This window comes from Anaerofilum hominis (genome assembly GCF_014287275.1).
GTDB lineage: Bacteria > Bacillota > Clostridia > Oscillospirales > Ruminococcaceae > Pygmaiobacter > Pygmaiobacter hominis.
On sequence record NZ_JACONZ010000005.1, the window covers coordinates 113,773 to 227,727 of the forward strand.

The 113,955-nt window shown below is 64.4% G+C and carries 97 protein-coding genes, 1 tRNA gene and 1 pseudogene (1 of these 99 only partly in view); 51 read left to right on the forward strand and 48 right to left on the reverse strand.

The window, feature by feature from the left end; genetic code table 11:
* Positions 1-106, forward strand: partial view of a hypothetical protein gene (locus H8S23_RS12665; protein WP_186888721.1) — the final stretch only. Its footprint begins 581 nt before the window's first position; 106 of the gene's 687 nt are visible here — the last part of the coding sequence; its start codon lies off the left edge, out of view; the stop codon is at positions 104-106.
* A gap of 558 nt (positions 107-664) precedes the next feature.
* Here the strand turns inward: H8S23_RS12665 and H8S23_RS12670 are convergent.
* Positions 665-1,222, reverse strand: coding sequence for an NUDIX domain-containing protein (locus tag H8S23_RS12670; RefSeq protein WP_186888722.1), 558 nt, complete (start codon positions 1,220-1,222; stop codon positions 665-667).
* Positions 1,219-2,442 (reverse strand): hemolysin family protein, encoded by a 1,224-nt coding sequence (locus H8S23_RS12675; protein ID WP_186888723.1) that lies wholly within the window; start codon positions 2,440-2,442, stop codon positions 1,219-1,221. The genes H8S23_RS12670 and H8S23_RS12675 overlap by 4 nt, the downstream gene beginning before the upstream one ends.
* Before the next feature lie 397 nt (positions 2,443-2,839).
* Between H8S23_RS12675 and nifJ the strand changes: the two genes are divergently transcribed.
* From nifJ to H8S23_RS12755, 16 genes are all read left to right on the forward strand, one after another.
* Positions 2,840-6,403 carry a pyruvate:ferredoxin (flavodoxin) oxidoreductase gene (gene nifJ, locus H8S23_RS12680; RefSeq protein WP_186888724.1) on the forward strand — a complete coding sequence of 1,188 codons (3,564 nt, stop codon included), beginning with the start codon at positions 2,840-2,842 and terminating at the stop codon, positions 6,401-6,403.
* Positions 6,404-7,641: 1,238 nt separating this feature from the next.
* Entirely contained in the window at positions 7,642-8,439 is a 798-nt protein-coding gene (gene proC, locus H8S23_RS12685) for a pyrroline-5-carboxylate reductase (RefSeq protein WP_186888725.1), read from the forward strand.
* 376 nt (positions 8,440-8,815) lie between these two features.
* On the forward strand, positions 8,816-9,484 hold the full coding sequence (locus H8S23_RS12690) for a response regulator transcription factor (protein ID WP_341479927.1): 669 nt from the start codon (positions 8,816-8,818) through the stop codon (positions 9,482-9,484).
* Positions 9,477-10,466: a sensor histidine kinase gene (locus tag H8S23_RS12695; RefSeq protein WP_186888727.1), complete on the forward strand. Its 990-nt coding sequence runs from the start codon at positions 9,477-9,479 to the stop codon at positions 10,464-10,466. Before H8S23_RS12690 ends, H8S23_RS12695 begins: the two co-directional genes overlap by 8 nt.
* Before the next feature lie 145 nt (positions 10,467-10,611).
* Positions 10,612-11,292 (forward strand): ABC transporter ATP-binding protein, encoded by a 681-nt coding sequence (locus H8S23_RS12700; RefSeq protein WP_186888728.1) that lies wholly within the window; start codon positions 10,612-10,614, stop codon positions 11,290-11,292.
* Positions 11,289-13,055, forward strand: coding sequence for an FtsX-like permease family protein (locus tag H8S23_RS12705; protein WP_186888729.1), 1,767 nt, complete (start codon positions 11,289-11,291; stop codon positions 13,053-13,055). The genes H8S23_RS12700 and H8S23_RS12705 overlap by 4 nt, the downstream gene beginning before the upstream one ends.
* Before the next feature lie 343 nt (positions 13,056-13,398).
* Positions 13,399-14,265 (forward strand): YitT family protein, encoded by an 867-nt coding sequence (locus H8S23_RS12710; protein WP_186888730.1) that lies wholly within the window; start codon positions 13,399-13,401, stop codon positions 14,263-14,265.
* A 742-nt stretch (positions 14,266-15,007) separates the two neighbouring features.
* Positions 15,008-15,331: a cyclic-di-AMP receptor gene (locus H8S23_RS12715; protein ID WP_186888731.1), complete on the forward strand. Its 324-nt coding sequence runs from the start codon at positions 15,008-15,010 to the stop codon at positions 15,329-15,331.
* Positions 15,331-16,263 carry a DNA polymerase III subunit delta' gene (locus tag H8S23_RS12720; protein WP_186888732.1) on the forward strand — a complete coding sequence of 311 codons (933 nt, stop codon included), beginning with the start codon at positions 15,331-15,333 and terminating at the stop codon, positions 16,261-16,263. Before H8S23_RS12715 ends, H8S23_RS12720 begins: the two co-directional genes overlap by 1 nt.
* 294 nt (positions 16,264-16,557) lie before the next feature.
* The gene (locus H8S23_RS14025) at positions 16,558-17,670 is read left to right on the forward strand and encodes a PSP1 domain-containing protein (RefSeq protein WP_186888733.1); all 1,113 of its coding nucleotides are present in this window, start codon (positions 16,558-16,560) and stop codon (positions 17,668-17,670) included.
* Positions 17,671-17,750: 80 nt separating this feature from the next.
* Complete coding sequence (locus H8S23_RS12730; protein WP_186888734.1) at positions 17,751-17,921, forward strand: DUF362 domain-containing protein; 171 nt, start codon at positions 17,751-17,753, stop codon at positions 17,919-17,921.
* A 101-nt stretch (positions 17,922-18,022) separates the two neighbouring features.
* Positions 18,023-18,781 (forward strand): tRNA1(Val) (adenine(37)-N6)-methyltransferase, encoded by a 759-nt coding sequence (locus H8S23_RS12735; RefSeq protein WP_186888735.1) that lies wholly within the window; start codon positions 18,023-18,025, stop codon positions 18,779-18,781.
* Positions 18,778-19,638, forward strand: coding sequence for a 16S rRNA (cytidine(1402)-2'-O)-methyltransferase (rsmI, locus tag H8S23_RS12740; protein WP_186888736.1), 861 nt, complete (start codon positions 18,778-18,780; stop codon positions 19,636-19,638). The genes H8S23_RS12735 and rsmI overlap by 4 nt, the downstream gene beginning before the upstream one ends.
* A gap of 3 nt (positions 19,639-19,641) precedes the next feature.
* On the forward strand, positions 19,642-20,133 hold the full coding sequence (locus H8S23_RS12745; protein WP_186888737.1) for a YfcE family phosphodiesterase: 492 nt from the start codon (positions 19,642-19,644) through the stop codon (positions 20,131-20,133).
* The gene (locus H8S23_RS12750) at positions 20,130-20,843 is read left to right on the forward strand and encodes a biotin--[acetyl-CoA-carboxylase] ligase (RefSeq protein WP_186888738.1); all 714 of its coding nucleotides are present in this window, start codon (positions 20,130-20,132) and stop codon (positions 20,841-20,843) included. The genes H8S23_RS12745 and H8S23_RS12750 overlap by 4 nt, the downstream gene beginning before the upstream one ends.
* A gap of 869 nt (positions 20,844-21,712) precedes the next feature.
* Positions 21,713-23,827 (forward strand): alpha/beta hydrolase, encoded by a 2,115-nt coding sequence (locus H8S23_RS12755; RefSeq protein ID WP_186888739.1) that lies wholly within the window; start codon positions 21,713-21,715, stop codon positions 23,825-23,827.
* Positions 23,828-24,010: 183 nt separating this feature from the next.
* On the opposite strand, the gene H8S23_RS12760 is transcribed toward H8S23_RS12755, so the two are convergent.
* From H8S23_RS12760 to H8S23_RS12790, 7 genes are all read right to left on the reverse strand, one after another.
* Positions 24,011-24,439 carry a GNAT family N-acetyltransferase gene (locus H8S23_RS12760; protein ID WP_186888740.1) on the reverse strand — a complete coding sequence of 143 codons (429 nt, stop codon included), beginning with the start codon at positions 24,437-24,439 and terminating at the stop codon, positions 24,011-24,013.
* A 71-nt stretch (positions 24,440-24,510) separates the two neighbouring features.
* Positions 24,511-25,689, reverse strand: a complete 1,179-nt coding sequence (locus H8S23_RS12765; protein ID WP_186888741.1) for a putative glycoside hydrolase — start codon at positions 25,687-25,689, stop codon at positions 24,511-24,513.
* 45 nt (positions 25,690-25,734) lie between these two features.
* Complete coding sequence (locus tag H8S23_RS12770) at positions 25,735-26,349, reverse strand: Rnf-Nqr domain containing protein (protein ID WP_186888742.1); 615 nt, start codon at positions 26,347-26,349, stop codon at positions 25,735-25,737.
* Positions 26,346-26,993 carry an Rnf-Nqr domain containing protein gene (locus tag H8S23_RS12775; RefSeq protein WP_186888743.1) on the reverse strand — a complete coding sequence of 216 codons (648 nt, stop codon included), beginning with the start codon at positions 26,991-26,993 and terminating at the stop codon, positions 26,346-26,348. Before H8S23_RS12775 ends, H8S23_RS12770 begins: the two co-directional genes overlap by 4 nt.
* The gene (locus H8S23_RS12780; protein WP_186888744.1) at positions 26,990-27,952 is read right to left on the reverse strand and encodes an RnfABCDGE type electron transport complex subunit D; all 963 of its coding nucleotides are present in this window, start codon (positions 27,950-27,952) and stop codon (positions 26,990-26,992) included. Before H8S23_RS12780 ends, H8S23_RS12775 begins: the two co-directional genes overlap by 4 nt.
* 95 nt (positions 27,953-28,047) lie before the next feature.
* Positions 28,048-28,698, reverse strand: a complete 651-nt coding sequence (gene rpe, locus H8S23_RS12785) for a ribulose-phosphate 3-epimerase (protein WP_186888745.1) — start codon at positions 28,696-28,698, stop codon at positions 28,048-28,050.
* A gap of 485 nt (positions 28,699-29,183) precedes the next feature.
* Complete coding sequence (locus tag H8S23_RS12790; protein WP_186888746.1) at positions 29,184-29,846, reverse strand: Crp/Fnr family transcriptional regulator; 663 nt, start codon at positions 29,844-29,846, stop codon at positions 29,184-29,186.
* A gap of 175 nt (positions 29,847-30,021) precedes the next feature.
* Here H8S23_RS12790 and H8S23_RS12795 point away from each other — a divergent pair, with 175 nt between their 5' ends.
* Both H8S23_RS12795 and H8S23_RS12800 read left to right on the forward strand, forming a co-directional pair.
* Positions 30,022-30,135, forward strand: a complete 114-nt coding sequence (locus H8S23_RS12795; protein ID WP_186888747.1) for a rubredoxin-like domain-containing protein — start codon at positions 30,022-30,024, stop codon at positions 30,133-30,135.
* Between the two features lie 105 nt (positions 30,136-30,240).
* Positions 30,241-31,797 carry an FAD-dependent oxidoreductase gene (locus H8S23_RS12800; protein ID WP_186888748.1) on the forward strand — a complete coding sequence of 519 codons (1,557 nt, stop codon included), beginning with the start codon at positions 30,241-30,243 and terminating at the stop codon, positions 31,795-31,797.
* Between the two features lie 408 nt (positions 31,798-32,205).
* Here H8S23_RS12800 and H8S23_RS12805 read toward each other — a convergent pair whose 3' ends face one another.
* Entirely contained in the window at positions 32,206-32,835 is a 630-nt protein-coding gene (locus H8S23_RS12805) for a nuclease-related domain-containing protein (protein WP_186888749.1), read from the reverse strand.
* Between the two features lie 96 nt (positions 32,836-32,931).
* On the opposite strand from H8S23_RS12805, the gene H8S23_RS12810 reads away from it, so the two are divergent.
* The 3 genes from H8S23_RS12810 to H8S23_RS12820 all read left to right on the forward strand — a co-directional run bounded on the left by H8S23_RS12810 (position 32,932) and on the right by H8S23_RS12820 (position 34,315).
* Positions 32,932-33,342, forward strand: a complete 411-nt coding sequence (locus tag H8S23_RS12810) for a bis(5'-nucleosyl)-tetraphosphatase (protein WP_186888750.1) — start codon at positions 32,932-32,934, stop codon at positions 33,340-33,342.
* A gap of 38 nt (positions 33,343-33,380) precedes the next feature.
* Positions 33,381-33,457: transfer RNA gene (locus H8S23_RS12815), tRNA-Arg, on the forward strand.
* Between the two features lie 591 nt (positions 33,458-34,048).
* Entirely contained in the window at positions 34,049-34,315 is a 267-nt protein-coding gene (locus tag H8S23_RS12820; RefSeq protein WP_186888751.1) for a hypothetical protein, read from the forward strand.
* A gap of 864 nt (positions 34,316-35,179) precedes the next feature.
* On the opposite strand, the gene H8S23_RS12825 is transcribed toward H8S23_RS12820, so the two are convergent.
* The 5 genes from H8S23_RS12825 to H8S23_RS12845 all read right to left on the reverse strand — a co-directional run bounded on the left by H8S23_RS12825 (position 35,180) and on the right by H8S23_RS12845 (position 40,588).
* Entirely contained in the window at positions 35,180-36,133 is a 954-nt protein-coding gene (locus H8S23_RS12825; protein ID WP_186888752.1) for a transketolase family protein, read from the reverse strand.
* Position 36,134: 1 nt separating this feature from the next.
* Positions 36,135-36,977: a transketolase gene (locus H8S23_RS12830; RefSeq protein WP_186888753.1), complete on the reverse strand. Its 843-nt coding sequence runs from the start codon at positions 36,975-36,977 to the stop codon at positions 36,135-36,137.
* A 90-nt stretch (positions 36,978-37,067) separates the two neighbouring features.
* A complete protein-coding gene (locus H8S23_RS12835) occupies positions 37,068-37,904 on the reverse strand; it encodes a triose-phosphate isomerase (RefSeq protein ID WP_186888754.1) in 837 nt (278 codons plus the stop codon).
* A gap of 58 nt (positions 37,905-37,962) precedes the next feature.
* The gene (locus tag H8S23_RS12840; RefSeq protein ID WP_186888755.1) at positions 37,963-39,459 is read right to left on the reverse strand and encodes a lactate racemase domain-containing protein; all 1,497 of its coding nucleotides are present in this window, start codon (positions 39,457-39,459) and stop codon (positions 37,963-37,965) included.
* Between the two features lie 175 nt (positions 39,460-39,634).
* On the reverse strand, positions 39,635-40,588 hold the full coding sequence (locus H8S23_RS12845; protein ID WP_186888756.1) for a nucleoside hydrolase: 954 nt from the start codon (positions 40,586-40,588) through the stop codon (positions 39,635-39,637).
* Positions 40,589-40,896: 308 nt separating this feature from the next.
* Between H8S23_RS12845 and H8S23_RS12850 the strand changes: the two genes are divergently transcribed.
* The 4 genes from H8S23_RS12850 to H8S23_RS12865 are packed head-to-tail and all read left to right on the forward strand — an operon-like array spanning position 40,897 to position 44,426.
* Positions 40,897-41,991, forward strand: a complete 1,095-nt coding sequence (locus H8S23_RS12850) for a hypothetical protein (RefSeq protein WP_186888757.1) — start codon at positions 40,897-40,899, stop codon at positions 41,989-41,991.
* Positions 41,988-42,830 (forward strand): secondary thiamine-phosphate synthase enzyme YjbQ, encoded by an 843-nt coding sequence (locus tag H8S23_RS12855; RefSeq protein ID WP_186888758.1) that lies wholly within the window; start codon positions 41,988-41,990, stop codon positions 42,828-42,830. Before H8S23_RS12850 ends, H8S23_RS12855 begins: the two co-directional genes overlap by 4 nt.
* The gene (locus tag H8S23_RS12860) at positions 42,811-44,037 is read left to right on the forward strand and encodes a phosphoheptose isomerase family protein (RefSeq protein WP_186888759.1); all 1,227 of its coding nucleotides are present in this window, start codon (positions 42,811-42,813) and stop codon (positions 44,035-44,037) included. The genes H8S23_RS12855 and H8S23_RS12860 overlap by 20 nt, the downstream gene beginning before the upstream one ends.
* A complete protein-coding gene (locus H8S23_RS12865; protein WP_186888760.1) occupies positions 44,031-44,426 on the forward strand; it encodes a YjbQ family protein in 396 nt (131 codons plus the stop codon). The genes H8S23_RS12860 and H8S23_RS12865 overlap by 7 nt, the downstream gene beginning before the upstream one ends.
* 1,113 nt (positions 44,427-45,539) lie before the next feature.
* Here H8S23_RS12865 and H8S23_RS12870 read toward each other — a convergent pair.
* Together H8S23_RS12870 and H8S23_RS12875 are read right to left on the reverse strand one after the other, a co-directional pair.
* Entirely contained in the window at positions 45,540-46,562 is a 1,023-nt protein-coding gene (locus tag H8S23_RS12870; protein ID WP_186888761.1) for a LacI family DNA-binding transcriptional regulator, read from the reverse strand.
* Positions 46,563-47,561, reverse strand: coding sequence for a LacI family DNA-binding transcriptional regulator (locus tag H8S23_RS12875; protein ID WP_186888762.1), 999 nt, complete (start codon positions 47,559-47,561; stop codon positions 46,563-46,565).
* Between the two features lie 356 nt (positions 47,562-47,917).
* Here H8S23_RS12875 and H8S23_RS12880 point away from each other — a divergent pair, with 356 nt between their 5' ends.
* The 10 genes from H8S23_RS12880 (at position 47,918) to H8S23_RS12925 (ending at position 57,612) form a co-directional block, all read left to right on the forward strand.
* Positions 47,918-48,937 (forward strand): nucleoside hydrolase, encoded by a 1,020-nt coding sequence (locus H8S23_RS12880; RefSeq protein ID WP_186888763.1) that lies wholly within the window; start codon positions 47,918-47,920, stop codon positions 48,935-48,937.
* 56 nt (positions 48,938-48,993) lie between these two features.
* Complete coding sequence (locus tag H8S23_RS12885) at positions 48,994-50,100, forward strand: BMP family lipoprotein (RefSeq protein WP_186888764.1); 1,107 nt, start codon at positions 48,994-48,996, stop codon at positions 50,098-50,100.
* Positions 50,101-50,248: 148 nt separating this feature from the next.
* Positions 50,249-51,793, forward strand: coding sequence for an ATP-binding cassette domain-containing protein (locus H8S23_RS14215; RefSeq protein ID WP_186888765.1), 1,545 nt, complete (start codon positions 50,249-50,251; stop codon positions 51,791-51,793).
* The gene (locus tag H8S23_RS12895) at positions 51,790-52,863 is read left to right on the forward strand and encodes an ABC transporter permease (protein WP_186888766.1); all 1,074 of its coding nucleotides are present in this window, start codon (positions 51,790-51,792) and stop codon (positions 52,861-52,863) included. Before H8S23_RS14215 ends, H8S23_RS12895 begins: the two co-directional genes overlap by 4 nt.
* Positions 52,856-53,800: an ABC transporter permease gene (locus H8S23_RS12900; RefSeq protein WP_186888767.1), complete on the forward strand. Its 945-nt coding sequence runs from the start codon at positions 52,856-52,858 to the stop codon at positions 53,798-53,800. The genes H8S23_RS12895 and H8S23_RS12900 overlap by 8 nt, the downstream gene beginning before the upstream one ends.
* Before the next feature lie 25 nt (positions 53,801-53,825).
* Complete coding sequence (locus H8S23_RS12905; RefSeq protein WP_186888768.1) at positions 53,826-54,530, forward strand: ribulose-phosphate 3-epimerase; 705 nt, start codon at positions 53,826-53,828, stop codon at positions 54,528-54,530.
* The gene (gene rpiB / locus H8S23_RS12910; protein WP_186888769.1) at positions 54,527-54,967 is read left to right on the forward strand and encodes a ribose 5-phosphate isomerase B; all 441 of its coding nucleotides are present in this window, start codon (positions 54,527-54,529) and stop codon (positions 54,965-54,967) included. The genes H8S23_RS12905 and rpiB overlap by 4 nt, the downstream gene beginning before the upstream one ends.
* 125 nt (positions 54,968-55,092) lie before the next feature.
* Complete coding sequence (locus H8S23_RS12915) at positions 55,093-55,662, forward strand: chromate transporter (RefSeq protein WP_186888770.1); 570 nt, start codon at positions 55,093-55,095, stop codon at positions 55,660-55,662.
* The gene (locus H8S23_RS12920) at positions 55,659-56,225 is read left to right on the forward strand and encodes a chromate transporter (RefSeq protein WP_186888771.1); all 567 of its coding nucleotides are present in this window, start codon (positions 55,659-55,661) and stop codon (positions 56,223-56,225) included. The genes H8S23_RS12915 and H8S23_RS12920 overlap by 4 nt, the downstream gene beginning before the upstream one ends.
* Positions 56,226-56,610: 385 nt before the next feature.
* Positions 56,611-57,612 (forward strand): hypothetical protein, encoded by a 1,002-nt coding sequence (locus H8S23_RS12925; RefSeq protein WP_186888772.1) that lies wholly within the window; start codon positions 56,611-56,613, stop codon positions 57,610-57,612.
* A 213-nt stretch (positions 57,613-57,825) separates the two neighbouring features.
* Here H8S23_RS12925 and H8S23_RS12930 read toward each other — a convergent pair whose 3' ends face one another.
* The 4 genes from H8S23_RS12930 to H8S23_RS12945 form a co-directional block, all read right to left on the reverse strand.
* The gene (locus H8S23_RS12930; RefSeq protein WP_186888773.1) at positions 57,826-58,638 is read right to left on the reverse strand and encodes a DUF459 domain-containing protein; all 813 of its coding nucleotides are present in this window, start codon (positions 58,636-58,638) and stop codon (positions 57,826-57,828) included.
* Positions 58,639-59,074: 436 nt separating this feature from the next.
* Positions 59,075-60,283 (reverse strand): CaiB/BaiF CoA transferase family protein, encoded by a 1,209-nt coding sequence (locus tag H8S23_RS12935; RefSeq protein WP_186888774.1) that lies wholly within the window; start codon positions 60,281-60,283, stop codon positions 59,075-59,077.
* Entirely contained in the window at positions 60,276-60,611 is a 336-nt protein-coding gene (locus tag H8S23_RS12940; protein WP_186888775.1) for an AtuA-related protein, read from the reverse strand. The genes H8S23_RS12935 and H8S23_RS12940 overlap by 8 nt, the downstream gene beginning before the upstream one ends.
* A gap of 1 nt (position 60,612) precedes the next feature.
* A complete protein-coding gene (locus tag H8S23_RS12945) occupies positions 60,613-61,980 on the reverse strand; it encodes an acyclic terpene utilization AtuA family protein (RefSeq protein ID WP_186888776.1) in 1,368 nt (455 codons plus the stop codon).
* A 173-nt stretch (positions 61,981-62,153) separates the two neighbouring features.
* Here H8S23_RS12945 and H8S23_RS12950 point away from each other — a divergent pair, with 173 nt between their 5' ends.
* The 6 genes from H8S23_RS12950 to H8S23_RS12975 all read left to right on the forward strand — a co-directional run bounded on the left by H8S23_RS12950 (position 62,154) and on the right by H8S23_RS12975 (position 70,771).
* Positions 62,154-63,176 carry a LacI family DNA-binding transcriptional regulator gene (locus H8S23_RS12950; RefSeq protein ID WP_186888777.1) on the forward strand — a complete coding sequence of 341 codons (1,023 nt, stop codon included), beginning with the start codon at positions 62,154-62,156 and terminating at the stop codon, positions 63,174-63,176.
* Between the two features lie 209 nt (positions 63,177-63,385).
* Positions 63,386-64,078, forward strand: a complete 693-nt coding sequence (locus H8S23_RS12955) for an anaerobic ribonucleoside-triphosphate reductase activating protein (protein ID WP_186888778.1) — start codon at positions 63,386-63,388, stop codon at positions 64,076-64,078.
* Positions 64,079-64,290: 212 nt separating this feature from the next.
* Complete coding sequence (locus H8S23_RS12960; RefSeq protein ID WP_186888779.1) at positions 64,291-66,681, forward strand: ribonucleoside triphosphate reductase; 2,391 nt, start codon at positions 64,291-64,293, stop codon at positions 66,679-66,681.
* 1,503 nt (positions 66,682-68,184) lie between these two features.
* Positions 68,185-68,631 (forward strand): DUF134 domain-containing protein, encoded by a 447-nt coding sequence (locus H8S23_RS12965; RefSeq protein ID WP_186888780.1) that lies wholly within the window; start codon positions 68,185-68,187, stop codon positions 68,629-68,631.
* Positions 68,609-69,043: a NifB/NifX family molybdenum-iron cluster-binding protein gene (locus H8S23_RS12970; RefSeq protein WP_186888781.1), complete on the forward strand. Its 435-nt coding sequence runs from the start codon at positions 68,609-68,611 to the stop codon at positions 69,041-69,043. The genes H8S23_RS12965 and H8S23_RS12970 overlap by 23 nt, the downstream gene beginning before the upstream one ends.
* 18 nt (positions 69,044-69,061) lie before the next feature.
* Positions 69,062-70,771: an FAD-dependent oxidoreductase gene (locus H8S23_RS12975; RefSeq protein WP_186888782.1), complete on the forward strand. Its 1,710-nt coding sequence runs from the start codon at positions 69,062-69,064 to the stop codon at positions 70,769-70,771.
* Positions 70,772-70,996: 225 nt separating this feature from the next.
* Here the strand turns inward: H8S23_RS12975 and H8S23_RS12980 are convergent, their stop codons facing one another.
* Positions 70,997-71,185 carry a hypothetical protein gene (locus H8S23_RS12980; RefSeq protein ID WP_186888783.1) on the reverse strand — a complete coding sequence of 63 codons (189 nt, stop codon included), beginning with the start codon at positions 71,183-71,185 and terminating at the stop codon, positions 70,997-70,999.
* Positions 71,186-71,506: 321 nt separating this feature from the next.
* Between H8S23_RS12980 and H8S23_RS12985 the strand changes: the two genes are divergently transcribed.
* Positions 71,507-71,794: a hypothetical protein gene (locus H8S23_RS12985; RefSeq protein ID WP_186888784.1), complete on the forward strand. Its 288-nt coding sequence runs from the start codon at positions 71,507-71,509 to the stop codon at positions 71,792-71,794.
* A gap of 207 nt (positions 71,795-72,001) precedes the next feature.
* Positions 72,002-73,069, forward strand: a complete 1,068-nt coding sequence (locus H8S23_RS12990; protein ID WP_186888785.1) for a DUF6709 family protein — start codon at positions 72,002-72,004, stop codon at positions 73,067-73,069.
* A gap of 654 nt (positions 73,070-73,723) precedes the next feature.
* On the opposite strand, the gene H8S23_RS12995 is transcribed toward H8S23_RS12990, so the two are convergent.
* From H8S23_RS12995 to H8S23_RS13015, 5 genes are all read right to left on the reverse strand, one after another.
* The gene (locus H8S23_RS12995) at positions 73,724-74,344 is read right to left on the reverse strand and encodes a VanZ family protein (protein ID WP_186888786.1); all 621 of its coding nucleotides are present in this window, start codon (positions 74,342-74,344) and stop codon (positions 73,724-73,726) included.
* Between the two features lie 1,419 nt (positions 74,345-75,763).
* Positions 75,764-76,003, reverse strand: a complete 240-nt coding sequence (locus H8S23_RS13000; protein WP_186888787.1) for a hypothetical protein — start codon at positions 76,001-76,003, stop codon at positions 75,764-75,766.
* 561 nt (positions 76,004-76,564) lie between these two features.
* Positions 76,565-77,869, reverse strand: coding sequence for a redoxin domain-containing protein (locus tag H8S23_RS13005; RefSeq protein WP_186888788.1), 1,305 nt, complete (start codon positions 77,867-77,869; stop codon positions 76,565-76,567).
* 402 nt (positions 77,870-78,271) lie between these two features.
* Positions 78,272-79,609 (reverse strand): FAD-dependent oxidoreductase, encoded by a 1,338-nt coding sequence (locus H8S23_RS13010; RefSeq protein ID WP_186888789.1) that lies wholly within the window; start codon positions 79,607-79,609, stop codon positions 78,272-78,274.
* A complete protein-coding gene (locus H8S23_RS13015) occupies positions 79,606-80,052 on the reverse strand; it encodes an RrF2 family transcriptional regulator (protein ID WP_186888790.1) in 447 nt (148 codons plus the stop codon). Before H8S23_RS13015 ends, H8S23_RS13010 begins: the two co-directional genes overlap by 4 nt.
* 272 nt (positions 80,053-80,324) lie before the next feature.
* Between H8S23_RS13015 and H8S23_RS13020 the strand changes: the two genes are divergently transcribed.
* Both H8S23_RS13020 and trpS read left to right on the forward strand, forming a co-directional pair.
* Positions 80,325-81,446, forward strand: coding sequence for an aminotransferase (locus H8S23_RS13020; RefSeq protein ID WP_186888791.1), 1,122 nt, complete (start codon positions 80,325-80,327; stop codon positions 81,444-81,446).
* Between the two features lie 551 nt (positions 81,447-81,997).
* Positions 81,998-82,987: a tryptophan--tRNA ligase gene (trpS, locus tag H8S23_RS13025; protein ID WP_186888792.1), complete on the forward strand. Its 990-nt coding sequence runs from the start codon at positions 81,998-82,000 to the stop codon at positions 82,985-82,987.
* Between the two features lie 198 nt (positions 82,988-83,185).
* Here trpS and H8S23_RS14255 read toward each other — a convergent pair whose 3' ends face one another.
* The 5 genes and pseudogenes from H8S23_RS14255 to H8S23_RS13045 all read right to left on the reverse strand — a co-directional run bounded on the left by H8S23_RS14255 (position 83,186) and on the right by H8S23_RS13045 (position 88,862).
* Positions 83,186-83,599: a YkvA family protein gene (locus H8S23_RS14255; RefSeq protein WP_243166031.1), complete on the reverse strand. Its 414-nt coding sequence runs from the start codon at positions 83,597-83,599 to the stop codon at positions 83,186-83,188.
* 102 nt (positions 83,600-83,701) lie between these two features.
* Positions 83,702-84,187: pseudogene (locus H8S23_RS14260) on the reverse strand (VTT domain-containing protein); the annotation flags it as partial.
* 477 nt (positions 84,188-84,664) lie between these two features.
* On the reverse strand, positions 84,665-85,846 hold the full coding sequence (locus tag H8S23_RS13035) for an iron-containing alcohol dehydrogenase (RefSeq protein WP_186888794.1): 1,182 nt from the start codon (positions 85,844-85,846) through the stop codon (positions 84,665-84,667).
* A 90-nt stretch (positions 85,847-85,936) separates the two neighbouring features.
* Positions 85,937-87,385: a nicotinate phosphoribosyltransferase gene (locus tag H8S23_RS13040; protein ID WP_243166018.1), complete on the reverse strand. Its 1,449-nt coding sequence runs from the start codon at positions 87,383-87,385 to the stop codon at positions 85,937-85,939.
* A 133-nt stretch (positions 87,386-87,518) separates the two neighbouring features.
* The gene (locus tag H8S23_RS13045; RefSeq protein WP_186888795.1) at positions 87,519-88,862 is read right to left on the reverse strand and encodes a D-alanyl-D-alanine carboxypeptidase family protein; all 1,344 of its coding nucleotides are present in this window, start codon (positions 88,860-88,862) and stop codon (positions 87,519-87,521) included.
* A 455-nt stretch (positions 88,863-89,317) separates the two neighbouring features.
* Between H8S23_RS13045 and H8S23_RS13050 the strand changes: the two genes are divergently transcribed.
* Positions 89,318-90,034 (forward strand): metallophosphoesterase family protein, encoded by a 717-nt coding sequence (locus H8S23_RS13050; protein ID WP_243166019.1) that lies wholly within the window; start codon positions 89,318-89,320, stop codon positions 90,032-90,034.
* Between the two features lie 255 nt (positions 90,035-90,289).
* Here H8S23_RS13050 and H8S23_RS13055 read toward each other — a convergent pair whose 3' ends face one another.
* The 8 genes from H8S23_RS13055 to H8S23_RS13090 form a co-directional block, all read right to left on the reverse strand.
* Complete coding sequence (locus tag H8S23_RS13055) at positions 90,290-90,991, reverse strand: ABC transporter ATP-binding protein (RefSeq protein WP_186888796.1); 702 nt, start codon at positions 90,989-90,991, stop codon at positions 90,290-90,292.
* Positions 90,985-91,833 (reverse strand): ABC transporter ATP-binding protein, encoded by an 849-nt coding sequence (locus tag H8S23_RS13060; RefSeq protein WP_186888797.1) that lies wholly within the window; start codon positions 91,831-91,833, stop codon positions 90,985-90,987. The genes H8S23_RS13055 and H8S23_RS13060 overlap by 7 nt, the downstream gene beginning before the upstream one ends.
* Complete coding sequence (locus H8S23_RS13065; RefSeq protein ID WP_186888798.1) at positions 91,826-92,875, reverse strand: branched-chain amino acid ABC transporter permease; 1,050 nt, start codon at positions 92,873-92,875, stop codon at positions 91,826-91,828. Before H8S23_RS13065 ends, H8S23_RS13060 begins: the two co-directional genes overlap by 8 nt.
* Positions 92,876-92,888: 13 nt before the next feature.
* Positions 92,889-93,767, reverse strand: a complete 879-nt coding sequence (locus tag H8S23_RS13070) for a branched-chain amino acid ABC transporter permease (RefSeq protein ID WP_479771606.1) — start codon at positions 93,765-93,767, stop codon at positions 92,889-92,891.
* A 173-nt stretch (positions 93,768-93,940) separates the two neighbouring features.
* Positions 93,941-95,164 (reverse strand): ABC transporter substrate-binding protein, encoded by a 1,224-nt coding sequence (locus tag H8S23_RS13075; protein ID WP_186888800.1) that lies wholly within the window; start codon positions 95,162-95,164, stop codon positions 93,941-93,943.
* A 552-nt stretch (positions 95,165-95,716) separates the two neighbouring features.
* Positions 95,717-96,439 carry a DUF554 domain-containing protein gene (locus tag H8S23_RS13080; protein ID WP_243166020.1) on the reverse strand — a complete coding sequence of 241 codons (723 nt, stop codon included), beginning with the start codon at positions 96,437-96,439 and terminating at the stop codon, positions 95,717-95,719.
* A gap of 719 nt (positions 96,440-97,158) precedes the next feature.
* Entirely contained in the window at positions 97,159-99,225 is a 2,067-nt protein-coding gene (gene recG / locus H8S23_RS13085; protein ID WP_186888801.1) for an ATP-dependent DNA helicase RecG, read from the reverse strand.
* A 120-nt stretch (positions 99,226-99,345) separates the two neighbouring features.
* Positions 99,346-100,002, reverse strand: a complete 657-nt coding sequence (locus H8S23_RS13090) for a helix-turn-helix transcriptional regulator (RefSeq protein ID WP_186888802.1) — start codon at positions 100,000-100,002, stop codon at positions 99,346-99,348.
* A gap of 170 nt (positions 100,003-100,172) precedes the next feature.
* Between H8S23_RS13090 and H8S23_RS13095 the strand changes: the two genes are divergently transcribed.
* Positions 100,173-100,823: a putative ABC transporter permease gene (locus H8S23_RS13095; protein WP_186888803.1), complete on the forward strand. Its 651-nt coding sequence runs from the start codon at positions 100,173-100,175 to the stop codon at positions 100,821-100,823.
* Between the two features lie 228 nt (positions 100,824-101,051).
* Here H8S23_RS13095 and H8S23_RS13100 read toward each other — a convergent pair whose 3' ends face one another.
* From H8S23_RS13100 to H8S23_RS13130, 7 genes are all read right to left on the reverse strand, one after another.
* Complete coding sequence (locus tag H8S23_RS13100) at positions 101,052-102,740, reverse strand: DAK2 domain-containing protein (RefSeq protein WP_186888804.1); 1,689 nt, start codon at positions 102,738-102,740, stop codon at positions 101,052-101,054.
* A 34-nt stretch (positions 102,741-102,774) separates the two neighbouring features.
* Positions 102,775-103,125, reverse strand: a complete 351-nt coding sequence (locus H8S23_RS13105) for an Asp23/Gls24 family envelope stress response protein (RefSeq protein WP_186888805.1) — start codon at positions 103,123-103,125, stop codon at positions 102,775-102,777.
* A 5-nt stretch (positions 103,126-103,130) separates the two neighbouring features.
* Entirely contained in the window at positions 103,131-104,681 is a 1,551-nt protein-coding gene (locus H8S23_RS13110; protein ID WP_186888806.1) for an ABC transporter substrate-binding protein, read from the reverse strand.
* A 415-nt stretch (positions 104,682-105,096) separates the two neighbouring features.
* Positions 105,097-105,579 (reverse strand): SufBD protein, encoded by a 483-nt coding sequence (locus H8S23_RS13115; protein ID WP_186888807.1) that lies wholly within the window; start codon positions 105,577-105,579, stop codon positions 105,097-105,099.
* Positions 105,561-106,340 (reverse strand): TIGR00282 family metallophosphoesterase, encoded by a 780-nt coding sequence (locus H8S23_RS13120; RefSeq protein ID WP_186888808.1) that lies wholly within the window; start codon positions 106,338-106,340, stop codon positions 105,561-105,563. Before H8S23_RS13120 ends, H8S23_RS13115 begins: the two co-directional genes overlap by 19 nt.
* Before the next feature lie 947 nt (positions 106,341-107,287).
* Positions 107,288-108,541: a hypothetical protein gene (locus H8S23_RS13125; protein ID WP_186888809.1), complete on the reverse strand. Its 1,254-nt coding sequence runs from the start codon at positions 108,539-108,541 to the stop codon at positions 107,288-107,290.
* An 18-nt stretch (positions 108,542-108,559) separates the two neighbouring features.
* Positions 108,560-108,724 carry a hypothetical protein gene (locus tag H8S23_RS13130; protein ID WP_186888810.1) on the reverse strand — a complete coding sequence of 55 codons (165 nt, stop codon included), beginning with the start codon at positions 108,722-108,724 and terminating at the stop codon, positions 108,560-108,562.
* 79 nt (positions 108,725-108,803) lie between these two features.
* On the opposite strand from H8S23_RS13130, the gene H8S23_RS13135 reads away from it, so the two are divergent.
* The gene (locus H8S23_RS13135; protein ID WP_186888811.1) at positions 108,804-109,664 is read left to right on the forward strand and encodes an LCP family glycopolymer transferase; all 861 of its coding nucleotides are present in this window, start codon (positions 108,804-108,806) and stop codon (positions 109,662-109,664) included.
* Positions 109,665-110,673: 1,009 nt separating this feature from the next.
* Here H8S23_RS13135 and H8S23_RS13140 read toward each other — a convergent pair.
* Positions 110,674-111,213 (reverse strand): stage V sporulation T C-terminal domain-containing protein, encoded by a 540-nt coding sequence (locus H8S23_RS13140; protein ID WP_186888812.1) that lies wholly within the window; start codon positions 111,211-111,213, stop codon positions 110,674-110,676.
* Positions 111,214-111,503: 290 nt separating this feature from the next.
* Here H8S23_RS13140 and H8S23_RS13145 point away from each other — a divergent pair, with 290 nt between their 5' ends.
* Entirely contained in the window at positions 111,504-112,625 is a 1,122-nt protein-coding gene (locus H8S23_RS13145) for a PfkB family carbohydrate kinase (RefSeq protein ID WP_186888813.1), read from the forward strand.
* A gap of 74 nt (positions 112,626-112,699) precedes the next feature.
* Positions 112,700-113,617 carry a pseudouridine-5'-phosphate glycosidase gene (locus H8S23_RS13150; protein ID WP_186888814.1) on the forward strand — a complete coding sequence of 306 codons (918 nt, stop codon included), beginning with the start codon at positions 112,700-112,702 and terminating at the stop codon, positions 113,615-113,617.
* Positions 113,618-113,955: the final 338 nt, after the last annotated feature.

The window sequence follows — 113,955 nt, forward strand, 5'->3', positions numbered from 1 at the left end:
GGTCTCTGGCACGGAAACCGAAGATAAGCTGGACCTATTTTTTTCTGTGAGGATGGATGAGGAGTCCTTTCAATATCTTTCCGTGCAGACCGATGGTGCGGAGTAGAGCGGGGCAGGCCCGCCGCGGCTTCGGCAGGGGACCGCACGGCAGAGACTTTTTCGAGTTCCCGTCCAACCGGGCAGGGAGCCATGCGGCAAAGTGGGATAGGGAAAAAGCGCCGCCCTGTCCCTTTTGCAGAGGATAAAGACCTGAGCCGTCAAAGCGGGCGCAGGGGGCGCTGTGCCCGCGGCCGTGCAGCCGGCCTGGCACAGTTCCCGGAAAAACGGCCTGCAGACAAAATCTGTTGGCCCGCAGACCGGCCGAAAACTTCTGCCGTGATCTCCCTGTGGAGCTGCCGCACTTGTTCCCGCAGATGCCGGCCGGATGCCGGTGCTGTGGGCTTTTTGCTGCTTTGCAGCAAAAGCGGCCGGTCCCGAGGACCCGCCCCCGCCGCTGTGCGGCAGCAGGGCGAAGGACCGAACAACAGCCTGCGCTCTTGCGCAGGCTGTTTTCCCTGCCCCCGCACAGCCCCCAAAACGGCCGCTGCGCTTTTGCACCGGGGGCCGGATTTTCAGGCAAAACAAACGCACCCGCCCACAAGAGGAGCGGATGCGCGCAGAAAACTTAAAACTTTCCCGCTTCCCGCAGGGCTTTCAGCCGGAAGATCGCGGCGATGGTCTTGCCGTCGTTGATCTCCCCGTCCAGGGCCATCCGTTCGGCCTCGGCAAAGGGGATCGTGAGCACGGTGACGAACTCGTCCGGGTCCAGGTGCTGGGCGGTGCGGTGCAGGCCCTTGGCGGCATAAAGGTGGATCACCTCGTTGCAGTAGCCGCAGGTGGGCAGGAAAACCCCCAGGTCCGCGTACTCGTCCGCCGTCACCCCCACCTCTTCCGACAGCTCGCGCTGCGCGGCGGGGAACGGGTCCTCCCCCGCCTCCAGCTTGCCGGCGGGCAGTTCCAGCAGCTCCCGTTCGTAGGCATAGCGGAACTGCCGCACAAAATACAGCTGGCCGTCGTCGGTCAGCGCCGCCACGCAGGCGCCGCCGTGGTGACGCACCACCTCGCGGGCAGAGGTCGCCCCGTTCTCCAGCCGCACCTCGTCCCGGGTCACCGTGATCACCCGGCCCTCAAAAATGGTCTCCCGGCGCAGCATCGTCTCCCGGTGTGTCAGCCCCTCGCTCATACCTTGCTCCCCTCCAGTTCTGTGGTCTCCTGCTGCGGCACAAGGCGGCAGAACACCCGTTCCACCCGGCGCTCGCCTACCTGCAGCACCCGGAACAGGAGGCCGCCGTACTCCAGCGAGACCTCCTCGCCCTCCCGCGGGATGCGCCCCAGGCGGCTGGTGATCAGCCCGCTCACCGAGCCGAAATCCTCGTCGCCCTCCTGCTTGGGAGCCTCCAGGCCGAACCAGGTGAAAATATCCTCAAGGTCCGCCGCACCGTCGGCCACGCAGCCGCCTTCAGCGGGGCGGATCTCCTCTTCCTCGTTGTCGAACTCGTCCTCGATGTTGCCCACGATCTCTTCCAGGATGTCCTCCATGGTCACGATGCCGGCGGTGCCGCCGTACTCATCCACCACGATGGCGATCTGGGTGTGTTTGGCCCGGAACTCCAGCAGCAGCTCCCGGGCGCGGCAGCTCTCCGGCACGAACATGGCCGGGCGCAAATATTGATGGATGGGCACGTCGCCCCCGGCCGGGTCCTCCACCAGCCGCAGCAGGTCTTTCACGTACAGGATGCCCACGATGTCGTCCAGATTTTTGTGGTAGACAGGCAGCCGCGAAAAGCCCTTTTCCAGCGCCATGGGGATCACCTCGCGGGCGGCGCCCACGTCCTCCACAGCCTCCACCTCGGTGCGGTGGGTCATGATCTCGCCGGCGGCGATGTCGTCCAGTTCAAAAACGCCGGAGATCATCTCTTTCTGGCTCTCGTCGATAAAGTCCCCCTCTTCCACGTCGTCCACCAGAGAGAGCAGGTCCTCTTCCGTCACCCTGCTTTTGGCGGAAAGCCCCGCGGCGCGGAAGACCGCCCGCGGCAGCAGCAGGAACGGCTTGCCCAGCAGGGCCGAAAAAATGCGGGCCGCGCGGCTTTGGGGCGCCTGGTCGGGGTGACGGGCCGCGCCCAGCGAAAAGGCCAGCACAAAAAGCACCGGCCCCAGCAGCGCGGCGGCCAGCGCCGCCCAGGGCATGGCGCGCAGCCAGCCGGCGGCGCAGAACACCGCCCCCGCCAGCAGCAGCACCGCCGCCACGGCGGCGGCGCCGGTGAGCGGGGTCAGCCCCAGCAGCGCGGCGTCGTCGTCCTCTTCCCCGTCGATCTCGGAGAAGGCGCCCAGCGCCCGGGCCGCCAGCAGCGACAGCAGCAGCAGAAACACAGCGAGAAACAGACTTTGACCATCAGGGTCCATGCGGACAAAACTCCCTTTTCCCGGCGGCGGGCCGCCGTTGATGAGCGGTGGGGCGGGCGGAACGGGGGCTCCCCCCGTTTTGGGGCCGCGCATCGGCACGGCCGCCGAAAGGGGCCGGCGCGCCCACGGATACTCACGTCGATTTTATAGTATTTGCGCGTCCGTGTCAAACCCCGCCGCACTGCGGCGCAGCGGGGCCTGTGGGGCGGGCGGGGGGATAAAAACCGATGTTTGGAAAAATTGCCATAAATTTAAGGATAATAACACTATTTTAATGACAAATTCGTGAGAAAAGCCGGTTTTGTTATTTACTTATCAAGCCGGATTTGATAAAATAAGGAATGCGAGAGCGCAATCCATCGTTACGCTATCAATTTTTTAGGGAGGAACTAAAAAAATGGCAAGAGCTAAAAAGAGTATGGATGGCAACACCGCCGCCGCGCACGTAAGCTACGCGTTCACGGAAGTTGCCAGCATCTATCCCATCACTCCGTCCAGCCCCATGGCCGACCAGGTGGACCAGTGGTCCGCCGCGCACCAGAAGAACATTTTTGGTACTGAAGTCAAGGTCATGGAGATGCAGTCGGAGGCGGGCGCCGCCGGCACCGTGCACGGCAGCCTGAACGCGGGTGCGCTGACCACCACCTACACCGCGTCCCAGGGCCTGCTGCTGATGATCCCCAACATGTACAAGATCGCGGGCGAGCTGCTGCCGGCCGTGTTCCATGTATCGGCCCGCACCCTGGCCACCCATGCGCTGAACATCTTCGGCGACCACAGCGACGTCTATGCCTGCCGTCAGACCGGCTTTGCGATGCTGGCCGAGTCGAACCCGCAGGAGGTCATGGATCTGGGCGCCGTGGCGCATCTGGCCGCCATCGAGGGCCGCGTGCCGTTCCTGAACTTCTTCGACGGCTTCCGCACCAGCCACGAGATCCAGAAGATCGAGGTCTGGGACTATGACGATCTCAAAGAGATGGTGGACATGGACGCCGTGGCCGCGTTCCGCGCCCGCTCGCTGAACCCCGAGCACCCCACCATGCGCGGTTCGCACGAGAACGGCGACATTTTCTTCCAGCACCGCGAGGCGTCCAACAAGTACTATGACGCCCTGCCCGCCATTGTGGAAGAGTACATGAACAAGGTCAACGCCAAGATCGGCACCGACTACAGCCTGTTCAACTACTATGGCGCCCCCGACGCCGAGCGCGTCATCATCGCCATGGGCTCCATCTGCGACGTGGCCGAGGAGGTCATCGATTACATGATGGCCGCCGGCGAGAAAGTCGGCCTGGTCAAGGTCCGCCTGTACCGCCCGTTTGTGGCCGAAAAGCTGATCGAGGCTCTGCCCAAGACCACCAAGAAGATCGCCGTCCTCGACCGCACCAAAGAGCCCGGCGCTCTGGGCGAGCCCCTCTATCTGGACGTCGTCACCGCTCTTGCCCGCTGCGGCGTCTCGATCCCCGTGGTCGGCGGCCGCTACGGCCTGGGCTCCAAGGACACCCCGCCCGCAAGCGTCTTTGCCGTGTATGAGAACCTGAACCAGGATAAGCCGCAGGACAACTTCACCATCGGCATCGTGGACGACGTCACCGGCCACTCGCTGGAAGAGAAAGCCGCCCCCGACACCACCCCGGCAGGCACCATCAGCTGCAAGTTCTGGGGCCTGGGCGGCGACGGCACCGTCGGCGCGAACAAGAACTCCATCAAGATCATCGGCGACCACACCGACAAATACATCCAGGCATACTTCCAGTATGACTCCAAAAAGACCGGCGGCGTCACCATCAGCCACCTGCGCTTTGGCGACAAGCCCATCAAATCCACCTATTACATCAACAAGGCGGACTTTGTGGCCTGCCACAACCCGTCCTATGTGGTCAAGGGCTTCAAGATGGTCAACGACGTCAAGCCGGGCGGCACCTTCCTGATCAACTGCCAGTGGACCCCGGAGGAGCTGGAGCATCATCTGCCCGCCGAGGCCAAGCGCTATATCGCCAAAAATAACATCCAGCTGTATACCGTGAACGCCATCGATAAGGCGATCGAGATCGGCATGGGCAAGCGCACCAACACCATCCTGCAGTCCGCGTTCTTCTCGCTGGCCAAGATCATGCCGGAAGAGGACGCCGTCAAGTTCATGAAAGAGGCTGCCCACAAGTCTTACGCCAAAAAGGGCGAGGCCGTAGTCAACATGAACTACAACGCCATTGACGCCGGCACCACCGCCTATGTCAAGATCGACGTGCCCGCCTCCTGGGCCGACGCGAAAGACGAGAGCGACGCCAAGGCGCTATCCGGCCGCGAGGCGCTGGTCAAGCAGGTCAAGGAGATCCTGGACCCGGTCGATATGATGAACGGCGACAGCCTGCCCGTCTCCGCGTTTGTGGACCATGTGGACGGCACCTATGAGCAGGGCGCTTCCGCCTATGAGAAGCGCGGCGTCGCGGTCACCGTGCCCGAGTGGGATCCCGAAAAGTGCATCCAGTGCAACCAGTGCTCGTTCGTCTGCCCGCACGCCACCATCCGCCCGTTCCTGCTGGACGAGGCCGAGGTGAAAGCCGCGCCCGCTTCCATGAAGCTGGCCGCCGCCAAGGGCAAGGGCCTGGAGGCTTACAAGTTCGCGATGACCGTTTCCCCGCTGGACTGCATGGGCTGCGGCTCCTGCGTCAATATCTGCCCGGCCCCCGGCAAGGCGCTGAAGATGGTCCCGCAGGAGAGCCAGCTCCCCGAGCAGGACGCGTTCGACTACGCCGTCGACAAGGTCACCAAAAAAGAGACCATGTTCAAAAAGGACTCGGTCAAGGGCAGCCAGTTCGAGCAGCCGCTGCTTGAGTTCTCGGGCGCCTGCGCGGGCTGCGCGGAGACCAGCTATGCCAAGCTGATCACCCAGCTGTTCGGCGAGCGCATGTATGTGGCCAACGCCACCGGTTGCTCCTCCATCTGGGGCGGCACCGGCGCCACCAGCCCCTACACCGTCAACCGTGAGAGCGGCTTTGGCCCGACCTGGGCGAACAGCCTGTTCGAGGACAACGCCGAGTACGGCCTTGGCTTCCAGCTGGGCCAGAAGTATGTCCGCGAGACCCTGGTGGAAAAGACCCGCGCCCTGCTTGCCGTCGAGTATACCGACGCTGATCTGAAAGCCGCCGCGCAGGCCTGGCTGGACACCCTGGACGAGGGCGACGCCAACCTGGAGGCTGCCAAGAAGTATGTGGCCGAGCTGAAAGAGTCGGTCATCGAGGGCTGTGACTGCGAGGCCTGCACGCTGGGCCGCGAGATCCTCTCCAAGAAAGAGTACCTGTCCAAGAAGTCCGTCTGGATCTTCGGCGGCGACGGCTGGGCCTATGACATCGGCTTCGGCGGTCTGGACCACGTGCTGGCTTCCGGCGAGGACGTCAACGTGATGGTGTTTGACACCGAGGTGTACTCCAACACCGGCGGCCAGGCCTCCAAGGCCAGCCAGATCGGCCAGGTGGCGCAGTTCGCCGCGGCCGGCAAGGCCATCGGCAAAAAGGATCTGGCGCAGATCGCCATGTCCTACGGCTACGTCTATGTGGCGCACATCGCCATGGGCGCCGACTACAACCAGACGGTCAAGGCCCTGAAAGAGGCTGAGAGCTATCACGGCCCGTCCCTGATCATCGGCTACGCCCCCTGCGAGATGCACGGCATCAAGGGCGGCATGGGCAACTGCCAGCTGGAGATCAAGCGCGCTGTGGCGTCCGGCTACTGGCACATGTATCGCTTCGATCCGCGCGCGAAAGCCGAGGGCAAGCCCGCTTTCACCATCGACTCCAAGGCGCCGACCGAGAGCTATCTCGACTTCATCAAGTCCGAGAACCGTTACGCCCGCCTGCAGATGGCTTTCCCCGAGCGCGCCGAGGCGCTGTTCGACAAGGCGGTCAGCAAGTCCGAGGACCGTTACGAGTATCTCAAAAAGCTGGAGACTCTGTACAAATAAGAGCCCTGCCAGCCTGAACAACGCTCCCTAAAAACAGAACGCCCCGCCGGTCTTTTTTCGGCGGGGCGTTCTGTTTCTGCGTCCGCGGGACGAGGAGCCGCTGTTTTTTTGATGAGCGCTCCTTCCCTTTCGCGCTTTCTGTTTCTGCGCCTGGAGGGGCGAGAAGCCGCGGCCACCATAAACGGCAGCGCGGCGCGGAGAAAGAGCGGACGGACAGGATGCGCCCCGGCGGCGCATAGGGCCTGCGGCAGCGCATAGGGCCTGCGGCAGCGCGCTCCACCCCAGCGCCCCCAGCGCCCCTGGAGGGCGGCGGTACAAAAAACACTTGCCAATCAGACAGGATGCGGTAAACTAATAGGTGTGAAGCCCCTTTCCCCGCGGCGACAGAAAGGGAACTCTTCTGCCAGGCGCGGAGCGTCTGTCCTGGAGCGGCCCGTCGTCGAGCCGCATGTCATTGATTTTTTCTGTCAGGCATGGGGTGGAAGCGCGCCCTGCGGCAAAGGGAAAAACGGCGCTGCCCGGCGCAGGGCTGCGGCCGGGACGATGGGTCGCTGGGAGAAATGCCGGGTTCGCGGCGTCCGATTCCCCGCTAAGGGAAAAATTGTGCCGGGGCGGGCGCTTTGCCGCTTTCAGCGGGCTTCGGCGTTTTCAACAGGCTCTGACGCTTTCAGCAGACGCGGTGTTTTCTCTGACACCTGCGCGCCGCAGCGGGATTTTTGAAAGGGTCTCCCGCCGCGGGGAGCCGCCCTGCGGCAAAGGGAAAAACGGCGCTGCCCGGCGCAGGGCGGCGGCCGGGGCGGCAGGTCGCGGGGAGAAATGCCGGGTTCGCGGCGTCCGATTCTCCTGCTCGGGGAAAATTGTGCCGGGACGGGCGCTTCGGCGTTTTCAACAGGCTCTGACGCTTTCAGCAGACGCGGTGTTTTCCCTGACACCCGTGCGCCGCAGTGGGATTTTTGAAAGGGTCTCCCGCCGCGGGGGGCCTGCCAAGGGACACCCCGAAAACCGGCCGCCGCTGTCCTGTTCTGCGGCGGCCGCCGCGGGGAAGTCAAAACTATGCGGGGTCCGCCGGAGGACACTGTGCCGTTGCCCTGCAACCTCCCGGCGGCTGTGGGAAAACCTGCAGCCTCCCGGCGGCTGCAGGGGGACAGGCGGCCGTTCCATTCCATCAGACCCCGTGTCCGAAACGTCAAACGATCGCCGCCGGCAGCCCCGGCGGCGCAGAAAAAGGAGAGAGAGAAATGCTGGATGCAAAAAACGTGAGGATCGGCTTTATCGGCTTTGGCAATATGGCGCAGGCCATGGCGCAGGGCCTGCTGGCCGTTGGCGCTGTGCGGGCGGATCAGATCTGCGCCTGCGCAAAAAATTGGGAGAAGCTCTGCGCCAACACCCGGCCGCAGGGCCTGCGCCCCTGCCGGGACGCGGCGGAGACGGCCGCGTCCGCGGACCTGGTGGTGGTGGCGGTCAAACCCTATCTGGTGGAGCAGGTGCTCGCCCCCATCAAAGAGCTGCTGAAAGAGAAGATCGTGGTCTCAGTGGCGGCGGGTATGCCTTTTGAAAAATACGAACAGATCCTGGCCCCCGGCACCCATCACCTGAGCACCGTGCCCAATACCCCCATCTCGGTGGGCGAGGGCATCATCGCCTGCGAGAGCCGGCACTCGCTGACCCAGGAGGAGTGGGCGCTGTTTGAAGAGGTGTTCGGCAAAGCCGCCCTGGTGCAGCTGGTGGACACCGCCCAGCTGAGCGTTGCGGGCACGCTGGCGGGCTGCGGGCCCGCCTTTGCGGCCATGTTTATCGAGGCCCTGGCGGACGGCGCGGTGCAGCAGGGCCTGCCCCGGGCCCTTGCCTACCGGCTGGCCAGCCAGATGATGGTGGGCACCGGCAGGCTGCAGCTTGCCTCCGGCGCGCATCCCGGAGCCATGAAAGACGCGGTCTGCTCCCCCGGCGGCACCACCATCGTGGGCGTGGCCGAGCTGGAGCGGCACGGCTTCCGCAGCGCACTCATCGACGCGCTGGACGCCATCGAGAACAGGTAAGACCAAACAGGGCGGCGCCCGTGTGATCGTTTGGATCGCACGGGCGCCGCTGCGTCCTGGCATCCTGCCGGCAGGAAAAGCGCGGGCGCCCCACACATCGCCGCTCCTGCGGGCGGCGGCTGGATGCGCCCCGACATTGATGCAAAAAGGGTTTCCGTCCTTGCCGCTCTTGCGGGCGGCGGCGTACAAACTCCGAAAATGAGGATATACTCATTCCAGTTCACTCCCGGGGCGGGCGGCAGATGACAGGCCCGTCACGCAAAAAGCGACCGGGTCTGTTACAATAAGAAAAAACAGCCCTTCCCCCTCTCCCCGTTTGCGGGGCGGCGGGATGCGGGGGCAAAAGCCGGCCGCGGCCGGCGCAGGAGGACAGAAGGTGGAGATCTTATTGGTGGAGGATGAAGCGGCCATCGCCGCGCCGCTGGCAAGTTTGCTGCGGGCCGAGGGGTGGCGGGTGGCCGTCTGCGGGACCGTGAGGGCGGCGCTGGCCCAGCTGGAGGACGGCCGCCCCGACGCCGTGCTGGTGGATCTGGGCCTGCCGGACGGAGACGGGGCCGAGGTCTGCCGCGCCGCGCGGCGCGCAGGGGATGCGTCGGTGGTCATCCTCACCGCAAGGGGCGACGAGGCCAGCGTGGTGCGGGGGCTGGAACAGGGGGCGGACGACTACGTCACCAAGCCGTTCCGCAGCCGCGAGCTCATCAGCCGCCTGCGTGCGGTGCAGCGCCGCCGCAGTCCGGCGGCGGACCGGCTGGGCAGCCTGCAGATCGACCGGCAGGCCGCCCAGGTGCGCAGGGAGGGCCGGCTCCTGCCGCTGACGGCGCAGGAATACCGTCTGCTGATGGTCTTTGCCGCGCATCCGGGCCAGCTGCTGGAGCGCGGCCGTCTGCTGCAGGCGCTGTGGGACCAGGGCGGCAGCTTTGTCAACGACAATACCCTCACCGTCACCGTCAAACGCCTGCGGGAAAAGATCGACGGGCCCGGCGCGCCGCGCATCGCCACGGTGCGGGGCATGGGTTACCGGCTGGAGGTGGAGGAGGATGCATAGCCGGGAGGTCTGGGGGCTGGCAGCCGGGATGCTTTGCCTCACCGCCGCCGCAGGGCTGGCGGGCCTGTGGCTTTGGGGCGCTGGGGCGGCGGCCCTGCTCTGGCTGCTGGGCGCACTGCTCACCGCGCTGGCGGCTGCGTTCACCCTTTGGCGCTACCGTCAGATCCGGGCGCTCTCCCGCTACCTGGCAGGGGTCTATGCGGGCGGAGAGGCCGCCGATATCCGGGACCAGAGCCCGGGCGAACTGGGGGCGCTCAAGGACGACCTGTACAAGATCACTACCGTGCTGCGCCGGCAGGCCGCTGATCTGGAGCGGCAAAAGACCTTTCTCAGCGAGACGCTGGAAAATATCGCCCACCAGCTCAAGACCCCGCTGGCTGCGATCCAGCTGCAGACCGAGCTCTGGGAAAGCCCCGGTACGGCGCAGGCGGAGCGGGCGCGCTGCGCGGCGGAGGCAGCCCGGCAGGTGGAGCGGATGGACTGGCTGGTGAAAAGCCTGCTCAAGCTGAGCCGGCTTGAGGCCGATGCCGTCCCCTTTGAGGCAAAAGAGCTGCCTGCGGCAGAGGTGATCCGGCTGGCGGCGCGGGGGCTGCTGCCGCTGTTGGGGCGGCGGCAGGCGGCGCTGTCGGTCTGCTGCCCGGAACAGGCGCTCTGCCGCTGCGACCCGGCCTGGACCGCCGAGGCCCTGACCAACCTGATCAAAAACTGTGCCGAACACACGCCGCCGGGCGGCAGGGTGACCGTGACGTTTCGGGCCACCGTCCTCTTTGACGAGTTCCGGGTGGAGGATACCGGGGGCGGCATCCCGGCCGCGGCGCTGCCCCATATCTTTGAGCGGTTTTGGCGGGGTCCCGGGTCGCCGCCCGGCTCCGCGGGCATTGGCCTGCCGCTGGCCCGCGCCATCGCCCAGGGGCAGAACGGCGCGCTCACCGCCGCCAATACCGCCCAGGGGGCCTGTTTTACCCTGCGGCTCTTCCGGTGACGGGACCGTCATCCTGCGGTCACCGGCCTGTCAGAAAGGGCGGTTAAAATAGAGACAGGCGCGGGGCGGCACGGCAAGGCCCCGCACCCGGCGAGAGCCGTTGAAGCGGAGGCCGTATCCCGACTCCGCGAGGGAGGAAAAAAGAATGTCCTATTTAAAGGTAAAGGGTCTCGCGCGCACCTATGGCCAGGGGGAGGGCCGGGTCGAAGCGCTGCGCGGGGTCTCCTTTGAGGTACAGCGGGGGGAGTTTGTGGCGGTGATGGGCCCCTCGGGCAGCGGAAAGTCCACCCTGATGCACCTGCTGGGCGGGGTGGAACGCCCCACCGCCGGGGCCATCGAACTGGAGGGGGTGGATCTGCTGGCCCTGCCGGAGGAAAAGCTCACCCTGTTCCGCCGCCGGCAGATCGGCCTGGTCTATCAGTTCTACAACCTGGTGCCGCTTCTCACCGTGGCGGAAAACATTGCCCTGCCGCTGCTGCTGGACGGCCGCGCGCCCGCGCCCGGGCAATTGGAGGGGCTGGCGGCGCGGCTGGAGCTCAGCGAAAAACTGGGCGCTTACCCGCATCAGCTCTCCGGCGGCCAGCAGCAGCGGGCGGGCATCGGCCGGGCCCTGATCACCTGTCCCGCGCTGCTGCTGGCGGACGAGCCCACCGGCAATCTGGACTCCGAAAATACCCGTCAGGTGATGGCCCTGCTGCGGGGGTTCCATCAGTCCATGGGGCAGACCATCCTCATGATCACCCACGACCGGGAGCTTGCCCTGCAGGCGCAGCGCATCCTCACGCTGGAGGATGGGCGCATTGTGAGAGACGAGGTGAACCGATGAAAGCGATCTGGTTTCTCACCGCCCGGCAGCTGCGCCGGGGCGGCTGGCGCAGCGGTCTGGCCCTCTGTGCCGCCCTGCTCTCGGTGATCCTGCTCTCCGGCACGCTGCTGGGCGGCCAGGCGCTCTCCGACCTGCTGGTCCGCGGCGAGACGCTGGGGGCGCTGGTGCCCCTGATCCGGGCAGCCGCCGCAGTGCTGATCGTTTTTCTGCTGCTGGCCACCGGCGTGTTGATCCGCAGCAGCTTTGCCGCCTCGCTGGCCCAGCGGGTGAGGATGCTGGGACAGCTGGCCAGCGTGGGGGCCACCCGCCGTCAGCTGCGGGCCAGCGTTTATCTGGAAGCCCTGCTCTTGGGAGCCGTCGCCATCCCGGCCGGCCTGCTGGCGGCGCTGGCGGGGCTGGGGACGGCCTTTGCCCTGCTCAACCGCAGCGGGGCGTTTGCAGCGCTGTTCGGGCGGCTGCGCCTGCCCCTTTCCCCGCCGCTCCTGGCGGGCTGCGCGCTGCTCTCGCTGCTGGAGCTGCTGCTGGCCGCCCACGGCCCGGCCCGGCGGGCTTTCTGCATCGCGCCGCTGGACGCGGTGCGCCGCCCTGCAGAGGCTGGGGCCCCCCGCCGGGCCCGTCGCTGGAAAAAGGGCGCCGGAGCGCCGGCCCAGCTGGCCCGGCGCAGCCTGGACCGGGCGGGAGCCCGCTTCCGCCCGCTGGCCGCCAGCATTGCGGCCTGTGTGGCGGCGGTGCTGGTCTCGGCCGGGTTTATCGAGGGGGTCGGCCGGGCCTACGGCGGCAGCGTCCCCACCTACCACTACCGGGCCTGCGTCTGGGGCAACGCGGGCAGCCGGCCGGCTGCGGCGCTGGCGGAGATCGGCGGCTGGGACGGTGTTCTGGTCGCCGAGGAGTTCTATTACTGGCAGACCCCCGACTGCTTGACCTTTACCGTGATCCTGGAGGACGATGACTTCGCCCGCTGGTACGGGGCGCCCATGAGGCCCCAGGCGGGAGAGGTCCCCTGTGTGGAGGCCTCTGCCGGAAGCAGTGCGCCCGCTGCGGCGCGTGCGCCGCTTTATGAGGATTTTACCAGCGTTTTGGCCGGCAGCTGTGATGACCCGCTGCCCTATGGCTGCGGGCCGAGCCCTTATTCGGGCGATGTGTCTTCGGTTCGGGTGACCAGCCGCAGCGCGATGGAGGCGGTCACCGGCGGCGACGGCTTTACCCGGCAGGACCGCAGCTTTGCAGTCTACGCCGACCCAAAGGACGCCCCCGCCCTCACCCAAAGGCTGACAAGCTTCTTCCGCAGGGCGCAGATCACCCAATATGCGATCCAGGACTACACGCCGGGGTCCGAGTGGGCCGTCCGGCGCGCCGCGGTCCCCCTGCTGCTGCGGGTCTTTTTCGGGGGATTTCTGGCTCTGGTGCTGGCGTTCTGTGCCGCGGGGGTGCTCGGCACCGTGGGCGCGGGGCTGCAGCTGCGCCGCAGGGAGCTGGCGCTGCTGCGCGCAGCGGGCGCGTCTGTCGGCCAGCTGCGGCGGATGCTGGCGCTGGAGGCGGTCTCCTACGGGGCCGCGGGCGTCCTTTTCGGCCTGCCGCTGGGGATGGCGTTTCTCGCTCTGATCGGCCGGCTGCTCTGGATGGGGCTGTTCGACCTCTTTTCCCCGCTGCCGGCGCTGGCCGCCTGTTTGGGGGCGGCAGGGGTCAGCGGACTGGCCCTGGCAGTCAGCCTGCGCGCGCTGGAGCGGCTGCCGCTGGCGGAGGCCCTCTCGTCCGGCGAGTGAACGGCCTCCCACTTGGCCTCTTTTCCAGCCTGCGGCCCGTTGTCCCCGCCTGTCCCCCGCCGTTTCCGGCGGGGGATTTTCTGTCCGCAGGGGTATTCTGTCCGGAATGGATATGATACAATGGGAAAGAAAACGGGCGGCGCGCTGTTCCGGCTTCGGGACGCTGCCGGGGGCCTTTGCAGCAGTTTCCGCAAAACCTGCCGGGCGGCGGCTCTGCCGCGAAAGGCGCGGGAGCGCCGCCGGTCTCCCGCCGCCCGAACGGGGCTTTGACCGGGGACGCCTCCCCGGCGCGGCCCGGGGAAGCGCGCGGGGGCTGTGAGCGAAAACCAGGGGGGAAAGTTGTATGAAAGCAAAACGCATCAGAGAGCTGTTGATCGACCTGCTGTACGACGTTGTGGGCAGCGTGGTATACGGGGTGGGCATTTACCTGTTTGCCAGCCAGGGCGGCTTTGCCACGGGCGGTTTTTCCGGCCTGGGGCTGATGGTGAACCACCTCACCGGCCTGCCCATCGGCACCTTGACGCTGGTGTTCAACATCCCGGTGATCATCCTCAGCTATAAAACGCTGGGCAAGGTGTTTTTGGCCAAAAGTCTCAAGACCATGGTCATCCAGACCCTGATCCTGGACCTGGTGATGCCGCTGTTCCCGGTTTACCGGGGCAACCAGCTGCTTGCCGCCCTGTTCACCGGGGTGCTGATGGGCGCCGGGCTGGTGCTGGTGTACATGCGCGGCTCGTCCACCGGCGGCAGTGATTTTCTCACCCTGTCGCTGCACAAGGTGCTGCCCCACATCTCGGTGGGCCAGTTCTCGCTGATGATCGACAGCCTCATCCTGCTGGCGGGGGCGTTTGCCTACGGCAATATCGACGCGGCGCTCTACGGGCTGATCTCCACCTTTGCCTGCAGCCAGGTCATGGACCGGGTGCTCTACGGCGCGGGCAGCGGCAAGATGGCCCTCATCATCACCGACAAGGGCATGGAGGCCGCCCGGGCCATCAGCGACGAGACCGACCGCGGCTCCACGCTGGTGCGGTCCATTGGCACCTTTTCCGGCACCGAGCGGGACCTGCTGATCTGCGCCTGCAGCAAGAGCCAGATCTTCAAGGTGCGCTCGGCGGCCCACGCGGTGGACGATGACGCGCTGGTGATGATCACCGAGGTGGACGAGGTGTACGGCGAGGGCTTTAAACCGCCCGAGGTAAAAAAATAGCTCGCTGAAACGGTGCGGCCGCCCGGCTGCGCCGTTTTTTTGCCCGCGCGCGGGGGCCTCCGCCTGCCCCGGCCCGCCCTTGGCATCCCGCGCCCGGGTCCTGCCGGGGCCGCGGCGGCCTTTGGGCGGACGGCCGGGGCGGCAGGTACGGCTTTTTGCGGCGCAGCCTCCTTGCGAGAGGCGCCGGGGCGGATTTCCCCAAATTCCACAGAGTTTTCAACATTGCCGTGGAAAACAAAGCCCGGTTTTCCCCAATACAACATTTCTACGCGGGCTCATTGCATATAAATTTCTCGGTTTCTGCATATTTTGGTTTTAATTGGTAAAACAAAGGAAAAAGTTGGGACCGGGGATTACGATTTGTATAGAGCCGAAAAAACTGAAATGTTGAAAACTCTGTTGAAAATGTTAATAACAGCGGTTTTGCATCCTGTTTTTTCCACATCGCCGGGACGGGAAGTGACAACCTTCCAAAACTTTACGTTGAATTGACAGAGAATGGGGCGAGCTGATATACATTCTCAAAAAGGGAAAAAGCGCTGCCCGCGGCACGACAAAAATCCATAAAGGCCCGGCGTGTGCGGGCGGTTTTCACGTCTTTTCCAGAAGTTTTCCACCAAAAAATGCCCGCGAAAGCCCCCGCCGCGCGCAAAATGGTGGAAATCCGCGCCGCCGCGTGGTAAAATGAGACTATCCCAGGATGGGGGCAAAATGTTCCCACAGGCGCAAGGAGGCCAACACTATGAAAATGATCACTGCGATCGTCAACAAAGAGGATTCCAATGCGGTTTCGTCCGCCCTCACCAAGGCCGGGTTTTCCGTCACCAAACTCTCGACCACCGGCGGCTTCCTGATGGCGGGCAACGTCACCATGCTCATCGGCGTGGAGGATGAAAAGGTGGACGAGGTCATCTCGCTCATCTCGGAACACTCCAAGCAGCGCAAGGAGATCGTCCCCTCCACCGCGTCTTACGGCATCGGGGTCACCACGGCTTTCCCGCTGGAGGTCACGGTGGGCGGCGCGACGGTGTTCGTCACCAATGTCGAGCGGTTCGAGAAGCTCTGATGCTGGAAAAGCTCTGCGGCAACGAAGAGCTGAAGGCGGGCCTCTCGGCGGCGCTGGCCGCCGGGCGGCTGCCCCACAGCGTACTGCTCTGCGGCGCCGGGGGGCTGGGTAAAAACTTTGCCGCGCGGCTGATCGCGGCGGACTATCTCTACCCCGCGGGGGGGCCGGGCGCCGAGGCGGTGCTGGCGGGACGTTCGCCCGAGTGTCTGGTGGTGCGCGCAGAGGGCGCGGCGGACATCATCCCGGTGGCGCGGGTGCGCGAGCTGCGCGCGGCCGTGCGGGCCACCGGTCTGTCGGCTGAGGGCCGTGTGGCCCTGATCGAGGACGCGCAGAAGATGCAGGCCGCCGCCGCGAACGCTTTGCTCAAGGCGCTGGAGGAGCCGCCCACCGGCGTGCTCTTTTTGCTCACTGCCCACAGCGAGGCGGCGATCCTGCCCACCATCCGCTCGCGCTGCGCGGCCTATACGCTTGCCCCGCTGGAGCGGGAGGAATGTGTGCGCCTGCTGTGCGGCCGCGGCTGCCCCAAGGGGGACGCGGCCTTTCTCAGCGCCGTGTACGGGGGCGCGCTGGGCCGCTGCCTGCAGGCGGCCGGGGACCCGCAGCGGTTTGCGCTACTGCGGGCGGCCGCGGACTTTGTCTCCCTTTCCGCAAAGGGGGACCGGTTTGGCCTGCTTGCGGCGGCAAAAGAGTTTGAGACAAAATCAAAGCGTGAGGAGGCGGGGATCTTCCTCTCCGATCTGGCGGAGCTGTATGCGGCGGCGCTGGATGGGCGGGAGATCCCCGGCCTGCCCGCTGTTTCACGGCCGGCCGCAGCGCGCGCGCTGCCGGCCGTTTTTGAGGCGGCGCGCCGTCTGCGCGCCGCCGGCAACGCAAAGCTGGTCTGTACCCTGCTGGCCCTGCGGCTGGCGGATGCAAACGCGGCGCGCCCCTAGGCGGCGCAAGCCTGCCCCGGGCGTTTTGCGCGCTGCCGGACAGCCCCGTGCGGTCCCTTTCAGGCGGGGCCTGGGCGCGGCTGTCCGGCCCCTCTATCCTCTTGAAGCGCTGCCCAAAATTCCGCCGCAGGGCAGCGGCACTGAAACGATCCGCAGCGGCAGCGGCAGAGAGGGACGCCCCCTGCGGTCCCTGCTGGAAAGCTTTTTCTCCTTTTCGGGGATGGGCCGCAGGGCCGCGGTCCCCGGCGGGGGAAACGCCTTTTCCTCCTCTGCCGTGAAAGGATGGTTGAAAAGATGACAAAAGTGATCGGCGTCCGGTTCAAGGCCGGAGGCAAGGTCTATTATTTCGATCCGGGCGGGCTCGAGATCGAAAAGGACGACTATGTGATCGTGGAGACCTCGCGCGGCACCGAGTGCGGCGAGGTCTCCCAGGGCATCCACGAGGTGCCGGCGGGCAGCCTGGTCAAGCCGCTCAAGGTGGTGGCGCGGCTGGCGGACGACGCGGATATCCGGCGCATGCGCCAGAACCGCGAGGATGAAAGCCGCGCTTTCAGCGTCTGCGAAGAGCGCATCGCCAAGCACAAGCTGGAGATGAAGCTCATCGATGTGGAGTACACCTTTGACCGCAGCAAGATCCTGTTCTATTTTACGGCGGACGGGCGCATCGATTTCCGCGAGCTGGTCAAGGATCTGGCGGGAGTGTTCCGCACCCGGATCGAGCTGCGTCAGATCGGCGTGCGGGACGAGAGCAAAATGCTGGGGGGCCTGGGCATCTGCGGCCAGCCTTTCTGCTGCAGCCGCTTTTTGACTGATTTCCAGCCCGTGTCCATCAAGATGGCCAAAGAGCAGGGCCTTTCGCTGAACCCCACCAAGATCAGCGGGACCTGCGGCCGCCTGATGTGCTGCCTGGCCTACGAGCAGCCCGCCTACGAATACCTGTCCGGCATCACGCCCGGCGTGACCAGCTATGTCAAGACGCCGGACGGCGAGGGCACGGTGTGCGAGGTGAACCTGATCTCGGGCAGCATCAAGGTGCGGCTGGACCAGTCGCCTGAGCTGCCCAAGACCTATCACCGGGACGAGATCGTCATCCTGCGGGCGGCGACCCGCAAAAACGCCAAGCGCAAGCCGCAGCAGGGGGCCGGGCGGCCCCAGCAGGAGCGTCAGCCCGGCGCGGGCGCGGCCCGGCGCGAGCCGCCGCGCGAGCAGGCCCCGGTGTCCGCTGAGCGGCAGCGCCCGGCCGATGCGGCGGCCCCCGCGGCCCGGCCCCCGCGGCCGGAGGCCGATGCGGCCGCGCAGCAGGCAAAGCCCGCCGCTGCGCCCCGCAAGCGCCGCCGCGGCAAGCGGGGCGGCGGCAAAAAGGCAGACGGGCCGCAGCAGACGCAAAAGCCCGGCGGCGGAGACTAAATTCCCGGCGGCGGGACAAATTTGCCGCTTGATTATTCCGTGTTTTATGATAAAATAAAGGAAAATGGAGGTGTTAAAACATGGCCTATAAAATCAGTGATGCCTGCATCGCCTGCGGCACCTGCGCTGGCGAGTGCCCTGTCGGCGCGATCGCCGAGGGCGACGGCAAGTACGAGATCGACGCTTCGGCCTGCATCAGCTGCGGTACCTGCGCTGGCGCCTGCCCGGTCGGCGCGATCGCCGAGGAGTAATCGGAAAAACCAAAAAATCAGGGCGGGCGATATGCCCGCCCTGATTTTTACGCTGAAAAAACACCGCGCCTTTTAGGCGCGTTTTTGGGGAGGGCGTTGCTTTGGCGGTCACGGCGGAACTGCTGCGCGGCGGCACCCGCGTCTATGTGGACGGCCGGCACCGGTTTGGCACGGACGCCATGCTGCTGTCTGACTTCTGCGGCGTCCACAGGGACTGGGCGGCCTGCGACCTGGGCAGCGGCTGCGGCATCATCCCGCTGCGCTGGCATGACGCGGGCCATCGCGGACCCTGCTGGGGCATTGAGCTGGACCCGCAGGGGACCGCGCTGCTGCAGCGCGCCGCCCGCGAGAGCGGCGCTGCGCATATCACGCCCCTCTCGGCGGATCTGCGGGCCCTGCCCCCTGCCCTGCCCCGGGCGGGGCTTGACCTGGTGAGCTGCAACCCGCCCTACTTCACCGGCGGTTTCGTGTCCTCAAAGCCTGGCAGGGGCGCGGCCAGGCATGAGCTGAGCTGTACGATAGAGGACGTCTGCGCCGCCGCGGCGCTGCTGCTGAAAGACGGCGGCCGCCTGTGCCTGTGCAACCGCCCGGCGCGGCTGGCGGACTGCATGGTCGCCATGCGCCTGCAGGGCATCGAGCCCAAACGGCTGCGCTTTGTGCGCCAGCGGCCGGAAAAGACGCCCTGGCTTTTTTTGCTGGACGGCAGGCGGCACGGCCGCCCGGGGCTGGCCCTGATGCCGGATCTGGTGATCGAGGCGGCGGAGGGCGGTTTTTCCGCCGAACTGCTGCGCATCTACGGCGGGCCGGGGCGGCAGGCCCGCCCGGACCTGCCGGAAAAGAAAGGGGAGAGCGGCTTTTGAGCGAGAACGCGAACAGCTGCGGCACGTTATATGTGGTGGCGACGCCCATCGGCAATCTGGGAGATCTGACGCCGCGGGCCGCCGAGACCTTTGCCCGGGCGGATTTCATCGCCGCCGAGGACACCCGGGTCACCCTCCGGCTGCTCAACCATCTGGGGCTCAAAAAGCCGATGGTCAGCTATTATGAGCACAACCTGCGCGAGCGGGGCGAGATGATCCTGCGGCGGCTGCAGCAGGGCGAGAGCTGCGCGCTGTGCAGCGACGCGGGCATGCCCGCGGTCAGCGACCCGGGCGAAGTGCTGGTCACCGACGCGCTGGCAAGGGGCATCCCGGTGGTGCCGGTGCCGGCGGCCAGCGCCGCCGTGACGGCGCTGGCCGTGTCGGGGCAGCCCACCGGGCGGTTCTGCTTTGAGGGCTTTCTGCCGATGAACCGCCGCCAGCGCCGCGAGCGCCTGGCGGAGACCCGGGACGAGCGCCGCACCCTGATCTTTTATGAGGCCCCTCACAAGCTGGTCTCCACCCTGGCCGACCTGCTGGAGGCCTACGGCGACCGCAGCATTACCGTCTGCCGCGAACTGACCAAGCTCCACGAGCAGATATGGAAGACCACTCTCGCCCAGGCGCTGCTCTTTTACCGGGAAAACGCCCCCCGGGGCGAGTTCGTGCTGGTGGTAGCGGGCGCGCAGCCGCCGCAGCCCGAGGCCTGGACGCTGGAAGAGGCCGCCGCACTGGCCCGCAGCCTCGCCGCGGGCGGGGCCTCCGCCGCGGCGGCCTGCAAGGAGGCAGCCGCCCAAAGCGGCTTTGCAAAAAGTGAGATCTACCGCCTGCTGACCGCAGAGGCGGAAAAGGAGGGATAAGGGGTGGCCAAGCCTGCCAAATTGATCGTCGTGTCCGACTCTCACGGCAACCGGGACGGGCTGCGGGCCGTGCTGGACGCCCACCGGGACGCCGACGCGCTGATCTTTCTCGGCGACGGCCTGAACGACCTGACGGCCGTGCAGCGCAGCGGCCCCTGCCCCATGGTCTACGAGGTGCGGGGCAACTGTGATTATGACAAAACGATCCCCTCCGAGCGGCTGGTGAGCCTGGGCGGGCTGCTGATCTTCATGACCCATGGCAACGGCTATGAGGTCAAGGTGACCACCACCCCGCTGCGCAAGGCCGCGGCCCAGCGCGGGGCGGATATCGTGCTGTTCGGGCATACCCACAGCCCGTATTATGCCTATATCGACGGCGTCAACCTGTTCAATCCCGGCTCGATCAGCGTGCCGCGGGTGGGGCGCCCTACCTACGGCCTGCTCCTGATCGAGGACGGCGAGCCGGAGTTTCTGCATCGGGAGGTGCCGCGATGAGCCTTCGGTATCTGGACGAAGTGGACTCCACCAACAGCTGGCTGCGGCGGGAGCTGCAGGAGCTGAAGGATGGGGACGCCGTCTACACGGCCAGCCAGACCGCCGGCCGGGGCCGCCGGGGCCGCAGCTGGCAGAACCGCCCCGGCGAGGCGCTCTACTACAGCCGCCTGGTCAGGCGGCCCCTGGCGGACCCCTCTACCCTGCCCCTGATGGTCTCGCTGGCCGGGGCCGACGCGGTGCAGGCGCTCTGCGGCCGCAGGCCGGAGGTGAAATGGCCCAACGATCTGCTGTTTGACGGCAAAAAGATCTGCGGTATCCTGTGTGAGAGCGTGCTGGAGGGCGCCGGGGCAAGCTATATCCTGGGCGTGGGGTTCAACCTGCTGCAGACGGCTGCTTTTTTTGAGGAACAGGGGCTGGACCATGCCGCCTCTCTGTTCTCTGCCACCGGGCGGCGCTGCCTGCCGGGCGACGCCGCGCTGGCGCTGGACGGCGCGCTTGCCCGCAGGCTGGACGCTTTCGCGGCCGGGGGGTTCGCGGCCCTGGCAGAGGAATACCGGGCTTGCTGCGTCAACCTGGGCCGGCAGGTCTATACCGATACGGTGCGCGGCGTGGCCGCTGCGATCGACGATGCGGGGCGGCTGGTGGTGCGCACGCCGGAGGGAGAGGAAGCCGTCTTTACCGGCGAAGTCACGGTACACGGCATTTATTGAGGCTGCCGCTGCGCCCCGGAACCGAAAGAGAAAGCGATCAAAAGCAGCCGCAAGGCTGCTTTTTTGATCGCTTCCCGCGGTAAAAGGGGCTTTGAAGCGCCCGCTGTGTTTTAGAGTCCCCGGCTCCCGTGAGATGGCGGCTTTTTTGCCGGGAGACCGGCAGCCCGCACTTTTTTAGCAACTCTCTTTTCTGCAGATCGTCCGGCAGGCCGTGCGCCGTCCAGGACGCAGAAATAATTCGTTCCGGCCGGGGCGCGCGGGATGGGCCGCGCCTGGGCCGCCGGCCCTGCCGCTTGCCTTTTTCTGTGGGTCTGTTATAATGGGGGCAGAAAAGCGGGCGGCCCGCGCCTGCGGCCTTCCGCTTTTTGAAGCTGAACTCAGGCTCGTTTTAGACGTACTGCTGGGGGCTTGGACATCCGGCACCTGATAGGCTTCAAGGGAGATGGCTGCGCTGCGGCCATCTCCTTTTTTATTTCAGGGCTTTGGCCAACTTGTGCCGGCTGCGCGCAAGGCCCCGGCAGATCGTGGGCCCTGATGCTGGTTCCTGGCGCAGTGCGATCCTCGGACAGGGGTGCGCCTGCGGGGGCTGTTTAGGACAGCTGCTGTCGGCGTCTGCGCGTTTTGAGGGCTTTAGTTGGGCAAAAAAGCAAAACGGCGTCCAGATTTTTATTCACAATGTGAATTGTGCAATGCTGAATAATATTGTACAATAACTGCAGTTTGATTGTGCAGAGAATAAGAGAGGCATAACACAACGGCCGGTGTGTTATGCCTTTTTTATATGAAAAAGCAGAATTTTTTACAAAAGAAGAGAGGAGGACGGCTCGGTACAGGGACAAATATAGTTGGCGATGAAAGGAGAAGGAAACATGGAAAAGAACAGATGGTTTTCGCTGAAAACAAAAGCCGGTGCGGGCAGGGTCATGGCGCTGTGTATGGCGGCTGTTTTGCTTTTTGGCTTTTGTGCCCACTGGATCGCTTCCGGGGGAGGAGCGGTCAAAATCACGCGGCTCACACTTGACGTGCGCGGTTCTTCGGTGGATGCGGATCTCTATTATCCCGCAGGCACTGACAGCAGCGACCGGCTCCCCGCAGTGGTGATCGCGCACGGCGGCGGCGTCTCAAAAGGGGTGACGCAGGGCCTGGCGGAAGAGTTTGCCCGCCGCGGATATGTGGTCCTGAACCCCTCTGCCTTTGGGGCGGGCATTTCCGAGCAGCCGGTGATAGACGACTATGGCCTGGACCCCGAGCAGTTCAGCATTGCCAGTACGACCGGAGTCATGGATGCCGTGGAGTATCTGAGAACGCTTGCGTTTGTGGATCAGACCAGAATTGGCGTTGTGGGACACTCTCTGGGCGCACTGAGGACAATGCTTGCTGCGGTAAAGGACTGCGGCAATCACACGTTCAACGACTTGATGATCAATGTGTTATATGACACGTTCGGGCAGAGATTTACAGAACAGGAGATCTACCGGGACGCTGCACAGCTGGCCGGGGAACGGCTCAATGCCGACCAGCTGGCGCATTATCAGGAGATCGAAGCGGAGATCAGGGCGCAGTACGACACCCGCATCAAGTCCATCTGCCTGTTGGGAAGCGATGGGACCATGGTGATCTCCCTGACGCCGGCAGAGGTGGCCGGCTACACCGTCGACCGCAGCGTGCAGACGAATTTTGGCATCATTCTCGGCGTGTGGGACCACAACATCCCCGCCTTTGAGGGCCGCGACCGCTCGCAGGAGTATTGGCACACCACAGAAGAGGTCGAAAATAACCAGTGGTATATCCTGGACACGAGCGAGCAGACCGGCTTTATGCCCGGCGCGATCTTTGATATCTCGGTGACAGACAATGAGCAGCTGAAAGCTGGAATCGAGGCCAGGAGCGCGCGGGTGTTCAATTTTATTGAGGAGACCCACTCCAAAAACTTTTACTCCGCCCAGGCCGCGGCCTATACGGTAAAGTACATGGAACAGACCCTGGGCTACAATTGCGGAGAACTGGAAGCTGCGGACACCCAGCCGCTGCCCGCGGACAACATCATCTACTTATGGCGTGAACTGTTCAACCTTGGGGCAATGCTGGCAATGGTCGCGCTTGTCATGGCGACCATCGCATTTCTCGCAAAAACGGAGTTTTTCCGCTCCTGCATCCCGGAAAAGAAAGCGGCGGTCGGGCAGATCAGCCGAAAAAAATACTGGCTCTTTAGCGGCGTCACAGTCATCATCACCTTTGCGGCCATGTATGCGACCAACAATCTGTCTCCGCCGGAGCTTCCCTCTTTTAAGGCGCTGCCCCTGTTTGCCAGCTGGTGGCTCACCGTCCTGTTTCTTGTCATTCTGGCCGTGTGTTCTGCGATCTTCCTGATCGTATATTCCGTCAGCGACAAAAAGGCCCACGGCCAGACAAACCTTGGCCTTTTAAACATCAAACAAAAGCCCCGCAGCCTTTTAAAGATCTTACTTGCCGGCGTCATCGTCATCGCAGTTGCCTATGGTTCGCTGACGGTGCTGCAGTATCTGTTTAACGAAGATTACCGGTGGTGGATGGCCTCTTTCTCTGAGATGAGGGCGGAGTATTGGAGATGGCTGTGGCGGTATGCGCTGCTGATGCTTCCCAGCTTTCTGGTCATCGGCGCAGCCACCAACTATACGGTGCGCACCGATATCCCCCAGTGGCGGGATACGGCGGTCACAGTCGTCGTCAACTCGCTCGGCGTATGGCTGCTGTGTCTGGTAAATTACCTGTCGCTTCGCAGCAGCGGGGTGATGCTCAGCGACTTTATTTCCTCCTACGGCTTCCTGGTGATCGTACCGATCACGGTATATATCACCAGAAAAGCCTATCTGCTCACAAACAGCATCTGGTTTGGGGCGGTCACCAATGCTTTCCTGCTGAGCTGGTCGCTGATCTCCTCTTGCGGGCTTCATTGCAATTTCTACTACGGACAAAATTGGATCACCAATTTCTTCGGTATGTAGCGCGCTGCGCAGGCTTTCCCCTGTCAGCTGCTTTTGCTCAAGAACAGACGGGGACCTCAACAGAGGTCCCCGTCTGTTCTATTTCGCCCTGCCCCTCAGCGTGGGACACACGGATGCGGGCCATTTTGATATGGAGTCAAAAAAAGCGCAGACTGCTTGTCTGCGCTTTTTGGAAAGGCTTTCTTATTTCACGGTTTTGGAAAATTTGTGCTGGCTGCGCACGAAACCGTGACGCTCCAAAAACTCCTGGCTTTTGAGGTTGACGCGCTGACAGCTGGCCTCCAGCTCCCCGCAGCCGATGGATTTTGCCTGGCCGGAAAGGGAGATCAGCATGCCGGTGCCGATGCCCCGCCCGCGCATGGACTCCCGCACATAAAATTCTTTAAAGACCGCCGCCAGCGCGCAGCGGGACAGCAGCAGCTCCAGCTGCATATCGGCGTAGCCGACGATCTCTTCGTCCTCCAGGGCGACCACCAGCCGCCGGTGAGCGTCCTTTGCCGCCGCGCGGAACACGGCCGCAAAAACATCCTGGGGCAGGCTGCGCGCGGCCTGTTCACAGCAGAGCGCATACAGGCCCGGCAGATCTTCTTCCCTGGCGCTGCGCACAAACATAACGCGTTCCTCCTCCTTTGCGGGCGGGCGCCGGCAGACCGGCGTTCCGGCCCCGTCCTGCCCGCAGAGATCTAGGGCAGGACGAAAAAGCTGGTAAAGCCCGCGTCCTGGGCAGCCGTATTCGCAGCGGCAAGCGCGGCGGTGTCGATGATGCCGGCAGCGCGCAGGCCGAATGCGCCCGTGCCCCCGGCCCGGAGCGGTTCCAACAGGGCCGCAAGGGCCTGCGCGTCCGCGGCGGGCGGCACCGAGATGTTCTCGCCCGCCTCGTTGGTGGCCGCGGCAGCTTCCAGCCGCACAAAGACGCGCTGCAGGCCGAAAGACGCGGGAGAAGCGCCGTAGGGCGCGATCTCTTCACCGCTGACTGCGCCGGACGGGAACTCGAACCAGACCTCCACGCCCTCGATGGCCTCGTACCGCTTGCCCACCTCGGCCAGCAGCTGTTCTTTGCTGCCGTCCATGGCGCCGTAGCTGGCCGCTTCCAGGCTGTAGCCCTGGGGGAACTGGAGGTTTTGGAGCAGCACCGTTTCAAAGCCGAGGTCCCGCACCTCCGCGATCAGGTCCGCGATATACTGCTGCGCGGCTGCCGAGTTGGGGTTCAGCCAGGGCTTGCCCCCCAGCTCCGCGGAGGAATCCAGCCAGGTGATATCCCCCTCGCTGCCGTATTTTACCGCCATCGAGCGGTCGGCATAGGGCGCGATGCTGTCCTTGAACGCGCACAGCCCGGCCACGGGGGTGATCCCCGCGTCGCGGAATGCCTTTGCGACCGCTGCCGCGTCGATGGTGGTGGAGGCCACCGCCGTCTGGGCCAGGGGGACCTGCGAGGGATAATAGAGATAACCGCGGTCGTCTTTCAGGGTCAGCACCACATGCTCCACCCCCTGCGCTTTCAGCTGCAGGGCCAGGGCGGCCGCTTTTTCCGGCGTGTCGGCGGCAGAAAGCGCCGCCGCGGCCCAGCCGCCGCCTGCGGTCTGCGGTACGGGCGTGGGGGTGGGCTGCGCCTGTGCGGGCTGCGAAGAGGACGCGCCGCCCGTCTCGGGCGCAGCGGAGCTGCCCGGCTCGCGGTTTTTATAGCTGTACCAGAGAGAGGATGCAAAGTCCAGCCCCGGTTTTGCGATCAGCCAGCCAAGCCCAAAGACCACGGCCAGGATCACGACCCACAGCAGAATGCGCCGCAGCAGGTTGTTGCGGTCCCCGGAGCCGGAAAAGCTGCGCCGGTAGCGTTTGATTTTGACAGGCTTGTTCTTCTTCAAGCGAAAGCCTCCTCTTGCAGAGTGCCGGGCGCGGACGCCGGGCGGTCAGATGGCGGGCGTATGGCCGGTGAACCCGTAAATGGCCAGCGCCAGGATGCCGATGTAGACCAGGGTCACCGGCAGCCCGCGGAAGGTGGCGGGCAGATTGCGGTTCTGGATCTTGCGCTGCCCCTCGTTGACCAGCAGCACGGCCAGCACATAGCCCACGGAGGAGCCCAGCGAAAAAGCCAGCGTCTGGGCCAGCGTATAGCCGCCCAGCGTGGTCAGCAGCAGGGTGCCCAGCACGCAGCAGTTGAAGGTGGCCATGGGCAGCAGCTCCACATAATCCTTGGCGGCGATCTTGCCGCCCAGCAGCGCCACGATCAGCAGCACCACAAAAAAGGCGACTACGCTGCACAGCACCAGTACCAGCGGCTGAAAAGCCGCCTTGTACGAAAAGCTGAAACCGGCCAGCAGCCGGTTGGCAAAGTACCCCAGCAGGCTGCTGAGGAACTGCACAGAGGTCAGCAGCACCCCAAATTTGAGCAGTTCCACCGAGCCGTCGTCCACGATCTTTACCAGCCGGGACACGCCCAAAGCGCGGGTGAAGATGGCGTTTTGGGCGGCGATCGCCGCGACAGCATAGACAAAAAAGGCGAGCACAGGTCTCAAAATAGTCATTTTGCGTTCGCCTCCATACTCACGACCCGTTTAAAGAGGTTGCGGATCCAGCGCCAGAAGGCGGCGAGGATGCCGATGAGGACAAAGCCGCCGCAGGTGAGCTGCGCCATGGGCAGGGCGGGCCGGACCGTCACCGGGTGGCCGAACAGGCTGCCCGCGCCCAGCAGTTCGCGCAGCGCCGCCACCAGGAAAAGGGCCAGCAGAAAGCCGCAGGTCGTGATCAGGCCTTTGCGCAGCGCAGTGGGCACGCGTTCTTTCTGGGGCCGCTCATACCGCTTGATGATGATCGGCTCCACCACCAGCAGCGGCAGATACAGGCCCACCGCCTGGATGCCCACGCCGAACAGGGCGTTTGCGGCAAACCAGACCCCGATGTAGAGCACGGCGGCCGTGAGCGCATAGGTCACCCCGCGAAAGCGCAGATAGTTTCCGCGGGAGAGCAGGGCCGCCAGCACACGGGTGGGGGTCAGCAGCAGCAGTACCGCAAAGCCCAGCACCAGCGCGTTGTTCAGGTTGGTGGCGGCGACCACGATGGGGGCCAGCCCCAGCCCCTGCATAAAGACGGGGTTATTGAAAAAGAAACGGTCCCGGTGCATCAGGCGGTCCATATTTTCGGCATAATAAAGGCTGCGTTCCTGTTTCATACGGGTTTCGCCCTCCTTCCAAAGGTGATCTTGCTGCAGACCCGGTCAAGATAACCGCTGAAAGCGTTCGAGAGCAGCAGCGCAAAGCAGACCCCCAGTTCATAGGAGCCGTAATAGCGGAACATCATGGTCAAAAAGCCGGTGAGCACGCCGTAGACCACCCGGGCAAGCCGGTTTTTGGGCGCGGTGGCGGACTCACACAGCAGAAAGACCGCGGTGTAGATCAGCGCGCCGCTGAGCAGCTCGTATTTGAGCAGGTCGGCGCGCGCGGCGGTGGACACGCGCGGAAAACAAAAGCTGATCACGCCGCAGGTGAGCAGAAACGCCGCGGGCAGCTCAAAGGTGATCCGCCGCTTGAGCAGCAGATAGACCGCCACCGCGGCGATAACGATGCAGAAAGTGGCGCCCATGGGCCCGGCATAATTGCCCAGGATCAGGTCCAGTGAAGGGATGTTGGGCACGCCGCCCGCGCGCAGGATATGCGCGGAGGACTCCGAGAGGGTGGCGCCGGAAGTGTCGAAGATCCCCACGTTGGAAAACGGGGTGGGATAGCGGAAGATCTGGTTGGGCCAGCTCACCGTGACGGCGGCATAGGCCAGGGCGGCGGGGTGGAACGGGTAACTGCCCGCGCCGCCGAAAACGTGCTTGCCGATCAGCACCGCCACCGCCACGCCGGCGACCACGATATAAAGCCCCGCCGTGGCGGGCAGCATCAGGGTGAACGCCGCCGCAAAGACCAGCGAGGAATTTTCGCTGGAATCATAGGCGCGGCCGCGCATCTTGGCGACCAGAAAGTCGCAGATCACGGCGGTCAGCAGGCTGACCGCCAGCATCAGCGCCGGGCGCAGCCCGTAGAGATAAACGGCCATGAACGCCAGCGGGAACAGCCCAAACAGCATATCGCAGTTCGCGGCAAACTCGGGGTGGCGCACAGGGCGCTTTTTGTTGTCCTGTTTCATGCGGTAGACCTTTCCGGCGCAGGGGAGCGCCCGGGCCGCGGGGGGCAGCGGCCCGTGAGAACGTCTGGATTTTTTGGCGGCAGGCCGCCGGCTGGTCAGAGCCCCTTATAAAATGCGATCTCCGCCGCCGGGTCGGCGGTGCCGAAAACGGCGGAGCCCGCCACCAGGACGTTGGCCCCGGCCGCGGCGCAGAGGGGCGCGGTGTCCCGCGCCACACCGCCGTCGACCTGCAGCAGCAGATCGGGGCGGCCGATGCGCACCGCCTCGGCGCGCAGGGCAGACAGCTTTTCCAGCGCGGCGGGCTGGAATTTCTGGCCGCCAAAGCCGGGCTCCACGCTCATGACCAGGACCATCTCCACCTTGGGCATCCATTCAAAGGCCGCGGCGGCGGGGGTGGCGGGCTTGATCACCACGCCGGCCTTGGCGCCGCCCGCGTGGATGGCGTCGATGGTCTCCTGCACCGGGCTGTCCGCCTCCAGGTGAAAGGTGATCATCGACGCGCCCGCCTTGAGGAACATGGGCACATAGGCCAGCGGGTCGGTGAGCATCAGATGCACGTCGTAAAAGGCGGAGACCTTTTTGGAAAGGCTGGCCAGCACCGGCGCGCCGAAGCTGATGTTGGGCACAAAGTGGCCGTCCATAACGTCAAAATGTAAAAAATCCGCTCCCGCGTCGAGGCAGGTGCGGCAATCCTGCTCCAGGCACGCGAAATCTGCAGAGAGCAGGGAGGGGGCGATCATAGCCATAGGAAAGCTCCTTTCAACGGGGCCGGGGGGAAAGCGCGCAGCGCCGTCCCCCTCAAAAAGCAGCAGTCGTCCGCTGCGGCCCGATAGATAACAATATAGTACACTAAAAAGGGCGAAAAATCAACCGGGACCGCGGTTTGGCGCGATCTGCCGCGGCCGCGGGACCCTGCCGGGCCTCAGGCGGCCGCAAGGGGGGAAAATGCCGCAAAACAGCGCAAATAAAAGCATCCAGCCGCCAAAAGCGGCGGCACACCGCCCCGCGGGCCGGGCGCGGGCGTGCCACAAGTTGGCAGGCCTGTCACATAAATTTCACACTGTGCCCCGCCGCGGCGGCGGCAGAGGGGGGACATTGCCGCCTTTTTGCGCAGGGACGGGCGGCCAAGGCGCGCCGCGGCACGCATAACCGGCCGCCCGCCGGTCAACGCTAGGAGGGAGCGAAAAAGCGCGGGGCGGAGCGTTTGGCTCTTTCACCTGCGGGGCGCAGGTCACTCCAGCAGGCGGACCGCGCGGCCGTGCAGTTCCAGCAGGCCCTCCTGCTGCATGCGGCCCAGCTCCCGCGTCATGGCGCTGCGGTCCGCACAGATATAGTCGGCCAGCTGGCTGCGCGAAAACGGCAGCGTGAAGCGCGGCGACCCGGCGCGGGCCCGCTCCGCCTGCAGGCAGCAGAGCAGTTTTTCGCGGATCGTGCGCTGGCTGAGCACCTCGATCTTTTCTTCCAGCGACAGGCTACCCCGCCCCAGGAGCCGCAGCAGGTTCTGCACCAGCCGGGAATGGAATGCGCAGGCGCGGCTGCAGCGCCGGGTCACCTGGTCCAATTCGATCAGCAGCACTTCGGCGGCCTGCGCGCAGCGCACCGATACGCCGCTGCCGCTGCCCGCTGCGCAGGCGGCGGGGTCCCCAAACAGCTCGCCCGGCCCGGCCTGGGCCACCAGGTTCAGGTTGCCGGCCCGGTCGGTCTTCTCCAGCGCCAGCAGCCCTGTCAGCACGATCCCCAGTTCAAAGGCGCGCTCGCTCTCCCGCAGCAGCACCGCCCCGCGCGGGCAGCTGCGCCGCCGCGCGTGGAGGCAGGGCAGCAGCTGGTCCAGTTCTGCGTCACAGATCCCCTCAAACAGGGGGCAGGCCCGCAGGGCCTGTAAACTTTTCTCCATGATTTCCCCTCTGATGTTGCAGATGCAACAGATTTTTCCTGTCCAGTATAGTATCATATTTTAAAAGGCGCAAGCGGCGCTTTTCACAAAATGGCGAGGGCCGGCTTTCCCACAGGGGGAGACCGGGCTTTGATCCATAGATCAGATTCTGTATTGCAAAAGGAGGTATTCCCTTATGAAAAAGTGGAAATGTACGGTCTGCGGTGAGATCTTCGAGGCAGAGACCAAGCCGGCCGAGTGCCCTGTCTGCGGCGTGGGCCCTGAGATGATCGAGGAAGTCGCCGAGTAAGAGAGCATGGCGGCAGCGAGGCGGGCCGGAAAGCGGCCGGGCTTTGAGCGCCCGGCTGCTTTCCGGCCCGTTTTCTGCCCCGGCAAGTGCGGAAGGAGGCTGCAGATGAAGCAGAAGAGATGGCGCTGCACGGTGTGCGGCGAGATTTTTGAGGGCGACGCACCGCCGGCGCCCTGCCCGGTGTGCGGGGCGGGCGCGGATGCGTTTGTGGCGGAGGCGGCCCCCGCGGCGCAGCGGTGGAAGTGCACGGTGTGCGGCGAGATTTTTGAGGGCGACGCACCGCCGGCGCCCTGCCCGGTGTGCGGGGCGGGCGCGGATGCGTTTGTGGCGGAGGCGGCCCCCGCGGCGCAGCGGTGGAAGTGCACGGTGTGCGGCGAGATTTTTGAGGGCGACGCGCCGCCGGCGCCCTGCCCGGTATGCGGGGCGGGCGCGGACGCGTTTGTGGCGGAGAAAGAGGCGCCGGGAGGCGTCCTGGGCGGCAGCGACAGCCGCTTTGTGATCGTGGGCGGGGGCGGCGCGGGCCTGGCGGCGGCAAAAGCGATCCGCGAAGTGGACCGCACCGCAAAGGTGACGCTGGTCTGCGGCGAGGGCGTGATCCCCTATAACCGCCCGGGGCTCTCGCGGCTGGTGGCCGAGGGAGCGGGGTTCGAGTCGGTGGCGCTGGAGCCGTACGACTGGTATGGCGGCCAGCAGATAGAGCTGGTCTGCGACGCCCGGGTAGAACGCATCGACCCGCAGCGCCGCGAGGCCCTGCTCTCCGACGGGAGGGCCCTGCCCTATACCGCGCTGCTGCTTGCGGCCGGCGCCAATGCGTTCTGCCCGGTCAAGGCCGGGCCGGGTGCGCCCCCCGTGCGGGTGCTGCGCAGCTTTGCCGACGCGGCCGCCCTGCTGGAAGATGTGCGCCCGGGCGTCTCGGCCGTCGTGGTGGGCGGTGGCATCCTGGGGCTGGAGGCGGCGATGGCCCTGCACCGGCGCGGCGCCAAGGTGCGGGTGGTGGAGCTGGCACAGCGCATCCTCAGTATTCAGGCGGATGCGTTTGTCAGCGGCCGCATCGAACAGGCGCTGCGCGCGCTGGGGATGGAGGTCGACACCGGCGTTTCGGTGAGCGCGGTCGAAGCGGACGGCGCGCATCTGTCGGACGGCAGGGTGCTGCCCGCAGAGGTGGTGCTGGTGAGCGCGGGCATTCGCAGCGAGCTGGGCCTGGCACAGGCGCTGGGGCTGGCGCTGGGGCGGGGCATCTGTGTGGACGCCTCGATGAGGACCAGCCTGCCCGGCATCTATGCGGCGGGCGACTGTGCCGAATTTGAGGGCCGGGTGGCCGGCCTGTGGGGCGCGGCGCTGGAGATGGGCCGCACCGCCGGCAGGGCGATGTGCGGACATGAGGCGGCTTACCGGCCGCCGGTGCCTGCGACGGCTTTTGAGGCGCCGGGCATCAGCCTGTTCGCCGTGGGCAGCGTCAACGGCGAGGGCCTGCAGACCGTAGAGCGGCGGGACGACGAGGCGGGCGTTTACCGCAAGCTCGCGCTGCGGAACGGCCGTCTGGTGGGCGTGCTGATGCTGGGCAGGCCCGCGGGCGGGGCGGCGGCGATCGCCGCGGTCGAGCGGGGAGCCTCGCTGCAGGACGCGCTCGGGCTGTTGGCACAACAGGCCGAAAAAGCGTGAAAAATGGCGGCGCGCCGGGCTTTTTGCCGCCTGTCACAAACTTTTCTCCAAATTCATTTTTTATTCACAGGCGTTTCATAAAAACGCCTCAACTGGCCCCTATAATGAGAATCACAGAAAGACGGAAGCCGCAACCGGATTTCTGTACATGATTCCTCCTCACACCAAAACACACCCCTTGAAGAAAACCCGCAGCGCAAGCTGCGGGTTTTCTCGTTGTCGCCGCCCCCGGCGCGGGCTTTGCCGCGGGCGATGAATGGGCGGCGGCATCCGGCGCACAATAGAAAGAAAGCGCGCGGCCCTCCCGGCACAGCAAACGCCCGCTCCCCGGCGCAGCGGGTGCAGGCGTTTGTCTTTTTCGGGATTTTGGTATATATTATGAAAGGCACGCGCAGCCCTGCGGTGCGCTCACCCCTGCAGGGCGTCGCTCAGCAGCGTGGCGATGGTCTCCTGGTCCAGCCCCTTGTCCTCCAGATACTTTTCTTTTTCCAGCGTGCTCATCAGGTCTTTCTGGCGGAAGATGCGGCTGCTTTTGGGCACCGCCAGCTGCACCGATTTGTCGGTAAAGACCGGCAGACACTCCACCGGCACGTTGCGCAGCTTGGGGTTCTGCATCAGCACGTCGCGGATCACCCGGGCGTCAGCGGCGCACTGGGCCACCGGGTCGGGGATGCGGGTGCGGCTCTCCTGGGTGACCCAAAGCCAGTCCGGCTCGCCGGAGTTGGCGAAGATCTCGCCGTTGTAACCCAGGCAGCGCACCCCCACGATGCCGGAAAAGGTGACGATGATCGCGTCCAGCTCGGCGCTTTTTTCCCCCCAGTGCAGATGGGCGGGCTGCAGGATGCGGAAGTTGTGAAGAGAGGCATAGCGGTTCAGCGCCTTGACGGCGGCGTCCACGCCGCGGTCTTTCTGGGCGCGCTTGGCCGTGTTGGTGGGGCCCTCTTCGCTTTTGCTTTTGCTGATAAAGTAAATGATGAGAAAGACGACGGCCAGAACGGCGACAAGGCCGAGGATGTTGAGCAGGGCGTTGGTGGTCATGGGAAGACTCCTTTAACAATTTGGTTGACGCTTTGTATTATAGCAAATCGCGGCTGGAAACACAAATCAGGAAACGACGAAAAGAGGGAGAACGACATGAGACGGGAAAAAAGCTGCGGCGCGCTTTGTTTTTTGCAGCAGGACGGCGTCTGGAAAGTATTGATGGTCAAGCACCGCGCGGGCGGGCACTGGGCTTTTCCAAAGGGACATGTGGAAAAGGGGGAGACGGAGACCGAGACGGCGGTGCGCGAGGTGCTGGAGGAGACCGGGGTGCCGATCGAGATCGAGCCGGGCTATCGCGAGACGAACAGCTATTCCCCCTATCGCGGTGCCGTAAAGGACGTGGTTTATTTCTGGGCGCGGGCAAAACAGGCGGATACCCGTCCCCAGCCCGAAGAGGTGGAGATCGCCCGGTTTGTGCCGGTCGAGGAGGCCGCAAAGCTGCTGACCTACGAGGCGGACCGCCGCCTGCTGAAAAAGGCGGAGGAACAGGCAAAAAAAGGTTGACAAACGGGCCGGCGAGTGTTATTATAATATTCGCATCCGCGCCAGTAGCTCAGCTGGATAGAGTGTCTGGCTACGAACCAGAAGGTCGGGGGTTCGAGTCCCTCCTGGCGCACCAGCTCGTCGCAGGCGATCATCGTCTGCGACGAGTTTTTTATTTGCTGTTTTGAAGTGCGCAGGCGCTTCCTATCCATAGGCTTATCCATGGGCCGGCATATGACCGACCGGCAGTTTGCCCGCCCCTTTCCGGGGCTTATTTTTTTGCCCGGCCCCCTGGAGCGTCTTTGGGAGTGCGGAATTTACAAAAAGTATAAAAATAAATAAAATTCACAGATCGGATGGGACGGGGGCCCGTCCCGCGACGCGGGAAAACGGCGCCGCCCGATCAGCGGAGAAGCCGGAAAAGAGCTGACACAGGGGACGGGAGAAACCGCCGCAGACAAAGCGCGGCGCGGGACCGCCGCAGGCCCAGACGGCGGGCAGGGGCTGCGTGTCCTGCGATTTTGACCCCTGCTGCCCTGCCGGGCCGGAAAGCCGGCGGGGACAGAAAAAGGCAAAACGGCACGCCGCTCCCCCGGGGCAGACGGGGAAAGCCAAGGCAGCGCGGGACTCTGTGCCCGGCGGGCGCGGAGGCGGGCACTTGTGCGCGGGCGCAGGTTGGTGGTAAACTGGGACCATGGTATTGCAGGGGCCGGGAGGAGGACCGAAAGTGGAAAAAGAGATCTGGATCGAAAGCTTTGACTATTTTAAGGCGGGCAACCGTTTTGCGGGCAGCAGCGGGCTGTTCTGTTTTAAGATCTTTCCGGAAAAGGCGGAGGAACGCCTGCGGGTCGCCGTCTGGCAGGGCCCCAACTGCTGTGAAAAGACAGAGCAGAAAGAGGAGCGCGATTTTGAATTCTCTGAGGGCGGGCTGCAGCAGGCGGTGGAGTGGATCCAGGAGCAGAACAGGCGCTTCCAGGCGCAGCGCAGCGGATGAGAGCAGGCCTGGGCCGGGCAGAGAGCAAAAAGAGCCGTCCTCGCAGGAGGGCGGCTTTTTGTATGTATTTGTACAAAGAAAACCGCGCGCAGGGCGGGCAGTTCCAAAGAAGCCCTATGGCGACAAGGCCGACAGGAAAAATTTTTGCTAAAAATAGAACTGCAGACTGCAGACCGCAGTCTGCAGTCTGCCGACAGACAACTGCGAACTGCAAAAAGCAAAGAGAGAGTCTCCAACGAAGGGCCTAAACCGCTGATGGCGCAGGGCGCCAGGGATCCTGGCATCGGGGATGCTGTGCAGATACGGCGGGAAAAAACAGAAAAAAATAGAAGATCCCCACGGCACCAGCTTGAAAAGAGATAAAACAGGCGAACGGCTGGCGGAGGAAGCAGGCGAACAGCAGACAACGGGAAATTTTGGATCCACCCGTTTGCGGGGGCAGGCTGCGGGCCTGTGGGCTGCGGGCCGTATCAACGCCGGGCGGCACAGACCGGTGTCAGCGGACCACCCCGGCAGCAGAGGGAACAACCGACAGCAGGGGGAGCAAAGCGGCAGCCACGCGGGGCAGCGCACGCCGGTATTCGGACGCTTCGCCCGCCGGTGAAAAACCCCCCGGCAAAGCCGGGGGTTTCCATTTGACGAGTTTCAGACCCAAAGAAAAAAGCGCGAAGATGGAGCTGCCGGCAGAGGCCGACGTCCGAACACACGCGCGTTTTTTCAGCGAGTGAATTTCAAAACACGGGCGGGCCGGTGCGGCCTGCCCGATGTTTTTTTTCCTGCCCCGGGAAAACGCGGCGCTTCCATTCCAGTATGGCGCTCCCGGTGCGGCGCTCCCGGGCGCCCCGGGGACCGGCGAAAAAAGGCTTAGCCGCGGCGCTTGAGGGCGATGGCGTCGGCGCAGGCCGCGGCGATGTGTTCCGCGGTCAGGCCGTAAGCCTCGTACAGCTCGGGGCCGTGGCCGGACATGCCGAATTTGTCCTCCACCCCGACCCGCAGCACCGGCACCGGCAGACGCTGTGCCAGCGCCTCGCAGACGGCGGAGCCCAGTCCGCCCACGATGTTGTGGTCCTCGGCCGTGACGATGGCGCCGGTCTCGGCCGCCGCCAGGGCCAGCATCTCCTCGTCGATGGGTTTGATGGTGTGGAAGTCCAGCACCCGGGCCGAGATCCCGCGCCCCTCCAGCAGGGCGGCGGCGTCCAGCGCGATGGCCACCAGCGGGCCGGTGGCGGCGATGGTCACGTCGCGGCCGGGCCGCAGCAACAGGGCGCGGCCCAGTTCAAAGTGGGGCAGCACATCGTGCAGCACCGGCACCGGGTCGCGGCCAAAGCGCAGATACACCGGGCCGTCCAGGGCTGCGGCCGCCCGCACGGCGGCCTGGGCCTCGGCGTCGTCTGCCGGGCAGACCACCGTCATGCCCGGGATGGCCCGCATCAGCGCGAAGTCCTCGATACACTGGTGGGTGGCGCCGTCCTCCCCCACCGCCAGACCGCCGTGGGTGGCGCCGATCTTGACGTTGAGATGGGGGTAGCCGATGGAGTTGCGCACCTGCTCGTAGGCGCGGCCCGCCGCGAACATGGCAAAGGTGCTGGCAAAGGGGATCAGCCCGCAGGAGGCCATGCCCGCCGCGCAGCCCATCAGGTCGGCTTCGGCGATGCCGCAGTCCACAAAGCGGTCGGGGAATCTCTGCGCGAAAAGCGCGGTCTTGGTGGGGCCGGACAGGTCGGCGTCCAGCACCACGACGCGGCTGTTCTCCGCGCCCAGGGCGGCCAGGGCCTCGCCGTAGCTGTCCCGGGTAGCTTTCATGCTGCGCTGCGCCATGTCACATCTCCTCCTTTTCCGCGCCGGCGGTCAGCTCGGCCAGCGCCGCGGCGTATTGTTCATCGCTGGGCGGCGTGCCGTGCCAGGAGGCCTGATCTTCCATAAAAGAGACCCCTTTGCCCTTGACGCTTTTCTGGACGATGACGCAGGGCTTGCCCTTTACTGCTGCCGCGTGGCGGAAAGCCGCCTCCAGCGAGTCGAAGTCGTGGGCGTCCGCCGTGGTCACGTCCCATCCGAAAGCCGCGAATTTGTCGGTGATGGGATAGGGCGAGTTCACCTTGTCCACCGGGCCGTCGATCTGCAGGCCGTTGTTGTCCACGATGACGGTCAGGTTGTCCAGGCCGCGGTGCGCGGCCAGCATCGCGGCCTCCCACACCTGGCCCTCCTGCAGTTCGCCGTCGCCCAGGATGGCAAAGACGCGGTAGTCCGTAGCGGTGATCTTGCCCGCCACCGCCATGCCCACCGCAGCCGACACCCCCTGGCCCAGCGAGCCCGAGGTCATGTCCACGCCCGGCACTTTTTTCATGTCCGGGTGCCCCTGCAGCATGCAGCCGATGCGCCGGAAGTTTTTCAGCTCCTCCCGCGGGAAAAAGCCCATCTCGGCCAGCACGGCGTAAAGGGCCGGGCTGGCATGGCCTTTCGACAGCACAAGGCGGTCCCGCCCCGGGTCGCGGGGACGGGCGGGATCGACCCGCAGCACTTTTTGATAGAGATAGGCGAGCGTATCGCAGATCGAGAGCGACCCGCCGATGTGCCCCGAGCGCGCGTCGTGTACCTCGTTCAGGGCGTCGATGCGCAGCCTGCGCGCAAAGCGCTGCAGCGCGCGTTTTTCCGTCAGCTCCATAATACCTCCTTATTTTGTGCGGATGAGACGGCAAAGGGCAGAGAAAGCGGTGAAAAAGAGCCTCCCGTGTCCCCTGCCCCCGCCCGCGCGTCAGCGGCCGTTCTTTTCTTCCAGATAAGCGCGGGCGATCTCGACATACTCGTCCGGGTAAAACCCGATCTCGCCCGAAAAGCGGGTCAGCGCGATCAGCCCGCCCGCGATCTCGGGGATGGTGGCCAGCATACCGGCGTTGTCCAGCTTGAGCCCGCCGCCGTAGACGACCGGCAGCGGCGCCACGCTGCGCACAAAGCGCGCGGTCTCCTGGATGCGCTCGCGGCCCGGAGGGGTCTTGCCCGGCCCGATGGCCCAGATGGGCTCGTAGGCGATCACCACCCGGGACAGATCCGCCCCCTGCAGCCCGCGGGTCAGCTGGGCGCGCAGCACCTCCTGCCAGCGGTCCAGCTCCTCCTGCTTTTCACCGATGCAGAAAAGCACCCGCAGGCCGGCCTCCTGGGCGCGCAGCACCTCGGCGTTCAGCAGCATATCCACCGCCGCGGCATCGCCGCCGCCGGCGGCAAGAATGCCCGCCTTGGCGGCGCGCTCCTCACAGTGGCCGAGCAGCGCCCACTCGCAGCCCAGGCCCGCCGCGCTGTTGGCGGTGAGCTGGGCCGTAAAAGCGCCGAAATTGCCGCCCACGGCGGTGTCGGCCCCGGCGCAGCCCTGGCAGCCCACCGCCATCCGGCTGCCGGTCTCCCGCTTGGCCGCCGCGGCCGCCAGCAGGTGCGCCTCGGGGAAGAAAGAGACAAAATCATCCTCCGCCCAATCGTTGACCGCCAGCGTGCGCCTGACGATCGCCTCCGCCCACCCGGCGGGGGGCGCGATGCGGTTGACGCCGCCGCGGTCAGGGGTGATGTCGAACCGTTTCAGGTTGAGAAAAATATATGACATGGTCGTTTGCCGCTCCTTATCCTGTCTTGTTTGATGTGCGCGTGGGGCCGCGGGACGTTCAGCCGCCGCAGGGGTGCGCGGGCGCGCCGTCGCGGGTGCGGCTGTTCTGGCTGGGGTCTTTCATGCACAGATGCACGGCGGCGGTGGTAAAGGTCTGGGGCAGGGCCAGGATGTTGGGGCTGTCCCCCACAAATTTCTTTTTCGCGTCCTCCAGCGCCTCCTCAAAGGTGGCGCGGGTCTTGAGGCCCATGCCGCGGGCGATGCCCGGCTCGCGCGCGCCCACGATGTAAATGGCGCTGGTGTGCTCCTCTGCCAGATGGCCGCAGCTCATCATCGAGAAGCCGTGGAACGGGTGGAACGCGTTGGCGAAGCGGTATTTGCGGATGTACTCCTCGTTGGTGGCAAAGTACTCGCCGTAGCGGTTCATGTCCGGCAGGATGTTCATGGAATCGTGCTGGAACATCTCATACAGCTCTTTCAGGTAGGGCCAGCGCTCCTCATGGAACCAGCCGTCGCAGATGGAGGAGACGATAAAGACGCAGTGATCGGCCAGCACCCGCTTGTGGCGGATGACCTGGGCGGAGAGCGCCTGCATCATCTGGATGGGGTTGGTGCCCATGCCGTTGCCGTAGTGGAAATTGGTGGGCATGCCGAACACCACAACGTCATATTTTTTCTCGGCCCAGTGCACGTAAGTGCGCTTGTCGGCCATCTTCCAGCTGATGGGCTGCATCTCCTTGGCCCAGCCGGAGTTGATCTCGATCTGACGGGAATCCGTGTCCAGCACCGCGTCGCAGCAGAAGAACTTTTTGCCCATCTTTTCTTCCATGAACATGCCCTGCTGGTCAAATTTGTTGCGCATTTCGCTGTGGGTGGACACGGGCACAAAGTCCGGCCGGTGCATCACCTGGGGCACGTGGTGGGCGCTGATGCTGCGCCAATGGCTGATGCCGGTGGCGCAGTGCTTATAGCCGCCCGAGTATCCCCCATAGGGGTTGCCCTGGGTGTGGCCGATGAGGATGGCCACGTCGGCGTCATAGACGTATTTATTCAGGATCACGTGGTCGCCGTGGCTGGTAAAGCCCAGATCCACCAGGTGGTCGTAGTCCTCCGAGTCGTGGCTGGTGATCTGGCCGGAGGGGTAAAACTCGCTGAACAGTTCTTCGCCCAGAATGGTCTTCATCTCGGGCACGGTGGCGCGGGGGTGCAGCCCGTTGGAGAAAAGCAGCAGGATGTCCTTTTTCTCCACCCCGACGCTGTACAGCTCATCCAGGCAGGCGCGGATGGCCACCTTGCGGTGGCTGGTGGGCTGGTTGCCGCCCTTGACGATGTCGGGGATGACGAACACCACGGTGCTGCCCTTGTGGGCCAGCTGGGTCAGGGTGGGCATGCCGATGGGGCTGCGGATGCTGTCCAGCGTGGCGCGGTACAGGCTGTCCCAGTCCTGCGGCAGGCAGGGCGGGTCCGGCACCGTCTCGCCGGGGATAAAGACGTCGGTGCTGTCCGGCAGCTGGGCGCTCATAAAGCCCTGTCCGTATTCAAAATCCAGTTTCATGTCGGTTCCTCACTTTCCAAGTCAAAGCACAAAATTGAAAAAGGGGGCGCGCCAGCGCTTTCCCCCGCGGCGCATCTCAAAGCGGCAAACGGCCGGCGAACGCCGGAAAGCGCGCGGGAAAAGCCGGGGGGTCCGGCGCTGCCGCGCCCTGCCGGCGGCCCCGCGGCGCGCCGGGTCAGGACAGGTCCGCATAAGAGCGGATGGCGTCCATCATCAGTTTGACAAAGCCCTCGCGGTCGGCGGTCTCGACGTAATAGAGGTTCTTTTCCTCCTCCGCCTTTTTCAGGGTGCCGTCAAAATCGATATAGGTCAGCCCGCGCCGCCAGCTGTCGCCGCAGTCCACCTCGCAGAAATATTTCTGATAGGTGAACAGCCCGGGTTCGACGGCAAAAGCGACGGTGGCCTCGTCAAACATGGCGATCACCTTTTTGCCGTCCACAAGCCGGTAGTCGGTGTAGGCGGAGAGGATCTGATAGATGAAATCCCCCACACGGTTGCCGATGCGGCCGATCTCTTCCAGCTCGTCCTGCGTGATGTAGGCGTGCTGCAGCGCCAGCAGGCGGCCGACGCCGTATACCGGCAGCCCGCTTTCCAAACAGATGCGGAACGCCTCCGGGTCCACACGGATATTAAAGGTGCGGAACAGGCTGCGCTGGTCGGAGGTGCCCATGAAAACGATCTTTTCGATCTTGGCGTGCAGGTCGGGCCGCTGCAGCAGCAGGGCCGCGACATTGGTGGCCGGGCCCAGCGCGATCAGGGTGACGGGCTCGCAGGAGGCCTCCAGCGTGCGGGCGATCAGCTCCGGCGCGGGCAGCGGGGACAGCGCCGCAGTGGCGTCCTGTTCAAAGCGGTAGCCTCCCAGGCCGTCTTCGCCGTGGGTGGAGGCCGCGGCCCGCAGCGGCCCGAAGATCGGCCCCGCGGCGCCCCGGCCCACCGGGATGTCGTCCCGGCCCAGCAGGTGCAGCACGTTTAAGGTGTTGCGGGTGGAGTTTTCGATCACGGTATTGCCCGCCACCGTGGTGACGGCGCGGATATCCAGCCGCGCGCTGGCGCAGGCGATCACCAGCGCGTTGGCGTCGTCGATGCCGGTATCGCAGTCAATGATCACGGGAATGGTCTTTGGGGACATCAAAAACACCTCGTTTCTCTAAGCTCGATCTCAGGCTCGCTTCCATTCTACCGCATTTTTCAGACGGGTGGGAAACTGTTAAGACAATCGTTTTCACAACAGTTTTGACGGGCCCGGAAAACGGGGAAAAGCACCCCGTGACAGGGTCTGCGGAAAGCGCTGTGAAAAGGTTTGCTTAAAATAGGCCTCTTTTTTGTGCCGGAATCGTTATAGTGGAATAAGGAAGAGGCGTCCAAACAGCGTTCCCCGGTAAAAGGGACGCCGCCTGGTCCGCCGTCAATGCATCAGGACAAAAAGGAGGAGGGTTTATGGACAAGGCAGAAAGCCGGAACCGGTACCGCCCGTTTGCAGAGGAGGTGCCCGCCTTTTGCCGCGGGCTGCTGGACAGGCTGTGGATGACCGGCGCGCTGCAGGAGGCGCTGAGCGTGGGCAGCTGTTTTGACGCCCGCAAGGTCATCCTGACCGGCAGCGGCGTGGGGTACGCCGCCGTGCTGGCGGGCGCGCCGGTCTTTTCAGAACAGTGCGATATCTTTTTCGGCACCGAGGTGATGGCGCAGGCGGACTTCAACTATTTTAACAATGTCGCGGCCATGGGCATCGGCGAGCCGAACACGCCGCTGGTGATCGTGGCGACCGAACAGGCCGACGACCCCGACGCGGCGCGCACGCTGGAGGTGGCTGCGCAGGCGGGCGCCAACAGCCTGCTGCTCTGCGCCGCGGACCAGAGCGCCCAGGCCGGCCTGGCGCGCAGCGCCCTCTGCCTGGGCCTGGACGGGACGGCGCCGGATTTTCTGCCGCGCGCCTATCTGGCCCTCACGCTGGCGCTTGTCTGCGCGGGCTACCGCATCGCCCGGGTGCGGGGCACGGTCTCGGAGCTGGGGCTGCAGCGCGTGCGCGAAGCGCTGCAGGCGTATACGGCCTCTGTGCCGGGCTGTCTGGACGCCGCGCAGGCGGCGGCGCAGGATTTTGCGCGCCGCTGCGGGGACCGGGACCGGTTTGATTACATCGCCGACGGCGAGGCGCGCGCGAGCGCGCATCTGCTGGGCACGGTGGGCGCCCGCCTGCTGGGGTACCAGTATGCGGTGAACGACAGCGAGGAGTGGTGCCATGTCAACTACTGGATGGAGCAGCGCTTTGACCTGTGCACCGTGATGTGGGGCCTGCGCGCCCAGCCCTCTTTCTCCCGCACGATAGAGACGATGGGCTGCGTGCACAAACTCGAGCGCCCTTACCTGTTCGTCACCGACGCGGATGAGAGCGCATTTTTGCCGGGCACCCGCTGCTGCCCCGTGCCCGCGCCGCCGCCGGGCTGCCGCTGGATGGCGCAGCTGATCTGTTTTTTGCCCGCGCTGCTGGCGCTGGGCGAGCTGGAACAAAATAAGCGGGGAGGCGGGGAAAAGTGACGCGGACATTTGAGCTGGAAACGGCGAAAGACGGCTGGTATGTCATCGACGAGCAGGTGCGCCGGACGGTGGAAGAGAGCGGCGTGAAAGACGGCATCTGCCTGCTGTATCTGCCCCACACCACCGCGGGCTTTGCGATCACCTCCTCCTGGGACCCCAAGGGCATCGAGGATTCGATCCGGGACGTCAAGGCAAAGTTCCCGGTCCGCACCTCTTACGCGCACCCCTATTCCCCGTTTGCCTCCGCCGCACGGGCGCGGGCGGCCCTGACGGGCGGCAGCCGCACCCTGATCGTGCGGGACGGCGCGCTGCTGCTGGGGCACTCGCAGACGCTGCTGCTTTACGAGTTTGACGGGCCGCAGCTGCGCAGCTTTACCGTCACGGTGCTGCCGCGCGCGCTCTGGTTCGGGACGGCGGCTTTTGAGTCGCGCTTCGGTGAGATGCGGGACGTCACCGGCGAGGTGGCAGAGATCGTGCGGCAGAGCGGCGTGCGGGAAGGCTTTTGCCATGTGACGGTGGTCGCGGCCACCGCCGGCTTGATGCTTTGCGCTGCGGGGGAGGAGGTACAGGCCGACGTCTGGGAGGACGTGGAGCGCCTGATCCCCACCAGGGCGGACTTCCATCACCGGGAGACCGCCTCCGACGCGGCGGGCCACAGCAAGACCTTTGTGGCGGGCACCCAGCTGGATCTGCCGGTGGCGGACGGCGCGCCGGTGCTGGGCAGGGATCAGCGGATCGTCTATGCGGAATTCGACGGACCGCGCCCCCGGGATATCAGGGTCGCCGTCTATGCCGACGGAGAAGAAGGGAGGACGGAAGATGTCAAAACAGGAGTTTGATTCCAAGCTGCGCCGCCAGGCGCTGAGCTATCCGCAGATCGCGCGGGCACAGGTGGCGGGGTTCCGGCAGGGGCTGCGGGAGGCCTCTTTCCCGCCCGACGAGGTATTGCGGGGGATCCGGCACATCTACATCACCGGCAGCGGGGACTGCAATGCGGCTTCCGCTGTCTGCAAGCCCATCGTGGAAAAGCTGCTGGGCGGATTTTCCGCCAAAGTATATGTGGACACGCCGCTGCAGGTGGCGCGCTATCTGTCGCTGACGGCGTCGAACGATGACCCGGCGGTGGCGGGCCAGACGCTGCTGATCGGTCTGAGTGTCTGGGGCTTTCCCGCCCGGGTGGTGGAGTGCCTGCAGCGCGCTGAAAAACTGGGCATCCACACGCTGGACATCACCAACTGCCCCGACACGCCGGTGGGGCGCGCGGCCGAGTATGTCCTCAACGTGCACGACCCCGAGACGCCGGACACCCATCCGGGCTGCCGCGATTACTTCGGCACCCTGGTGGGCACGGTGCTGACGGCGGCCTACATCAGCGAGGTGAAAGGGCTGCAGCCCAAAGGGGCCATGGACGCGCTGGCGGACGAGATCATCCGCCTGGCGGATGAATACGCCGCCCGCATGGACGCCCTGGACAACGCCATGTTCCAGCTGGCGGAGGAGGTCCGGGACAGGGTGGACCGCTTTGAGGGCGTGGGAGACGGCTACGAATACGCCTCCGCTTTCTTCTTCCCGGCAAAGATCATCGAGACCGTGGGGCGTTACGCCACCTGGACCGACAGCATCCATTTCAGGAAAAACAGCGTTTACTGCAAAGAGCCCGGCCGCATCTTCACCGCCTTTTACGGCGAGGTGGACGCCGCGAACCGGGAGAGCATCGCACAGGCGGCCCGGCTGGCCCATGCGGCGGGCCGGGAGGTGCTGTTCCTGGGCGATGCGCCCAAAGCGGAGTTTGGCCTGCCGGCGGAGGTCCGCGCGCTGCAGCTGCCCAAAGCACCCGCGGCTTGGCCCGCGCTGACCGCGTTCTTTAACCACCTGCCCACCGACCTGCTCAGCGCCTATCTGTGCGAGATGTGGGACGGCCACTATTTCCGGGACGGGTCCAGCGGCTCTTTCACCGCCGGGCAGGTCACCACGATCTGGAGCCAGCCGGGCATGAGCACCCTCAAGGGCAGCAGGATCGTCATCGTGGAGGAAGAAAAATGCTGATCAGAAAAAAAGTTTCCGTGCGCCCGGGCGCGCTCACCGACGTCACCGCGCTGGTGGCAGAATGTGCAGAAGCCGTGCCCGGCGAGGGCATCTGCGCGGTCAACGCGCTGGATGCGCGCGCCGGGGTGCTGGTCACCGACGGCAGCGATCCGCGCATCGCGGCCGATCTTCTCGCGGACATGGAGCGGGCGTTTCCCGCCCGGGGCAGTTATCGCGCGGCGGACGGGCCGGAGCGGACGGCGGCCGCGGTCCGAAGCGCGGTGTTCGGCGCCGCCCGGGATCTGCCGGTCGAGCGCGGCGCCCTGCAGCTGGGACGGGACCAGCGTGTCCTGCTGGCCTCCTATGCGGACGCTGAAGAGATCGAACTGGCGGTCACACTGATTTTCTGAGCCCGCCCGCCGCGCCCCGGCAGGGGCGCGGAAAAGAGCGCGGCAGGGCACAGGACCGGACCACGGCGGCAAAACGCGCCCTCGGCGTTTCAAAAGGGCACGGTGATAAAAAGGCGCTTTCCCCGGCTGTTTCAGCCGCGGGAAAGCGCCTTTTTGCGCAGAGAAGGCTACGCGCCGCACGAGCAGTTCCAGAGAAGTTTCGCGGCGACCATGCAGAGAAAGAAGCTCCCTTTGCAAAAATAGAGAAGCGGCCTGTCAACTGAATAAAAAGCAAAAAGAGGTTCTCCAATGGATGACGTAAACAGTTGATCGCATACAGGGGAATTGCAAATACGCTATGTAGCTGCACTCAAATTATAGAAAGTGTTATGCGGAGAGAAACGGAAAGAAGCAGGAGAAATTTTGTGAACGCCGTAAAATTGAGAGAAGCTGGGAACCAGGGAAACGGAGAGATACCAGGATGTACATAGACTGGCAGAGATTCCACTCACGCAGGCAGTTTTCAGCTTTATCGGAGTTCTAAAGGGAAACGCAGGCGAACCGCTACATCCGCGACAATGGAAAATTGCTAATAAGCCAGTTTACAGGAGTCAGGCAGACAACCCCTCGCGGCGTGACGCGCGTGTCAATGTTCTAAAGTCTCGTCCGTCTGTAAAAAAAGCCGACTTTGTGGGGATTTATTACCCGTTTTGCGCGCTGGGCACCGCCCTGGGGAGGTAGAACGGCGTGCTCACCGGGAGATGGGAGAGGACAAATGGGGGCGGTTTCCGCCAGTTTCACCCATGGAAAGCCCGGTTTGAAAAATAAAGCCCGCAGACCGGCCGCCAAAGCGGGTGCGCGCCCTGCAGGGGACGGCCGGTTTGTGGGCGGCAGGTCCGGAACACAGGCAAAAGCGTTCCCCACGCGCCCTGCGCCGGGAAAAGGCCCTTGCGGACCCGGCCCCCCGCCCGGCAGGATAGACGGCAGGGACGGGCCGGGCTCCGGCGCACCAGGAGCCGTCCGCGCCGCCGTGCAGCGCCGCTGCTTTTTGCACTGTCCCGCTCCGGGCGGCCTTTCCGCCCGTTTTGCGGCAGGGCCGGCTGCGGCTTCCTTTTGGCCGGCCGCCCCGGGCCCTCAGCGTTTTTTGCAGCTGTTGCGCACCACCAGATGGCAGGGCAGGCTGATGGTCAGCCTGCCGGCGACCACGCCCTCCATCTTGTCCAGCAGCAGTTTGACGGCAAAATGGCTGATCTCCTTGCGGGGGATCTGGATCGTGGTCAGCATCGGGGTGGTGAACTGCGCCAGCTCCACATTGTCCACCGAGATGATCGAGACCTCGTCGGGGACCCGGCACCCCAGCGAGTGCAGGGCGTTGATGACGCCAAAGGCCGTCAGGTCGTTGGCGCAGAAGATGGCGGTGGGCTTTTCGGTGTGGGACATCAGCTCCAGCGCCGCCTGGTAGCCGCCGTCATAGCCGTGGCAGAGGCAGTCCACCACAAATTTCCGGTCATAGCCCAGCCCCCTGGCCCTCAGAAAGTCCAGATATCCGTGGTAGCGCAGCTCCCGCACCGTCTCGCCGATATAGCCGATCTGGCGGTGGCCCAGCGAAAAGAGATAGTTCAGGGCGGTCATGGCGGCGTCCCTGCCGTCGGCGACCACCTGGCTCACCGGGTCGTCGAACCGCTGCAGCCCGGTAAAGACGATATGGGGAAAGCGCTCCTGCAGCTCCGGGATGATGCGCGGGTCCTCGGGGCGGCCCAGGACGACCAGCCCCACCTCGTCGCCGCCCGGCTCCAGCGAGAGCAGCTCTTTGGTCTGGGATGCATTGTAGGAAAAACCCAGCGCGCAGCCCTGCATCACCGCCTCCTGCTCCACCGCGCGGGCCAGGGAGGAGAAGAACTGGTCGCCGTTGGGGGCGCTGGTGAGGGTGCGGGCCAAAAAGCAGCAGATCTTTTTTTGCGGAGCCGAAAAGCTGCCGCCGCGGCGCAGGCGCCGGGCGTCCTCATTGGGCTGGTAATTGTTGGCCCGCGCGATCTCAAGCACCCGGGCGCGCCGCTCTTCGGAGGAACAGCGGTAAGACGGGTCGTTCAGGATGCGCGAGACCGTCGCCGGGGACACGCCGGCCAGCCGGGCGATCTCGCGGATGCCAAAGGCCATTCAGATCACCTCCCTTGCCGCCGCGCAGCTGCCATTGTCGTCCATCTCGCACCCGGGTTCGTAGGTGACCGCCAGCAGATGCCGCCGGTGGATGCGGTCGATCAGCAGATCCACCGCCAGCCGGCTGATCTCCGCCTTGTTGTAGGAGAACACCGTCACGCTGACCGGCAGCGCCGCGCGGGACAGGTCCAGCCCGCCGCCCAGGCTGACCACCGACACGTCTGCGGGCACAGCCAGCCGGTGCTCCCGCAGCGCCTGGATGGCCCCGCAGGCGATGGAATTGTTCTCGCACACCAGGGCCGAGGGCACCATCAGGCAGTCGCACAGCTCCCCCGCCAGCAGCATGCCGTCGCTCATCGACAGGCCGCAGGGGATGAACTGCGCCCGCGCGTCGGCGGGGATGACGTCGGTATAGGTGCGGAAAAAGTCGCCTTTTTCCGCGCCGGCAAAAAAGATGCGGCGGTGGCCCAGCTCGCGCAGGTACTCCCAGGCGCGCAGCAGGGATTTGCTCATGTCCAGCAGCACCAGGTCGCAGGGCTGGGCGGTGCGGTGCTCGGAGATGCAGACCACATTTTTGTACTTTTCTATGTATTGGGCGATGCGCCGCTCCGGCTCCGTGCCCACCAGGACCAGGCCCAGGTCGCGCACCTTTTCCTCCGCTGCGGGCAGGTCGGCCCGCGGCGCGCTCACCGAGTAGTGGCTGGACAGGATCTCCTTTTCGATCAGCGAGAGCATCTCCCAGTCGTGGTGGCTGCCCTGCAGAAACTGCCCGGAACAGGCATAGGCGATGGAGCTGTGAAAGGAACGGGAGGATTTTTCCAGGTCGTTCCGCTTCAGGCTCTGGGCGTGGGGGTTGGGGGTGTACCCCAGGCTGCGCACCGCGGCCCAGATCTTGTTCTGCACCTCCTGCGAGGCGCATTTGGTGTTCTGGTTGTTGATGACCCGGGACACCGTCGAGACGGAGACCCCCGCCAGCGCCGCGATCTCTTTGAGCGTCATACCCTGTCCCCTCTCTTCCCCGCCCCTATCATGGGGCGGCGCTATGAGCTTGAAATCGATTGACTAAATTGTATCATTAAAAAAAGACAAAATCAAATTTTTCATAAAAATCAACGATAGAACAAAAATTTTATGGCAATAATTCACAGTGACACGGCAAATTATACAGGAAAATGACTTTTGAATTGTACAAAAAATACAAAAAATTGGTTTGAAAACGATTGCTAAAAATGCCTGTGACTTTGGGGAAAGGTGTTATATAATTTAAATAGACCGACCGGAGGGCATACCTGGAACAGCCTCCCCCCGCCCCCGGCAGGACAGGGGTGGAGAGACGTTTAAAAGGAGGAAATGCGATGGAAAAGAAAATTCCCGTCATCATCGACTGCGACACCGGCGTGGACGACGCCGGGGCGCTGATGATGGCCTGCGCCAGCGACCGGCTGGACGTTCTCGCGGTGACCACCGTCTCGGGCAACGTGGGGCTGGAGCATACCCACCCCAATACCATGAATGTGCTGCGGCTGTTCGGGCGCGGCGGTATCCCGGTGGCAAAGGGCGCCGACCGCCCGCTGGTGCGCCCGCCGTTTAAGGCCAGCGCCGTACACGGATTCAACGGTTTGCGCGGCTATGGATTTGCCGAGAATACCACAGAGGCCGAGGTGGCCCTGCCGGCCGCCGCCTATATGGCAAAGCTGCTGGAAGAGCACCCGGAAAAGATCACGATCGTCGCCCTGGGCCCCCTGACCAACGTGGCCATCCTGCTGCTCTCCCGGCCAGACCTGGCGGAAAAGATCGACAAGATCATCTTTATGGGGGCGTCCTATCAGGACGGCAACCCCTCCCCGCTGGGCACCTTCAACGTGCTGGTGGACCCGGAGGCGTTCCGCATCTGCATCAGCCGCGGCGTCGACTTTTACGCCTGCCCGCTGGACACCCTGCGCGGCGCCTGCGTCACCCAGGCGGACGCGGACCGGGTGCGCGGCATGAAGAGCGCGGTGGCGGACTTCATCTATAAGACCGAGTTTGCGCCCCGCGTGTACACCGACGAGGAGATCGACCGCATCAACGCCAGCGGCAACGAAGAGCTGGTCACCCGCGAGAGGCTGGAGCAGATGAACCGCAAGGAGAAATTTGCGCTGCTGGACCAGGGGACCATGGCGTTTGCGATCGCCCCGGAGCTCTTTACCTTTAAGAAGTATTACTGTCAGGTAGAGTGCGCGGGCACCTTTATGAACGGCTTTACCTACGTGGACAAGCGGGATTACTACAAAAAGAGCGACGAGGAGAAAAACCTCTTCTTTGTGGAGACGGTGGACGGCGAAAAGTTTGCCTCCCTGTTCATGTCCCTGCTCGAGAGCTACGAGAACAAGTGACCCGGTCCGCAGAGCGGACTAAAATAAAGTAAAAGAGAAATCCCAAGGAGGAAAAAATGAAAAAATTAGTTGCACTTTTTCTGGCAGCGGCCCTCACCCTCTCCCTGGTCGCCTGCGGCGGCGGCGGTTCCAGCAGCGCGGCCCCGGCGGGCAGCGGCAGCACGGCCGGCTCTTCGGCGGCGGCCAGCACCCCCAAGGAGCCGCTGAACGTGGCCCTGCTCTACGGCGGTACCCTGGGCGCACAGGCCTTTATCGATGTTGTGGACAAGGGCTTTAAGCAGGCCGCTGCGGACTTTGGCATCAATTACTCGGTACTGGAAAACGTGGAGCTTTCCGCTGCGGCGGATACTTTCCGCACCGTCATCGCCAACGGCGCCGACGTCCTGGTCGTCGCAGACGTCAAGTGGAACGAGGCGCTGGCAGAGGTGGCGGACGAGAATCCCGATTTCCCGTTCGTGCATCTGGATGCGGACGGCACCGGCGGGCTGTCCTCTGCGCACCCCAATATCTATGAGGTCTCTTACAAAGAGCATGAGTCAGCTTTCCTCAACGGCGTGTTCTGCGCGCTGATGTCCAAGACCGGCAAGGTCGCCCAGATCCAGGGCTCCGACAGCGGCACCATGATCCGCTTCAACAGCGGCTTCCGCGCCGGCGTGCAGTACGTTCTCGACACCGATCCCCCCACCACAGTGGTCGGCTTCTCGGATGTCAACAAGGGCTATGAGACCGCGATGCTCTATTATGACCAGGGCTACGACTGGCTGGCCGCCTGCGCCGCGGGCTCGAACCTGGGCGTGTTCCAGGCCTCCCAGGAAAAGGGCGGCGACAACTGGTGCTGCGGCGCTGCCGACGGCCAGTTCCACCTGATGCCGGAGCGCATCGTCTGCTCGCAGGTCAAGACCATCGACAAGGTGGGCTATAACTATATCAAACACATCGTCGAGACCGGCGATTTCAAGGGCGGCCAGTGGGACGTGCTGGGCATTGCCGAGGGCGGCGTCGACCTGATCTTCAACGACCAGAACGAAGAACTGCTCAAGATCATTCCCGAGGAGACGATGGCAAAGTACGAGGCCATCCGCGACGAGGTCGTCTCCGGCGCCATCCAGGTCCCCGCCACCTATGAGGAACTGGACGCTTTCACCGCCCGCTATGAGGGCTGAGGCGGCGTAAAAATAAACTGAACCGGCGGCACAGCAGAGGCGGACCCTTTGCTGTGCCGCTTGTGAAACCGGGCTGCGCGCGCTGCGGGCGGGCGCACGGGGACCCGGACCTCCCGCAGACGAACCGTTACAAGGGGGCTTTTAGTCAGTGAATACGGATAAGATCATCGAGTTAAAACATATCACCAAGGTATTCCCCGCAATCGTGGCCAACGACGACATCAGCTTTGATGTGCGCCGCGGCGAGATCCACGCCATCGTGGGGGAGAACGGCGCGGGCAAATCCACCCTGATGAACATCATCTACGGCCTGCTGCAGCCCACTTCGGGCGAGATCGTCCTGAACGGAGAGCCGGTGAAGATCGACACCTCCACCAAGGCGCTCTCGCTGGGCCTTGGGATGGTGCACCAGCACTTTATGCTGGTGCAGGACTTTACGGTGCTGCAGAACATCATCCTGGGCTCTGAGGTCAAAAAGGGCGCGGTCGTCGATTATGACGAGGCCCGCAGGCGGGTCATGGAACTCTCGGAGACCTATGACCTGCGCATCGACCCGGACAAAAAGGTGAAAGAGATCTCGGTGCCCATGCAGCAGCGGGTCGAGATCCTGAAGGTGCTCTGGCGCAAGGCGGAGATCATCATCTTCGATGAGCCCACCGCCGTGCTGACCCCGCAGGAGATCGACGAGTTCTGCGAGATCGCGCTCAAGCTGAAAGCCCAGGGCAAAACGCTGCTCTTCATCAGCCACAAGCTGGGCGAGGTCATGCGCATCTCCGACCGGGTCACCATCATGCGCCTGGGCAAGGTGGTGTGCACCAAGGACATCGCCGACACCGACGAGAAAGACCTTGCGCACCTGATGGTGGGCCGCGACATCGAGCTGGGCGGCGGCGACCGCAAGCCGGTGGAGACCGAAAAGCAGGTGCTGGCAGTACATAACGTCAGCATGACGGTGGGCGGCGTCCAAAAGCTGGACAGCATCGATCTGGAGGTCCACCCCGGCGAGATCCTGGGCGTGATCGGCATCGACGGCAACGGCCAGGAAGAGCTGGTGGACGCCATCTGCGGCAAGGCGAAGATCGACGGGGGCGAGATCCTGCTGGAAGGTCAGAACATCGTCGGCAAGTCGATCAAGCAGATCAAGGACATGGGCCTTTCCACCGTTTATGAGGACCGCCACAAGGACGGCCTGGTGCTGAAGTACTCGGTGCGCGACAACCTGATCCTGGGCTATCAGGACCGGCCGCAGTATCTGGCAAAGTGGAAAGCGTTCCTCAACCAGAAAGCGATCCAGAAAAACGCCGAGGACCTGCAGAAGGCGTTCGACATCCGCTGCGGCTCGCTGGAGGTCTTTGCGGGCACCCTTTCGGGCGGCAACCAGCAGAAGATCATCCTGGCCCGCGAGGTCAGCGCGCGGCCAAAGCTGCTGATGGTGGTGCAGCCCACCCGCGGCCTTGACATGGGCGCCATCGAGTTCGTGCAGGACAAGGTGGTGGAACAGCGCAACGCCGGCTGCGGCGTGCTGCTGTTCACGCTGGAGCTGGACGAGGTGCTGCAGCTCAGCGACCGCATCGCCGTCATCCACAACGGCAGGATCATCAAGACGGTGGTCAATAAAAACGTCACCAAACAGCAGATCGGCCGCTATATGCTGGGCGTGCTGGACGACGGAACGGAGGAAGCTGCGGAATGAAAAAGAAACTGGACGTCGTAAAGCTGAGGCAGGGCCTCAGCGACACCTTTTCGTCGGTCCTGGCGCTGCTGCTCGCCTTTGTGGTCAGCGGCCTGATCGTCATGATCACCGGCGCCAACCCCTTTGCGGTCTTCGGCTCGCTGTTCAAGGGCGGCCTGGGCTCCCCCATGGCCCTGGCCGGCACCCTCAACCGCATGGCGCCCATCCTGCTGGCAGGCCTCGCCATCACGGCGGGCAACAGCTGCGGTGTGTTCAATATGGGCTTTACCAGCCAGTTTCTGATGGGGTTCCTCTGCGCGGGTTTTGTCGGCTACATGGTGCCGCTTCCCCCGGCGCTCCTCATCCCGCTGACCATGCTGGCGGCAGTGTTTGGGGCCATGCTCTGGGCGTTTTTTCCCATCATGCTCAACATCAAGCGCAACGTCAATATCATCTTTTCCTGCATCATGCTCAACTATATCGCCAAGTACCTGCTGAACTATCTGGTGCAGAAATTTCCGGGGTATGTGCCCTCCACGGGCGGTTCTCCCAGCATCCAGGAAGCTGCCGAGCTGCCCTATCTGATCACCAAACCCTATAAGATCAGCCTCGGCGTGCTCTTTTCGCTGCTCTGTCTGGTCGCCCTGTATGTTATCCTGTTCAAGATGCGCACCGGCTACGAGATGCGCGCGGCGGGCCTGAGCCGCACGGCGGCCTGGTCCTCCGGCATCGCGGTGCAGAAAAAGGCGGTCGCGGGCATGCTGCTCAGCGGCGTGTTCACCGGCATCTGCGCGGCGCTGGAGGTCATGGGCACCACCGGCCGCGTGCTGGAGGATTACGACCCGGGTTATATGGGCCTGGGCATCGCCATCGCCATGCTGGGCAAGCAGAACCCCGTCATGATCCTCATCGCAGGTTTCCTGTTCGCAGCCATGAAGAACGGCACCACCCTGATGCAGATGAACACCGGCATCTCGGCCCAGTTCGTGCTGGTCATCGAGGGCCTGCTGATCATCTTCATCGGCATCGGTCCCCTGTTCCGCTACGTCATGAACAAGCTGAACGAGAGGAGAGTGAAGAGCCATGCTTAGTTTTCTCAAATATATGTTCATCGCCACCCTCCGCCTCGGCACCCCCATCGCCGTCACCTCTATGGGAGGCTGCTTTTCCCAGCGCTGCGGCATCAACAACATCGGCCTTGACGCGCAGATGACCATGGGCGCGCTGATGGGCGTGTGCGGCTCGTTCTGGTTCAAAAACGCCTGGATGGGCGTGCTGGTGGGCATGCTGGCCGGCGTCGTCATGGGCGTCATCCACGGGTTTGTCGTCAACACCTGCGGCGCGCCGATGGCGGTCAGCAGCCAGGCCATGATCATGTTCTCCCAGGGCCTCACCATCATCGTGCTGTTTGCGGTCTTTGGCAACATCGGCTATTCCGATCAGGTCGCCTCGATCAGCAGCACCCCCATCCTGGCGAACATCCCGCTGGTGGGCGACATGCTCTCGCAGCTCTCGCCGCTGGTCTATCTCGGCCTGATCCTGCTGGCTGCGTTCAACTTTTTGCTGTACAAGACCCCGGCAGGCCTGCACATGCAGTCCTGCGGCGAGCATCCGCGCGCGGCGGACACCGCGGGCATCAACGTCACCCTGTACCGCTATCTGGGCGTCATCACCAGCGGCGCGCTGGGCGGCCTGGGCGGCGCGATGCTCTCCATCGGCTATATGAACCTGTTCCAGGACGGCATGATCGCGGGCCGCGGCTTTTTGGCCCTGGGGGCCATCTCGCTGGGCGGCCACACCCTCAAGGGCGCCTATACGGCGGGCCTGCTGTTCGGCTTTTTCGACGCGCTGCAGCTCTATGTGCAGACCACCAATATGCCCATCCCCTCCCAGTTTGTGCAGATGATCCCGTATCTTGCCAGCCTGCTGGTCATCATCTTCGCCTCGGGCGAGCGCAAGAACAGTCGCCGCGGCATCCCGCCCGCAGCGCTGGGGCAGCCGTATTCCAAAATTTCCGGCACCAGATGACTGGGCGCGGAAGGAGGCGCATACAATGATCTCACCGACACTGGCCTGCGCGGACTGGCTGAATCTCCAGCAGGAGATCGCGGTCATGGACCAGGCAGGGGTGGATTCCTACCACATCGATATCATGGACGGCCATTACGTGCCCAACCTCTGCTTCAACCTGGATATCCTGGCGGCGATCCGCAGGGTGTCCAGAACGCCGGTGGACGTGCACCTGATGGTGACCGACCCGCTGGACTATGTGGACCGGCTGGCGGCCTGCGGGGCCGAGCTGGCCTGCACCCACATCGACAGCTGCCCGGACGTGGGCGCTTTTCTCAGTGCGCTGGAGGCAAAGGGCATCAAAAAGGGGCTGGTGCTCTCGCCCGGGGACGGGCCGGAGCTGCTGGACCCGTGGCTGGACCGGCTGGACTATGTGCTGCTGATGTTTGTGCAGCCCGGGTTTTCGGGGCAGAAGTTCCGCCCCGAGGTGCTGGCAAAGCTGGCGGCGCTGGACGCGCTGCGCTGCCAGCGGGGGCTGGACCTGATGCTGGAGGCGGACGGCGGCATCGGCTGGGACAATGCGGCGGCGCTGGTGGAGAACGGGGCCGACCTGCTGGTCTCGGGCGTGTTCGCCTCGCTGGACCGGCGCGGCGAGCTGGGCGAGCGCACGGCCGTTTTCCGCGCCGTGAGCGCCCAGCGCCACGGGGCCCGGTTTACCCGACATCTGTTTAAGGAGGCGTCCGTATGAAAAAGATCGCAATGGGCTGCGACCACGGCGGTTTTGAGCTGAAAGAGATCCTGCGCCAGCGGCTGCAGGACGAGGGGTACGAGGTGCAGGACTTCGGCTGCTATACGCCGGACCCGGTGGAGTATCCCGAGATCGCGTTCCGGGTGGCCGGAGAGGTGGCGGCAAAGCCGGAGGAGTATGAGTTCGGCATCCTCTGCTGCGGCACCGGCATCGGCGTCTCGATCGCCGCCAACAAGGTCAAAGGCGTGCGCGCGGCGCTCTGCGCCGACTGCTTCTCGGCCCGCATGGCAAAAGAGCACAACAACGCCAATATCATCACCCTGGGCGGCCGCACCACCGGGCGCGAGCTGGCCTGGGAGATGGTGAAAGCGTTTATGGGCGCCAGCTTTCTGCACGGCATCCACGAGCCGCGGGTCGAGGCGCTGACAAACGCCTGACGCCGCCGCTGCGCCGGAAAAAAATCGGGACCCGCCGCATCTGGCCGGCGGGTTCCCTTTTTGGGCAAAAAAGGGTACAATGGAAGAGCATTTTACAGCAGCAGCTGAGAAGAGGAGGAGAGGCTTTGAAAAAAGCGGCGATCTTGAGAAAGATTTTTATTTCCACGCTTTATCTGAGCACTTTTACGTTTGGCGGCGGGTACGTGATCGTGACGCTGCTGAAAAACAAGTTTGTCAACGAGCTGCACTGGATCGATGAGGAGGAAATGCTGGACCTGGTGGCCATCGCCCAGTCCTCGCCGGGGGCGATCGCGGTCAACGGCGCCATCGTGGTGGGCTACAAGCTGGCGGGGCTGGCCGGCGTGGTCTGCGCGGTGCTGGGCGCGGTGATCCCGCCCTTTGTCATCCTGACGCTGGTCTCTTTCTTCTATGCGGCTTTCCGGGAAAACCGGGTCATCCAGTCCCTGCTCTACGGCATGAAATCCGGCGTGGGCGCGGTGATCATCTCGGTGGTCTACGATATGGGCAGCAGCGTCGTCAAATCCAAAGACTTCGTGCTGATCCTGATCATGGCGCTGTCCTTTGTGGCCAACTATTTCTTTGGCGTCAACGTCATCTACATCATCCTTGCCGTCATTGTCATCGGCCTGGCGCGCACCCTCATCCGGGAGCGCAGAAAGGGGGCGAAGGGATGATCTATCTGCAGCTGTTCCTTGCCTTTTTACAGATCGGCGCTTTCAGCTTCGGCGGCGGCTACGCCGCCATGCCGCTCATCCAGGCCCAGGTCATCGACCGGTACGGCTGGCTGACGGTGGCGGATTTTACCGACCTGATCACCATCTCCCAGATGACGCCCGGCCCCATCGCCATCAACTCGGCCACCTTTGTGGGCAACCAGATCGCGGGCATCCCCGGCGCGCTGGTGGCGACGCTGGGCTGCATCCTGCCCTCCTGCCTGTTTGTGACGGCGCTGGCCTGGATCTATGTGAAATACCGCAACCTGACGGTGCTGCAGGGCACGCTGGAGGCCCTGCGCCCCGCCGTGGTCGCCATGATCGCCACCGCAGGCATCACCATCCTGCTGCCCGCCTTTTTTGCCAGCGGCGCCATCTCGTTCGCCGCGGGCAACTTCCAGCTGCGGCCGGTGCTCTATTTTATCGGCGCGCTGGTGCTTTTGCGGAAATGGAAGCTGGACCCGGTGCTGGTCATGGTGCTCTGCGGCGTCTGTGAGGTGGGCTACCAGTTCATCTTCCGATAAAAAGGCGCGCTTTTACAGGCGCACGGGCCGCACAAAAAGAGACCAGCCGCGAGGCCAGTGTCATTAAGTTGAGCCAAAACACAGCTGTTAAGGAGTAAGTAGTAACCATTTTACTCCTTAACAGCTGTGTTGCCTTTTTGGAGGTTTTATTTAGTTAACTGCGATTCTCTTGACTTTTTGTAAATTTTTATATTATTCTAAAAGAAAATTATTTACTATTTATTGGCCCAAAGGTTGGAATTTATTGCAGTCAATCTCCCAAGCATTTTAATCTCTCATCGCCTTTCCAGCCGAAAAAGCGCTTTAGAGGTGCAACGATAATTCGCGATATTTACATACTCTCTTGCGAGACGGGGTAGATCCCTAAATTAAGGAGGATAGGCACATGGGGAAGAGAGAAAAATTTAATGATTTTGTTGCAGACGCAGGAAAAAACGCAAAAAACTTGCTGAACAAAGTTGTTCAAGTTGCCGACCAGACGGATGACGGGAAATTTGATTTGGCTGACGTTGCGGTCATTGCAGAGGGGGTGGGAAACGCTGTAAAAAAGGGAGCGCAGGAAATCAAAGCGCGTACCGATGAAAAATCGTGGCAGTTAGAGTTGAAATCCTTGCAACCGATTTTTCCGACCCAAGTGGAGGGCGCTGTTTCATTGGATGATGCCGATTTCTTGATGCCGAAATTCATACGAATCGTGGAGCGCGACAAAAAACGGATGGAAAGTCCTGTTTGTCAAGGCTCTATTGGCTATGTCTCAGATTCCAAAGGACTGCATATTGTGAATATTTTTCGTGATTCAGTGGAACCATTCGGCCTGACTTTCTATCCGGATTGCGACAGCGAATTTTACTACATGGATCCCAGTGACCGGGACAGTTATATCTCTTTGGATGAATATTTCAGTTACCTAAAAATTGCGCGCGTGAATGAGTTGAAGAAAATCGCACAAAACCTCGGTGCAAAACATTTCAAAGTAACTTATAAGGAGAAATGTATTTCTTTTACAGAGAAAAAAGTGAAAGCAAAGGGAAAAGCAGCGATTGCAACACTTGAAAGGGAGCATAAGTCTCGCCAGGAGCAATATACGGCGATCGATGTTGTTGCAGAAATGACCTTTCCCGGACACGCACCAGTAAAACCACAGCTAAAATATCTGCAAAGAGACAAGAACATTCAAACGCTCATAGCGATGAGAATGGATGAAAAATCGCCTCTTCTCAAGGAGCATTTTGAACTGGAGATGTGCAATTCTTCCGGCATGAAGCTGGACGATGCTGTGAAAATTGATGCTGTCTTAAAAGGACTGAAGTATAGCGGAAACGCAGATGTCGCAAGTGAAGTAAAAAACGAAGCAAGACGATATTTAGAGTATGACATAGAATTTTGATCCAAAATAAGCACCTATCAACGAGCAACAAAAAGTACCCACCTTATTTAAGAGGTGGGTACTTTTTTGTGTTTGGTCAAGTCCTTAACTTAATGACATTGGCCGCAAGGCCGGTCTCTTTTTATGCTGTCCGCGCCCCGCGGGCCGAAAGCACTGCGCCCCGCGGGCAGGCGCCGGGACGGGGGCTGCGGCGCCCGCGCCCCTGCTGTTCCGTCAGGGCTGGACGCCCATCTCGCGCAGCTTTTCGTGCATCAGCCGGGTCCAGACGGCGTGGCCCTGCGCGTTCAGGTGGATGCCGTCCCGCACAAAATACTCCGGCCGGAACGCCCCCTCGGGGGTGGTCATCGCCGCGGTGGCGTCGATGAACTCCATCCGCTCGGTCCGGGCGCAGTAATCGGCCAGAAACTTGTTCAGGGTCTGGATATCCTGCCAGTATTGGGGGCGGCCCGGCAGCGGCAGGCCGGACATGACGACAAAGCGGGCCTGGGGCAGGCGGCTGCGGTACTCTGCGAACAGCCGCTCCTTATTGCGCTGGATCTGCTCCAGCGTCAGCCCCCGGGCGTTGTCGTTGGAGCCGGTCTGGAGGAACACCACCGAGGGCTCGTAGGGATAGAGCATCCGCTCCGCCTGCTGCTCCATCAGCGCGTCGGTGGAGCCGCCGAACCCGTGGTTTTGGGCGGCATAGGGCTTCATATCGTCTTCCAGCGTTTTCCAGAACGTGAAGTTGGAAGCGCCGTAAAAGACGATCTCCCCTTTCGGCCGGCTGCCGTACCGCAGCTCAAACTTTTTGGCGCACAGCGCAAGGCCGGGCCGCAGCAGCGGGCCGGTGCAGCCCACCATCCCCAGCCGCAGCAAAAAGGCAAAGGCCGCCGCAAGCGCCGCCAGAAGCAGCGCCGCAAAGAGCCACAGGTTTACAACGGCCGCCAGGACCAGCGCGGCGAGCAGCAGCGCGCCGGGGAGCGCCGCCTTTTTCACGGCGGGCGGGAGGGCTGCGCCCGCTGCCGTTTTTCTGTCTTTTTTCAGCAAAAACACCTCCTCAAACGCATCCGGGCAAAAACAGGGGGATACGCCGCGGCGGGGGCGGTGGAGACGCTGCCCCCGCCGCGGGCCCCCGCCCTGCCCGGGTCGTAAAAAACCGGCCGCAGGGCCTGTACGGCACGCCGCACAGGAGGCCGGCCGCGGCGCGGGAACAGCCCGGTCCCCCAGGCGCTGTGCGGGAACAGCGGGGACAGAGGCGGCGATGTGCCGCGGGCCCGTCTGAGGCGGCGATGTGCCACGGGCCCCCTGCCCTTGCCGCGCCGCTGCCGCGCGCAGAAAGCCGCTTCATCTCCGGCGCAGGCACACTGCGGGCGGGGTCCCCGTGCGGAAACGCCGGTTTTGTGCCGGCAGGCGCGCCGCAGGCGCAGACCCCCCCGCGGCATCCGGCTCTTTCACCGCCGGCGGCGCGCTGCGTCCGCCGGGGTCAGAACACGTTCTTTTCTTTCAGGGCGGCCAGTTCCGCCGGCGACAGGCCCAGCGCGGAAAAGACGGCCTCATTGTCCTGCCCCAGCGCGGGGGCGGGGGCGCGCACCGCGGCGGGGGTGCCCATCAGCTTGACGGCGCAGCCGTTCACCGTGACCTCCCCCAGCGTGGGATGTTCGGTGCGAACAAACATCTCCCGCTCTTTTACGTGCGGGTCGTCCAAAATCTGGCTCACGTCCAGGATCGGCCCGGCAGGGATGCCGTGCGCCAGCAGGATCTCCGCGGCCTGCGCCATCGTCTTGTCCGCCAGCCACGCCTCGATCAGCTCTTTCAGGTCGTCCTGATGCTCCAGCCGTCCGGTCATGTCGGCAAACCGGGGGTCGGCGGCCAGCTGGGGCTGTTCCAGGATCTCGGTGCAGAGCTTGCCGAACAGCTTCTGGTTGCCGCAGGCCACGATGACCACGCCGTCCCTGCAGCGGAACCCGTCGTAGGGAGAGACCGCCGCGTAGCGGTTGCCCATGCGGGGCGGCACCTGGCCGGATTCCAGATATTTGAGGGCCGTGTTCTCGGTGGCCGCGATCACCGAATCCATCAGCGAGACGTCCACCCGCTGCCCTTGGCCGGTGATGGCGCGGGCGTTCACGGCCGCCAGGATGCCGATGGTCACATGCAGCCCGCCCAGGATATCCCCCAGGGCGCTGCCCGCGCGGGTGGGGCCGCCGCCCGCAGGGCCGGTGATGGCCATCATGCCGCCCATGGCCTGGGCCAGGATGTCGTAGCCCGGCCGCAGGTGATAGGGCCCGTAGCTGCCAAAGCCGCTCACCGCCGCATAGATGATGCGCGGGTTCACCTGCCGCAACTCCTCATAGCCCAGGCCCAGCCGGTCCATCACGCCGGGGCGGTAGTTCTCGATGACCACGTCCGCGCTTTTTACCATCCGCAGGAAAAGCTCTTTCCCCTCCGGCGTTTTCAGGTTCAGGGTGACGCCCCGCTTGTTGCGGTTGATATTTGCAAAATAAAGGCTCTCCCGCACGCCGTTTTTATTCTCGCGGAACGGCGGGTAGCTGCGCGTGTCGTCGCCGGTGCCCGGCATCTCGATCTTGATGACGTCGGCGCCCATGTCCGCCAGCATCATGGTGCAGAAAGGCCCCGCCAGCACCCGTGTCAGGTCCAGCACGGTCAGATTTTCCAGCGCCCGGTGGTCAGACATCCAGCTCGCCCTCCTCCACCTGCACCTTCATGCGCAGAAAAGCGGAGCCCATGGATTTGCCCAGGCTGTCCAGCCGCAGCGAGAGGGTGGCCCCGCCGCCCAGGGCGTGCTTCATCACAAAGTTGAAGCCGTCCAGGGTGGGCACATCATAGCGGATGATCTCCCCTTTGACCATGTCCCCGAAGTGGGCGCGCACCTTTTCCACCGAGAGCTCCCGCTGCAGGATGGGGTAATATTCCGGCCTGCGGGCAAAAATACAGACATTGCTGGTGTCGCCCTTGTCGCCGCTGCGGCCGTGGGCGATCTGGTTCAGATAAATTTCCGCCATCTCATTCTACCTCCAGGATATGGGTGGTCAGCTTCAGCGCGTCGCGGGGGATCAGGGTCGGCCAGAGGCCGATGACCTCCTGCACGTGGGGACGCCCGCCGAAAAAGCTGGCGCCCGGGGGGCCGTTCAGCTGCAGCGGCGCGATCTCGGGGATCAGCTTTGCGGCCTGGGCCTTCTCCCGGGTGCGCACGGCGATGCGCAGCACCACCTCGTTGAGGCCCTCGATCTGCGCGGGGCTCATGTCCGCGACCCCCAGATGCAGGCTGTTGAGGCCGATATAGCTGATGTGGACGTCCTCGGCCTGCAGGCCCTTGCGGCGCATCTTTTTCATCAGGATCTCCGCCGCGTACTGCGCCTTTTCATAGGCGTCGGGCCAGGCAAAGCTGAGCATGCCCACGACCTTGTAGCCCGCATGGTAGCCGATGGAGAGCTTGAGGGTGTCGGGACGGGGCTTGCCGCGGACGCCGCCCACCCGCACCCGGTTTTCCCCCGTCTGGGTCAGGGTGGCGCGGCTGATGTCCACATTCACGTCCGGGGTCAGATAATTGGCCGGGTCGTGCACCTCGTACAAAAACTGCTCCTTGCAGCTCTGCTCGCAGATCAGGCCGCCGCAGTTCTCCGCCTTGGTGATCTCAAAGGTGTCCGGGCCGATCTCGGCGATGGGAAAGCCCAGGTCGTCCATGTCCGGCACCTGCCTCCAGCCGTACTGGAAGTTGCCGCCTGAGCCCTGGCCGCCGCACTCCAGCAGATGGCCGGCCATGATGCCGCGGGCCAGATCGTCCCAGTCGTCCGCGGCCCAGCCGAACTCGTGCACGAACGGGGCCAGAAACATGGCGCTGTCCGCCGCGCGGCCGCAGAGCACGGTGTCCGCGCCCTGCGCCAGGCAGTCGGCTATGGCCTCGTGCCCATAGTAGACGTTGGCGTTGAAGACCTGGTCCCGGATCTCGCTGAAATCGCCCACGTCGTCGATATTCCGGAACTCCACCCCCTGGGCCAGCAGGTCGGGGATGCGGTCTTTCAAATCGTCGCCCAGCACATAGCCGATCCGGTAACCGCGCAGGCCCTGGGCCGCCATCTCGGCCCGCAGCGCCTCCACCGCGCCCGCAATGTTCATGCCGCCGGCGTTGGTGATCACCCGGATGCCCCGGCGGTAGGCGTCCGCCCCGGCCTCCCGCATCAGGCCGATAAAGTCGCGGGCATACCCCGCGTCGGGATTTTTCAGCTTTTGCCTGGCCATGATGGAGAGGGTCAGCTCCGCCAGGTAGTCGCAGCCCAGGTACTGGATGTCCCCGTGGCGCAGCAGGTGGACCGCCGCGTCGTTGGAGTCGCCCCAAAAACCCTGGCCGCCCCCGATGGCAATTTTTTTCATGTAAAGCCTCCTGAAAGGATGTTTAAGTATTACGTTGTACTTACCGCGCTTCCAGCATACTCCGCCGCCGCCGCGCTGTCAACTGCCGCTTGCAATTTTTGTGAAGTATTCTATAATTTAAGTAGAGCGTTTGAGCTGTTTTTACAAACCCGGCCCCAGAGAAGGGAGCGCATATGGCAACCATCAAAGAACTGGCCGCCTATACCGGCCTTTCCCCCAGCACCGTTTCCATTGTATTGGGGGGCAAGGCGCAGCAGCGGAAGATCCCCGAGAACACCCAGCGGCGGGTGCAGGAGGCGGCGCAGGCCCTGGGCTACCGGCCCAACATCTCCGCCCGCCGCCTGCGCGACCCCGAGGCCAAGGAGAGCATGGTGGTGGCGGTTTTCTGGGCGGAGGACTTCCGCGCGCCCATGATGGTGCGCTTTCTGCGCGGGCTGCGCCGGGCCATCCAGGCGCAGGGCGGGGGCTGCGAGGTGCTGATCCACCCCTATACCTGCGGCAGACTGCGGGAAGAGCGCTCCCTCATCTCTCTTTCGATGTTCAACGCCGCCGTCATCTGCAACGCCTCGGCGGAGGATCTCGCCTGGCTGGAGCAGGCCAAGCCCCTGCTGCCCATTGTGCTGTACAACCGCCGCAGCGACAGCTACTGCACCGTCAATGTGGACGACGCGCGCATCGGTGCGCTGCCGGCGGAGGTCTTTTCGGCCCACCGCCGCCGCCGCGCGGCCGTGCTGACGGCGGACGAGGTGTTTTACGGCATGCGGGTGCGCACCGATCGCTTTTTGGCCCGCTGCGGCGAACTGGGGCTGGCTGTGGGGCCGGTGCTGCGGCAGGAAAATTCGATGCGGGGCGGCTGCGAGGGGGCGCTGGCCCTCTGCGCGCTGCCGGGGGACGAGCGGCCCGACTGCCTGTTCTGCGCCTCCGACGCGCTGGCCCTGGGGGCGCTGCGCGGGTTCCATCAGCGGGGGCTTTGCCTGCCGCAGGCGCTGGAACTCATCGCCGTGGGCAACGGGGAGCGGGAGGCGGAGGAATACGCCTGGCCCAGCTTGGCGGTGGTGAGCGTACCGATCGAAGAAATGGCGGTGGAGTGCTTTTACCTGCTGCGGCGTCTGGTGCGCGGCGAGGTGCGGCCGCCGTTTTCCCGCCCCATGGAGGTGCGGTATCTGCCGGGCGAGAGCTGCCCCGAAAGTCCCTGAACGGCGAAAAAGGGACGGAAAGACCACCGCGCCGGAGGGCGGAAAGACCGCCGCCGCGGGGGACGGCCCACGGCCTGCCGCAGCGGCTGAAAGCCCGCCCGCACCGCCGCGGGCACAGGCCGCCGCGGACGCCGGGAGGGCCGGCGGCCCGAAATCGTTTGCCGCACCGGGGCGGCGGGGCGCGGCTGCGCGCCGGAAAGGAAAGAGCCATGAAAATAGAAGGACTGCAGAAACTGACCCTGCTCGACTATCCCGGCCGCCTGGCCTGTACTGTTTTTCTGGGCGGCTGCAATCTGCGCTGCCCGTTCTGTCACAACGCCGACCTGGTGCTGCCGGGCCGCCCGTCGGCCGACATCGGCCGCGGGGAGCTGATCGATTTTTTAAAAAAGCGGCGCGGCGTTCTGCAGGGGGTGTGCGTCACCGGCGGCGAGCCGCTGGTGTCGGACGGCGTGGAGGAACTGCTGCGCGAGATCAAAGATCTGGGCTATGCGGTAAAGCTGGACACCAACGGCACCTTTCCCGACCGCCTGCAGGCGCTGGCGGCGCAGGGGCTGGTGGACTATGTGGCCATGGACGTCAAAAATGCGCCGGAGAGCTACGGCCCCACGGTGGGCCTGCCCGGCTTTGACCCGGCGCCGGTGCTGCGCAGCGCCGCATTTTTGCTCTCGGGCGCGGTGGAGTACGAGTTTCGCACCACCGTGGTGGACGAGCTGCACACCGAGGCGGATTTCGAGTCCATCGGCCGCTGGCTGGCGGGCGCAAAGCGCTATTTTTTGCAGGGCTTTGTGGACTCCGGCAACCTGGTGGGCCAGGGGCTGCACGCGGCGCCCAAAGAGCGGATGGAGCGGTTCCGCCAGATTTTGCTGCCGTTGATTCCGGCCGCAGAAATACGCGGCGTATAACTATATCTAGTATAAATAAAAATATGCCACACAAAATATTGACTTGCAGGGACCCCTGTGTTATCCTTTTAGGGAGGCACTCTCCACGCGCGCCCCAAGGCGCCGCAGGCCCCGGCAGGTCTTTCTTTTTGTGCCCGGCCGGGCGGCGCCCGCCGCGGCAGGACAGCGGGCCGGCGGAGAGCAGAATTCAAAGAATCGAGGCAGGCAGGAACATGTATAAGGTAGTGAAGAGGGACGGCACCCTCGCGGAGTTCGACATCAGCAAGATCGGCGCGGCCATCACCAAGGCGTTCGAGGCGCTGGAAAAGCAGTACCACCCCAGCGTGATCGATCTGCTGGCGCTCAAGGTCACCTCTGACTTTGAGCCCAAGATCCGGGACGGCTGCATCCAGGTGGAGGACATTCAGGACAGCGTGGAGGAAGTGCTCAGCCTGGCGGGCTACGCGGACGTGGCCAAGGCCTATATCCTCTACCGCAAGCAGCGCGAAAAGGTGCGCAACGTCAAATCCTCCCTGCTGGACTATAAAAAGCTGGTGGGGGATTACCTGAACGTCAGCGACTGGCGCGTCAAGGAAAACTCCACCGTCACCTATTCGGTGGGCGGCCTGATCCTGAGCAACAGCGGCGCCATCACCGCAAACTACTGGCTCAGCGAGATCTACGACGAGGAGATCGCAGAGGCGCACCGCAGCGCCGCCATCCACCTGCACGACCTGTCGATGCTGACCGGCTACTGCGCCGGCTGGTCGCTGCGCCAGCTGATCGAAGAGGGCCTGGGCGGCGTGCCCGGCAAGATCACCTCTTCGCCTGCCAAGCACCTGGCCAGCCTGTGCAACCAGATGGTCAACTTTTTGGGCATCATGCAGAACGAGTGGGCCGGCGCCCAGGCGTTCTCCTCTTTCGACACTTATCTCGCCCCCTTTGTCAAGGTGGACAATCTGACCTATTACGAGGTCAAAAAGTGCATCGAGTCCTTTATCTACGGCGTCAACACCCCCAGCCGCTGGGGCACCCAGGCCCCCTTCTCCAACATCACGCTGGACTGGACCGTGCCGCCCGATCTGGCCGAGCAGCCCGCCATTGTGGGCGGCAAGCCGATGGACTTCAAGTACAAGGACTGCAAGGCCGAGATGGACATGGTCAACAAGGCTTTCATTGAGATCATGATCGAGGGCGACGCAGAGGGGCGCGGCTTCCAATACCCCATCCCCACCTATTCCATCACCAAGGATTTCGACTGGTCGGACACGGAGAACAACCGGCTGCTGTTCGAGATGACCGCCAAGTACGGCACCCCCTATTTCTCCAACTATATCAACAGCGACATGGAGCCCAGCGACGTGCGCAGCATGTGCTGCCGCCTGCGGCTGGACCTGCGTGAGCTGCGCAAAAAGTCCGGCGGCTTCTTCGGCAGCGGCGAGAGCACCGGTTCGGTGGGCGTGGTCACCATCAACCTGCCCCGCATCGCCTATCTGGCCAAGGACGAGGCGGATTTTTACAAGCGGCTGGATAAGCTGATGGACGTCTCCGCCCGCTCGCTGCACATCAAGCGCACCGTCATCACCAAACTGCTGAACGAGGGCCTGTACCCCTACACCAAGCGGTATCTGGGCTCGTTCGACAACCACTTTTCCACCATCGGCCTGCTGGGCATGAACGAGGCGGGCCTCAACGCCAAATGGCTGGGAGAGGACCTCACCCACGCCGACACCCAGCGCTTTGCCCGCGACGTGCTGAACCACATGCGCGAGCGCCTGAGCGATTATCAGGAGGAGTACGGCGAGCTGTACAACCTGGAGGCCACCCCTGCCGAGTCCACCAGCTACCGGCTGGCCAAGCACGACAAGGCGCGCTATCCGGACATCGTCACGGCGGGCGACAGCGACGGCGCACCCTACTACACCAACAGCTCTCATCTGCCGGTGGGCTATACGGCGGACATCTTTGAGGCGCTGGACGTGCAGGACGAGCTGCAGACCCTTTACACCTCGGGCACGGTGTTCCACGCATTTCTGGGTGAAAAGCTGCCGGACTGGAAAGCGGCCGCGACCCTGGTGCGCACCATTGCCGAGAACTATACCCTGCCCTATTACACCCTGTCGCCCACCTATTCCATCTGCAAGCATCACGGCTATCTGGCGGGCGAGCAGTACACCTGCCCGGAGTGCGGCGGCCGCACCGAGGTCTACAGCCGCATTACCGGCTATTACCGCCCGGTGCAGAACTGGAACGACGGCAAGACCCAGGAGTTCAAGGAGCGCAAGGTCTACGACATCGGCAACTCTCACCTGAAAGAGGGGCACAAACCCGCCTCCAATACCGTCACTGTGCCGCAGAAGCCGGCGGCGGGCAACAGCGCCCGGGTACTGCTGTTCACCACCTCTACCTGCCCCAAGTGCAAGGTGGCGGGCGCGATGCTGGACTCGGCGGACCTGTCGTTTGAAAAGGTCGTGGCCGACGAGGCGGGCAATGAAGAGCTGGCGCGCGCCTATGGGATCAGCCAGGCGCCCACCCTGGTGGTCCAGAATGGGGACGCGGTAGAAAAGTACAGCGACGTGGCCGCGATCAAGCGGTATATCGACGCGGCCCGGAACGGGCAGTAAGCGCACGGAAAAAAGACGCGGCGGCTTTGCCGCAGGCGCCGATCTGAAAAATTTTGCAGGGCGGGCCGGTGCTTTTGTACCGGCCCGCCTTTTCTGATCGCTCGAGGCCGCCGGGGAAGCGCGTCTGCGGCCGCCGTGGGGACCGCCCCCTGCCCGCCCGGCGACGGCCGCGGCCCCCCAGCGGAAAGAGCGCGTCCGCGCCGCGCCGGCCGGCAGCCGCGGACCGGGGCCGGAAAAGCGGCGGCGCATGGGCGGCGTCCTCAGGCGAAGCACGGCGGCCGGTTCTCAGCACCGCCGCGCGCACAGATGATCGGCTCATCAGCCCGCTTCCCGATCGGGATGAAGCGGTGTTCTCAGCACCGCTGCGCGCGCATACGATCGGGTTGGCGGCTCTTTGAAGCGGGGACCGGCGTCAGGTCCGCGGCGGCGTGCGGGGAGGAAACCTCGCCCGGCCTTTCCCTGCCCGCACCTGCCTGCGCCTGCGCTCGGCGTATTCGTGTTTTAAATCCGGTGTGCCCATTGCCCATATCCAGTGTGTCCGCATCAGCATCCGGCGTGCCCATGCTTGGGGCGGCAGACCCGTGTCTGGACTAGAGTACCTGTGTCCGCGCCCAGCGTGCCCGCGTCCGCGCCTTACGTCCGGCACGCGCGTGTCAAGGCCGGTGTCCCATGCCCGCGCCCCAGCGCCGCCCATATCTGTGCCCGGTGCGTGCCTGTGCCGGCACCCAGCGCATTCGTGTCTGTACCTGTGGCGGGATGTGGGTGTACGGCGCGTCTGTGTCGCCGTGTCCGCACCTGATGTGTCTGTACTCGGTATGCCAGTGCATCCGCATCCGCGTCGGGCGTGCCAATGTTTGGGGCGGTGGCCCGTATCTGAACTAGGGTGCCTGTGTCAGCGCTCAGCCCGCCCGCGTCTGTGCTTTATGCCCGGCACGCTCGTGTCAAGGCCGGTGTGCATGCCTGCGCCCCAGCGCGCCTGAATCCTGTACCCGGTACGTGCCTGTGCCTATGCAGAGTGTCCATGTCTGCGCCCGGCATGTTCGTGTCTGCACCAGGCCGTCCCTGTCCCCCGGCGCGCCTGTACCTGTGGCCATTGTGCCCGTGCCGCCAGTGCATCCATGTCCATACCCGTGTCTGTGCCCGGTGTGCCCCTATCCAGTGCGTTCGTGCTTGCGCTGATGCGTCCGCGGCTGTACTAAGGGACCCGAGTCAATGTCCAGTGTGCCCACGTCTGCGCCGATGCGTCTCTTCCTATTCCCCACTGCCCATGCCTGACCCCGGTGCGTCGGTGTGAGCGCCCCGTGTGCCTGCACCTGCGCTTCAGCGCGCCCGTGTCCCTCCTCTCCCGTTCCGGGAAAGCGCGGAGCGGCCGCTTTTTTCGGCGGCCGCTCCCCCGGGCTATCACCGCGCCAGCGAAAAGAAAATTCATAAAAAGATAATTGACATATGTCAAAAACGATGCTAGGATAAAGCTACAGGCCACAGCGAGGGGAGGCGTCCGGGATGCCGAGGCCTAAAAAATGCCGCCGGGTCTGCGCCCTGCCGCGGGAAGCGGGATTTTCCCCGCTGGGCCAGGGCGACGGCGGGCCGCCGGTGGAGATGGCGGTGGACGAATACGAGGCGGTGCGGCTGATCGACCTGCTGGGATGCACCCAGGAGGAGTGCGCGGCCCAGATGGGGGTGGCGCGCACCACGGTGCAGGCGGTGTACGACAGGGCGCGGCGCAAGCTGGCCGAGGCGCTGGTGCGCGGGCGCGGGCTCGAGGTGCGGGGCGGGGAGTTTGTCCTCTGCTCCCGCGCGGAAGGGTGCTGCGGCAGCGGCTGTGCCGGGGGCGGGTGCGCGCGGCGGCGCTGCGCTGCAGCGGTGCAGGAAGCCGGCCCCGCCGCAGGGGACGGCTGCAAAAAACAGAAGAGAGGTTGTTGTCATCATGAAGATCGCGGTCACACATGAAAACGGGAACGTCTTTGGCCATTTTGGCCACACGGCGGAATTCAAGCTTTACGAGGCGCAGGACGGCAGGATCGTCTCCGCGCGGGTGGTGCCCACGGCGGGCAGCGGCCACGGCGCGCTGGCCGGCTTTTTGCAGGCGCAGGGGGTAGAGGCGCTGATCTGCGGCGGCATCGGCGGCGGCGCGCGGGACGCGCTGGCAGCGGCGGGCATCGCCCTGTATCCCGGGGTCACCGGCAGCGCGGACGCCGCGGCAGCGGCGCTGGCTGCGGGCAGCCTGTCCTATGACCCGGCCGCAAAGTGCGCCGGGCATGAACACGGGCATGAGGGCGGCTGTCACGGACAGGAAAGCGGCTGCCATGGCCATGAGGGCGGCTGCGGCCAGGATCGGCACGGCTGCGCAGGCCGGGGCTGAAAAAAGGAGGAAAAGCGGATGAAAGTACTCATCATCGGCGGCGTCGCGGGCGGCGCCACCGCAGCTGCGCGGCTGCGCAGGCTGGACGAAGAGGCGCAGATCGTGATGCTGGAGCGCAGCGGCTATGTCTCTTACGCCAACTGCGGCCTGCCCTATTATGTGGGCGGGGAGATCACCGACCGCAAAAAGCTGACCCTGCAGACGCCGGAAAGCTTTGCCGGCCGGTTCCGCGTCGAGGCGCGGGTGCGTCAGGAGGCGCTTTCCATCGACCGGGCGGCAAAGCAGGTGCGGGTGCGCCGGCTGGACGACGGCTCGGAATATACAGAGAGCTATGACAAGCTGATCCTTGCCCCCGGCGCACGGCCGGTGAGGCCGCCGCTGCCCGGCATCGACGGCGGGCGCATCTTTACGCTGCGCACGGTGGAGGACACCTTTGCCCTGCGCGGCTTTATCGAGGAGCAGCGGCCCGCCCGCGCCGTGGTGGTGGGCGGCGGTTTTATCGGCCTGGAGATGGCGGAGAACCTGACCCGCGCGGGGCTGTCGGTCACGCTGGTGGAGCGGTTGGACCAGGTGCTCGCGCCGCTGGACCGGGACATGGCCGCTCTGCTGCACGCCCACCTGCGGGATAAAGGGGTGACGCTGCGCCTGGAGACCGCGGTGGCGGACTTTGAGGACTGCGGCGGCGGCGTGCGTACCCTGCTGGAGGGGGGCGAGGCGCTGGAGGCAGACCTGGTGCTGCTGGCCATCGGCGTGTCGCCCGACACCCGTCTGGCGGAAGAGGCGGGGCTGGCGCTGGGCGCCCGCAAGTCCATCGCGGTGGATGAGCAGATGCGCACCTCCGACCCGGACATCTACGCGGTGGGGGACGCGGTACAGGTGAAAAACCTCATTACCGGCGCACCCGCGCTGCTGCCCCTGGCGGGGCCCGCCAACAAGCAGGCCCGCATCGCGGCTGACAACATCTGCGGCAGGCCGAGCCGCTTTTCCGGCGTGCAGGGCACCAGTGTGCTCAAGCTGTTTGATCTGACCGCGGCCTCCACCGGCCTCAACGAGGCGGCGGCAAAAGCGGCGGGCATCGCTTTTGACAAGGTGGTCACCTTCTCGGCCAACCATGCCTCCTATTATCCGGGCGCGGTCAATATGACGGTCAAGGTGCTGTTCGCATCCGACACCGGGCGGCTGCTGGGCGCGCAGATCGTGGGCGCAGAGGGGGTCGACAAGCGCATCGACGTGCTTGCCGCGGCCATCCGCGGCGGTCTGACCGGGCCCGACCTCACCGAGCTGGAGCTGGCGTATGCGCCGCCCTACTCCTCGGCCAAGGACCCGGTGAATATGGCGGGCTATGTCATCGAAAACCTGCTCACCGGCACGGTGCGCCAGTTCCATTGGGACCAGGTGGACGCCCTGCCCCGGGACGGCAGCGTCACCCTGCTGGACACCCGCACCGACGCGGAGTACGGGGCCGGGCACATCGAGGGCACGGTGCACATCCCGCTGGACAGCCTGCGGCAGCGCCTGTCTGAGCTGGATCCCGCAAAGCCGGTCTATGTCAACTGCCAAAGCGGCCTGCGCAGCTATATCGCCTGCCGCATCCTCAGCCAGAATGGGTTTACCTGTTACAATCTTTCGGGCGGCTACCGTTTTTATGAGATCGTGAAGCGGCAGAGCGCTCTGGACACCGCGCCCGCGCATCCCTGCGGGCTGCCGGTGGACCAGAAAAAAGCCTGAATACAAAGCCGCGGGGCTTGTCCCCGCGGCTTTTTGCCGCCCGGCGCGCTGTGGGACGGCCGGGGGTTGGTCCCTCCCTGTTGTAGATAAGTGTTGCTTTTAGGCATGGCAAACCCGTCTTTATCGCAATAGCCAAAAAACTCCCTGCACTTCTTCGGTGCAGGGAGTTTCCAATTTTTGCCGCTTTATACCAATAAGGCGTAGCAAAGATTATGCTCATTTTCCTTACTGCTTGCTTTCCAACAAATCAATGATGCGATATAATCCTAAAAACAAGCTACTTAAAGCTATTGAACTAAAGAGCATCGGTAGATTAATGGTATTAATGAAAGGGCATTTGATTAGCATTATCATGGCTATGATAAAAAACAGAATCGCTGTGGCCAACATCAATTTTTTAATTAGCTTTTTCATGCTCTTTCTCTCCTGCGTGCAATATAAATGATCTCTGGTACATCTTCTCCGCCTAATACGACCTGCTCTTTTTTGCATTCTATCATAGGAAACGGTTCCTCTCAAGGCTGTTTGGTGAAACTGACGCAGTTTTTATTAGCAACACTTATCTACAACAGGGACGTTGGTCCTTTCTTGTGGACTTTTGCGCGCTGTGAGGTTATAATGAAAAGCGATATGGCCCCGGGGCCGGGCCCGGCAGCCCAGCGGCGGTTTTGCAGGCGCGGGCGGCCGAAAGGCGGGTCCTGCCCGGCAGGGGAGCAAAAGAGGAGGAAATGAAACATGTCCGAAATTCTCGAAGCGGCAATGGTCATCTGTTTCGGCCTTTCCTGGCCGATCTCGATCCGCAAGGCGTATCTCGCCCGCACCACCCGGGGCAAAAGCCTCGCCTTTCTGATCCTGATCACAGTGGGATATGTCTGCGGCATCAGCGCGAAACTGCTGGCGGGCAACATCACCTATGTGTTTTTCTTCTATGTGCTCAATCTGTGCATGCTGCTCACCGAGCTGGTGCTTTACGCGCGCAACCTGCGTCTGGACCGGCAGCGGGCGGAGGAGCCTGCGGCCTGAGCGGACAAAAAAGAAGAGACGACCATGACGCGCGGGCGCGGAAAAACTTTTTTGCGGCGGCGCTTTTTGGGGCGGACGGGCAAAAGCCCGTCTGCTTTTTTGCATGGGGGACGTGACTTTACGCAGCATGCAGGCGGTACTGACGGTTACTTTTGTCAGCGGGACCGGCGTGATACAAAGGTTTTGTGGGAACAAAAGGAGGAGCTTATGTTTGAAAAACTGAAAAGGCAGAGTTTAAAAAAGTCGATCGTCTTTACGGTCCTGCTGCTGGCGGCGGCGGTGGGGCTGCTGGCGGCGACCGGTTTTGGCGCTTTCAAGGCGATCGGGGGCCCGAAAGATCTGTACAGCCTGTCGCAGGAACAACTCAGCGGCGCTTATGTGGAGGCGGACATTTACGGGATGTACGACACCTATGCCGAGACGACGCGGTCGTCTTCCGGCGGGCCGGGCCGCACGGTCAGCAGGGAGTATATCATCGACGCCAACCAGACCTCTTATATGGGTCTGGTGCTCACCAGCAAGGATCTGTCCGCGGCGCAGGATCTGCTGCAGGAGAGCTGGGACTATCTGAACGGAGATACTCAGGGCACCAGCACGGTGATCCATGTGCGCGGCACCGTTCTGCCCATGGATGAGGAATCGCTGCGGTTTTACCGCGAGACCGTGGGCTGGGACCAGATGAGCGCGGAGCAGCAGGCGCTGTTTCTGCCCTACTACTTGAAAGCGGATTTTCTGGGCAAGAGCCATGCGGACGCCACCTGGGGCTTTACAGCGCTGGCTGCGGCCGCGCTGATCTGGGCGATCTACCGCATCGTGCGCGCGGCCACCGGCGGGTATCAGAGCGATTTGCGCAAGCTGTGCGCAGCTGCGCCGGAGGGCGCAGAGGTCGCCGCTGAGCGCATGGAGCAGTTTTATGAAAACATCGAGCCGGTCGGGCCGCTGCACATCGGCGGGGACTGGGTGATCTGGCAGGACGGGGCCCGGACCTGCGGCCTGGCCACCCGGGATATCGTCTGGGCCTACTGCCGGCACACCACCCGCCGCCGCAACGGCTTCAAGACAGGCGAGTTCGACGACCTGATGCTCTGGACCGCAGATAAAAAGAGCCGCGCCGTGCGCGTGGCGGATGGGGAGCAGGCCGGCCGCGCGATGCAGGTGCTGAACGAGGCCAACCCGGACGTGCTGCTGGGCTACAGCAAGGAGATCGAAAAGCTCTACCGCAAGGACCCCGCCAGTCTGCGGGGCCTGCGCGACGACGCGTCGGCGCAGCAGTAGGGCCGGCTGCCGCGGGCAGAACGCTTTCCCGGAGGGGAAAGGCGGCACGCCCCCGCAGCGTCCGCGGCAGAAAAAACGGCGGAAAGCGGTTTGGCGCTGCGCCCCGGCCGCCCTGCCGGGGACCGGAACACGCCCGCCGGGACAAATTTTCAGCGCTGTGTGCGGCAAAGCGCTGAAAGCGGCTCTCCGGCCGCTGCGCGCCGCGGCCCGATGGGGAGACCGGCGCCTGCCATAGTGTGGGCGCCATGCGGCAGCCGGACGAGCAGCCCAAAAAACAGCCTCTGGAAAACAGAGGCTGTTTTTTTATTTAAGATAAATCAAAAAGGACTATTTGTATTCGCCGCGGCCGGAGGACAGGCTGCAGGACGAGGAAGCAATCCGCCTGCGGCTGTGGGGGGCCCTGCGCCGCAAATAAACAAGTGATCTCAAGGACCGCGCCCTCGCCGCTGTGCAGCGGCCGGGAGAACAGCCCCAAAACAGCCGCCCCCCTCGCTGTGGCCATTTATCCCTGCTTTGCAGAAAAAGTGCTGTCAAAAGCAGGGCCTTGTTTTCAGGCCCCGTTTCCCGCACCCCCTTTGGCGGGGGCCGAAAGACGTGCCCGCCCGCCGCTCGCTGCACGAAAAACAGTTCCCTGCGCCGCGCCGCACGCGGCGTTCAAAACCCGTAAAGCAGCTTGGCGAGATGGAATTCATCGAACAGCAGAAACCGGCCCAGGAACATCGCGCCCACATAAAACAGCGGCTCCCCGGCTGCGCGCCGCCCGGGGACGCACAGGCGGGGACATACCAGTGCGGCCAGCCGCCAGGCGGCATAGCCCAGCAGCGCGCCGAGCAGGTTGGCGGTCAGATCGTCCAGGTCGGTCACCCGGTCGTTCAGCAGCTGGCTGCCCTCGATCAGCAGGGAGAACGCCAGCCCGGCAAGGCCCGCCGCCCACCAGCGCCGCAGGCGGGGCCAGATCACAGGCAGCAGCAGGCCCAGAGGAAGAAAGAGCAGGACGTTCAGCCGGTAGCCCAGCGAGGACGGGGGCGAGGCAAAAAAGGTCAGGTTGAGCTGGCTGGGGCGCAGCTCGAGGCCGAAGCGCAGCAGGTCGGACAGGGTGCCCGCCCCGGTGACGTGAAAGACCGCAGCGATATAGAAAGTGAACAGGGCGATGAGCAGCGGGTAGGCGGCCCCCCGGGACGCAGAGGGGACGCGCCGCCGCAGCAGGCAATAGACGGCTGCGGCGGGCGCAGCCACGGTAAAAAGACCGTAGACTTTTAGGATCAGATCTCTCATTTTCAGGCCATTTCCTTTCCTGAAAGGGCGTGTGGAGCGGCAGCGGGGGGATGTGGGGAACTGCCGCGGTCCGCGCGGGGAAGATCTTTTCCGCCCCGCCGCCTCTGAAGTTTTTTCTACAATACTCCACAGGTCTTAAGAAAGCGGGACAGAAATACCTAAAAGTTTCTTAAAAATGCGCGGGTGGACAGCTCTGCAGGCGCGCCGCGGCCCCGGCCCCGGCGCAGGGAGAGCCAAGGGGCGCGTGGGGAGGAAAACGGCGCGTTTTGGCGCAAAAAAGCGGGGAGATCTGCGAAAGCCCTTTCCTGCCGCACACAGGGTTCTGTGCTGCCGCAGAGAGGGCCGCGGGCAGGCCCTAAAAGCGTTTGTCTCTCCAAAGCGTTTGCTTCCTGTGCCCGGGGCGGGCTTCGGCGGGCAGGACACCCCCGGGCGTCTTTTGAGCGGCGGGACAAAAGACCGATTTCGCGGCAGGCGGCGCTTGCTGCAGCCGCAGCGGAAAGCGGCGGATATAAGGGCCACAGGTCTGGAAAGAATGCTGCAGAGGAGATCACGGAGGCGGCACGGGCGCGCCGGAGGGACGGGGGCGCGCAAAAGCAGCCGGCCGGAATAAAGACAGCCGCCCGGGCAAGACCGTGTCGCCCTCCGCGTCATTCTCCGCGTCATTCTCCGCGCCATTCTCCGCGCCATTCTCCGCGCCTCTCTCCGCGCCTCTCTCCGCGCCGCTCCCCACGCCGCTCTCCCCTGTCTCTTCTCTCACCTCTTCCCGCGCCGTGCCTGGATATCCGGGCGGCTGATTTTTTATGCGCAGGTTTTGTGTTTCTGAAAGCATTTTTCGGTTTTTGACCGGGGCGGCGGGCCCCGTGTTGGCTGCGGCGTGTTTTGGGGCAGCGGAGGTTTTCAAGATGCTGGAAAATTTTTTCGGCCCTGCTGCTGCGGACGCACTCGCCGCTGGCCCAGGTGCCCTCCCGCGGGCGCGGCCGCCCCGGCCCTGTGCCGGGGGGCAAAGCGGTTTGTGTTGGGACGGTTTTTCAGACGGAGCGGCGTTGGACCGGCCGGGCACGGCGATCCCTTTTCCCTTTTCGCCCCGCGGCGGCCCCTGCGTGAAATAAAAAATAGCCGCAGGCTATTTTTTTGGCCATGCGCCCGGTTGCCGCGCAAGCAGCGAGGGCGCGGCCATCAAGATAAGTTGTTTTTTATTGCAAAGCAATAAAAAATAGCCGAAGGCTATTTTTTCGGCCATGCGCCCGGTTGCCGCGCAAGCGGCGAGGGCGCGGCCATCAAAATAAATTGTTTTTTATTGCAAAGCAATAAAAAATAGCCGCAAGGCTATTTTTTAGTAGCCATGCGGCCTGTCCACAGGCTGCGGCGAATCGAAATAAAAAAGCAGAGGCCCCAGGGGGCCTCTGCCGCAGAAAAAACTCAGTCATCGAGGGGCAGGTTCTCGCCGATCTCCCCGATCTTTTTGTGAAAATCCTCGTCCTCACTGACCACCAGGATAGGGCGGTCAAAGTCGAGGGCGTACATGCCGATATAGCTTTTGGCGTCGATGATGGTCTCGCCGTCCTCAGAGTGCAGACCCACCTCGGACGGGCACTGGGTAGCGAGGAACTGCACTTTCTGCAGCTCGCTGATGGTGTTGAACTTCTTTTTGCTGACCATGAAAACACTCCTTTGTTTTTTGTGGGATGCGCCGGGGCGGCCCCCCCGTGCCCACCCGGGGGTCAAGGGGCCTTTGCGCGCCGCCGCAGCTTTTATTTTACCGCGGCGCAGAGCAAAAGCAAAGCGCTTTTTGCTGCAGAAATAAGGAGGATCGTTGAAAAGCCGGATCCGGACAAGGAAACAAGAGTCGAGCCATACGATTTTGGCGCAGGGCAGGTTCAAACCCGCGGGGCAATCCATACAGGATCGCGCCCTTGGTTTTCGCCCACGCTGCATCCAAAATCGTGGGGCTCGACCGCGCAGCGCCGCAAAGGCACCAATTGGAGATGCAGTGCAAGGCAAACCACTGCAGGCATCCTGTATGGCTGGCAAGGTGGTTTCAAAAGCGTTTTGCCATGTTTTTGCAAAGCCCGGCTTTGCCGGGCTTGCCGGGCCGGTCGCTTTCCATCAGCGTCGGCTGCGTTAAGGGCCGACCCCGCAATGCGCCCCAATTGCCCCCTTTGCGGTCATGTTTCCTTATTCGGATCCGGCCAAGCTCCGGCGGCCCTGTGCGGCCTGCGGTCAGCGGCGCTTCCCGCTCATGGTCTGCTGCACGATGTCGTCCATGATCTGGCGGGTCAGGCTGCCCTGCGCATAGCCGAAAAGATTGCCCTCGGCGTCGATCATAAAGGTGGTCGGGTAGGCGGAGATACCGTAGGCGGCGAAGAGGTCGCCGGTGAGGTCCATCACCACCGGGTAGCTGTAGCCGTGGTCGGAGAGAAAGGCCTGCACCTTGTCCTGCGTCACATCCACCGCGGCCGGGTGATCGTCCGATTTGGGGTTTGCCACCCCCAGGACGACCAAGTCGCCCGCGTTTTCGCCGGATTCCTCATACAGCGCCTGGATGTCCGGCATCTCCTGCTGGCAGGGGCCGCACCAGGTGGCCCAAAAGTTGAGGAACACCACCTTGCCCTTGTAGTCGGACAGGGTGTGGCTCTCGCCGAACTGGTCCACCAGGGTAAAGTCCGGCGCGGCGATCGCCTCTGACTGCGGGGAGGAGGACGCCCCGGAGGAGTCCTGCCCCGCATCCGATGTGGGGTCCGGGGTGCGCTGCGGCGCAGAGGATGCCGTGGAAGAGGGCGCAGCGCCTGCGCCTCCCAGCCCGGACAGATAGCCGGTGACGCCGTTCATCCAGCCTGTGAACATCATCACGCCCATCAGCACCAAAAGCACGCCCCCTGCCTTGACGGTGTAGCGCACCACTTTCTGGTGCTTCCTGAAAAAGTCCAGCAGAGAGCCGGTGAACAGCCCCACGGCGAGAAACGGCAGAACAAACCCCAGCGTGTACACGCCGATGAGCACAAACCCCAGCGAGGCGCTCTGCGCCGACGAGGCCATCAGCAGCACGCTGGCCAGCGCGGGCCCCACACAGGGGGTCCAGGCAAAGCTGAAAGTAAAGCCCAGCACCAGCGCGACCAGCGGGTTCATGGCAAAGCGGTCCAGCCGGAAAGGCAGCCGGTGCTCGCGGGACAGGGCGCCCGAGCCGCCGAACACCCCCAGCTGATAGAGGCCGAACAGCACCACCAGGATGCCGCCCACCCTGGCGAAAAGGGTGCGGTTGCCGCTGAAGAACCGCCCGGCGGCGGTAAAGCCGAGCCCCAGCGCAAAAAAGGCAAAGCTCACCCCCAGCACAAAAAACAGGGTGTTGAGCAGCACCTTTTTGCGCCCGTAGCGGATGGTGCCGTCCGGGGCGACGGTTTTTGCGCCGCCCGCCAGATAGCCGATATACAGCGGCACCAGCGGCAGCACGCAGGGGGAGAAAAAGCTCAGGATGCCCTGAAGAAAAACGGTGGCGGCCGGGATGCCGGCCTCAACGGTAAAGCCCATGGAAAACCTCCTGAAAGATGTGTTGCCGCCGATAAAAGCGGCTCGGGCCGCCGGGCGTAAAAGCGGGCAGGCCGCCGCCCGTCGGCCGGTCTGAGCGCGCATTTTTTTGACCGGGGGCCGGGGCTGGGCCCCGCTTCCGGCGACGAGATCCGGGCGCGGGACAGGGCGTCCTGCAGGCGAAGCGCAGCGGCGTGCGGGACGCTGCTGCGGCCCGTTTGCGTCTGGCCATCGGCCCCGGTCCTGTGTGCGGGAGCAAACCGCTGTGCGCAGGATGGCTGCGTCCTCCCCCACTGGGTGCGCGGGCCCCGTCTGGAAAACGCCGCTCTCCGCCGCCGCAGCCGGGGAAGAAAAAATCTGAAAAACGCGGGGCCGGATCCGGCGGCCGGTCTGCCGCCGCGGGTCTCAGTGCACCGAAGCGAACAGATCGTTCAGCGCCTCGGACATGGTGGGGTGGGTGTACACCGCGTCCCGCAGCGCCGTGTAGGGAATCTTTTGATCCACAGCCAGCTTGAGCAGGTTGATCAGCTCATGGGACTCGGCGCAGAACAGATGGGCGCCCAGCACACAGCTGCTGTCGGCGTCGATCACCGCCTTCAAAAGGCCCGCCGGCTGCCGCAGGATCTGGGCTTTGGGGATGGCGGCGGCCTGCAGCCGCGCGACCTTTACCTCATGACCCGCGTCCCGGGCCTCCTGTTCGGTCAGGCCCACGCGGGAGAAAGGCGGGTCCAGAAAGACGCTGTAGGGCACCGCGCCCCGGTTTTCCGTGGTGCGGCTGCCGTCCCCCAGCAGAGCGGAGCGCACGATGCGCGCGTCGTCCAGCGAGATATAGGTGAACTGCAGCCCGCCGGCCACATCCCCCAGGGCGAAGATATGGGGCGCCGTGGTGCGCAGGTGGGCGTCCACCTTTACCGCGCCGCGGGCGGTGAGTTCCACCCCGGCCGCCTCCGGGTGCAGCCCCTCCAGCTCGGGCCGCCGCCCGGTGGCCACGAGCACGGCCTCGGCCTCCAGCGTCCGGGCCTCGCCGCTCGCCGTCAGGTCGATCAGGGCGGTGTCCCCGCCCCCGCGCACGGCGTGGATCTCCGCGCCGCGCAGCACGGTCACCCCCCGTGCGCGCAGGCTTTCCAGCACGGCGGCGGCGATCTCCGCGTCCTCCCGCGGCAAAAAGGCTTCGCCGTCCTGCACAATGGTCACCTGTGAGCCGAAGTTGGCCCAGATGGAGGCGAACTCCATGCCGATATACCCGCCTCCGATGATGACCAGGCGCCGGGGCAGCTGTTCCAGCTCCATCAGGGTCTCGCTGAGATAGACGCGGGGGTTGCCTGCAAGGCCGGGGATGGGCGGCACGAACGGGCGCGCGCCGGTATTGATGAAGATGGTGTCGCCCCACAGCTCCACCACGCCCTGCGGGCCGGAGACCGACACGGTGTGAGGGCCGGTGAACTGCGCCGTCCCCTGCAGCACCGTAATTTGCGGCTGGGACGCCAGTTTGTCGTAATTCTTTTGCCGCAGCTTGGCGGTGAGGGCCCGCTTCTCTTCGATCGCCGCCCGGTAACGGGCCGCCTTTTCACCGAAGCTGCCGCCCATGGCCGCCGATAAGGCCGCGCTGTGATCGAGCGCCTTGGTGGGGATGCAGGCGACGTTGATGCAGGTGCCGCCGTACATTTTGTCCGAGCGCTCGGCCAGCGCCACCGTTTTGCCGCCTTTGCCGAAGCCGATGATGACCGCGTCGAATTTTTTCATGTGATGGCCTCTTTTCCAGGTTGGTCCGCCGCAGGGGCGAAGATTTTTTTGTCGATCCCATCCAGGGTGATCGCGGCCAGCTGCGCACGGCAGGCCTGGTTCAGCTCGTCGTAGATGCCGTCCAGGATCGCCCCCATGCCCGAGCAGATCAGGCAGTTCCTGTCCACGTCGCCGCTGCGCCAATTGCTGCAGACATAGCGGGCGTCCAGCGCGTCGCCGATCTGCAGCAGCGTTGTCCGTGCCGGGTCTCCGGTAAAGCGGTAGCCACCCTCCGCGCCCTCGCGGGTCTCCACCAGCCCGGCTTTTTTCAGCTGGGCCATGATCTTGCGCACCCGCGCCGGGTTGGTGCAGATGTTGTCGGCCAGCAGTTCGCTGGGCAGATAGCCGCCCTTGTGGTTGAGAAAGACGAGCGCGTGGACGGCCACGCTGAATTCACTGGTCATGAAAGGGTCCCTCCAAAACTGTAACTGAAATAAGCTCACTTCTAACTGTAATTATATCAATTACATTTTGAATGTCAAGGGGCTACCTCCGCTTTGGCAAAATTTTTTGCGCTGCGCGGCAGCGGCCGGACAAAATTTGCCCGGTGCACTCCCCCTGCGGGGGCAAGTGTGGTAAAATTGTCCTGTATGTGCAGCGCCCCCCCTGCCGCGGGGACGCGTCCGCAGCGTTCGGGCGGACGGCCGGAGGATCAAAGGACAAAGGAGCAGTGAGCATGAAGATAGAACCTTTTAAAGTGGAAGAGTGGATGAACGCCTACGAGACCCAGGCGGTCTACAACATCGCCGAGACCTGTGTGGAGTCGATATCCCTGGACGAACTGCTGGAGCTGTGCGGCGAGGAGCGGGGCGCGTTTTTGGACGCGCTGGCGGGCCGCCGGCTGACCTACGGCGATATCGTGGGCGCGCCGGCCTACCTGCAGGGCATCTGCGGGCTCTACCGCACCATCGGCCCGCAGCAGGTGATCTCCACCCACGGCGCGGCGGGGGCAAATCACCTGCTGCTCTACTCGCTGGTGGAGCCGGGCGACAGGGTGATCTCGGTGCTGCCCACCTACCAGCAGCTTTACTCGATCCCGGCGTCTTTCGGCGCAGAGGTCCGGCTGCTGCGGCTGCGCCGTGAAAACGGCTATCTGCCCGACCCCGACGAGCTGCGCCGCCTGGCGGCGGACGGCGCCAAGGTGATCTGCATCAACAACCCCAACAACCCCACCGGGGCGCTGATGCCCAAAGCACTTTTGGAAGAGGTGGTCGAGATCGCCCGCGGGGCCGGCGCTTATCTGCTCTGCGACGAGGTCTACCGGGGCCTCAACCAGCAGGAGCCCTATACCGAGTCGGTGGCCGACCTGTATGAAAAGGGCATCAGCGTCAGCAGCATGTCCAAGGTGTTCTCGATGGCCGGGGTGCGGCTGGGCTGGCTCGCCACCCGCGACGAAGCGGCCCTGCGGGCCTGCCTGTCCCACCGGGACTACAACATGATCAGCTGCGGCATGCTGGACGAGCAGATCGCGGCCCTGGCCCTGGCCCACCGGGACAAGGTGCTGGCGCGCAACATCGCGCTGGTGCGCCGCAACCTGGACCTGCTCACCCGCTGGATCGGGCAGAACCCGCACTTTTCCTTTGTGCGGCCCCAGGCGGGCACCACCGCGCTGGTGGAGTACGATTTTGACCTGCCCTCGGTGGAGTTCTGCAAGGGGCTGTTCCGGCAGACGGGGGCCTTTGTCACCCCGGGCGCCTGTTTTGAGATGGAACATTGCTTCCGCATGGGCTATGCCTGCGGCACCACGGTGCTGGAGCAGGGGCTGGAAAAGCTGGCCGCTTATGCCGGGGGGCTTTGAGCCGCGCCGCAAAAGGACAAAGGCGGGGCGGCCCGGCGCGCCGATCTTTTGAAAAAGGCGCGCGCTTGACACCGGGGCGCGGCGGGGCTATAATTGCCCTAAGACCTGTCCTGGCCCCGCTGTGTCTGCGGGCGGCCCGCTGAAAACGCGCGGGCCGGGCCCGTCCGGGCCGCAAACGCCGGCCGGGCGGGGTCAAGGGAAGAAACGCCTGTTTTAATGGAAACAGGCGTTCCCAGAACAAGATACCAGGCAAACCGTTGAGTGAGGGGAGTAAGCACGCACAGCCGCCGCCAAAGAGAGCTGCCGCAGGTGAGAGCGCAGCGCGGGGGCGCGGGCTGAATGGGCTCACGAGGGCGGCCCGAACCGGCTGCGGCCGCAGTAGGCGCCGACGGCATCCCGGCCGTTATCCCGGGGCGCATATTTCAAGGTATGCAGAAAAGCCGCACGGGTGGCATCCAGAGCAAAAGCGCAGCGCGCCCTCTGTCCCAGGCAGGGACAGAGGGCGCTTTTTTGCCCGGCAGCCGTCAACACACAAAAGGAGAGAAAAAAACATGGAACAGAAAAAGCGCATTTTGACCGGCGACCGCACCACCGGCAAGCTGCATCTCGGCCATTACGTGGGCAGCCTGCAGAACCGCGTCAAGCTGCAGGACCAGTACGACACCTTTATCTTGCTGGCGGACATCCAGGCCCTGACCACGCATTTTGAAAACCCGGCCCTCATCCGCAGCAGCATCTACGACGTGGCCATCGACAACCTGTCGGTGGGCCTGGACCCGGAAAAAGCCACCATCGTGCAGCAGAGCCAGATCACCTCCATCGCCGAGCTCACCGAGATCTATTCCCTGCTGGTGACGGTCAACACGCTGCGCCACAACCCCACCATCAAGACCGAAGCCGCGGCTTACGGCTACGACGACCTGACCATCGGCTTTTTGGGTTATCCGGTGAGCCAGACGGCGGACATCACGTTCTGCGGGGCAAATCTGGTGCCGGTGGGAGAAGATCAGCGCCCCCATCTGGAGCTGGCCCGCAAGATCGTGCGCCGCTTCAACGACCTGTACGGGGAGACGCTGACCGAGCCCGAGATCCTGCTCAGCGACTGCCCGCGCCTGGCGGGGCTGGACGGCAACGCCAAGATGGGCAAAAGCCTGGGCAACGCCATCTATTTGTCCGATGATGCGGCCACCGTGGAGCAAAAGGTGCGCGGCGCGCTGACCGACAAAAACCGCATCACCGCCCATGACCCCGGCGACCCGGATGTGTGTGTGGTGAGCAGATATCACCAGACCTTTGACCGGGACGAGTACGACGAGATCTGCGCCAGCTGCCGCGCGGGCAGCATCGGCTGCGTGGCCTGTAAAAAAAAGCTGGCCGCGGCGCTGAACACGCTGCTGGACCCGTTCCGCGAGAAGCGCGCCTACTACGAAGCGCATATGGACGAGGTCAGGCAGATCATCCAGGCGGGCAGCGACAAGGCCAACCGGGTGGGCAACGAGACGATGCGCCGCGTCAAGGACGCCATGCAGATCAGCCTGTGAGCCCCGCGGGCCCCGGCCCCGCTTTTTTGCCCGCAGAGGGGCCCCAGAGGGCGCGCTGCCGGCGCGTCGGTCCCCTGAAAGTGATACAGAACGCCCCTGAAGCAGGCCTTTTCGGTCTGCCCCAGGGGCGTTTTTTCTGCGGCCAAGCGTTTTTTGCGGGGGCAGGGCGGGACGGGCCGCCCTGCCCCCGCGCGGAGACTAAAGCCAGACCGCTTTGACGATCAGCCAGGCGAGCGCCAGCCAGATAAGGACGACCGGGACCCCAAAATACCATTTTGTGCGCTTCCCGTTCTGGCCGCCCTCCGCGGCAAGGGCGCGGCTCTGGTCCCAGATCTCTTTGGGGATGGCCCGGACGGTCAGCGCGATCAGGGCGGGCAGCAGGATCACATCGTCCAGATAGCCCAGCACAGGGATAAAGTCCGGGATAAGGTCGATGGGAGAGAGCGCATAGCCCACCGTGACGCCGGCAAGGATCTTTGCCCGGATGGGGGTCTTTGGGTCTTTCAGCGCCAAAAAGAGCGCCGGGATATCCCGCTTCAGTTTTTTGGCGCGGTCTTTGAGGGCGGCAGAGCGAGCCCTGACGGGATGGGCGTCCGGCTGCCGGCGGCGCAGCCGCCATGCGGCGAACAGCGAGGCGGCGGACAGCAGCACCGTCACCGCCGCCGAGATCAAAAACTGCGGCGAGGAGGGGTCCTGGATGCTGGCGCCCATCAGGGTGACGGTGAAAAGACCGGGCAGCATCCCCAAAAGCCCGCCGGCCAGATAAGAGCCAAAGGGCAGCCCCGAAGAGCCGAGATAAAGGCTGACCACGTCGCAGGGCAAAAAACCGATCACCCGCACGAAAAAGGAGAAGAAAAAGTCGTTTTTTCGCTGCAGTTCCAGCAGCGCGCGCACCTTTGGATAGCGCCGCGCCAGCGCTGAGGAAAAACTTCCCGCGGACCAGCGCCCCACCCAATAGGGCAGGCTGAGGCAAACGGCGATGCCCGCAGCGCCCACGGCCAGAGCTGCAGGCAAAGGGAACAGCATCCCGCCGGCCAGATAGAGCGCCGGGATGGGGAACACCACGGACAGGCTTTTCAGGGCGTAGAGTAGCAGCAGAAAACCGGCTGCCAGCCAGGGATTTTGAGGGGAAGCGCGGAGCAGATCTTCCACACTGAGGCCGCGGACGAAAAAAGCGGCCGCAGCGATGAGCCCCAGCATCACCGCCAGCGGAACCAGCCGCAGCAGCGCCAGGGCCCTGTCTCTCCTGTTCACGGCCGTTTCCTCCCTTCTCCGGGGGCGCGCCTCCCGGTCAGGGCTTCATTGTACCACCGCGCAGCGCGGCCGGCAAGTAGAAAATGGACAGCCGGCGCGGGGCCCGGACAGAAGAGACGGCGGCGCAGGGCCAAGGCGCGCTTCACGGCAGGGGAGCTGCGGGGCTTGGCCTCTCCCCGCGCGGGGAAAGCCTGCGGCTCCGCCGCCCGGCGGAGCCGCAAAAAGACCGCGCACCTTTGACAGTGCGCGGCCTTTTTGATGCGGTATCTTCAAAAGCAGGGGCGGAGCGGCGGGCACTGCGGCTTTTGCCGCAATGCGCCGTCTTCCCGGGCGTCTCTGACCGGCAGCCGCTCCAGCCCGGCCGCCCCGGACCGGCCGGGGGACGGCGGTCCCCCTGCCCCGGCACGGAAAGAAAAGGAGACCTCAGCGGTTTGCCAGGCGGTAGGCGGCCAGGATCTCCTCCCTGCCCATCACCCGGAAGCTGCCGATGGTGCGCGCGCCGTGATAGGTGACGCAGTCCGCCATCTCGCAGAGCGTGGCCTCGTCCTGTACCCCGACGCCCAGCTCGGAAAAGCAGGTGGGCATGCCCAGCTCGCGGAAATAGTCCACGGTGGCCCGGATGGCGGCCCGCGCCGCGGCCAGGTCGTCCTCTTCCCGCAGGCCCCAGACCTCCCGTCCCAGACGGGCAAAGCGGGCGGGACCGGCCTGCAGGCAGGTCTCGGCCCAGGCGCCCCACACTGTGGACAGCGACGCGCCGTGGGCCACGTCAAAACGGGAGGACAGCTCGTGCCCCAGCTGATGCGGGGCAAAATCCTGTTTGCCGCCCAGGCCGGTCAGCCCGTTGTGGGACACGCTGCCGCACCACATCAGCTCGCTCATGGCGTGATAATCGGTCTTGTCGGCCGCCGCGCGCCGTCCGTTTTGGATCACAGTGCGCAGCAGGGCCTCGGCGATGCCGTCGGTCAGGTCGTTGTCCCAGACCGGGTTGAAATAGCGATCCAGCGTGTGCATCATGATATCCACCACGCCGCAGGCGACCTGATATGCAGGTAAAGTCATGGTCAGCTCCGGATCCATAATGGCGAAAGCGGGCCGGTTCAGGTCGTGGCCAAGGCCCCGCTTCTGGCCGTTCTCCTCGTTGGTCAGCACCGCGGAGTTGCTGGTCTCGCTGCCCGCCGCCGAGATGGTGAGCACCACCCCCACCGGCATGCTGCGCGTCAGCGGCGCGTTTCCGCACCAGAAATCCCAGATGTCGGTGTCGGGGTTGGCCGCGCCGTGGGCAATGCCCTTGGCGGTGTCGATGGCGCTGCCGCCGCCCACCGCCAGGATGAGATCCGCCCTCATCTCCAGCGCGCGCCGCACGCCCTCCCTGGCGTGGGAAAGACGGGGGTTGGGCTTTGCGCCGCGAAAGACCTCATAGGCAAGGCCCGCCTCTTTCAGCCCCTGCTCTATGCGGGCCAGCAGGCCGCTGCGCTCCACGCTGCCGCCGCCGGTGACCACCAGCACCCGGCTGCCGCCGAATTTGCGGATCTCCTTTGCGGTATCCGCCTCCGCCCCCCGGCCGAAAAGGATCTCGGTGGGCACATAGTAAGTAAAGTCACGCATACAGTTTCCCTCCTGTGGTCGGTGATGGAGCGGCGCCGGGGCCGCCGGGAGAGGCCCGGACCGCCCAGCCGTTCCGCGGTGTTCGCGGGGTCAAAAAGACAGGGTCTTGAGCAGCCTCTGGCGCTCGTCCCAAAGGCGCTGGGAGAGGTCCACATAGTAGCGGTGCGGATATTCGAACCGCTTGACCTCGTCCCAGAGGGTGGCCACCTGGCCCGCGCAGAAGGTGCGGATCTCCTCCAAGGAAGGGGAGGTGTAGACCTTTTTGCCCTGCTCATAGATGGGGATGAGGATGTTTTTTGCCGTGCAGTTGGTGATGGTCTTTACCTTCCAGGTCTCCAGCGGGTCGAAGATGGTGATGCCGTCCGCGGTGTCCACCGGCTCGTCGAAGATGGTGATGTAGTCGGCCATGGCGTTGCCCGTCTCGTTGTCGTAGATGCGCCAGACCGCTTTGCGGTGGGGCGTGGTGAGCTTTTCGACGGATTCGCTCACCTTGATCTTGGGCATGTAAACGCCCCCCTCTTTGACCGCCGCCAGCTTGTACACGCCGCCGAAGACCGGGTCGCTTTTGCTGGTGATGAGGTTTTCGCCGATGCCGAAGCTGCTCACCTTTGCGTCCTGCAGGATCAGGTCCCGCACGATGTACTCGTCCAGGGAATTGCTGGCCACGATGCCCGCGTCCGGGTAGCCGGCCTCGTCCAGCAGGCGGCGGGTGCGCTTGGACAGATAGGCGATATCTCCCGAGTCGATGCGCACGCCCGCGGGCCGGATGCCCAGGGGCCCCAGCACTTCGTCAAAGACCCGGATGGCGTTGGGCACGCCGCTTTTGATGACATTGTAGGTGTCGACCAGCAGCGTGCACCCGTGGGGATAAAGCTGGGCATATTTTTTGAAAGCCTCGTATTCCGAGGGGAACATCTGCACCCAGGAGTGGGCCATGGTGCCCGAGGCGGGGATGCCGAAGTCCCGCGCCGCCATCACGCAGCTGGTGCTGGCCACGCCGCCGATGTAGGCCGCCCGCGCGCCCAGAACGGCCGCGTCATAGCTCTGGGCCCGCCGCGCGCCGAACTCTGCCACCGGCCGCCCTGCCGCGGCCCGCACGATGCGGTTGGCCTTGGTGGCGATCAGGCTTTGGTGGTTCATGTTGACCAGCAGCATGGTCTCCAGCAGCTGGGCCTGGATGGCGGGGCCCTCCACAGTGACGATGGGTTCGCCGGGAAAAATGGGCGTGCCCTCCGGGATGGCCCAGACGCTGCAGGCAAAGCGAAAGCTGCGCAGATAGTCCAGGAACGGCTCGCCGAAGCAGCCGCAGCTGCGCAGATAGCTGATATCCTCTTCGGTAAAGCTGAGGTTGTCCAGCGACTCGATCAGCTGGGCCAGCCCGGCGCAGATGGCAAAGCCCCCGCCGTCCGGCACCCGGCGGAAAAACATGTCGAAGACGCAGGTCTTGTCCTCATAGCCCTCCTCAAAATAGCCGGCGGCCATGGTGATCTCGTAAAAATCAGTGAGCATCGTGAGGTTGCGCGGGTGTTTGACGTCCATCTTTAAAACTCCCTTTCTCCCGGTCGCCGGGCAGGCTGTCAGAAAATAAAAATCCGTTTGCATCGGCGGACCTGTGCCGGCGATGGAAGCGTCATGGAAAGGCCGCGGCAGAACATACGCGGCGTGCGCGGGATCAGAGCTTTCTCGACCGGCGGCGGTCCACTTTTCCCATTTTTTTGTTCTTGTGGGTCACCCAGAGGATATAGCCCACATAGACGGCCACGGTGATCAGGATCAGCACCAGCAGGACCTTGAAATACAGGGAGGAGAAGAACTCGCCGATTTTGGCGATCACATACAGGGCGGTGTTGCGCTCCAGGCTCTGGCTGGCGATCAGATCCACGGTGCCGATCTCCTCCCCGGCCAAAGACAGAGTGACGCTGCCCACCACGTCCCCCGCCTCGATGGGGGCGGTCACCGTCTCGGGCAGATGGAACTCTTTGTTGATGGTGGTCTCGTCGCTCTCAATGGGCAGCAGGGTCATCAGGTCGCTGGCAGGGCGCAGCTTGAGGGTGTCCTGCTCAGAGCAGTATTTTACCTTGATCTCGGTGATGTCCTGCATGGTGTCCAGGGCCGGGCGCACCGACAGGCTGTCAAAGACCCAGTCGTAGATCTGGGCCGTCACCGAAAAGGCCAGCCCGTAACCATATTGGTCCCTTTCATAGGGGGTGCCCATCACCACCAGCATATAGGTCTGGCCGTCCTTTTTGGCGGTGGTGATCAGGTTGTAGCCCGCCTCGGGGGTGGAGCCGGTCTTGATGCCCTGGATATAGCTGCGGTAGACCTCGGTGCCCTGGCGCATCATGAAGTTGGTGTTAAAGATCTTATAGGAGCCGTTGTGTTTGTTGCTTGCCGGCATGGCATAGGTCAGGGTGGTGGCCACGTCCATGAACAGCGCGCCCTTGTCGTAGCAGGCCTTGGCGATCAGGTACATGTCCCGCGCCGAAGAGTAGTGGTTCTGGTCCATGCCGTACAGGCCGTGGGCGCAGGTGAAATTGGTGTTGGTGCAGCCCAGCTCCCGGGCACGGTTGTTCATCAGATAAAAAAAGTTGGACAGGTTGCCGCCGCCCAGATAGTCGGCCACCGTGCTGGCGGCCTCGTTGGCGCTGGGCAGCATCATGGCGTAGAGCAGGTCCCTGGCGGACACCTCCTCATAGGGGCGGATGTCGGCGGTGGAACTGGGCACCCCGAACAGCTCGTCGAAAATGTAGCCCGGCGCGGTGATGCGGGTGCCGTCCAGGTCAGGGACGTTTTCCAGCAGCAGCAGGGTGGTCATCAGCTTGGTGAGGCTGGCGGGGGGGCGCTTTTTGTCGGCGTTTTTCTCGTATACCACGATGCCGGTGTCCAGATTTACCAGATACACGGCGTCGGCGTTGGGCTCAAAGGGCGGGGCAAAGGTGACAGCCCCGGCAGGGGCCGCCAGCAGGGTGACCGAGAAGAGCAGCACAGCCAAAAGGCTGCAGCAAAATTTTTTCATGAACGGATACCTCGCAGGAGATGGAGTGATGGAAAGGGACGGGCGGTTTGTGTTATAATGATCGCACGGCGTAGACCGGGCAGAGGCCCGGACGCCTGAGCGATCATTGAAACCGTCAAAACCGCAGAGGGGCCGCGGTTTTGTGGTGGCCGCCTGCGGCGGGATGGTTATAACGATCGCACGGCGCAGGCCGGGCCAGGATCGGACGCAGAGGCCCGGACGCCGGGACGGTCGTCAACGTCTGCGGCACATACGGCCGTGACGGCCGCACAGGGGCGGTTTGCCGGGGCGCGGAACAGGGCCGCGTCCGATGCCCCGGCGCGGACATGCTTCCCCCCACAGGGGGATCATAATATAATAGTATAGCATTATTTTGTGGAAATAAAAAGTATCTGCCGGCAGCGCAGAGGGGGGACCGGCTGTCTGGATGCGGCGGAGATGAAAAAAGGAGGGAAATGGGATTGATCTATGTGACGGCGGACCTGCACGGGGACGCGGACCGGCTGAAAGAGGCGGCGGTCAAACGGCTCAAGCGGCAGGATACCCTGATCGTGCTGGGCGATTTCGGTTTTCTGTGGCGGGGAGACAAAGAGGAGCAAAAGCTGCTCAAATGGCTGGGCAAAAGGCCTTATACCCTGCTTTTCCTCGACGGCGCGCATGAAAATTACGATCTGCTGCGGGATTACCCCGCAGAGCCCTACGCGGGCGGGCGCGCCCGCCATATCAGCGGCAGGCTGTACCACCTGCTGCGGGGCGAGGTGTACACGATCGAAAACAAAAAGCTGCTCTGCTTTGGCGGCGGGGAGAGCGAGGACCGGCTGGACCGGGAGGAGGGCGAGACCTGGTGGCGCAGCGAGCTTCCCGCCGCCGACGAGCTGGACAACTGCCGGGAAAAGCTCGGGGAGAACGGCGGCAGGGTGGACTATATCCTCACCCACACCCCGCCCTACCGCCTGCGGCGCTTTTTGCTGGGCGAGGCGGCCGAGACCAACCGTCTCGAGACCTTCCTTGACGAGGTGGCGGACCAGATGGAATATCGGTGCTGGTATTTCGGCCGCTATCATCTGGACCGGGCCGTCAGCTCCAGGGCGGTGGCGGTCTACCGCAAGGTGCTGCCGCTTTGGGCCGAGCCCCAAAAGAAGCTCTTCCGCAGGGACGGCCGGCAGCCATAGCCCGCGCCGGGCCGCCCGCTCCCGGCGGGCGGGCTCTTCCGGGCAGGCTGCCGCTCCTGCGCCCGCGCTGGCCCGGCAGCGGCCCTTTCGGCCGGGCCAAGGCGGGAGGAAAACGCTTCGCCTGCGGCCCCGGCTCCGGCGTCCGCAGACGGGCAGGCTGCCTGACCGCGCTGGCCCTGTGCTTTTTGGGGCCTTGATATCATGACAAAAAGGGGAGAGAAGAACGGCGCGCCGTTCTTCTCTCCCCCCTGTATTTCACTCGCCCAGATAGGCCCTGCGCACCTGGTCGTCCTCCAGCAGGGCGCGCGCTTCGCCCTGCATGACGATGCGGCCGGTCTCCAGCACATAGGCCCGGTCCGCGGCCGACAGCGCCATCTGGGCGTTCTGCTCCACCAGCAGAATGGTGGTGCCCGCCCGGTGCAGCTCCCGGATGATGTCGAAGATCTGCTCCACCAGCAGCGGGGCCAGCCCCATGCTGGGTTCGTCCAGCATCATCAGCGCGGGCTTTGCCATCAGCGCCCGCCCCATGGCCAGCATCTGCTGTTCGCCGCCGGACAGGGTGCCCGCCACCTGCCGCCGCCGCTCCGCTAGGCGGGGAAAGCGGCGGTAGACGTCCTCCAGCGAGTCGGCGATCTCCCCCGCCGGGCGGGTGTAACCGCCCATTTCCAGGTTCTCCTCCACCGTCATCTTCAAAAACACCCTGCGACCCTCCGGCACCTGGGCCAGGCCCAGCGCCAGGACCTTGTGCGGGGGCAGGCTGCCGATGGGGCGGCCCTCAAAGGTGACCGACCCGGTTTTGGAGCGCAGCAGGCCCGAGATGGTGTTCAAGATCGTGCTTTTGCCCGCGCCGTTGGCGCCGATCAGGGTGACGATCTCCCCCTTTTCCACGTTGAAGGTGATGTCCTTCACGGCGTGGATGCTGCCATAATACACATTGATGTTTTCCACGTTCAGCATCCGGCGGCGCCCCCTTTCTTGCCCAGATACGCCTCGATGACCACGGGGTCGGTGCGGATCTCCTGCGGCGTGCCCTTGGCGATGATCTGGCCGTAGTTCAGCACCGCGATTCCCTCGCAGATGCCCATGACCAGGTTCATGTCGTGCTCGATCAGGATGACCGCGATCTGGAAAGTGTCCCTGATCTTGCGGATATTCTCCATCAGTTCCGCGGTCTCGGAGGGGTTCATGCCGGCCGCGGGCTCATCCAGCAGCAGCACCTTGGGGCCGGAGGCCAGCGCCCGCACGATCTCCAGCCGCCGCTGGGCACCGTAGGGCAGGCCGCCCGCCGGCACGTCGGCCAGGTCCTGCATGCCGAAGATGGACAGCAGCTCCAGCGCCCTGCTGCGGGCGGCGCGCTCCTGCTTCCAGAAAGAGGGCAGCCGCAGCACCGACGCGCCCAGGCGGTAGGTCATGGCGTTGTGCATGCCGATGAGCACGTTGTCCAGCACCGGCAGGGCCTTGAACAGCCGGATATTCTGAAAGGTGCGGGCGATCCCCATCCGGTTGACCTCATAGGTCTTTTTGCCCCGGGTGTCCACCCCGTTGACCAAAATGTGCCCGCGGGTGGGCTGGTAAACGTTGGTCAGCAGGTTGAAGATGGTGGTCTTGCCCGCCCCGTTGGGGCCGATCAGGCCGCCGATCTCGGTGCGGCCGATGATGAAGTTGAAATCGTCCACGGCGGTCAGGCCGCCGAAATCAATGCCCAGATGCCGCACCTCCAAAACCGGCGGCGCGCCGGCGTCCCGCTCGGGGATGACGCCGCCGGGCACCTCAACAAGCTTCGTGCTCTCTTTACTCATCTGCGCCGCCCTCCTTTTTCCGCCGTTTTTCTTTGGGGTTCATCAGCTTTTCCAGGATGCGGGACAGCGAAAAGTCATACTGCCCCAGCAGGCCGGTGGGCTTGAAGATCATCACCAGCACCAGCACCAGCGAATAGACCACCATGCGGTAGTCGGAAAAGGCGCGCAGCGCCTCGGGCAGGGCGGTGAGCACGGTGGCCGAAAGGACCGAGCCCAGCATCGAGCCCATGCCGCCCAGCACCACCATGACCAGGATCTCGATGGACTTCATGAACCCGAACGTGGTGGGCTGCAGGCTGCCCAGATAGCCCGCGTACAGGCAGCCGGCCACCCCCGCGAAAAAGGCCGACAGGGTGAAAGCCATCACCTTATAATAGGTGGTGCGGATGCCGCAGCTCTCGGCCGCGATCTCGTTTTCGCGGATGGAGAGGACCGCCCGGCCGTGGCGGGACTTCATGATCATATGGATGACCAGACAGGTGAGCACCGCCATCAGCGCCACATTGAAAAAGCTGGTGATCTTGGGGATGCGCTTGAGGCCCGAAGCGCCGTAGGTGAACTTGAAGCCCAGCACCTCGTCGATGTTGGTCAGCACCACCCGGATGATCTCGCCGAAGCCCAGCGTGATGATGGCCAGATAGTCGCCCCGCAGCCGCAGGGCGGGGATGCCGATGAGCACCCCGAAGATGCCGGCGACGATCCCGGACAGCAGCAGCGCCGCCCCCACGCAGAGCGCGTACTGGACGCCGGAGGCCTGGTCCGCCCTCACGGCCTTGAGAAAGATGCCTCCGGTGTAGGCGCCCACGGCCATAAAGCCGGCGTGCCCCAGCGGCAGCTGCCCCAGATAACCGGTGGCCACGTTCAGGGACACTGCCAGAATGACGTTGATGCCGATCAGCATCAGCACCTTGATAAAATAGCCGGACACCGCGCCGCTGCCCACAAAAGCGCTGCCGCCGAACAGGAACAAAGCGATCAGGGCGGCGTTGATCAGGTAGCGGGCGGGCATGGAGATGGTCCTGCGGTTCAATTTTGTCTGCATTCCGCGCGCCTCCTTATACTTTTTCTTTTATGGGCTTGCCCAGCAGGCCGCTGGGGCGCACCAGCAATACCACGATCAGGATGGCAAAGACGACGCCATCTTTCCACACCGAGAGGCCCACGGCCGAGACCAGGGCCTCTGCCAGGCCGATGACAAGGCCGCCCAGCATTGCGCCCGGCAGCGAGCCGATGCCCCCCAGCACCGCCGCCACAAAGGCTTTCAGCCCCAGCATGCTGCCCATGGTGGGCGAGGCCTGCGCATATGAGGACAGGTACAGCACCGAGGCCACGGCCGCCAGGGCCGAGCCCAGCGCAAAGGTGAAAGAGATGGTGGTGTTCAGGTTGATGCCCATCAGCTGGGCCGCGCCCATGTCCTCGCTCACCGCCCGCATCGCCTTGCCCAGGCGGGTCTTTTGCACCAGCAGGGTCAGGCCGATCATGATGGCCACCGTCACCGCCAGGGTGACCATGGCCGAAAAGCTGACCGTGGCGCCGCCCAGCCGGAGCGAGGGGCCGGACAAAAACTCGGGCACCACCTTTGCCCCCGCGCCGAAGATCAGCTGAAAGCCGTTTTCCAGCAAAAACGAGATGCCGATGGCGGTGATCAGCAGCGACAGCCGCGGCGAAGAGCGCAGCGGGGCATAGGCGACCTTTTCGATCGTCACGCCCAGCAGGGTGCTGACCGCGACGGCCAGCAGGATGGAGACGACGGGGTGAAGGCCGAAGTTGGCGGTCGCCATCCATACGACGTAAGCGCCCACCATAATGATATCGCCGTGAGCAAAGTTGAGCAGCATGATGATGCCGTAGACCATGCTGTACCCCAATGCGACCAGTGCGTAGATCGAGCCGGACTGCAGGCCATTGATGGCCTGGCTGAACAATGTGGACAGGAACGCCATATTCTGCGCCTCTCTTTCTGCGCCGCGCACCCGGGCGGCGCTGATGGGTAAAACGGGCCGTGCGGGCGGCCCGCTGCCGGAGATAACAAGAAACTATGCGGTGAGAGAGGCCTCCCTCCCCGCATAGTTCTTGCAAGGTCGTGATTCCGCTGACGAGGTCCGCCTCAGAACATCTCGGTAAAGACCTCTTCGCCGTTTTGCAGCTGCATCATGGCGGCGGACTTGATGGGGTTGTTGAACTCGTCGAACTTGTAGCTGCCGGTGACGCCCTCAACGCCGTCGGTGGCTTTCAGCGCGTCGATGACGGCGGCTTTGTACTCGTCGCTGCCGGCCTCCAGGCCCTGGTCCTCCGCCGCACCCAGCGCGGCGAGCATCAGCTTGGCCGCGTCGTAGCCCAGCGGGGCGAACATGTTGGGGACCTTTTCGCCGTAGGCGGCCTCATACGCCGACTCAAACGTTTCGTCGCCGGCATAGGCGGAACAGTAGACCGTGCCCTCCAGATCCTCGGCGGAGGCGTAGGGGCCGACGCCGCTCCAGCCGTCGCCGCCCAGGAAGGTCCCCTCGTACCCGGCCTGACGCGCCTGGGTGACGATCTTGCCGTCGTCCTCATAGTAGTTCGGTGAAAAGACCACGTCGGGAGCGGATTTGGCGATGTTGGTCATCTGGGCCTTGAAGTCCACGTCGCCGGTGGAGTAGGCCTCCTCGTTGGTGACCGTGACGCCCAGCTCCTGGCACTTTTCCACAAAGGCGTTTTTCAGACCCTCCGAGTAGTCGTTGCCGGTCTCAAAAATGACCGCCGCGGTCTTGACGCCCATCTTTTCAAAGGCGTATTCGGCCATCTTCTCGCCCTGGAACGGGTCGATGAAGCAGGCGCGGAAGACGTTCTCGCGGATGCCGGAGCTCTCGTCCTCCGGGTCCAGCAGGGTGACGCCGGGCGCGGTGGCGGAAGCGGTGATCTGCGGCATACCGACCGCGTAGCTCTCGTCGGCCACGGCGATGGTGGTGCCGGTCAGCACCGAGCCGATCACAGCCGTGACGCCGTCGTCCAGCAGGCGGTTGAAAGCGGTGACCGCCTCGGTGGCCTCGCCCTTGTCGTCGTAGGCGACGACTTCGATCTGTTTGCCGTTCACGCCGCCCGCGGCGTTGACCTCGTTGATATAGAGCATGGCGCCGTTTTTGACGGCATTGCCGTAGTTGGCGTTCGCGTCGGAGGTGTTGGCCAGCAGACCGACTTTAATGGAACCGCCTTCCCCCGTAGATGCCGCCGCGGACGAACCGGTCGCGGCGCTGCTGCCGCCGGCGGCCGAACTGCCCGAGCCGGAACCGCCGCAGGCTGCCAGCGAAAGGGCCATGCATACCGCCAGTGCAGTGCAGACAAACTTTTTCATACCTCATACCTCCTGTTTTGTTTCTCCCTCCGCCTGGCCGCCCTCCTCTTCTCCTCTGGTCCCGACGGCCCGCTGCGGAAGTGATTGCTGCCCATTATAGCCCAGGTCACAAAGGGGCGCAATACGGGGATCCTACAACATTTTGCTGAAAACGGCGGCTTTGGTTTGGCGTTTTTGATCAAAACGAAAGCAAATTTTAAAAAAATACACGTTATTCTGACACACTTTTGTAACAAATCAGAAGAAAAAGAGAACACGCGCCGCGGCGGGGCGTGCCCCAAAGAGAGAGGGGCCGGTGAGGCCGAAGCGGCGGGGGCACGGCGCAAAAGGCGGGAGCACCGCCGCGCTGCGCCGCTTTGGCCGCGGTATAAGGACGGCACTGCCGGCAGATCCCCCGGCCTTTGCGGATGCGGCTGGTTTGGGGACCGCCAGCCCGCGGTCGGGGCGCCGCGCAAGCCCCGGAGGGCGCAAAAAGGACCGGCGGCCCCACCGCATGGGGGCCGCCGGTCCTTTTTGCAGTTTTTTGTGGTTTAAATAAAAAACTGAAAAACTTCAGGTAAAAAGCCGGCTCAAAAAACTCCACACTGCCGGCACCAGCAGGGCGGGCAGCAGATTGGCGGTTTTGATCTTCGCCTCCCGGCTGATGAAATTGATGCCGATGCAGGCGACCATCGCATAGCCCACCATGCAGATCTGGTCCAGCAGCGCGCCCTGCAGATAGGGCTCCAGCAGGCCCGCCAGCAGCGTGAGACCGCCCTCGTAGAGCAAGATGGGGATGGCACAGAAGCAGACCCCCACCCCCAGCGTGGCCCCAAAGACCACGGCACCGATGGCGTCCAGCATGCTTTTGACATAGAGGATGCTGGGGTCGTGGTAAAGCCCGTCGTTGAGCGCGCCCACAATGGTCATCGCCCCCACGCAGAAGATCAGGGTGCCGTTGACGAAAGACGCGGCGAAGCCGGCGGCGCCCACCTTCTGCTCGATCCGACGGCCGAAGCTGTTCAGGCGGTCGTCGATGCGCAGCAGCTCTCCCGCCAGCATCCCCACCACCAGGCTGACGATGAGCAGCAGCTCGCCCGAGGAGGAGAGCCGCCCCTCCGCCGAGACGGTGAACATGGAGGAGACGATGCCGTTGAACCCCAGCACCAGCACTGCCACCCCCAGCGCCTTGTGGATGGATTCTTCCAGAGCGGGCTTCATCCCCTTTTTGAAAAGCAGACCCAGCAGGCCGCCCGCCACCACGGCGGCGGCGTTGACGATGGTACCGAGCAACATGATCATTTCCCCTTGCTTTGATTAAAATAGGAACTGAGAAAAAAGAGCGAAGAGCGCTGTTTGGCGCGGCGGACAGCGGCTTTGAGGACCGCGGGCGGATAGAAGAAGAAAAACGCGGCGCACGGCAAAGCCGGATCCGAATAAGGAAACATGACCGCAAAGGGGGCAATTGGGGCGCATTGCGGGGCCGGCCATCAGCGCAGCCCACGCTGATGGAAAGCGGCCGGCCCGGCAAGCCCGGCTTTGCCCGGCTTTGCAAGACAGGACAAAGCGCTTTTGAAACCACCTTGCCAGCCATACAGGATGCCTGCGGTGGTTTGCCTTGCACTGCGCCAAAACCGTATGGCTCGACTCTTGTTTCCTTGTCCGGGTCCGGCTAAAGCATGAGGGCCCGCCCGGGGCGCAAGCCGCGCGCAGACGGGTCCGCGGCGGGCGTGTTTCCCGCGTCACCTGCGTTTTCCCGCGCCGTTCGGGTTTCCTGCGCCGGGCGTGTTTCCCACGCGGGCTGCGTTTCTCGTGCGGGGCGCGTTTCTCGCGTCACCTGTGTTTTCCCATGCCAGCCGGGTTTTCCATGTCGACCGATTTTTTCGCGCGCCTGTATTTCCCCTGCCGGCGGCGTTTCCCGCACTGGACATGTTTTCCGCGCCGTCTGCGTTTCCCAGGTCGGCCGGTTTCCCGCGCCCCCGCGTTTCCCGCGCCTGCCGCCGGTCCCGGCCCGCTCAGTTGACCGCCGTGCCCCCCGCCTCGCGGAACAGGCTGTCCACCTCGCGGCGCAGGGCGGCATGGCCGGGGGCGTTCAGCGCCGGGTCTGCCGCCAGTAGCGCTTCCGCCTCTGCGGCTGCCGTCTCGATCATGCGCGCGTCGGACGCCGCGTCCGCCACCCGCAGGGTGGGCAGGCCGTGCTGGCGGCGGCCGAAAAAGTCGCCCGGGCCCCGGTGCTCCAGATCATACTGGGCCACCGCAAAGCCGTCCGAGGTGCGGCAGAGAAAGGCGAGCCGCTCTTTCACCTGCGGGCTGTCGTGATCGCTGACCAGGATGCAGAAGCTCTCAGCGGCCCCCCGGCCCACCCGGCCGCGCAGCTGGTGCAGGGCCGACAGGCCGTACCGCTCGGCGTTTTCGATCACCATGACGCTGGCGTTGGGCACGTCCACCCCCACCTCCACCACCGTGGTGGAGCAGAGCGCATCCAGCTCGCCCTGTGCGAACTGCCGCATGACCTCGGCCTTTTCCGCAGCTTTCAGCCGCCCGTGCAGCAGCCCGATGCGCCGCCCGGGCAGCAGCTTTGCTGCCACCTCTTCCCGGTAGGCGGTCACGGCCTGCATCTCGGCAGCGGCCGGGCTGGCGTCGTCGCCCTGCTCGATGAGCGGGCAGACGATAAAGACCTGACGCCCCGCGGCGATCTGTTTTTCCAGGAAGCCGTACATCCGCGCCCGCAGCGCGGTGCCCACGGCAAGGGTGCGCACCGGCGTGCGGCCGGGCGGGAGCTCGTCAAGAATGGACACGTCCAGCTCACCGAAGAGCAGCAGGCTCAGCGTGCGGGGGATGGGGGTGGCGCTCATGACCAGCAGATGCGGGTCCTCGGCTTTTTCCGCCAGCAGGCCGCGCTGGCGCACCCCGAAGCGGTGCTGTTCGTCCACCACCGCAAACCCCAGCCGGGCAAAGGATACGTCCTTGCCCAGCACCGCGTGGGTGCCCACCACCACCTCCGCCTCGCCGGCGGCCACGGCAGCCAGCAGCGCCCTGCGCGCTTTGCCTTTCACCGAGCCGGTGAGCAGCGCCACCCTCAGCCCCAGGGGGCGCAGCATCTGCTCCAGGGTGGAGGCGTGCTGGGCGGCAAGGATCTCGGTGGGGGCCATCAGCACGCTCTGATAACCGTTTGCGGCCGCCATCGCCATGCCCGCCGCGGCCACCAGCGTCTTGCCGCTGCCCACGTCGCCCTGCAAAAGGCGGTTCATGGGCGCCTGGCCGCCAAAATCGCGGCAGAGCTCTGCCACCGCCCGCCGCTGGGCGCCGGTGGGGGCAAAGGGCAGCGAGGCGTAAAAGTCCTCCGGGTCGCAGCGGGACATCGGCGCGCCGCTGGCGCGCCGGTTGCGGCTGCGCAGCAGCTTCATGCCCAGTTCCAGGCAGAACAGCTCCTCAAAGGCAAAGCGGCGCCGGGCCCCGTCCGCCTCGGCCCGGCTGGCCGGAAAGTGGATGCCCTGCAGCGCGTCTGCCAGTTCCGGCAGCCGGTAGCGGGCGCGCAGCGCCTCCGGCAGCGGGTCAGCCAGCGCCCCGGGCGTACCGGCCAGGCCGGACAGGGCGGTTTTGACCAGTTTGGAGAGATAGGCCGAGGTGACGCCCCCGGTCAGATGATAGACCGCGGTGAGCGGCGTGCCGCTGTCGGCGGGGATGAAAACCGGGCTCACCATCTCGCGGCGCCCCAGGCCGCCGCCGACCCTGCCGTAGAACAGGTAATCCTTTTCCGGCTCCAGCTTGTCCGCCGCATAGGGGCTGTTAAAAAAGGTGATCAGCAGCCCCGCGGTATCGTCGCCCGCGTTTACCCGGTAAAGGGTGCGCCCGCCGCGCACCCGCACCGGGGCCTGCTTGCCCCAGACGGTGGCCCGCACCACGCAGGGGAGCTCGTAGGGGGCGCTGGCCAACGGGTAGGGCAGCGAATAATCGATGTAGTCGCGGGGATAAAACCGCAGCAGGTCTCCCACGGTAAAAAGGCCCAGCCGGGCCAGCTGTCCGGCCCGCTTTTCACCGACCCCTTTCAGGTATTGGATGCTGTCTGAAAGCAGCGTCACGGGTCAGCCCCCTTTCAAAGCAGAGTAAAAACGGCGCAGAGTAAAAGCAGCGGAAAGGAACACGCGGGCAGGCCGCGGGCCCGCGCATCGGCCCCCACCGGGCGGCCGCTGTCCGCGCAGTCAGCCGCGGTCCCTTTTTTTCTCCTCGCCGCGCAGCTCTCTCTGGTAATTGTACAGCGTGGCCTGCGAGATATGCAGCAGTTCGCAGACCTGGGGCACCGCGTCCCGCATATCAAAGACCCCTTTTTCTTCCAGCCGCGCCAGCACGGCGAGGCGCCCCTCCCGGGTGCTGATGGAGAACGGCTTTGCCCGCTCTATCTCCTGAAGAAGGATCGAGCGCGCCAGCTGGCGCAGGGTGGCCCCCTCCCCGTCCGGCGCCGGGGCGGCCGGGGCAGCCGTGCCGGACAGCTCGTCCAGCAGCAGGCGCGCCTGCTGAAAGGGGGCGACGTCCTGATTGACGCAGACGGCATAGCGCAGCCTGCCCGCCCCATCCCGCAGGAAAAGATTGGACGAGCGCAGCGGCCGGGAGGCCTTCCCGGAGGAGCGGTACCCGATCAGGCAGCCGTTTTCGTCTGCGTCTTCCGCCAGAAGCCGGATGCTGTCCCCGTCGTCGGTGGGGCCGGGCGCCCGCCCGGTGAGCTCCCCGTTTTCAATGAAAAGGATCTCCGACCGCGCAAGGTCGTGGACCACCACCTCGGCGTGGGGGCCCAGTACCCCGGCAAGCAGCGCCGCCACGCCGCGCAGCGCCTCCGGCAAGCCGCATTCTTCCCCGTGCATCGTCCCCTCCCCTTTCGTTTCTCTTCCGCGTGTCGGCCGCGGAGCGCAGAGAGATTTATAAAAAAATTATAAGAAAATATAAAAATATTATAACACGACGGAACAAAATGTAAAGGCTGACGACAAAACTTCTTCTGATTCGTCCTATAAAAAGAGGAGGTGAGGGGAGAATGGAGAGCCGCGGATTTGCCCGGGGGCTGTGCTGGCAGAAGCTGTTCTGGGTGCTGGTGGCGGGCAGTGTGTTCGGCGTGGCGTGGGAGCACTGCGTCAACCTGCTGATGCACGGCCGCTTTTACGGCGGGCGCGGTCTGGTCTGGGGGCCGTTCAACCTGGTGTACGGCTGCGGCGCGGTGCTGCTCACCCTGCTGCTCTGGCCGCTGCGGGACGGGCAGGCCCACAAGCTGCTGCTGGCCGGGATGCTGGCGGGCAGCGCTTACGAGGTGGGCTGCAGCCTGCTGCAGGAGACGGTTTTCGGCGCGGTGAGCTGGAATTATGACCGCGAGCTGCTGCCGCTGCTGGGCGGGCGCACCACCCTGCCGGTGGCGTTCGCCTGGGGGCTGCTGGCCGTGTTTTACATGAAAGCGGTCTACCCGCGCCTCTCCCGGCTGATCGAGCGCATCCCCCCGCGCCTGGGCAGGGCCCTCACGCTGGCGCTGCTGGTCTTTCTGGCGGTGGACGCTCTGGTCTCTCTGCTGGCGGTGGGGCGGATGGCGGCGCGCCGGGCAGCCCTGCCCGCCCAGGGCGGGCTGGACCTGCTGATGGATCTCTGCTTTCCCGACCACGCGCTGAAAGAGATCTTCCCCGGCATGAAATTTATCTGACGGCCGCAGGCGGCCCGGGGGCAAAGCGCGGGAAAACGGCAATGCGGGCCCCGGCTTTGCGGGCGGCGCAGGGACTGCACAAACGAGCGCCGCGCCTGCAGGCCCCGCCGAAAATGCGGAAAACGCCGCCCTCTGCGCCGCCCGCGCGCCGCGCGGGCTTCTGCACACGATCCGGATATAAAAAAGGACCGGCCGCGGCGGCCGGTCCCCTGGGACGAAAAGCGGAGTTTATTCCACGCTGATGATATAGTAATAGACCGGCTGGCCGCCCACCAGATGGGTGACCTCCACGCTGCCGGGCACCTTGTCGCGCAGCTGGGCGGTCAGGCGCTGGGCGTCCTCCTCGGCCACGTCGCAGCCGGAGATGACGGTGACGAAGCTGGAGTCCTTTTTCAGCAGGCTGCGGGTCAGCTTGGAGGCCGCGTGGGCCACGTCCTTGTCGGTGAAAGACAGCTTGCCGTTTTCCAGCGCCAGGATCTCGCCCTGCTTGATCTTGTGCCCCTCGTAGTCGCTGTTGCGGGCCGCAAAGGTGACCAGGCCGGTGGCCACGCGGTCGGCGGCCTGCATCATGGCGATGGCGTTGTCCTCGCCGGAGAGGGACTCGTCAAAATTGAGCATGGCGGTGATGCCCTGGGGGATGGTGCGGGTGGGCAGCACGATGATCTGCCGGTCAGCCAGCCGCACCGCCTGCTCGGCGGCCATGATGATGTTTTTGTTGTTGGGCAGCACAAAGACGGTTTTGGCGGGCACGCTCTGCACGGCCTCCAGGATGTCCTCGGTGCTGGGGTTCATGGTCTGACCGCCCGAGACCACCGCGTTCACGCCGATGTCGGTGAAGATGTCCCGCAGGCCGTCGCCTGCGGCCACGGCCACAAAGCCGAAGCGTACCTCGGGGTCCACCGCCGAGTACTGGAATTTCTGTTTGACGGGGTTTTTCTCCGCCTCCGCCTGTTTTTCCAGCCCCTTGCCCTGGGCCTGCCGCGCCAGGAACTGTTCGTGCATGTTCTCGATCTTGAAGTTGGTCAGATAGCCGAAGTTCAGCGCGTAGCTGACGATCCGGCCGGGGTCGGTGGTGTGCACGTGGCAGTTGATGACCTCGTCGTCCTCGATGACGACCACGCTGTCGCCGTTGCTCTCCAAAAAAGCACGCAGCTTTTCGCAGCTGGCGCCCTGCTTTTTGTTGACCAGAAACTGGGTGCAGTAGCCGTTGGTGATGTCCTCCACCCGCATCAGGTCGTCGGCGAACACGCCGCGTCCCGCCGCGCTGGTGGAGGGCTTCTGCACCTGCCCGGCCTCCTGCGCGTCCACGATGATGCCGTCTTTCAGCACGCTGAGCATCCCCTCAAGAATGGTGACGAAGCCCGCGCCGCCCGCGTCGACGACGCCGGCCTTTTTCAGCACCGGCAGCTGCTCGGGCGTATGCGCCAGCGCGTCCCGGGCGGCGGCGAGGATGATCTCGAACATCTCCACCGGGTCTTCAGTCGCGGCGGCGGCGGCGGCCTCGGCGCCCATGCGGGCCACGGTCAGCATGGTGCCCTCGGTGGGCTTCATCACCGCCTTGTAGGCGGCGGCCACGCCGGTCTCAAACGCCTTGGCGATGTCCGCGGCACCGGCCTCTTTTTTGCCCACCAAAGCCTTTGAAAAGCCGCGGAAGAGCAGGGACGAGATGACGCCGCTGTTGCCGCGCGCGCCGCGCAGCATGCTGGCTGCGGCGACCTTGCTGGCCTCCTCCACCGTGCAGCCGTCGGCAAGCCCCTGCAGGTCGCGTTTTGCCGCGCCGATGGTCATGCTCATGTTGGTGCCGGTGTCGCCGTCCGGCACCGGGAAGACGTTGAGCTCGTCGATCTGGCTGCGCTGGTTGGCGATGCTGTTGGCGCCGCTGATCATGCTGTCCCTTAAAACAGAACCTTTAATCATCTTGCGTATACTCCCCTAATCTGTCTAATTTCCGTCAGGAGACGATATCGTCTACCGAGACATTGATCTTTTTTACCTGCAGGCCGGTGGCGTCCTCCACCACGTATTTGACCTTGTGGGTGATGCTCTTGACGATGGCCGAGATGTTGAGGCCGTAGGTCACCTTGATGTGCAGCTCAATGACGAGCTTGCCCCCGTCCTCGGTCACCCGCACCCCCTTGTCGGGGTGGTCGGAGCCGAAGATCATGCCTTTGACCGTGTCCGAAGCGCCGCTGGTGGCCATGTCGGCCACGCCGTAGCAGCTGCTCGCCGCGGCGGAGACCAGGCCCGCGAAGTAGTCGCCGGTCATGCTGACCTTGCCGAAGGTGTTGTAAAAGTTGATCATGCTGTTCACTCCTTTTGGGTGGGGCTGTCGATGGTGAGACGCTCAAATTGGTAAAAGATATCGCTGACTGTGGGCGAAAGGCCCGAAAAGTCCTTGCTGTAGGTGGCGACGCCGTTTTTATACACCAGCGGCACAAAGGGCATCTCCGCCGCAAAGGCGGCCTCAAAAGCCGCCAGGCCCGCGGCGTCGGCTTTCATCGCGTCATAAGCCGCCAGCAGCGCCTCGGACGCAGAAACGCCGGTATGGGCGTCCCCGCCGTCGGCAAAAAAGACGTCCATATCCATGTTATTATACAACTTTACCTCCCCGATGTACAGAGGCGCCTGTCCCGAGGCGATCTTGTCGTGATAACTGGCAAAGTCGCCGTCCTCCTGCACTGTGACCTGGATGCCGCATTCCTCCAGCTGCTCGGCCACCAGCGTGGCGGCATACCGCTTGAACGAGCTGCCCGAATAGCACAGCAGCGTAAAGGCGAGCCGCTGGCCCCCGGCGTCCTGATAATAGCCGCTGGCGGCGTCCATGGTATAGCCCAGAGACTCGATCAGCGCCCTGGCGGCGTCCAGATCGGCCTCTTCGGCCAGCGTGGCGGCCCCGGCTTCACCGGGGAAACGCGGGTTGATCACACCCGTCGCCACATAGGCGCGGGAATAATAGGCCTTGTCGGCGATCTGGCGGCGGGAGACGGCCAGATCGATGGCCTGCCGCAGCGCGGGCTGGGCCAGCGGGGAGGCCTCCCCCATGGCCTGGATCCCGAGAAAGACCAGATTGTTCAGGTTGAAGTAAGCGGTGTTGCAGATGATGCTGCCCGCCAGATCGGACTCCTGCTCGGACGAAAAAAGGCTGATCGCGCCGATGTTGAGGCCGGAGACCAGCGCGTCGTAGCCGCTCAGCTCCACCAGGCGGATGGTGGGCACGGCGGTCTGGCCGGCAAAATCCGGGTTGGCGGTGAGGATCGCCCCCCGGTCGTCCTGCCCCACCGAGTAGCGCCCGCTGGAGGTGGGAGACGAGGCCCCGGTCTCCCCGGCCTTGAGCACCGGGATATCCAGCAGGTAGGCGAACAGGCTGTCCGGCCGAGCCAGGGTCACGGTCACCGTGTCGCCGCTGTAGCGCACTGCGCCCATATTGGCAAAGCGCGCCCCAAAAACGGGGCTCTGGCGCGCCGCCTCCAGGCTGGCCGCGGCGTCGGCCCCGGTGATCGCCGCGCCGTCGGCAAAGCTGCCGCCCACCGTGATGGTCACCTCGGTCCCGCTGGAGATCACCGAGCGGGCGACGCGGTAGTCCAGCGCGAAGTCGTTGGTGATGTCCACAAAACTGTCGAACAGCAGCCTTGAGTTCTGCACCGTGATATTGCTTTTGGACAGATAGGGGTTGAACCCGTCGGCGCTGGAATAGGGCAGGATAAACTCGCCGGCATCCTCCCCCGCGACCTGCGCCGCCGGCACGCCGCCGCCGGCGGCGGAGCTGTCCGGCGCATCGCCGCAGCCGGAGAACAGCGCGGCGGCAACGGCGAAGCTGAGCAGGGCGGCAATGGTCCGCCGCGGAACAAAGTGAAACATAAAAGACCTCCCTGCCCGGCGCGGAAAAAAGGCCGGGCGGATGATGGCAGGGTGCAAAGGGCCCGCCCGCAGGCGGGCAGGCGCCGGTTTGACCTGAACATTATACCGCTTTTGCGGGTCAAAGAAAAGGGAAAGTTCAGGCCGGCGCCCTTTAGCCGGATCCGAATAAGGAAACATGACCGCAAAGACGGCGATCGGGGCATTGCGGGGCCGGCCCTCAGCGCCGCCCAGGCTGATGGAAAGCGGCCAGCCCGGCAAAGCCGGGCTTTGCAAGACAGGACAAAGCGCTTTTGAAACCACCTTGCCAGCCATACCGGGACGCCTGCGCTGCGCCAAGATCAGATGGCTCGACTCTTGTTTCCTTAGCCGGGTCCGGCTTTTGTGCGGGCCGCGCTTGCCCGCGGGAAAGCGGCGCTCAGCCGGCCGGCGTCTGCAGCGCGTTCAGCGCGGCGCGCAGATCTTTTTCCACCAGGGGACGGGTGCTGTCCGGGTAGGCGGAGGTGTCGGCGCAGAGCAGCGCCTGCCGGATGCGCGGGGCCAGGTCCGGCCTGGCCTGCGCCACCTGCGGCAGGGCGGCGAGAAACTGCCGGGCCACCGTGGGCTTTTTGTCGGTCAGGTGGGCCAGCAGGCGCTCAAGATCTCGGTCCAGCCTGTTTTCGGTGTCCCAGCGGGCGTTCGCCGCCAGAAGCAGCAGGCCGCGGGCGCGCAGATAGGCGCTTTCTTCCTCCGTCAGGGCGATCAGCGCGTCCCAGTGCGGATAGACTGCCGCGGTGCGGCCGCTCTCGGCGAGAAGCTGTTTCAGGCAGGCATAGCCCTCTGCGGCGTTCCGGTCCCGCAGGCCCTCCAGCAGCCGGGCAAGCTCCGGCTGCGTCACCGGGGTCATCGCGCGTCCTCGCATTCCCGCACGGCCTCCGCCGACAGGCAGCGGCCGCTGGTGTCGTCGCAGGTGAACAGCACCGCGTCCAGGCGGCAGGGGCCGTCGGCCACCTCAAAGCGCACCGGCCGGTGGGTGCGCTGCTTTTGGACCGCCAGCTCCGGCCGCACCCCGATGACCGAGCGCACCGGCCCGGTCATGCCCACGTCGGTGATAAAGCCGGTGCCGCCGGGCAGCACGCCGGCGTCCGCGGTGGGCACATGGGTGTGGGTGCCGAACACCGCGCTCACCCGCCCGTCCAGATACCAGGCCAGGGCCTGCTTTTCGGCCGTGGACTCCGCGTGGATGTCCACCACTTTGAACCGGGCCGTGTCCCCCTCCAGCAGGCGGTCGGCCGTGTCGAAAGGGTTGTCCACCGGCTCGAGAAAGGCCACCCCCGCAAGGTCGATCACCGTCAGCGCGCAGCGGCCCAGGTCCAGCGTCACGCTGCCTGCCCGGGGGGACAGATGCGGCAGGTTTGCCGGGCAGAGCAGCGCCTCGGTCTCCTCATACAGGGATTCTTCCGCCCGCCGCAGCGCATGGTTGCCGGCGGTGATCACGTCCGCCCCATGGGCGAAGATGTCCTCGGCGATGCTGCGGGTGAGGCCCACCCCGCCGGGATGGGCATTTTCGCCGTTGACGATGCAGATATCGGCCCCCAGCCGCCGTTTGAGACCCGGCAGCCGGCGGCAGAGGAAGTCCAGCCCGGGCGTCCCCACCACGTCGCCCACACAAAGGATTTTCATACGCGCCTCCGTTTGCCGCCCCAGGGAAAAAGAGTTCTGAAAGGCGGCCATGATTTTAGGTTTCAGCGATCAAAAAGCTTTCCGGCACCGTGCGCGGGACCGTGCGGCGCACAGAACTGTGCGCGGCGGGGCCGGCGTTTTTTTGCTGCCCGCCGCCTGCAGCGGGCGGCTTTTCAGCCGGGAAGCTCTTCCTGCGGCCCGCGGCGGCCGAAAAAGACCTGCCGCGGCGGCGCCCGGAGGTTTTCCGCTGTGCCGCAAACAAAAAGGCGGAGGCTCACCGGGGGCCGGGGACAGGCCCCGGCCGCCTGCCGCCGCGCCGCGGGCGGAGAGAAACGTGGGGCAGCCGCAGCAGAACAGCGCCCGCTGTTTGTTTTCACCCCAATCATAACAGAAGCGGGGCAAAAAATGAAGCCCGGCGGCAGGACCTTTTGCCGCCGATGTGATTTGGAACAAAGGGCGGCCCCTGCAAAGCAGCGGGCGGCGCGATCCCGGCGGACGCCTTTGGAGGATCGTTTGCAGGCGCTGTCCCCGGAGCCCCGCGCCGCGGCGCAGCCCCCGCTTGCCGCTGCGTCGCTGCAGAGCGCCGGCCCGGTGAAAGATCAAATACGGAAAAACGTCAAAGCCAAAATCAAAGCGTCGAGGCGGCGCGCGCAGAGCGCTGGTCCGATGAGAAATCGGACGCAGGAGAATGACAAAGCAAAAGTGCGCCCTGACGCTGCGGAGCGCCGGCCCCGGGCCCGCGGGGAGGAACGCTCCTTTTCCCCCGGAAAAGCTTCCGGCGTGCCGCCCAACAAAAAAGCAGCCGCAGCGGCTGCTTTTTTGTTGGTTTCAAGGCCTGGACCCCCAAAGGCGCCAGGGCTGTTTTTGACGGTCCTGCGGCGGGCGCGGCGGCTGTTGACCGGCACCGCCCGCCCCGCGTGCGCACAAAACGGTCCTGCGGCCGTTTTTCAGCCTGCCTCCCCTTTTTTGCGCCCCAGGGTGATGTTGTCCTTTTTGCGGCTGCGCAGCGCCGGGATGGGGTTGGGGCTCTCTTCAAAGCGGTAGTCCTGCCCCAGCTCGGCGATGGCGTCGCGGATGACCCGGTGGCTGGGCACCTCGCGGGAATTGGGGTTCACCGTGTCCTGATAGCGGAAGAACGGCGCGTCGTCCGGCAGGGTGTCGAGCTCGACGAAATCCTCGCGCCGCGCGGTCTGGGTCACCGTCTGTGCCAGCACCCTGCGCACATACTCCTTTTGTTCGCTGAAGTTCAGCAGCTCGGGGAAAGCGCCGTCCGGGATGACCTGCTGCCAGCTCTTTTTTTCGTATTTTTGCAGCAGCTTTGCAGCCGCGTGCAGCTGGGCGACCTCTTTTTCGAAGTTCATCTCCCACAGTTTTTTGACGCGCCGGTCGGTCTCGTCCTCAAAGCAGGAGTAGTAGAGATAGCACTCGATATATTCGTGCATCAGCAGGCTTTCCAGCCAGGTGCAGCTGGGGTCGATCAGCGCGCCGTACTGGGTGACGTGCTGTTCCTCGATCATGCCGATCTCCTGATACAGCTTGCGGCCGCGGTCGCTGCCGTAAAACGCGCCCAGGTTCATATAATAGTTCATGGTCTGCTGCTCGGCGGCGGTGATAATGCTCACGTCCAGCTTGGTGATGGGGGCCGCCGTCTTGAAATCGCAGTACCGGCGCACGCTGTCATAGGGATGGCGGTGCTCTGAAATGGTCGGGCGGCCGGGCATGATCTCGGTATAGCGGCCCACCAGCCGCTCGGCGTGCACGCCCTGCTCCATCTCCAGCAGATCGGCATAGCGGTAAAGGTGGTCAAAGTCCTCCAGCAGGGCCAGGTCCATCGTTTTGACCACATAGGGATCCGGGTCGCGCTGGGCGAGGATGGCGGTCAGGTCCACCGCCAGCTGTTCATAGGCGATGGTGGTCTCCAGCTGGGTCTCGTCGATGGGCTTCAGGCAGGCCAGCTGCTTTTGCTGCTGCTGTTCCACCCGGCGGCTCAGGGCCAGCTCGCGCCGCAGGTCGTTGTCGGTGCAGTGGCGGTGGAACTGGTGGCTGAACCAGTTCGCCTCAAATTCGGTGCCGGTCATCAGGATGATGCGCACCTTGGTATAAGGGTCGGCCTCGTTTTTGTCATAGGGCTGGGGATAAAGGGTCTTCCAGTCCATCAGACCGTCTTCCACCGTCGTCGGTTTCAGTTCAAATGGATCCATCTGTCTGTTCCTCCTTTTTTAAAGGTCGTCCGCGTCCTGCACCGGCGTCTCGTCCGGGTCCTGCGGGCGGCCGGTGTAGCTGCCGCTGGGGTCGGTGCGGCTGGGCGGCATGCTGAGGATGCTCTCCAGCGTGTCCTGCCCGGGGGCCGGGTCCGGGAAGCGCCGTTCTCCTTTGCCCTCCATCCTTTCACCTCCCCTGCGCTGCTCTGATGTATATATTTTTCTCTGGGCGGTGAGAATATATACTGAAGAGGTGAACCCATTGACAAGAAAAAAAGCGTTTTGGCTCAGTTTTGCCTGCACGCTGGGTGTGCTGATCCCCATCTATGCGGCGGCGCTGTTCTTCGGCACCGCGCACCTGGGCTCTCCCGATGCCGCGGCGGCGGGCGAGGGGGTGGGCATCGCCGTGCGCCGGCCCGACGCGGGCGACTCCAAAAACCTGCTGCTGGTGGTGAGAGACGGGGAGGATGCGTCTTTCTCGCTGGTGCGGTTTGACGCGCTGCAGGGCAAGGCCTGCGTGATGCCGGTGCCGTCGGCTCTGCAGGTGGAGACAGAGGCGGGCAAGCCCTCCACCGTGGCGGAGCAGTACGCCTATGCCGGGCCGGGGCTGGCGGCCCAGCGGCTGGCGGAACTGCTGGGCCTGCGGGTGGACCATTACTTTTCCATCACGCGGGACGGCCTGGTCGCACTGGGGGAAAAGATGGGCAATATCTCGCTGGACCTCACCCAGCCGGAGCTGAGGGAGATCGGCGGCCTGCCCATGGGCAGCGGCAGCGGGGGCAAAACCGTGCTCTCCGCGACCAGCGCGGCGGAGCTGATCCGCGGCTCCGGCGCGGGGGAAGAGGCGCTGGCCCCGCTGCGGGCAGAGGCATACAGCGCCTTTCTGCTGGCCGGCATGGACCGGCTGAACCAGATCCTGCCGGATTTTCTGCGCGGCAACGACAGGTCCTTTTCCACCAGCATCCTGGCCACCGATATCTACGACTATCAGCGCATTCTGGACTATCTGGCCCTGCAGCAGCCGGAGATGCGCTGGGCGGTGCTGGAGACCCAGCCCGGCCAAGACGGCGCGCTGCTGGTCACCGAGGCGGGCCGGGAGCAGGCCGCGGAGATGTTCAGCTGAAAAAAGAGAAAAACCGGCCCGGCCGCGCGGCGGCCTTTGCCCCGCCCGGCGGCGCAGGGGCTGCAGGTGGGGAACCGCCCCCATGGGCGGGGCGGCCTGCGCGCAGTGCGGGACCTTTGCGCCTGCCGGTTTTTGATGTCGTCCACCCGGCGATCGGGCGGCCTCTGCGCGCGGCTGGGGGCCTTTGCTGTGTTGGAAGCAAGTTTGCAGAAAAGCGGAGCGGCCTCCCCGCAGGGGTGGAACACGCACATTTGAACGCGATTTTCCCCGCGAGGGTTTTGCCCTGCCTTTCCTGCAGATCGCGATGGCCCCCGTGCGTTCAGACGTGCTCTTCCTTTTCATCGGTCTCGGCAGATAGATTCCGGCTGGGAGGGGCCGCGCGCATGCAGGCGGGCAAAAGCGGCGTGTTTCAGCACGGCTGAAAGAAGAAGCGCCTGGTGTTGGCGGGCAGAAAGGCGGCGCAGCTGCGCCGCTTTTTGATTTTTTGAGAGAAAAGGCCGCTGCGTCCAGGCGGCACAGAGGGCAAGAAAAGCGCCTGCACGCAGGGGGGCCGACCGGGTTTTCGGGAAAGGATTCCCGCCAGGGGCGCAGGCCCCGGCTGCACAGCGGCAAACAGAGGACGCGGGCCCCGGCCGCATGCGTGGAACGCCCGGCCGTGGGGGGAGGTGGTCTTTACCGCCGGAGAGGCCTGTTCCGGCCGCCCCGCTGCAGGCCCGGCTCAAACCGCCTGCCGCTCCCGCGGCCGCCGGCTTTCCAAAGCGGAAAAGGTTTTCCCCGCAGGCGCGTCCCCGGGCCCCTTTCCGGGACGGGGGCGCCCGCGCGGCACTTTCGGCGTTGCCGGCCGTGCCGGCGCCACAGCGCGCGCAGCACCCCTTTTCACGCTTGCCAGCGCAGGACACGCGGCGGGGGAAACGGGTGCGCGGCCGCGGCGCCGGGGCCGCGCCGTTTGTCGCCACACAAAAAGGGGGACGCGCCGCAAGGCGCGTCCCCCTTTTTGTGTGGCGACCACTCACTCCTCCATCTGCCGGCCGAGGAACGCGGCTGCCACCGTCACAAGCTTGATCTCCGTCTCTCCGGGCTGCTGCGCCGCCTGCCCGTCTCCCAGCAGCGACACCGAGCCGATCACGTCGCCCTGCGCCAGGATGGGCGCGAGCACCGTGGCGGCCATGGGCGCCCCCGCAAAGGGCAGGATGGGCTCTGCGTCCACAGACGAGAGCACCCGGCGGTTTTCCATCGCCTGCTCATAGGCCGGTGAGATGCGCTGGTCGACAAACTCTTTTTTGGACGCGCCGCTCACCGTGATGACGTGGTCGCGGTCGCTCACCAGCACAGCCGCGCCGGTGGCGCGGGCAAGCACTTCCGCATACTGCACCGCAAAGTTGGAGAGTTCCCCCAGCGGGCTGTACTTGCGGAAGATGACCTCCCCGTCGCCGCTCACATAGATCTCCAGCGGTTCCCCGACCCGGATGTGGAGCGTGCGCCTGATTTCCTTGGGAATAACCACCCGTCCCAGATCATCGATCCTGCGTACAATGCCCGTGGCTTTCATAGATTGCTTCCCTCCGTTGCTTTGTTCCGCGAAACGGAAGGCGGACCGGCTTCCTGTTTCAGCTACTCCTAGTATCTGCCGTGTAAGGGAATATTATACAAAGCGGGAAAGAAAAACTGCCGGCTTTCCAACCGGCGCTCCCGGCGGCCGGAGTTGTGGGATGTGTAAAAAAACAGCGTGATATTTTGTGCGCAATGCGGATAGACAAATGAGAAAAAAGAGATAAAATATAAGCAGAAGCTTACATGATAAGCAAAATTTAAGAAATTTTTTCAAGGGAGGAACACGCCATGACCGACCGGGAACAGCAGATCATGGAGCTGCTGCGGCAGGACCCCATGCTGCCGCAGGGCGAGATCGCAAAACGTCTGGGCATCACCCGCTCGTCGGTAGGGGTGCACCTGGCAAACCTGTCCAAAAAGGGGTATATCCTGGGCAAGGGCTATGTGCTGGCCGAACAGACAGAGCGGTATGTGGTGGGCATCGGCGCGGCCAATGTGGACCTGATGGGCCGCAGCAGGGAGCCGCTGGTCATGGAGGATTCCAACCCCGGCTTCATCAGCATGTCGGTGGGCGGGGTCACCCACAATATCTGCGAGAACGCGGCGCGCATGGGCGCTGCCGTCCGGCTGATCACCGCCATAGGGGACGACGTCTACGGGGAAAAGATCCGGCAGGAATGCGGGGCGGCGGGCATCGACACCTCCAATTTCATGGTGGCGGAGGGGGACAGCTCGTCTACCTATCTCTCCCTGCACGACGTGAACGGCGAGATGTCGCTGGCCATGTCCGACATGCGGGTGCTGCAGAAGCTGAGCGTGGCATTTCTCCAGGGCCGGCACAAGCTGCTGCGGGGGGCAAGCGCCATCGTGATGGACGCGGGACTGCCGCAGGAGATCCTGGACTATGTGGCCGCCACCTACGGCGGCGATATCCCGGTGTTTGCCGACCCGGTAAGCACCACCTATGCCCGCAAGCTGGCGGGCAATCTGCACGGTTACCACACCCTCAAGCCCAACCGGCTGGAGACCGAGATCATCGCGGGCCGCAGCATCCGCTCGGCGGAAGAGCTGCGCTGCGCCTGCCGCGCGCTGATCGGCGGCGGCCTGTCGCGGGTGGTGGTCAGCCTGGGGCGCGAGGGATGCTTTTACCTGGACGCCGAGGGGCGGGCCCTGCGGGCCAAAGGCAGGCCGATGGACCAGGTGGTCAACGCCACCGGGGCGGGAGACGCCTTTATGGGCGGCCTGGTCTATGCAAGCCTTACCGGCCTGTCGCCGGAAAAGACCCTCATCTTCGCTACCGCGGCCTCCCGCATGGCGATCTCCCATCAAAACACCATCAACCCCAACATCAGCGCCGAGAACGTCTGGGCCGCCGCCGAGCGGGACGGCCTGACGGTCGAAGAGGTGTGAGCCCGGCGCAGGCAACTGTTGTTTTCCCAGTAAACCGTTTACATAAATACTGTTTTTAGAAAGGAAACGTGAAGATGATGAACAAGTATCTGTCTGTTTCGCCCGAAATTGAAAAGGCCCTTGCCGAGGGCAGGCCCGTGGTGGCGCTTGAGTCCACCATCCTCTCCCACGGCATGCCCTATCCCGAAAATGTGGAATTTTCCCACAAGGTGGAAGAGATCGTGCGCGGCGAGGGCGCCGTCCCCGCCACCACCGCCATCATCGGCGGCAAGCTGAAAGTGGGCCTCACCGCGGAAGAGCTGGAGATCATGTGCCGGGCAGACGGGGTGGGCAAGGTCAGCCGCCGCGACGTGGCGGTCTATCTGGCCACCGGCCGGACGGGGGCCACCACCGTGGCCACCACCATGATGCTGGCCGAAATGGCGGGCATCCAGGTGTTTGCCACCGGCGGCATCGGCGGTGTGCACCGCGGCGCAGAGACCACCATGGACATCTCCGCCGACCTGCAGGAGCTGGCCAACACCCGGGTGGCCGTGGTCTGTGCGGGCGCCAAGAGCCTGCTGGATATCCCCAAAACGCTGGAGTATCTGGAGACCATGGGCGTGCCGGTGCTGGGCATGGGCACTGAGGACTTCCCCGCTTTTTACTGCCGCCGCAGCGGCTGCAAGGCGGACGCCCGCATCGACACCCCGGCCGAGATGGCGGCCATCCTGCGGACAAAGTGGGATCTGGGGCTGAAAGGCGGCGTGGTCATCGGCAACCCCATCCCCGAAGAGTACGAGCTGGACTATGACGAGATGGAGGCGGTCATCAACCGCGCCCTGGACGCCGCCAAGGCCGAGGGCATCCACGGCAAGGACACCACGCCGTTTTTGCTGGCCCATATCAAGGACTACACCGACGGCGTCTCCTTTGCCTCCAACCTGCAGCTGGCTTACAACAACGCCCGCGTGGCCTCCCGCATCGCCATCGAGCTGGCAAAGCTGGGCTGAAGCGGTCTGCCGCCGGCACGGCTTCCTGAAAAGTGAACACATCCCCGCCCTTCCCGCGGCCGGCCCCTGTGCCGGGCGGCGAAAGGACGGGGGAGAAGATAAAAAGCGCCCTGCATAGCAGGGCGCTTTTTTTGCGCGCAAAGGGCCGGTGCACGGTGTTCAGACCGGCGGATGCGCGCAGCGGGACGCGCGCCTGCGGGACGGCGCAGAGCCCCAAAAGAAAAGCCTGCGGGCCCCTGTTGCGAGGGCTCCGCGGGCTTTTTCAGACGGTTTTGGCGGGCAGAAAAGAAAAGACCAGGGCGCGCAGGACTGATCGCCCCGCGCGGAAAAAACCGCTC

Excerpts from the sequence above, each read along its gene's own strand:
- H8S23_RS12670 (WP_186888722.1), bottom strand. The coding sequence starts at position 1,222 with ATGAGCGAGGGGCTGACACACCGGGAGACGATGCTGCGCCGGGAGACC.
- H8S23_RS12675 (WP_186888723.1), bottom strand. The coding sequence starts at position 2,442 with ATGGACCCTGATGGTCAAAGTCTGTTTCTCGCTGTGTTTCTGCTGCTG.
- nifJ (WP_186888724.1), top strand. The coding sequence starts at position 2,840 with ATGGCAAGAGCTAAAAAGAGTATGGATGGCAACACCGCCGCCGCGCAC.
- proC (WP_186888725.1), top strand. The coding sequence starts at position 7,642 with ATGCTGGATGCAAAAAACGTGAGGATCGGCTTTATCGGCTTTGGCAAT.
- H8S23_RS12695 (WP_186888727.1), top strand. The coding sequence starts at position 9,477 with ATGCATAGCCGGGAGGTCTGGGGGCTGGCAGCCGGGATGCTTTGCCTC.
- H8S23_RS12700 (WP_186888728.1), top strand. The coding sequence starts at position 10,612 with ATGTCCTATTTAAAGGTAAAGGGTCTCGCGCGCACCTATGGCCAGGGG.
- H8S23_RS12705 (WP_186888729.1), top strand. The coding sequence starts at position 11,289 with ATGAAAGCGATCTGGTTTCTCACCGCCCGGCAGCTGCGCCGGGGCGGC.
- H8S23_RS12710 (WP_186888730.1), top strand. The coding sequence starts at position 13,399 with ATGAAAGCAAAACGCATCAGAGAGCTGTTGATCGACCTGCTGTACGAC.
- H8S23_RS12715 (WP_186888731.1), top strand. The coding sequence starts at position 15,008 with ATGAAAATGATCACTGCGATCGTCAACAAAGAGGATTCCAATGCGGTT.
- H8S23_RS12720 (WP_186888732.1), top strand. The coding sequence starts at position 15,331 with ATGCTGGAAAAGCTCTGCGGCAACGAAGAGCTGAAGGCGGGCCTCTCG.
- H8S23_RS14025 (WP_186888733.1), top strand. The coding sequence starts at position 16,558 with ATGACAAAAGTGATCGGCGTCCGGTTCAAGGCCGGAGGCAAGGTCTAT.
- H8S23_RS12730 (WP_186888734.1), top strand. The coding sequence starts at position 17,751 with ATGGCCTATAAAATCAGTGATGCCTGCATCGCCTGCGGCACCTGCGCT.
- H8S23_RS12750 (WP_186888738.1), top strand. The coding sequence starts at position 20,130 with ATGAGCCTTCGGTATCTGGACGAAGTGGACTCCACCAACAGCTGGCTG.
- H8S23_RS12755 (WP_186888739.1), top strand. The coding sequence starts at position 21,713 with ATGGAAAAGAACAGATGGTTTTCGCTGAAAACAAAAGCCGGTGCGGGC.
- H8S23_RS12760 (WP_186888740.1), bottom strand. The coding sequence starts at position 24,439 with ATGTTTGTGCGCAGCGCCAGGGAAGAAGATCTGCCGGGCCTGTATGCG.
- H8S23_RS12770 (WP_186888742.1), bottom strand. The coding sequence starts at position 26,349 with ATGACTATTTTGAGACCTGTGCTCGCCTTTTTTGTCTATGCTGTCGCG.
- H8S23_RS12775 (WP_186888743.1), bottom strand. The coding sequence starts at position 26,993 with ATGAAACAGGAACGCAGCCTTTATTATGCCGAAAATATGGACCGCCTG.
- H8S23_RS12780 (WP_186888744.1), bottom strand. The coding sequence starts at position 27,952 with ATGAAACAGGACAACAAAAAGCGCCCTGTGCGCCACCCCGAGTTTGCC.
- rpe (WP_186888745.1), bottom strand. The coding sequence starts at position 28,698 with ATGGCTATGATCGCCCCCTCCCTGCTCTCTGCAGATTTCGCGTGCCTG.
- H8S23_RS12790 (WP_186888746.1), bottom strand. The coding sequence starts at position 29,846 with ATGGAGAAAAGTTTACAGGCCCTGCGGGCCTGCCCCCTGTTTGAGGGG.
- H8S23_RS12795 (WP_186888747.1), top strand. The coding sequence starts at position 30,022 with ATGAAAAAGTGGAAATGTACGGTCTGCGGTGAGATCTTCGAGGCAGAG.
- H8S23_RS12800 (WP_186888748.1), top strand. The coding sequence starts at position 30,241 with ATGAAGCAGAAGAGATGGCGCTGCACGGTGTGCGGCGAGATTTTTGAG.
- H8S23_RS12805 (WP_186888749.1), bottom strand. The coding sequence starts at position 32,835 with ATGACCACCAACGCCCTGCTCAACATCCTCGGCCTTGTCGCCGTTCTG.
- H8S23_RS12810 (WP_186888750.1), top strand. The coding sequence starts at position 32,932 with ATGAGACGGGAAAAAAGCTGCGGCGCGCTTTGTTTTTTGCAGCAGGAC.
- H8S23_RS12825 (WP_186888752.1), bottom strand. The coding sequence starts at position 36,133 with ATGGCGCAGCGCAGCATGAAAGCTACCCGGGACAGCTACGGCGAGGCC.
- H8S23_RS12830 (WP_186888753.1), bottom strand. The coding sequence starts at position 36,977 with ATGGAGCTGACGGAAAAACGCGCGCTGCAGCGCTTTGCGCGCAGGCTG.
- H8S23_RS12835 (WP_186888754.1), bottom strand. The coding sequence starts at position 37,904 with ATGTCATATATTTTTCTCAACCTGAAACGGTTCGACATCACCCCTGAC.
- H8S23_RS12840 (WP_186888755.1), bottom strand. The coding sequence starts at position 39,459 with ATGAAACTGGATTTTGAATACGGACAGGGCTTTATGAGCGCCCAGCTG.
- H8S23_RS12845 (WP_186888756.1), bottom strand. The coding sequence starts at position 40,588 with ATGTCCCCAAAGACCATTCCCGTGATCATTGACTGCGATACCGGCATC.
- H8S23_RS12850 (WP_186888757.1), top strand. The coding sequence starts at position 40,897 with ATGGACAAGGCAGAAAGCCGGAACCGGTACCGCCCGTTTGCAGAGGAG.
- H8S23_RS12860 (WP_186888759.1), top strand. The coding sequence starts at position 42,811 with ATGTCAAAACAGGAGTTTGATTCCAAGCTGCGCCGCCAGGCGCTGAGC.
- H8S23_RS12865 (WP_186888760.1), top strand. The coding sequence starts at position 44,031 with ATGCTGATCAGAAAAAAAGTTTCCGTGCGCCCGGGCGCGCTCACCGAC.
- H8S23_RS12870 (WP_186888761.1), bottom strand. The coding sequence starts at position 46,562 with ATGGCCTTTGGCATCCGCGAGATCGCCCGGCTGGCCGGCGTGTCCCCG.
- H8S23_RS12875 (WP_186888762.1), bottom strand. The coding sequence starts at position 47,561 with ATGACGCTCAAAGAGATCGCGGCGCTGGCGGGGGTCTCCGTCTCGACG.
- H8S23_RS12880 (WP_186888763.1), top strand. The coding sequence starts at position 47,918 with ATGGAAAAGAAAATTCCCGTCATCATCGACTGCGACACCGGCGTGGAC.
- H8S23_RS12885 (WP_186888764.1), top strand. The coding sequence starts at position 48,994 with ATGAAAAAATTAGTTGCACTTTTTCTGGCAGCGGCCCTCACCCTCTCC.
- H8S23_RS12895 (WP_186888766.1), top strand. The coding sequence starts at position 51,790 with ATGAAAAAGAAACTGGACGTCGTAAAGCTGAGGCAGGGCCTCAGCGAC.
- H8S23_RS12900 (WP_186888767.1), top strand. The coding sequence starts at position 52,856 with ATGCTTAGTTTTCTCAAATATATGTTCATCGCCACCCTCCGCCTCGGC.
- H8S23_RS12905 (WP_186888768.1), top strand. The coding sequence starts at position 53,826 with ATGATCTCACCGACACTGGCCTGCGCGGACTGGCTGAATCTCCAGCAG.
- rpiB (WP_186888769.1), top strand. The coding sequence starts at position 54,527 with ATGAAAAAGATCGCAATGGGCTGCGACCACGGCGGTTTTGAGCTGAAA.
- H8S23_RS12920 (WP_186888771.1), top strand. The coding sequence starts at position 55,659 with ATGATCTATCTGCAGCTGTTCCTTGCCTTTTTACAGATCGGCGCTTTC.
- H8S23_RS12925 (WP_186888772.1), top strand. The coding sequence starts at position 56,611 with ATGGGGAAGAGAGAAAAATTTAATGATTTTGTTGCAGACGCAGGAAAA.
- H8S23_RS12935 (WP_186888774.1), bottom strand. The coding sequence starts at position 60,283 with ATGTCTGACCACCGGGCGCTGGAAAATCTGACCGTGCTGGACCTGACA.
- H8S23_RS12940 (WP_186888775.1), bottom strand. The coding sequence starts at position 60,611 with ATGGCGGAAATTTATCTGAACCAGATCGCCCACGGCCGCAGCGGCGAC.
- H8S23_RS12945 (WP_186888776.1), bottom strand. The coding sequence starts at position 61,980 with ATGAAAAAAATTGCCATCGGGGGCGGCCAGGGTTTTTGGGGCGACTCC.
- H8S23_RS12950 (WP_186888777.1), top strand. The coding sequence starts at position 62,154 with ATGGCAACCATCAAAGAACTGGCCGCCTATACCGGCCTTTCCCCCAGC.
- H8S23_RS12955 (WP_186888778.1), top strand. The coding sequence starts at position 63,386 with ATGAAAATAGAAGGACTGCAGAAACTGACCCTGCTCGACTATCCCGGC.
- H8S23_RS12960 (WP_186888779.1), top strand. The coding sequence starts at position 64,291 with ATGTATAAGGTAGTGAAGAGGGACGGCACCCTCGCGGAGTTCGACATC.
- H8S23_RS12965 (WP_186888780.1), top strand. The coding sequence starts at position 68,185 with ATGCCGAGGCCTAAAAAATGCCGCCGGGTCTGCGCCCTGCCGCGGGAA.
- H8S23_RS12970 (WP_186888781.1), top strand. The coding sequence starts at position 68,609 with ATGAAGATCGCGGTCACACATGAAAACGGGAACGTCTTTGGCCATTTT.
- H8S23_RS12975 (WP_186888782.1), top strand. The coding sequence starts at position 69,062 with ATGAAAGTACTCATCATCGGCGGCGTCGCGGGCGGCGCCACCGCAGCT.
- H8S23_RS12980 (WP_186888783.1), bottom strand. The coding sequence starts at position 71,185 with ATGAAAAAGCTAATTAAAAAATTGATGTTGGCCACAGCGATTCTGTTT.
- H8S23_RS12985 (WP_186888784.1), top strand. The coding sequence starts at position 71,507 with ATGTCCGAAATTCTCGAAGCGGCAATGGTCATCTGTTTCGGCCTTTCC.
- H8S23_RS12990 (WP_186888785.1), top strand. The coding sequence starts at position 72,002 with ATGTTTGAAAAACTGAAAAGGCAGAGTTTAAAAAAGTCGATCGTCTTT.
- H8S23_RS12995 (WP_186888786.1), bottom strand. The coding sequence starts at position 74,344 with ATGAGAGATCTGATCCTAAAAGTCTACGGTCTTTTTACCGTGGCTGCG.
- H8S23_RS13000 (WP_186888787.1), bottom strand. The coding sequence starts at position 76,003 with ATGGTCAGCAAAAAGAAGTTCAACACCATCAGCGAGCTGCAGAAAGTG.
- H8S23_RS13005 (WP_186888788.1), bottom strand. The coding sequence starts at position 77,869 with ATGGGCTTTACCGTTGAGGCCGGCATCCCGGCCGCCACCGTTTTTCTT.
- H8S23_RS13010 (WP_186888789.1), bottom strand. The coding sequence starts at position 79,609 with ATGAAAAAATTCGACGCGGTCATCATCGGCTTCGGCAAAGGCGGCAAA.
- H8S23_RS13015 (WP_186888790.1), bottom strand. The coding sequence starts at position 80,052 with ATGACCAGTGAATTCAGCGTGGCCGTCCACGCGCTCGTCTTTCTCAAC.
- H8S23_RS13020 (WP_186888791.1), top strand. The coding sequence starts at position 80,325 with ATGAAGATAGAACCTTTTAAAGTGGAAGAGTGGATGAACGCCTACGAG.
- trpS (WP_186888792.1), top strand. The coding sequence starts at position 81,998 with ATGGAACAGAAAAAGCGCATTTTGACCGGCGACCGCACCACCGGCAAG.
- H8S23_RS13035 (WP_186888794.1), bottom strand. The coding sequence starts at position 85,846 with ATGCGTGACTTTACTTACTATGTGCCCACCGAGATCCTTTTCGGCCGG.
- H8S23_RS13040 (WP_243166018.1), bottom strand. The coding sequence starts at position 87,385 with ATGGACGTCAAACACCCGCGCAACCTCACGATGCTCACTGATTTTTAC.
- H8S23_RS13045 (WP_186888795.1), bottom strand. The coding sequence starts at position 88,862 with ATGAAAAAATTTTGCTGCAGCCTTTTGGCTGTGCTGCTCTTCTCGGTC.
- H8S23_RS13050 (WP_243166019.1), top strand. The coding sequence starts at position 89,318 with ATGGGATTGATCTATGTGACGGCGGACCTGCACGGGGACGCGGACCGG.
- H8S23_RS13055 (WP_186888796.1), bottom strand. The coding sequence starts at position 90,991 with ATGCTGAACGTGGAAAACATCAATGTGTATTATGGCAGCATCCACGCC.
- H8S23_RS13060 (WP_186888797.1), bottom strand. The coding sequence starts at position 91,833 with ATGAGTAAAGAGAGCACGAAGCTTGTTGAGGTGCCCGGCGGCGTCATC.
- H8S23_RS13065 (WP_186888798.1), bottom strand. The coding sequence starts at position 92,875 with ATGCAGACAAAATTGAACCGCAGGACCATCTCCATGCCCGCCCGCTAC.
- H8S23_RS13075 (WP_186888800.1), bottom strand. The coding sequence starts at position 95,164 with ATGAAAAAGTTTGTCTGCACTGCACTGGCGGTATGCATGGCCCTTTCG.
- H8S23_RS13080 (WP_243166020.1), bottom strand. The coding sequence starts at position 96,439 with ATGTTGCTCGGTACCATCGTCAACGCCGCCGCCGTGGTGGCGGGCGGC.
- H8S23_RS13090 (WP_186888802.1), bottom strand. The coding sequence starts at position 100,002 with ATGCACGGGGAAGAATGCGGCTTGCCGGAGGCGCTGCGCGGCGTGGCG.
- H8S23_RS13095 (WP_186888803.1), top strand. The coding sequence starts at position 100,173 with ATGGAGAGCCGCGGATTTGCCCGGGGGCTGTGCTGGCAGAAGCTGTTC.
- H8S23_RS13100 (WP_186888804.1), bottom strand. The coding sequence starts at position 102,740 with ATGATTAAAGGTTCTGTTTTAAGGGACAGCATGATCAGCGGCGCCAAC.
- H8S23_RS13105 (WP_186888805.1), bottom strand. The coding sequence starts at position 103,125 with ATGATCAACTTTTACAACACCTTCGGCAAGGTCAGCATGACCGGCGAC.
- H8S23_RS13110 (WP_186888806.1), bottom strand. The coding sequence starts at position 104,681 with ATGTTTCACTTTGTTCCGCGGCGGACCATTGCCGCCCTGCTCAGCTTC.
- H8S23_RS13115 (WP_186888807.1), bottom strand. The coding sequence starts at position 105,579 with ATGCGAGGACGCGCGATGACCCCGGTGACGCAGCCGGAGCTTGCCCGG.
- H8S23_RS13120 (WP_186888808.1), bottom strand. The coding sequence starts at position 106,340 with ATGAAAATCCTTTGTGTGGGCGACGTGGTGGGGACGCCCGGGCTGGAC.
- H8S23_RS13125 (WP_186888809.1), bottom strand. The coding sequence starts at position 108,541 with ATGGATCCATTTGAACTGAAACCGACGACGGTGGAAGACGGTCTGATG.
- H8S23_RS13130 (WP_186888810.1), bottom strand. The coding sequence starts at position 108,724 with ATGGAGGGCAAAGGAGAACGGCGCTTCCCGGACCCGGCCCCCGGGCAG.
- H8S23_RS13140 (WP_186888812.1), bottom strand. The coding sequence starts at position 111,213 with ATGAAAGCCACGGGCATTGTACGCAGGATCGATGATCTGGGACGGGTG.
- H8S23_RS13145 (WP_186888813.1), top strand. The coding sequence starts at position 111,504 with ATGACCGACCGGGAACAGCAGATCATGGAGCTGCTGCGGCAGGACCCC.
- H8S23_RS13150 (WP_186888814.1), top strand. The coding sequence starts at position 112,700 with ATGATGAACAAGTATCTGTCTGTTTCGCCCGAAATTGAAAAGGCCCTT.